We start from the raw sequence: 112,379 nt of genomic DNA, 5'->3' as shown, positions 1-112,379 counted from the left end.
TTTATGGCGATGCGTTGAATGCAGGCGATTAATACAACCAAAGATTCAGATTTCGATGGTTCTGTGCATCCCGGGACAAGGCTCGGGGGATGCACCATGAAAATTGCCGTTGGCGTAGCGACGTGCGGTCGCAAGGCGATTCTCGCCGCAATGATCGACAGACTGGCCGCACAGGTACGCAAGCCGGATCACCTCTTCCTGTGCCCGACCAAGGACGGCGATATCGACATGGCGCGCTTGAGTTCCGCGCCGTTTCCAGTGACGGTCCTCTCCTCGCCGCAGGGAAGCTGCCCGCAGCGCAATGCGATTATCGACGCGGCTGTCGGCATCGATGTGATCGTCTTCTTCGATGACGATTTCTTCCCGGCAACAAACTATCTTGCCGAAGCGGAAGCCCTGTTCGAGGCGGATGAAGAGATCGTAGTGGCGACCGGCGAGGTCATCCGTGATGGCATCCTCGGGCCGGGCCTGACTGCGAAGGAAGCGGACGAAGCGCTCGCAGCCGATGCCACGCCCTTTCCGGCGCCGGTGATCGAGGACACGCATAACGCCTATGGCTGCAACATGATCTTCCGCCGGAAGGCGATGCTCGCAAATGGTATCTATTTCGACGAGGATCTGCCGCTCTACGCCTGGCAGGAAGACGTGGATCTCTGCCGGCGGCTTCGTCCCTTCGGCAAGATCGTCAGGTTCAATCGCCTGCGCGGCGTCCATCTCGGCGTCAAGGCCGGGCGCACATCGGGCCTGCGCTTTGGTTATTCTCAGGTTGCCAATCCGCTCTATCTCGTCAAGAAGCGTTCCGTCTCGCTCAAATGGGCGCTCAAGCTGATGGGCGGCAACGTCGCCTCAAACCTCGCCGGCTCCCTCAACCCGCCGCCCTATATCGACCGCCGTGGCCGTCTGCAGGGCAATCTCATCGCCTTCGGCCATCTGCTGAGTGGGTCGCTGGATCCGAAGCATATCAACCGGATGTGAGGCCGCGCAGCATTCGCCGCACGGCCAAAACCGAAGTTCGGCGTTTGGATCGCCCCGTTCCGTGATAGAGATTGAAACCGGCCGCATCATCGGCGGCGTCCGTCGTTCTTCATTTCCTATCGTCTATCGTTTCAAGGACATTATCATGATCCACGTTCTCGCCATCCTCACCGCGAAGCCCGGCAAGCGCGCCGAGGTGCTCGACATCTTCCAGGCGAACGTTCCGGCCGTTCACGCCGAAGACGGCTGCATCGAATATACCGCCGTCGTCGATGTCGGAGGAGCAGATCCTGCCTTCGGACCCGATACGTTCGTCGTGGTCGAGAAATGGGAAAGCATGGAGGCGCTGAAAGCCCATGCGGCGTCCGCGCACATGGCCGCTTACGGCGAGAAGGTGAGCCATTTGATGGCCGATCGCGCCGTTCACGTTCTGACCCCGGCTTGAGCCGGCCAAAGCCTGGCAAGCCGGTAGTAATCTCCTCAAAGAGCGGCGCCGAAAGGCGCCGTTTTGCCATCGGCCGGCTGGTCAGTTGTGCGAGAAGTGCGGCTGGCTGTAATACCGCCAATGTCTGCCGCCGCCATGCCAGCCGTAATAGCCGCCATGACGGTATCCATCTCCACCGTACCAGCCGTGATGGTGGTGGTGGTGAAAGCCGCCGAAACCGCCAAACAGACCGAACGAGTAAAGTGGCTGATAACCGCCATAATAGGGTTCATCATAACCGTAATAGGGCCGGTAGTAATACGGACGGTAATACGGGCGATAGTAATGGCGAGGATAATAGTAGTGACTATAAACCATCACTCGGTGGTGATGGTGGTGCCAATGATGGTGGTGACGACGCGCCTCGGCGTGGGTTGCAGGCAGCGCGAGCATGCCTAGCGCTATGAGCGCTGTTGCCAGAATTTTCATTTCCAGCCTCCTTGAATGTCGGACGCAAACGCGACTCGGATCATTCGCGTCGTCCGGACCAGTATATAAACGCAGCCGAGCCTTTGATGGTTCCACTTTGGGGTGGCCGCAGGCACTTTCGCGGTGCGCTTTATCGCGCCGCGACGTTAACGGTCAGGACGCGAGGCAAGGTCAATCGCGCCGGCTGTCGAAAACGGCGCTCAAGGCGCCGTTTTCTCATCTATCCGCGACTGTCAGTTATGCGAGAAATGCGGCCGGCTGTGCCAGCGATGATGGCGTGAGCCATGCCGCCAGCCGTAATGGTGATGCCAGCCGTGATGAGGGCGGTAATAGTGGCGGCGATGGTGATGATGCTTCACGACAGGCCGATGATGGTGCCAGCGGTGATGATGATCACGCGCCTCCGCGTAAGTAGCGGGTAAAGCGAGAATACCAAATGCGATAAGCGCCGTTGCAAGAATTTTCATCTAATGGTCTCCTTGGGTGCCGAACGTGCCCCCCGGCTATGTACGCCCGGACTAACCTACCTGAACGCGAAAATGGCGCAATAGTTCCGCTAGCTTCGGGAGGGCAGGCGCTTTCGCGGCGTCACCATATCGCCGATCAATTCGCGAACCGCCTGCTGGATCAGCCGGCAGGCTTCGACCGAAGCTTTGCGGCCATTATGAGCGAGATGGTAGGAGAGCGGCAAAAGCTCATCCGGATCGACGATGCGCACCTTGTCGGCAATCGGTAAGGCACTGACGCGGCCGAGGAACGAGACATAGCCGTGGTTGGCGACGAGATCGACGATGACAGGCAGCGAGTCGGCCGAGGTGATATCGCGACCGCGAAACCGGCGGCGATCGCGGCTGTCATAGCCGAAAGCAGTCGCGGCATTGCCGATGCCGGTGCGCGGGCTCGGCACGCAGAGCGGATGGTTTTCCATGAGCGCGGCAAAGGTCTGCTCAGTGCTATCAGGCGGCGCAATCGCCACCATGTCCGTCGCCACCAGCTCCATATGTTCGAAAGCGTCGAGGCCGAAGACGGAATCCACGATGGCGACGTCGATGCGGCCGGACCGGAGCGCTTCGCGCAGATCGTCGGCCGTCATCAGCATGAGCGACAGCATGTTGCTGTTACCGCCGATGTTCCAGCGCGACACCAGGCTTGCAAGCGAGCGCGCCACCCAACTCTCCGAACCTGTGGGAATGATCGATCCGATGCGGACCGCACGCGCAGTGCGCTGGAAGCGCTCGTCCGCCGCCGCTTTCATCTCGTCCCAGGCCTGTGCGATCGCGGCGAGAATGGCGTGAACCTCCTGCCCCGCTTCCGTCAGCACCGAGCCCTGTGCCTGCCGCTCGAACAGGCGGCAGCCGAACAACTCCTCCAGATTGGCGATCTGCAAGGAAAGCTGCGGCTGGCCGAGACGCAGGCGTCGTGCGGCGCGATTGATGCTGCCCTGATCGGCGACTTCGAGAAAACGTTCGATGGTGGCGATCTTCAACGGCAGCCGCGCGGCCCACTGGTCATAATCCGCCGGCGCCGGCGGCTCTTTCATCAGGACTGAAAGCCGGCGGATGCTGCCGAGAATAGGCTGCAGCCCCTTCTGCACCTTCGAGCTCGCCAACAGGGTCGCAAGCTCGCCGGATGCCCGCTCGACCAGCTTCATGGCAAGCTCGGTCTCGAGCCGGCGCAGCGCACCGGAGACGGTCGACGCTGAAAAGGACAGACGCCGCGCAGTTTCCCTCACGGAGCCAATGGAGAATACCATATCGGCTACGAACAAAGCACCGAGATACAAATCCCATCCCCTTATCCGCAGCACGCATCCTGGCTCGGCCGCAAGAAGATCAACGATATCCCGACGATATGATGTGTTCTTGAAAAAAGATATCCCTAAGCCGAAAAGCGACAGCTATCGTTTCCTGGTCGCCTCACTGATCCAGCCGCAAAAATGAGATCGGAACAGCGCCAAACGGGTAAGGGGAACAAAAACAAACGCACTTGCCCCCGAAAAAAGAAATCCAATTTCGCGCGAATGTCGAGTACGCTCGTCATAATCGCGCGACTGCAACGGGAATCGGGCGACATCGATTTTTCCGCGATACGCGCTATGTGCCTGAAGCAGCCACGAATTCGCCTGTGGGCCGCCGGCCCACTCGAAGCCTGCCTGTCCGGGTAGCGGCCTTGCCAGGCGACGCGGACAAGCAGAGCAAAGATTTAACGGGGTACAAAGGGAAACATCATGTTCAAGAAGCTTGCACTTGCCGCCACGCTGACGGCGCTCCTTGCCAGCGGCGCCAACGCCGCCGACGTCGTCGTCTCTTCGAAGATCGACACTGAAGGCACGCTGCTCGGCAACATCATTCTCGCAGCACTCAATGCCAACGGCATCAAGGCGCAGGACCGCATCGCGCTCGGCACGACGCCTGTGGTCCGCAAGGCGATTACCGCGGGCGAAATCGACATCTATGCCGAATATACCGGCAATGCCGGCTTCTTCTTCAACAAGGCCGACGATGCGGCCTGGAAGAATCTGCAGCAGGGTTACGATCTGGCGAAGAAGCTGGACTATGATGCCAACAAGATCGTCTGGCTGACGCCTTCGCCCGCCAACAATACCTGGGCGATCGCCGTGCGCAACGATGTCGCCGGCCCAGCCAAGCTGAAGACCATGTCGGACTTCGGCAAGTGGGTCGCTGGCGGCGGCCCAATCAAGATCGCGGCCTCTTCCGAATTCGTCAATTCTCCGGCAGCCCTGCCGGCTTTCGAGACCACCTACAGCTTCAAGCTGAAGCCGGATCAGGAAGTCGTGCTCTCGGGCGGCGATACCGCCGCGACGATCAAGGCTGCGGCCGACCAGACCAACGGCGTCAACACGGCGATGGTCTACGGCACAGACGGCGCCATCGAAGCGGCCGAACTGACCGTGCTCGAGGACGACAAGAGCGTGCAACCGGTCTATGCGCCGACGCCGATCATCCGCGAGGCTGTGCTGAAGGCCAATCCGAAGATCGAAGAGGTTCTAGCTCCGATCTTCAAGGGCCTGACTGCCGATGTGCTGCGCAAGCTGAACGGCCGCATCCAGGTCGATGGCGAGCCGGCCAAGGCTGTCGCCGAATCCTACCTCAAGGACAATGGCTTTCTGAAGTAAGGCATCGACGCTGCTCTGGCGGCTCCATTTTGATAAGGTGGAGCCGCGGACATTTGAATGGGCATGGTTTTGTCCGAACCCGCCTTGAATTCTGGGCTCATGCGCTGACGGAGCTTGCCTGATGGAAGATGCACTAGCGGTCCGTCGAGTGGACCGTCTCGGAGTGGTGCTGGTGGCGGGCGGCGCGCTGGCAATGGCCTGGGCGCCCTTCATCATCGTCAAGGCAAACCGCATCGCCGCCGGCAAGCCGCAGCTGCTGACGCAACTCATTGCGCAGCCGGCCGCTGTGGTCTTGCTTATTCTTCTGACGGCAGCAGCGCTTGCAGCACTGTTCCTACGCAATCAGATCATCCGCCTCGGCATTGCCACGCTTGCGATCGCCGCACTGATCCTCACGCTCGGCTTCGTCTCGACCGCCGCGACGCCAGCGGGCAGCACCGTGGCCCGCATCACACCCGGCGGCTCCTTCTGGGTGCTGCTGGCCGTCGTGGGGCTGATGATCTCGGATGCTCTGGTGAAGCTGCGGCTGACGCCATGGCTGAGGGTCGCGGCGCTGGCGCTCTATGCCGCCCTGCTTACCGTCGTCCTGCGTTCCGGCCTGCTCGACAATCTCTCGATCATGAAGGAATATGCCAACAATGCCGACAAGTTCTGGCACGAAGCGCTCAGCCATGTATTCCTTTCCATCGGCTCGGTTGCGATCGCCATCGTGCTTGCGCTGCCGCTCGGCATCTTCTGCTATTGGCAGCCGCGCATCCGTGCCGTGGTGCTGCGGGCGCTGAGCCTGGTGCAAACCATTCCGAGCCTGGCGCTGTTCGGCATCCTGATGCTGCCGCTCGGCTATATCGCCGCCAACGTTCCTTTCGCTGCCGAGATCGGCGTCAAAGGCATCGGCGTGGCGCCGGCGCTGGTAGCGCTCGTTATCTATTCTCTGCTGCCGATCGTCGCCAATACTGTCGTCGGCCTTGCCGGCGTCGATCCTTCCGTGCGCGATTCCGCCGCCGGCATGGGCCTGACACGCCGGCAGATCCTGACCGGCATCGACCTGCCGCTCGCCTTTCCGGTCATTCTCACCGGTATCCGTATCGTGCTGGTGCAGGCAATCGGCCTCGTCACCGTGGCGGCGCTGATCGGCGGCGGCGGCTTCGGTCTCTTCATCTTCCAGGGCATCGGCCAGACAGCCAATGACCTCGTTCTGCTCGGCGCCGTGCCGACGGTCTTTCTCGCCTTCTCATCGGCCGTCATCCTCGATGCGGTCATCGACAGCATTCGGGGACAACGCGCATGACCAGCATGATCGAGCTCAAGGGCGTCACCAAGCGTTATGGCAGCGCGACTGTGGTCGATAATGTCAGCATGAGCATGGAAAAGGGCACGATCACCGTTATCGTCGGCACCTCCGGCTCCGGCAAGTCGACGCTGATGCGCATGATCAACCGGCTGGTACCAATCACCGAAGGTCACATCTCCGTTGCCGGCGAGGACATCATGAATGTGCCGGCGACCGAGCTTCGCCGCCGCATCGGCTATGCCATCCAGGGGCACGGGCTTTTTCCGCATCGCACGGTCGCGCAGAATATCGCCACCGTCCCCGAGCTGCTCGGCTGGGAAAAGACGCGCATCGATAGTCGCGTGGAAGAACTCCTCAATCTCTTCCATCTCGACCCCGGCACCTTTGCCGGCAAATATCCAAGCCAGCTTTCCGGCGGCCAGCAGCAGCGCGTCGGCGTCGCACGCGCACTCGCGGCGGAACCGGAATTGCTGCTGATGGACGAGCCCTTCGGCGCGCTCGACCCGGTCATCCGCGGCAAGGCACAGGACGATCTGCTTGCCATCCAGAAGCAGTTTGGCACCACCATCGTCCTCGTCACCCACGATATGGACGAAGCCTTCCATCTCGGCGACCAGATCGCCGTCATGAGCGAAGGCAAGCTTTTGCAATGCTCCGAACCCGAGAAGATCCTGACCGAGCCGGCCGATCCTTTCGTGCAGCAGCTGACCGGTACGTCCGACCGGGCCTTGAAGCTGATGTCGTTGCTGCCGCTGAAGGAAAGCATGCAGCCGCCGCGCCCCGGGCTCGGTCACAGCCTGCCGCAAACCCTCAATCTGCGCGATGCACTGGCGGAATTGATCTGGCAGGGCGCGGACGAGGCGACGGTCGAGGACGAGCGCAAGACGCCCGTCGGTTCGATCTCGATCCAGCATCTGATCGAGCTGGGCCGCAAAGCATGAAATTTCTCGCCGCCAATCTCTTCCGCCTTCTCGCGCTGGCGCTGCTGCTGGTGCTGCTGTTTTATCCGGAATGGCTGACGCCTGTCCTTGCGCCGCTGACCAAGTTCGGGGCGTCGCCGATCTATACGCAGAACAGCCTGCCGAGCCTGGCGCTCAGCCATCTCGAACTCATCCTGATCTCGATTGCGGCAAGCGGGATCCTGGCCGTGCTTGGGGGCATCTTCGTCACACGGCCGATCGGCGCCGATTTCCTGCCGCTGTCGCGGGCGATCGCCAATGCCGGGCAGACCTTCCCGCCCGTTGCCGTGCTGGCGCTTGCGATCTCGACCACCGGCTTCGGTGCGGTGCCGACCTTGATCGCGCTGTTTCTCTATGCGCTGCTGCCGATCTTCGAGAACACGGTAGCCGGCCTGCAGCAGGTGCCGGCCTCGGTGCTCGACGCCGCCGACGGCATGGGCATGAGCGGCTGGCAGCGGCTCTTCCGCGTCGAATTGCCGCTCGCCTTGCCGCTGATCATCGAGGGCTTGAAGATCGCGACCGTCATCAATATCGGCACGGCGACGATCGGCTCCACCGTTGCCGCCAAGGGGCTTGGCGAAGTCATCATCGCCGGGCTGATCAACGACAACACTGCCTTCATCCTGCAGGGCGGCCTGATCGTCGGCCTGATGGCGGTGCTAATCTATGACGGCATGGAGATGATCGAGCGGTCGGTCACCAGCAAGATCGGATTGCAATCCCATTGATAAGGCGACCGCCAGCCCCTTCAAGGCCGGCGCCGCACATAGGTTTATCAAGTGCCTTCGCCGGAAGGCAAAGGCGCGCCGGGCAGGTAAAGCGAGACCGGCCTGATTTCATAGACGGCCGTGGGATTGGCGCGGCGCAGCTCGCGCGCAGCTTCGACGGCCGCATCGAGCGTCGGAAAATCGACGACGTAGAAGCCGAGCAACTGTTCCTTGGTTTCGGCAAATGGGCCATCGATGACCAGTCCCGCACCCGGCCCGCGCAAGGTGACGGCCCTCTGGGTCGGGCCGAGCCGCGCGGCTGGTCCCAGCGATTTCTGCGCGACCAGGCGATCATTGATCTCCAAAAGCTCCGTCATGAGCGCGGCATCCTCCTCCTTGCTCCAGGATTCAACGATACCTTCCTCGTGATAAGCCAGAATGGCATAGTACATGGTTTCCCCCTTTGAGCCGAATACTTGAGCGCCGGGGAGTTAAGCAGACGGATCGAAATCCAGAAACCCCGAATCTGCACGCAAACAAAGGTGGAGCGATTTGCGACATGCTTGCCTTGACAACCCGGCGGTGGCATTGGCTTTGGCTATATCTTCCAAAGACCGATGGAGGCGCCGATGGCCAAGATGATTCATTCGATGATCCGCGTGCTCGACGAAGCGCGCTCGATCGAATTCTACGACAAGGCATTCGGCCTGAAGACCGCCGACCGGATCGCCTTCGAGACCTTCACGCTGATCTATCTCAGCAATGCTGAAACCGGGTTCGAACTGGAATTGACGATCAATCAGGGCCGCACCGCGCCCTATCCATTGGGGGAGGCCTACGGTCACCTCGCGGTCTCGGTCACGGAGCTGAAAGACGAACATGCGCGGATGACCGCGCTGGGGCTGAACCCTGGCAAGATCGTCGAACTCAATCGGGATGGGAAGCTTTTTGCGCTCTTCTTCTTCGTCACCGACCCTGACGGTTACAAGATCGAAGTGGTGCAAAGGCATGGGCGGTTTCAATAAAACCACGCATATCGGCACCCCGCGTCTGCGGGGCCTGCCGAACCGGCTTTATCAGCGCGCTCACATCCAATAGGGCGGCACGCCAAAATAATCGTGGCTCTTGTGGCCATGATTCTTATGGTCGTGATCGTCCTTGGCGGCGAAACGGCATGCCTTTTCGATGTCGTTCTTGGTCATGCTGACGCGATAGCCGTCGATGCGGGCATCGTAGCGCAGCTTCTCCCACGGCAGCCGGTAGTGCTCCTGGCCGATGCCGAAGAAGCCGCCGAAGCTCAAAATGACGAAAGCGATGCGTCCATCACTTTTCTCGAGCATCAGGCGTTCAATATGACCAATCTGCTTACCGTCCGAGCCGAATACCCTGGATCCCTCGACGCGGTCGCAGGCGACCAGCATCGACATGTCCTTGATGTAAAGGTCACGGCCCGAGATCTCGGCACTCTCTTTATGCATATGCGCACCTCCTTTTGGATACGCGTCACATAAAATCGTGGAGCGTCCGATCTGCTCTTTGGGGCAGCACGATGCTCCGATGGGTTTACACCCACGGGCCTATTAACGCTCCGTTGTCATAAAAGTTCCAGTACTTTTTTCAAGATTGTAAAAAAACGTGAGCGCAGAACATTTATTGACGTTTACGTCAAGGTTATTGTAGCTTCCATGATGCTCCAATAATTTAGTTGAGAGCAAAGGCTGCGACGATGTGAAAAGCGGGAGACTTTTCGATCGCGCAGTGACACTTTACATGACCGCCGCCCGAGGACGGCGGGGCGTGGTGATGATGCGTAAAGGAGGAAGTGCGCATGAATTCAGTCTCCGCTCCTTCGGATAGACCGCAGGTCAAGAAAATATGGCTCGCCTCTTACCCGGACATCGTACCGGCGGAATTGCCGCCGCTGGAGCATGCGTCACTCGTCGAGCTGCTGGAGGAAAGCTGCGCGCGCTATGCCGACCGGCTCGCCTTTACCAGCATGGGCAAATCCGTCACCTATCGCGATCTCAACACGCAGACGCGCAAGATTGCCGCATGGCTGCAGAGCCTCGGCCTTCAGAAGGGCGACCGCGTCGCCGTCATGATGCCGAACGTGCTGCAAAATCCGATCGCAGTTTACGGCATTCTTCGCGCGGGCCTCGTCGTCGTCAACGTCAATCCGCTCTATACACCGCGCGAACTCAAACACCAGCTGCGCGACTGCGGCGCCAAGGCGATCTTCGTTCTGGAGAATTTCGCCCATACGGTGGAGCAGGTGCTGGCGCATACGGATGTTCGCCACGTCGTCGTCACCGCGCTTGGCGACATGCTCGGCGTCAAGGGCCATATCGTCAACTTCGTCGTGCGCAAGGTGAAGAAGCTCGTGCCGGCGTGGTCCATCCCCGGCCACCGCAGTTTCAGGAGCGTTCTTGACGAAGGCGCGCGCCTGCCGCTGAAGCCTTCCGAGCTGACCGGCAGCGATATCGCCTTCCTGCAATATACCGGCGGTACGACAGGCGTTGCCAAGGGCGCGATCCTCACCCACTCCAATCTGCTCGCCAACCAGCTGCAATTGCTGCTCTGGCTGCAATCCGCCTACATCAACAAGCCGCGCCCGGAACAGCTGACCTTCGTCTGTGCGCTGCCGCTCTATCACATCTTCGCGCTGACGGTGAATTCGCTGATGGGCATGTCGCTCGGCGGCCATAACGTGCTCATCGCCAACCCGCGCGACATACCGGCCTTCATCAAGGAACTGGGCAAATACAAGTTCGACATGTTCCCCGGCCTGAACACGCTGTTCAATGCGCTGATGAACAACCCCGAATTCGCCAAGCTCGATCTTTCCAACACGGCAACGCTTGCCGGCGGCATGGCGGTGCAGCGGCCGGTCGCCGAGCGCTGGCAGAAAATGACGGGAGCCTGGATCACCGAAGGCTACGGCCTGTCCGAGACATCGCCGGTCGCAAGCGCCAATCGCTTCGACAGCCCGGAATTCACCGGCACGATCGGCCTTCCGATCACCGGCACCGATTTCGACATTCGCGACGAGAACGGCAATTCGCTGCCGCTCGGCGAAGTTGGCGAGATCTGCATTCGCGGGCCGCAGGTTATGGCCGGCTATTGGAAGCAGCCGGCCGAAACCGCGAGGGTGATGACATTGGACGGCTTCTTCCGAAGCGGCGACATGGGCTTCATGGACGAGCGCGGTTATACCAAGATCGTCGACCGCAAGAAGGACATGATCCTGGTCTCGGGCTTCAACGTCTATCCGAACGAGATCGAGGAAGTGGCTGCCATGCATCCGGGCGTTCTGGAAGCCGCTGCGATCGGCGTGGTCGATCCGCATTCAGGCGAGGCGGTGAAGCTCTTCATCGTCAAGAAGGACCCGGCCCTGACAGAGGCCGACGTGAAGGCCCATTGCGCAGCCAATCTGACCAATTACAAGCGCCCGCGCTTCATCGAATTCCGCTCGGAACTGCCGAAATCGAATGTCGGCAAGATCCTGCGCAAGGAGTTGCGCGGCTGACATAAATCCCTGCCATTCAGGAAGTCGCTCGCCCTTTTTGGCGAGCGGCTTTTTTCGTTTTGGACGATACGTGAACTTGATTTGCGCCCTACATAGGGAATAGTTTCCGCGACCAACTCAGAGTGCCCTGCCCTCTCCGGACGGCAAGCGGCGCGAACCGCAAGGAGTCCCCATGAACGCCCTCGTCGATCAACTGAAGAGCGCCGCATCGGCAACGAAGGCCACCGATATCCGCGCCGCCTTTGCCGCCGATCCCAAGCGCTTTTCCCGTTTCAGCGCTTCGGTCGACGACCTGCTGATGGATTATTCCAAGACGGCGGTGAACGATGAAATTCTCGCCTTGCTCGAGAAACTCGCAGTCGAAGGCGGCATCGCTGCCAAGCGCGAGGAAATGTTCTCGGGCGTCGCGATCAACTTCACCGAAAATCGCGCCGTGCTGCATACCGCGTTGCGCAATCGCTCGAACAAGCCGGTACTCGTCGACGGCAAGGATGTCATGCCTGACGTCAACGCGGTTCTGGCCGCCATGGGCAAGTTTGCCGACGGCATCCGCTCGGGCGCACTGAAGGGCTCCACGGGCAAGGCAATCACCGATGTCATCAATATCGGCATCGGCGGCTCCGATCTCGGCCCGGTCATGGCAACGCTGGCGCTGGCGCCTTTCCACGATGGCCCGCGCTCGCACTTCATCTCCAATATCGACGGCGCTCATATCGCCGATATCCTGAAGCTCGTTAAGCCGGAAACGACCCTCTTCATCGTCGCGTCCAAGACCTTCACGACGATCGAAACGATGACCAACGCCCAGACGGCGCGCAAGTTCATCGCCGATTCACTCGGCGAAGCTGCCGTTCAGCATCACTTCGCCGCCGTTTCGACGGCGCTCGACAAGGTCGCCGCCTTCGGCATCGACAGCGAGCGCGTCTTCGGCTTCTGGGATTGGGTCGGCGGCCGCTACTCGATCTGGTCGGCCATCGGCCTGCCGCTGATGATCGCCATCGGCCCGGAAAACTTCGGCAAGTTCCTGGACGGCGCGCATGCGATGGACAACCATTTCCGCCAGGCGCCCTTCAAGGAAAACCTGCCGATGCTGCTCGGCCTCATCGGCTTCTATCACCGCAACGTGCTCGGCTATCCGACCCGCGCGATCCTGCCCTATGATCAGCGCCTGTCGCGCTTCCCGGCCTACCTGCAGCAACTCGACATGGAATCGAACGGCAAGGGCGTCACCATCGACGGCACGCCGGTCGAAGGCAATTCCGGCCCGGTCGTCTGGGGCGAACCCGGCACCAACGGCCAGCACGCCTTCTATCAGCTCATCCACCAGGGCACGAGCATCATCCCGGCCGAGTTCATGATCGCCGCCAACGGCTTCGAGCCGGACCTGCGCCACCAGCACCAGCTCTTGATGGCCAATTGCCTGGCGCAGTCGGAAGCACTGATGAAGGGCCGCACTTTCGAGGAAGCCAAGGCACAGCTCACCTCCAAGGGCATGGATGATAAAAAGGCCGATTTCGTCGCGCCGCACCGCGTATTCACCGGCAACCGTCCGTCGATAACCTTCGTCTACGACAAGCTGACGCCCTATGCGCTCGGCCGCCTGATCGCGCTTTACGAGCACCGCGTCTTCGTCGAAGGCGTGCTCTTCCGCATCAACTCCTTCGACCAGTGGGGTGTCGAACTCGGCAAGGAACTGGCAACGGGCCTGCTGCCCGTCATCGAAGGCAAGGAAAGCGCCGCCAGCCACGATTCTTCGACGCAAGGGCTGGTGGCTGCGCTGGCAAGCCGCGCGAAGTAAAAGCGTTCACCCACCTCCCCCTTGAGGGGGGAGGTCGCCGCAAAGCGGCGGGTGGGGGTGACTAGGCTCTCTGCGTTAGTGATTTAAAGGCTCACCCCACCCCGGCACTACGTGCCGACCCTCCCCCTCAAGGGGAGGGTGGGTCAAAGCCCGATCTCATGCGCCCAGGGCGGATTTGCGCCCGCACGCGACACCGTCACCGCCGCAGCCTTGGCGCCCAGAGCCAGCGCATCTCGCAGGGCTTTTTCGTCAAGTGAAGCCACCTGCGCCTTGGTCAGCAGGTTGTTCATCTTCAGCGACGCCAGAATGCCGGCATCGAAGGTATCGCCGGCCCCTACGGTATCGACGACGGTGACGCGCTCGCTCGGCACCGAGACCTTCAGCGACTTGGTGTAGCCGGTTGCGCCTTCCGCGCCCTTGGTGATGACGACGAGCTTGGCGCCCTTGGCCAGCCAATGCGCGGCGAGTTCATCGTGATCGCCAGGGATGCCGAACCATGCCAGATCCTCATCGGAGAACTTCAGAATATCGGACATGGCGACCATGCGATTGAGACGCGCCATGTGCGAGGCCTTGTCCTTGATGAAGCCAGGGCGGATGTTCGGATCGAGCGAGATCACACGGCTCTGGTGCTCGCGCTTCATCAGCGCCTCATAGGTCGCGCCACAGGGGTCGGGAATCAGGCTGATCGCGCCGAAATGCAGGGCTTCGCAATCGTCGCCAAGCGCCGGAAGATCGGCCTCGGCGATCATGCGGCCGGCCGTGCCTTCATCGTAGAAGGCATAGGTTGCCTGGCCGTTGACGAGCTTGACGAAAGCGATCGTGCTCGGGCGGGGCGTGATGGCGCAATAGCTGAAATCGACCTTGGAGGCCGACAGCGTCTCGCGCAGGATATCGCCCATCATGTCGTCGGCGAGACCGGTAAAAAAGCCCGTGGGAACGCCGAGACGGCCAAGCGCTATCGCGGTATTGAAGATCGCGCCGCCGGCATAGGGAGCAAAGCCCTTCTCGCCCTGCGTCGTCTCCCGCGGCAGCATGTCGATCAAAGCTTCGCCACAGCACAATATCATTCCGGCCTCCCAAAGAGCGCGTCTGTCGTATCCATAAATCGATTAGATAGATTCAGTGCAAAAGCAAAGCGTCAGTTTGTGGGCAACTCCGAAATACCGCCGTTCCGGCCGGACCAGGCGAGCGGCGCATTGAGAAAGGCCTCGACTTCTTCCAGCGTCTTGTCGTCGAACAGCTTCTGTTCCTTGGCGACGGCGAGCACGTCGCGCCAGGTGGCGATGTGATGCAGGCGAACTTTTCCGTTAGCGAAGCGCGCCTCCGCTTCGGGGAAGATGCCGTAATAGAACAGCGCCATGCCATGGTCGACGATGCCGCCGGCCGCGCGGATGGCGTCGATGAAGGTGAACATGCTGCCGCCGGCCGTGGTCAGATCCTCGATGACGAGCACGCGGGCGCCGTCCTTCATATCACCTTCGATCTGGGCGTTGCGGCCATGTCCCTTCGGCTGCTTGCGGACATAGATCATCGGCAGGTTCAGCCGCTCGGCCAGGAAGGCGGCGAAGGGAATGCCCGCCGTCTCGCCGCCGGCAACGCAATCGAACCGTTCGAAGCCGGCATTGCGCACGATGAGGCTTGCGGCGAAATCCATGACCGTCGAGCGGATGCGCGGATAGGAGATCAGCTTGCGGCAGTCGATATAGACCGGGCTCGCCATGCCGGAGGCAAGCTTATAGGGCTTGTCGGCGCTGAAATGGACCGCCTTGATCTCCCAAAGCATCCTGGCCACCAGCTCAGCCATGACGGCGCGATCGGTAAAAGTCATCTGGGTCATGCAGGGCCTCCTTCGCAGCGCTAATGTCCCAGCGGCAATAGCAGCAAGCGGCGCGAGTTTCCAGACGAATAGAAGCTTTTGCGGTATCGTCACGGCCGCTGCCGGTAAAGGCAACCGCAGGCGATTACCGCAATGCACCGAGATCGGCGGGAAGCATCGCCTTGAACAGCGCGATGACCTTGTCGCCCTCTTCCCTTTCGATCGAAATCGCGTAACGCACGGCGGCGGCGACCAACTGCATGGTCAATCGGGCTGTTCTTGCAAGCTCGGAATCGTCGCGCTCCGGCCATAGGCGTTTTAGGACGGTCAGAAACGCCTGCGAATGCCATTCCATGTCTTCAGCATCGACCTGCTGCAGCAGTTTGTCGGCATGGGTGGCATGCCAGATGTCGCGCATGACCGGCTCATCGAGAAACATCGCGTAATAGCCATCGACGATGCGCCCAAGGGCCTCCTGGAGCTGATCGCGACTTTCGATTGCCGCCAGCTCGTCTTCGACGCATTGCCGGCCCTGCTCGTTGAAACGCTCGGCCAGCACGCGGATGATCGCCGTCTTGTCGGGGAAATATTGATAGAGCGAGCCGAAGGAGACACCGGCCTTTTCGACGATCTCGCCCATGCGCAGCGCGTCGCTGCCGTTCTTGGCAATCAACTCGGATGCCACCGAAAGGATCAGCTCCACCCGTTCGCGGCCGCGCTGCTGGCTGGGTATACGACGCGGTGTGCCCGCCTCATTCTTGCTACGCCTGCGTCTCGCGATCTGGTCCTGCGTCATGCCTTCCCCTGCCTGTCACTGTTGACAAGCAATATAAGAGAGTTTATCACATTTCGCAAATAAGAGAATTTATCACATTTTGTGCTGGAGGAGCTTGAAATGCAGATCTCGACCATTGCCATCATTGGCGGATCGGGAAAAATCGACCGCCGGATCCTCGGCAGGCAACCGAAAGATTTTTTCGCTTATGCCCGGCAAACCGCCGCAACCGGCATCTGGAGTGTCCATTCATGACCTTTCCGATCACGAATATCGCCCTCGTCGTCGCAGCACTCGGCAGCGGCCTTCTCGCCGGCGTCTATTTCGCTTTTTCGACCTTCATCATGCAGGCCTTCGCCCGTCTGCCAGTCGATCAGGGGATCGCTGCCATGCAGTCGATCAACACGACAATCGTGCGCTCGCCCTTCATCGTGCTGTTCCTGCTGACGGCCGCGCTGTCGCTCTTCATCGCGGTGATGGCAATTCTCTACTGGCGGGGCAGCGTCAGCATGATGATGCTGGCGGGTGCGGCGCTCTATGTCGTCGCAAGCTTTCTTTCGACGATGGTGTTCAATGTGCCGCTGAACGACGCGCTCGACAAGGTCGACGGCCATTCCGCAGAGTCGGCACAGCTATGGTCGACCTATCTCCGCGACTGGGTCTGGTGGAACCATGTGCGCACGGTGGCTTCCCTATTGGCCGTCTGCGCCTTCGTGAAAGCTCTGTTCTGAATGCATCGGAAGAGCACCCATACGCCCCTGGAAATGACTGGCTAGACGGCATGCAGATAGGCCGCAACCTCGACACGGTTGCGGCCGTTGCGCTTGGCCTCGTAGAGCGCCTTGTCGGCGGCACGAAGGACATCATCGAAACCCAGACCCTTGGCCGTGCCGGTGGCAACCCCGGCGCTGACGGTGCAGACCAAGGTCTTGTCGTCGATGCTGATCGCCCGCGCCGCAAAGGCATCACGCACCCGCTCTGCGACCTGCTCCGCGCGCCCCGGCAGTGCATTGTCGAGAACGAGCGCAAATTCCTCGCCGCCCAGGCGTGCCACGGTGTCGGAAGGCCGCAAACCGAAGGCGAGCTCCTGACCGAAAAGCTTGAGCACAAGATCCCCGGTGGCGTGGCCGTGCTGATCGTTGATGGTCTTGAAACGGTCGATGTCGAAGATGATGACGGCCATGGACGGGCCGAAGCTGCGGTGGCCGTGGAGATCGAACAAGGCTCGGCGGTTCAGCAGCCCGGTCAGAGAATCGGTGATCGCCTCCTGACGGTGGAAGGCGGCCTGGCGCCATTGGTGCAGCGCAAGCGACAATGCGCCGATCCCGGTCATCCCGGCAATACAGACGGCAAGGCTGACATCCTCCGCCCAATTGTCCGGCGCATGACCCAGCACGAGCTTGCCATCGCCGATCAACACAGCCGCGCAGAGGGCAAAGGAAATGGCGGTCAGCGTGTAAAGCGCGGTGATGCCGTAGAGAGGCGTGGGCGCTTCACGCCGGCTCAGCCAATATTCACGCGCCGTCAGAAGCAGGAGGACGCAGATGACGACATTGTCGCCGATGAAGGCAAGCCCGTCGTAGCCGGCGAGCATAGGTCCCACCGAAGCGCAGATGCCGGTCAGGCAGCCGAGAGCGAAGCGAGTTTTGGAGAGGTGGCGCGTGCGGAACTGGTGGCCCGCCATCCAAATGGTCGCAAAACCGATGAAAAACAACACGAAAGTCAGGATGGCAAGAAGCGGTTGCGGCCGATCGACATAGGCGCCGTAGATGAAAATCCCGGCGACGAGCGGCACAAGGCCGGCGGAGCACGTCAGAAGAAAAGTATCGGGCCGGCGGGAAAACCAGCTTCCGACCAGTGTGACCGCGAGGCAGGACGCGGAAACGCCGAGAGCCAGAAGTAGGGAATTATAATCAACCAGCATCATGCTCTTTCGACGGTTTCACTTTCTACCGCGGGGGATCGATGACACGCTAGGCTTCAAGGGGTATCAAATTGGTTACAGCAAATAATAAAGAAAATATATATCAGTAAAATATACGTTCCATATCGCGGCAAATACGGATGCGTTACTACAATATTTTGTGTAAATTTGAATTTACTTATATAATGTAAATCTAAATCAAACTTCGACATCCCAATGCAGGGGGAACATGGGATCGAAGACGGTGACCGGACCGGCGCCTGTTTCGATCTTGGCCGGGAATGTCACGGCCTCGGGGCGACGCACCAGAGTGATGCAGTCCTCGTTGACAGGCAGCCCGTACCAGGCGGGTCCGTTCAGCGATGCGAAGGCTTCCAGCCTCTCCAGAGCACCCTCCTGCTCGAAGACATGGGCAAGGCAGCTCATAGTATTGATCGAAGTATAGATACCGGCGCAACCGCAGGCGCACTCCTTCAACGGATCGACATGGGGAGCCGAATCCGTGCCGAGGAAGAACCTGGCATCGCCGCTCGTTGCAGCCGCGCGCAGCGCCAGGCGATGACTTTCGCGCTTGGCGACCGGCAGGCAATAATAATGCGGGCGAATCCCGCCGACGAGGATGGCGTTGCGGTTGATGATGAGATGATGCGTCGTGATCGAGCCGGCGAGGTTTGCCTTCGCCGATTTGATATAGTTGATGCCATCCGACGTGGTCACGTGCTCCATCGTGACCTTCAATTCCGGCAGTCGCTTGCGCAGCGGATCGAGCACGGTTTCGATGAACACGGCTTCGCGATCGAAAATATCGACCTCCGGGGTCGTCACCTCGCCATGGACGCAGAGCGGCAGGCCGATCTTCGCCATGCGCTCCAGCACCGGCATTGCCTTGTTCAGATCGCGCACGCCGCCGTGGGAATTGGTCGTTGCGCCCGCCGGATAGAGCTTGACCGCCGTGATCAGGCCGCTCTTCCTGCCCTCCTCGACGTCATCGGGGCTGGTATGTTCTGTCAGATAGAGCGTCATCAGCGGCTGGAAACGATCGCCCGCCGGCAGCGCTTTGAGGATACGCTCGCGATAGGCAGCGGCGTCCGCTGTCGTCACGACGGGCGGCACGAGATTGGGCATGATGATGGCGCGGGCAAAATGCCTGGATGTATCGCCGATCACACCTTCGAGCATGGCTCCGTCACGCAAATGCAGATGCCAGTCGTCGGGACGGCGGATGGTGAGCTTTTGCATGGGCGCGACCTCTGGAATGTGAGCGCCATCCAGCCCGAAAGCTGCCTCGCCCTTTCGGGATCGCGCTCTTTGATAGTGCGCTTCGATAGCACCAACCGCCACCGCAAAACAATCCGCGAGCGCAGTTAAATGATGGAGAAACTCAATCCTGCACGATATCGATGGTAACGTCTGCGCGGCGGCGGTTTTCCAGAATCAGCCGGCCATTCGGGAGATCGTTGCCATAAACCTTGGCGCTGGCCGCCTCTTCGTCGAGATCGTAGCCCCTCCAGCGCGCCCATAGCCGCTCTTCCAGCACCTCCATGGGTGGAGCAAGCATGATCGAATAGTCGAACAGGCCTTCCAGCTCCGCCCATTTGCCCTGGCTGAACAGCAGGTAGTTTCCTTCGACGACGATGAAGCGGTGATCGGCCGGGACGATGCGGGCGGAGGCGATGGCAAGCTCGCGCGAGCGGTCGAAGACCGGTACCAGCACCTCCTGGTCGGCGGCGCGCACGGCCTTGACGATATCGAGAAAGGCGCGCACGTCGAAACTGTCAGGCACGCCCTTCCGCTTCAGAAGTCCCTTCTCGATCAGGACGGCGTTATCCATGTGGAAGCCGTCCATCGGCAGGACTTCGGCGCTTTCGCCCCTCGCCTTCAAAGCCTTGGCGACATTGTCGGCCAGCGTCGATTTGCCGGCGCCGGGAGGGCCGGCGATCGCCACCAGGAAGCGTTTCGCGTTGCCGGCGCGCGCGATGATCTCGCCGGCAACATCGTCAAGAGAGACGCTCATGCAGCGACATTCTCGACCGGCGGAGCCTTGGCGCCGGTCATGAAGGCAACGGCGTCGGACATGGTGTATTCCTTCGGATTGATGACGGTCAGGCGTCGTCCAAGCCGATGGATATGGATACGGTCCGCGACCTCGAAGACATGCGGCATATTGTGCGAGATCAGAACGATCGGCAAGCCGCGGGCGCGCACATCGAGGATGAGTTCCAGAACCTTGCGGCTTTCCTTGACGCCGAGTGCGGCCGTCGGCTCATCCATGATGACGACCTTGGAACCGAAGGCGGCGGCGCGTGCCACGGCCACACCCTGGCGCTGGCCGCCGGAGAGCGTCTCCACCGCCTGGTTGATGTTCTGGATCGTCATCAGGCCGAGTTCGCTGAGCTTGTCGCGGGCGCGCTTTTCCATCGCCGGCCGGTCGAGCATGCGGAAGACGGAGCCCAGGAAGCCGGGCTTGCGGATCTCGCGACCGAGGAACATGTTGTCGGCAATCGAGAGCGCCGGCGACAGCGCCAGGTTCTGGTAGACCGTTTCGATGCCGGCTTCGCGCGCTTCCATCGGCGACCTGAAATGAACAGGTTTGCCTTCCAGCTTGATCTCGCCTTCATCGGGTGTCACCGCGCCGGAAATCGCCTTGATCAGCGAGGATTTTCCGGCGCCGTTGTCGCCGATGACTGCAAGGATTTCGCCGGGATAGAGATCGAAATCGGCGTTGTCGAGCGCGGTGACGCGTCCATAGCGCTTGACGAGGCCACGCGCGGTGAGAATGGGTTCGCCAGTCGTGGTCATGCCGATACCTTTCTGATCCATTGATCGATCGCGACGGCGCCGATGATCAGCACGCCGGTCAGGAGGACTTTCCACTGCGGATCGGCTCCGAGCATATTGAGGCCCATGGAGACGACGCCGACGATCATGGCGCCGAAGAGCGTGCCGAGGATCGAGCCACGGCCGCCGAAGAGCGAGATGCCGCCGATCACGGTCGCGGTAATCGCCTGAAGATTGAAGTCCGTCACGGCCGAAGACGGTGAGACCGAGCCGTTGCGGCCAATCGAAACCCAGGCGGCAAAGGCCGCGATCAGTCCCGAAACGCCATAGACGGCGAGCAGTACCTTCTTGGTCTGGATGCCCGACAATTTCGCGGCTTCCGGATCATCGCCGACAGCGTAGACATGCCGTCCCCCGGCGGTGTGATTGAGAATATACCATAGGCCCAGCACCAGCAGCACCATGGCGATGACGCCGAGGGTCAGCACCGCGCCGCCGAGCCGGAAGCTGATCGCGAAGAGATGCAGGAGCGGCGCCTTTTCATCGACATCGGTGTCGCGGATGGTTTCATTGGCGGAATAGATGAAATTCGTCGCCATGACGATATTCCAGGTACCGAGCGTCACGATGAACGGCGGCAGCTTCATGTTGGCGACGAGGAAGCCGTTGAGCAGCCCACAGATGCCGCCGGCAGCCATGCCGGCGATGATGGCGATCGGCGCGGGCAGGCCGTAAGTGACGGCGACGTTGCCCATGACGACAGAGGAAATGACCATGATCACGCCGATCGACAGATCGATACCGGCGGTCAGGATGACCAGCGTCTGGGCAGCACCGAGAATGCCGACAATCGCGATCTGCTGCAGGATCAGCGTCAGCGTATAGGCGGAAAAGAACCGCCCGCCGATCGCGATGCCGAAGATCACGATCGCCATTACCAATACGATCAACGGCACAGCGGCCGGCGTCGAATGCAGAAAGTGCTGCACACGCTTGAGAAAAGAGACATCGTGCTGCTCGAACGACGCGACGTTCTTGTCGCTGCCATCGAGAACACGTTCGAATTCCTGTGCTCCGGACATATTATTCCTCCGCCACCGCGCTCGTGCGCGGAAACCGCCGGCTGTTTAAGGGTCAGCCGAGAGGATGAACCCCGGCCGACGTGACTGTTGCGATGGTCTGCTCTCCCTTATAAGGAGACCCGCGCCAGCAGGCGCATGACGCGGCTCCCGAAGGGATTATATCACATTTCGCGGGGGCTTAGCCCCAGCACTTTGCCGTGCCTTCCTTGGTGTCGATCGACTTCAGGCCGGGAACCGGCTTGTCCGTCACCAGCGAGACGCCGGTGTCGAAGAAGGACTTGCCTTCGGTCGGCTTCGGCCTCTCGCCGCTATCGGCGAACTTCTTGATCGCCTCGACGCCGAGGGCAGCCATCATCAGCGGATACTGCTGCGAGGTTGCGCCGATCACGCCTTCCTTGACGGACTTGACGCCCGGGCAACCGCCGTCAACGGACACGATCAGAACCTGCTTTTCCAAGCCGACGGCCTTCAGGGCCTGATAGGCGCCGACAGCAGCCGGTTCGTTGATCGTGTGAATGACGTTGATGCTGGAGTCCTTCTGCAGGAGGTTTTCCATGGCCTTGCGGCCACCTTCCTCGTTGCCGTTGGTGACATCATGGCCGACGATACGCGGATCGGTTTCGTCGCCGATCTTGTTCGGATCCTTCGGGTCGATACCGAAGCCGATCATGAAGCCCTGGTCGCGCAGGACGTCGACGGAAGGCTGCGACGGCGTCAGGTCGAGGAAGCCGATCTTGGCATCCTTCGCCTTGTCGCCCAGCGTCTTGTTGGCCCATTCGCCGATCAGCTTGCCGGCAAGAAGGTTGTCGGTTGCGAAGGTCGCGTCGGCAGCGTCAGCCGGTTCCAGAGGCGTGTCGAGCGCGATGACCAGCAAGCCGGCATCGCGTGCCTTCTTGACCGAGGAAACGATGCCCTTCGTGTCGGAAGCGGTGATCAGAATACCCTTGGCACCGCTGGCGATGCAGCTTTCGATGGCGGCGACCTGGCTTTCGCTGTCACCGTCGATCTTGCCGGCATAGGACTTCAGCGTCACGCCGAGTTCCTTGGCCTTGGCCGTCGCGCCTTCCTTCATCTTGACGAAGAAGGGATTGGTATCGGTCTTGGTGATGAGGCAGGCGGATACGCCGGCAGCCTTGGCAGGTGCGGCAAAGGCAACGCCGATCGCCAAAGCGGCGAGCGTGGCGGAAATAACAGATTTCTTCATTCAATCCTCCCGATGTTTGAAAAGCCGGACTGTCCGGCAATCACAGAGCCGAGCCCGGCGTGGAGATGCGCAATGCCTGTCGGATTATTTTCGGTGGACCTCCTCCAAGGCCATGTACGCATCCTCAACGCCTATATCTGAGCCTAAAGATTTCGGCCTGTCAATAAATAAATCGGATTGAATTATTAATTCGATATGGCATTCTGGAAAAAAATAAGGCATGGCCATGATGGAAGGAGCAGGCTCATGTCTCTTGTGCACGACCCTGAGGAAACACCCACAGCACCAGCGATTCTCGACCACAGCGGGGGCGCGAACCAACTCGGCGTGCGCGCCCATAACGAACGGCTCGTCCTGTCGCTCGTGCGTCGTCATAGCGCGCTTTCGAAGGCCGATATCGCCAGGCGCAGCGGACTTTCGGCACAGACCGTCTCCGTCATCATGCGGGAGCTCGAGAAGGACGGGCTATTGTCTCGCGACGCGCCTGTGCGCGGACGCGTCGGGCAGCCATCCATCCCCATGCGGCTCAACCCCGACGCGGTGCTCTCCTTTGGCGTCAAGATCGGCCGGCGCAGTGCCGATCTCGTGCTGATGGATTTCGTCGGCGGTATCAGGATGCAGCTCCATCAAACCTATCCCTACCCGCTGCCCCAGGACATCATCGCCTTCGTCACAGCCGGCGTCCGCGAGCTGGAAGGGCGCCTCAGCGAGGAACAGCGGCAGAAGATCGCCGGGATCGGCGTCGCCGCGCCATTCGAACTGTGGAACTGGGCCGAACAGGTCGGATCGCCGCCCGGGGCTATGGACGCATGGCGCGGTTTCGACCTGCGGGCCGAAATCGCCTCGCGCGCGCCCTACCCCGTGATGCTGCAGAATGACGCCACCAGCGCCTGCGGCGCCGAACTCGTCTTCGGCGTCGGTCCACGCTATCCGGACTTCGTCTATTTCTTCATCGGCTCCTTCCTCGGCGGCGGCATCGTCCTCAATTCGTCAACCTTCGTCGGCAGGACGGGCACAGCCGGTGCGCTCGGCCCGCTGCCCGTGCGCGGCCGCAATGGCGAGAACCGCCAGCTTCTGGAAATCGCCTCGATCTTCGTGCTCGAGAACCTTCTGCGCGACCATGGCTTCGATCCACGTCCCCTCTGGTATTCGGCAGACAATTGGATCGATTTCGGCGAGCCGTTGGAAATCTGGATCCAGGATACGGCCAAGGCCCTGGCGCAGGCGATTGTCGCGGCCGCCTCGGTCATCGATTTCAGCGCCGCCGTCATCGATGGCGGCTTTCCCGATTGGGTGCGGGAGCGCGTGGTGCGCGCAACCATCAGGGCCGCTGCGGAACTCGATCTGCAGGGCGTCGTCATGCCGGAGATTATCGAGGGGGCCGTCGGGCCGCAGGCACGCGCCATCGGCGCCGCCAGCCTGCCGATCTTTGCGCGCTACCTGATCGATCAAAACGTTCTTTTCAAGGAGATTGAGCATGCTGAAGGGCATTGACCCGCTATTGAGCCCCGAGCTGCTGGCGACGCTGCGCGCCATGGGCCATGGCGATGAAATCGCCCTTGTCGACGGCAATTATCCCGGCCTCGAGCATGGCCGCCGCCTTATCCGTCTCGACGGCCATGGTGTCATCCCGGTGCTCGATGCCGTGCTGAGCGTACTGCCGATCGACGATTTCGTGCCGCAGGCGATTTTCCGCGCCACCGTCCGCCAGGATCGCGACGCCGTCGATCCCGTCCATGCCGAAATGATCGAGTGCTGCGCCCGGCATGTGCCCGAGATCAAGGTCGTGCCACTGCTGCCGGCGGAATTCTATGAGCGGGTGCAGCAAGCGCATGCGCTGATACAGACCAGCGAGCCAAGGCTTTATGGCAACATCATTCTGCGCAAGGGTGTGATTTATCCGAAAGTGTAAAAGACTATCCCAAAGGCCCCTCATCCGGCCTTCGGCCACTTCTCCGCTTGCGGGGCGAAGGGGATGGGCGCACCCACAGCCTTCCCTCCGGCAAATTACCCAGACGAGAATGCAGAGCTAGTTCCCTCTCCCCGTCAAAACGGAGAGAGGATTAGGGTGAGGGGCAAAACTCTCCAGATGGCAGGAGCTAATCATCCACCCACCTCAAATATCGCCCGCAGAGGGCCCCCAGACATCCGTCATGGCGAAACCTTCCGCCATCGGATCAAAGGGATCGAGCGCCACCTGGCTGAGGCCGAAGGTGAAGCCACGACCGGTGATCGTCGGGATGATGGCCGGCTTGCCGGCAACTTCGGTCTCGGCCTGCAGACCGACTTCGAATTCCGAACCGATGATCGAGCGGGATTTGAAGACATCACCGACCTTGGCCTTGCCGCGGGCATGCAGCGTCGCCAGATTGGCCGAATTGCCGGTGCCGCAGGGCGAGCGGTCGGCGCGGCCGGGCCACATGGTCGTGCAGGTGCGGATGGCGCCATCGGCATCGATGTCGCGGAACATGACATAGGCGACGCCCGAGATCGCCGGAATTTCCGGATGAACCACGGTCATTGCACGATTGATCGCATCCTTGAGAATCATGCCGGCCTGCACGAGGGCGGCGGCATTCGCCTTTTCGATCTTCAAGCCGATCTGGCCGACATCGACCAGCGCATAGAAGATGCCACCATAGCAGAGATCGAGCTTGATCCTGCCCCATTGCGCCGTGTCGAGTTCGACATCCAGCTCATGCACGAAGGACGGCACCATGGTCAGCCGCACCTTCTCGCAGCGGCCGTCGCGGCAGGTCGCAGTCGCGCGTACCAGGCCAGCGGCCGTGTCGAGCGTGACGACCGTCTCCGGTTCCTTCATCTCGATGATGCCGGATTCGAGCAGGGCCGTGGTCACGCAGATGGAATTCGAACCCGAGCTCGCATGCGCCTGATCCGGCTGCAGGATTATGAAGCCGGCATCGGCTTCGGGGTGCTTGGCCGGCAGCAGGAGGTTGACGGAGCCGATCGGCGCGCCGCGCGGCTCCAGCACAAGGAAGCGCCGCAGCTCCTGGCCCTTCGGATCGCTATTCAGCCAATGCAGCTGCTCGGCAATGCTGTTGCCCGGGATCTTCGGCACGCCGCCGATGGCAACCTTGCCGATTTCCCCCTCGCAATGAACATCCAGCAGCTGGATCGTGCGCTTCCATCTCATCTCGATATGCTCCAATCAGATGCGTCGCATAATATCGTCGCCCGAGGCGGATGAGCTGACCGGCGAGGCCAGCCAGCGCCATTCCCCCAGCGCACTCTCTGATATATCAGATCGGGCAAGGTGGCTATGGTGATTTGCGGCAGCATTGAACCCGCCGGTTTTCAATTAGACCATGATAGCGCTATTGCTTCAGCGCTTCACCGACATTGCTGCCGGTGGCCTCGACGCTATCGCCCAGCGAGCCGACGGTGTTGCCGGCGGAAGCGCCGACACGGCGCCATTGTTCGCCGTAGTTCCGGCGGGTGCGCGGATCGAAGATGGCAATCGGGGCGCTGACCGCCGCACCCGCTACGCTGCCGACCGTTTGTGCGGCCCCCATGGCGACGGCGCCGACTGCGTCGCCGATACCGACATCGGAATCGGTGATCGTCTGGCCCTCGATCAGCCGGGCGCCGATCAGCTTCACCACTTCCGGGCTTTCGGCGAACTTGCCATGGTTCAAGCCATCGCCCGTCTTGAGCTTGGTGAGATCGAGGACGGTGATGCCCTGTTTCTCCAGCTCGCTGCGATAGGGTTCGGCTGAAGGATCGATCTGGCCGAGGCGATCTATATTGCCGGAAATGCGTCTCGAGAGGGAGAGCGCGCGGTCATCACGCGAGACGAACAATGTAAAGTGCGGCTTGTCCTTGCCGAGTGCTGCGAACTGGCGCCCGAAAACATCGACGTCGAGATCGGGAGACGCCAGGATGACGTTCTTGATCTTCGGCGCGACGCGGCCATTGCGGATCGCCATCTGCCGCAGGGATTCGACCGCGAGCCAGCTACCCATGGAGTGCGCCATGACGGTGATATCGCCGACGGAGGGGTCGGCGGCTACGCGCCGCAGCAATTCCTCCAGCGAATCGCGGGAATAGTTCGTGCTTTCCTTGTCGTAGGCATAATCGAAGATGCTGGCGCGCGACGGCCAGGTGAACACGATCGGTGCGACGTCGGCATGCGAATCGTGCACGATCTGCGCGAAGCGATAGACTGCATCCTCATAGCGATTGTTGAAACCATGCACGAAGATCAGCACCCGCCTGTTCTTCGGCAGCTCGGCATGCAGCCAGGCGCGCCCATCCGCTTCGCCCGCCAGCGGCTTGACGCCGATGGTGACGAAATTCTTCAGGGGATTGCCGGGTAAACGGCTCGGCCATTGGACCTGGCCGACCTTGCGATTGGCTTCGGGCGGGATGGAGACGCTGACCGCATCCACCTTCAGCCCTGGCCCACGTTCGCCCGAGAAGAGAATTGCCGGATCCTGGTCCGGCAGGCGCGTCGTGGCAACGAGAAGATCGATCTTCGATGTGCCCGGCACATTTTCGGAAACAGGCTGCATGACGCCGATCGGGCGGCCGCAGGCGGCCAGAGACAAGGTAACGACCATGGCCGCGGTTCGGAAAAACGCCCTTCTCAATCGGTGCGAACCCGCCATGAGCTGCATCATGCAACCTTTCCTTACCGTCAGAATGTTGCGCCACTCTACGCATGCATGTCCACGGCGCAAGCTGCTCCCGCGGTTCTTGGGCTCATGACGTAATGCTAATTCGCGACGGCATTGCAAAGGCGCAACGCAATCGTCCAACACCGCTAACCGATAATCTGGCTGAAAATAAAAAAGAGCCCGATGCGGGAGGAGGATGCATCGGGCTCTTGATCCGGATTGGCAACTGGGAGGAGGAGGAGGAGTGTTGCCAATCATTGAAGGAGCGCTGGGAGGAGGAGTGCGCTGCCTTCGAGGGATTAGATATAACGAGCGGATCGGGATGAACAGACCGTCTTTCGCAATGCAGCAATGCACTGGATGCATTGCTTTCTTCGTAGACGCCAAAAATACCGCATATCGCCGGCATTTTCTGGGGAGAAGCGCCTATTTTACAGTCGTTATCTACTCAAACTCCGCGATTCACATGATTGTGATCGGCGTTTTTGCATTGGAAGCGCTTCTCACTGACATCCAGCCGGCGAGCAATCTCCCGCCGGCTAGATGACTTTCGGTTCAGGCCGCCTTGAACGCCTTCTTGCCTTCTGCATCCAGCGCGGCAAATTCCTCGTCGGAAAGGACGATGTCGACCGCTGCGGTGTTTTCCTCGAGATGCTTGACCTTACCCGTGCCGGGGATCGGCAAGATCACCGGGCTGCGCTTCAGCACCCAGGCAAGCGCGATCTGGCTCGGCGCGGCATTGTGCTTCTTCGCGATGGTATCGAGCAGCGAGCCTTCCTTGGCAAGATCGCCGGCGGCCAGCGGGAACCAGGGGATGAAGCCGATGCCATGCTTTTCGCAATAGTCGAGCACGTCTTCGCTGGTGCGATCGACCAAATTGTAGCGGTTCTGCACCGTCACCACCTTGAAATGCTTCGATGCGGCTTCGATGTCGGCAACGGAGACTTCGCTCAAGCCGGCATGGCGGACGAGACCGTCATTCAAGAGAGATTTCACGGCGTCGAACTGTTCTGCTGCAGGCACCTTGGGATCGATGCGATGGAGCTGCCAGAGATCGATGCGCTCGACGCCGAGGTTGCGCAGGCTCTTGTGCGCCTGCTGGATCAGATATTCAGGACGACCCACAGGCACCCAGACATTCGGGCCGGTTCGGGTGAGTCCGCCCTTGGTCGCGACCACGAGACCGTGGCCATAGGGATGGAGCGCCTCCTTGATCAGGCGTTCGGAAACGTCCGGACCATAGGAATCGGCCGTATCGATGAAATTGATGCCGAGTTCCGGCAGGCGCCTCAGCGTGCGGACGGCTTCATCATGGTCCTCTGGCTCGCCCCAGATACCGGAACCGGTAATGCGCATAGCGCCGAAACCGAGACGATGGACGGGGAGATCACCGCCGATCTTGAACTGACCGGACTTGGCTGCATCGAATGCTGACATGGTTATAGTCCCTTTTGCTGATGTGAAATGTCTTATGCGTCTCGGCCTCCGAAAGGAGCCGGAATCCGACGGGCAAATCGAACGTCCCGCGAGGGGAAAACAGGTGTCGCGACCGATACTAGATGGGTCTGCATCGCAGCTTATGCAATGTGTCGATGCATGATGCGCCAGGACCGGCCAGTCGGCTTGTCCTTGGTTTGGTCTTGCGCCCTCACGTGCGCCGTTGCACCTGTTTGCCGATATCGGCAAGCGTGGCCCAAAGCTCATCGAACAGGTTGCGAGCGAACTGCTCCATGGAAACGTCCTGCGGAGATTGCATCCAGCGCTCGCTGCCGATGCGCAGCATCGTCACGACCGCGGCGGCAAGCATGCCAAGGCGAAGACGCTCCTCCTGGCTGCCGCTGCCACGGGCAAACAGCGCATCCGCGAGCTTCTTCTCCAGTTTGGCATATTTGAGTTGGTCGCGGGCTTGAAGCGTCGGCGTATTGTGAATGAGGGCGGCCAGAGCAAGGCTTTGCGGATCGGCGATGGCAGTACGAAGGGCAGAATTGACAGCCGCCTCGATGACGTCGACGACCGACGCATCTTCGGGCTGGACGGCAACCGCGCCGATCAGCTCGCGGGCGAAACCATCCTGCCAGGCGGCAACGACCTCTTCCTTGCTTGGGAAGTAATCGAAGAAACTACGCTTGGAAACGTCGGCCGCCTCGGTGATGTCTTCGATTGTCGTGGCATCAAAGCCGCGCTCGAGAAAAAGCTTCAAGGCTGCGGCTTCGATGCGTTCGCGGGTTTGACGGCGCTTACGCTCGCGCCGGCCTTCCGTTACCGCGCTATCGACATGCGGCTTTTTCGCCATCCGCTACCCCCGGCACTCGCTTCGGGCCGCCCCAAATCGGCCTTGCCGGCTCCCTGCGCCTAAGCGCTGATTCCAGCATTCTCTCCGGTGCTACGATATTTGGAGCCGATGATCGAGAGCTCCAGAGGATTTTGCCGCGATATCCTGTAGACGCCGGCCGGCGGAATGTTGCGCACCGTCCCGCCGATGCGCTTTGCAGTAAGCCCAAGGCTTTCAAGGATCGCTTTCTGTACCGGGCAGCGCGGGCCATAGGTGAACTGATAGAAAGCTCCTCCCGGCTTCATCGCTTCGAAGGCACCGCCAACGATGGCCTCGACTTTCGAAGGCGGCATGGACAGCAGCGGCAAACCACTGACGACGGCGCCGAACGGCGCGTCATCGAAAAGGCCGCATTGGCCGAGCTGCGCCGCATCCATCTGCACGATACGCGCCTCGGGAAAGCGCCCGCGCAACCGAACGGCAAACTCCTCGCCGAACTCGACGAGCGTGAGCGCGCTTTCCGCAATACCACGCGCCAGCAGTGCGCGCGTGAATACACCCGTGCCCGGACCGAGCTCGAGGATCGGGCCATCGAGCGGCTCGATCTCCTGGGTCATCAATCTCGCCAGCCGTTCGCCCGAGGGGGCAACCGCCGCCACGCGCAGGGGATCGCTGACCCAGGAGCGGAAGAACTGCACAAAATCAGCGCATGAAGTCTTTGTCGTCATTCCGCAAATCCAATCTTCGGACACGATATCAAATATATGGCGATGAGGGCCGAGCAGCGTGGCAATTCAAAGGCATGCCGCGCCAATGGGCCGTCGAAATCGTTGATATGCAGGCGAAACCATGAATTTCGCGCTTACATTTTTTCATCTATTGCAAACTTGCATTTAGTATAGAAATTACCAGATACAATGGGCAATGCCAATCTCTCCCACAGGAGTTTCCGCAATGCCAGACTGGACAGTGAAGGATATTCCACCCCAAACAGGCCGCATCGCAGTCATCACCGGCGCCAATAGCGGCATAGGCTACGAAACGGCAAAGGCGCTGGCGGGCGCTGGTGCAAAGGTGATCATCGCCTCTCGCAATGAGACCAAGGCCAATGAAGCGCTCGCCAAGATCCGCGGGGCGACACCCGCAGCGGACGTCACGTTCGAACCGCTGGATCTCGCCAGCCTCGATTCCGTCGCCCGCACGGCAGGCCGCATCGCCGCCACTGTGCCGCGTGTCGATCTGCTCATCAACAATGCCGGCGTCATGGCCATTCCCGATCGTCATGAGACGGAAGACGGTTTCGAGATGCAGATGGGCGCCAATTATATCGGACATTTTGCCTGGACCATGCGGCTATTGCCGAAAATCTTCGCCGCCGACAGCCCGCGCGTCGTCACCGTCAGCAGCCTTGCCCATCGCAGCGGCAGGATCAATTTCGACGATCTGCAGTGGCGCAGGCGCTATCGGTCCTGGTCCGCCTATTGCCAATCGAAGCTCGCAACGCTGCTGTTCAGTTTGGAACTCGATCGCATCGCCCGCGCCGAAGGCTGGAAGCTGAAAAGCGTTGCCGCCCATCCCGGCTATGCCGCGACCAGCCTGCAGACCACGGGTCCGCGCATGGGTCGCGACCGGGCCGGCAGCCTCGAAATCGCGACGAGATTGCTGGGGCCGCTTCTATCGCATACGGCGGCAGCCGGCGCCCTGCCGACCCTCTTTGCGGCCACCTCGCCCACGGCAGAAGGCGGCGCCATGTATGGCCCTGACGGCTTTTACGAACTCAAGGGGCCGCCGGTGCGAGCCAAGATCGCGTCGCATGCCCGTGACCAAGCCATCTGGCGGCGGTTATGGGACATTTCGGAGCAACTGACCGCAGCGGCCTGAAACAGAATCCCTCTCTGCTCGGCAGGGAGGGATCCAAGGCTGTCAGATCACGGGCTCACGCACTGGCGGCGCGGGCCGCTGGTTGGCTGGTAGGTATTATCGGACGCGCGGTATGTCTTATATCGGCTTGCGCACCAGCGGACATGCGCGCTGCCGCGGGGCGGCTGTGAAACGGCACTACCGATGATCGCGCCGGCGGTGAAGGCGGCCATCGGATACCACCAGCCATTATGGCGCCGGTAGCCCGGGCGGTGATAACGATAGCCGCGATGGCCATGCCAATAGCCCGGGCGATGATGCGGACGATAGTGTGGTCGATAGTGCGGACGGTGATGCCGGCGATAGTATCTGTTGTGGTGCCGATATTGGACTTCGGTTAGGCCGGCAGGCTGCTCACCCGTCTGCTGGATGGCCGGCTGGATCAGTGGCTGAATTGGCGCGGCCGCCACCGGATCGAAAGATGTAACGGCAAGCAAGGCACTCAGGACGGTCACTGTCACGGTTGTCAGGAATCGTTTCACAGCTCTTCTCCTCCTGTCGAGTCGTAATACTGATGAACAACGCGCAATGATTGAAAACCTTTCACAATATTATCGCTTGCGCAAGTACATGCCACGCGATAGGCATATAGATAGGAAGCCTATCTATCTATCACCGAGCGAGACGCAATGAGTGAAGCCGACCACCATCATGGCAGCGACGACGCCTACGCGCTTGCCGAAGCGCTGCGTCCTGCCCTCCATCGTCTTTATCGGCAATTGCGACGCGAGAGCGACGAGGCCGAGTTGTCGCCGCTACATGCCCTGCTCCTGGTCGCTATCATCCAGCAGCCAGGCATCGGCGTAGCCGAACTGGCGCGGATGGAGAGGCTGCGCGGACCGACGATTTCAGGGCACGTGAAGGCGATGGAGCGGGATGGCCTCATTGCGCGCGCGGACCCCGATCCGAACGATCGGCGCCGCAATGGCTTGATTGCCACCGAGAAGGGGCAGGAATTCATTCGGCGCCTGAAACAACGGCGAACGGACTGGCTCGCCTCCGAACTCACCAAACTGTCGCCGCAGCAGCGTGACGCCATTCGCGCCGCCATCGAACCGCTCATGGAGATCGGGCAATGAATGCGACTCTTCCGGACAGCGCCGCGCCATCGGCGCCGGCAGCAGACGTCCCGCCCGATCGCCGCGAGATCCGCGCCGTCATCCTCGGGCTGATGATCGTTCTCGGCCTCGGCGCCCTCGACCAAAGCATCGTCGCAACGGCGCTGCCGCGCATCGTCAGCGATCTCGGCGGCCTGACGCATCTCTCCTGGGTGGTCAGCGCCTATGTACTCGCCTCGACCAGCACCATGCCGCTCTATGGCAAGCTCAGCGATCAGTACGGCCGCAAACCGATGATCTATGCGGCGATCCTCATCTTCCTTCTGGGTTCGGTGCTGAGCGGCATGGCGCAGACGCTGCCGCAGCTGATCATCTTCCGGGCGATCCAGGGCATCGGCGCCGGCGGATTGCTGCCGCTGGCGCAGATCATCATCGGCGATATCGTACCGCCGGCGAGACGTGGCCGCAATCAGGGCTCGATCGCGGCCGTCTTCGCCGTCTGCAGCGTCATCGGCCCGATTGCCGGTGGCGTTATCACCGATCTCCTGTCATGGCACTGGATCTTCTACGTCAACCTGCCGATCGGCGCCGTCGCGCTCGTCATGATCGGCCGGGCGCTGAAGCGGCCGCATCAAGCACGCATCCGCCGCATCGACTACCTCGGCGCGGCGCTGCTGACCGGCTGTACGACAAGCTTCCTGCTGGTGCTCGCCCTCGGCGGCAATGAATGGGCCTGGAACTCGCCTGAGATCTTCGGCCTCTCCGTTCTCGCGCTCGTCCTTTTCGTCTTTCTCATCCTTCACATCCGGCGCGAGCCCGAGCCGGTGCTGCCGCCCGATCTCTTCGGTAATCGGCTCTTCGTCGTCGCCTGCCTCGTACTGGCTTTGACCTTCATGGGTATGCTGGGAGCGAGCCTGTTCTTTCCGCTGTTCTTTCAGATGGTCATGGGCGTCAGCCCCTCACATTCGGGCCTGCTCACCGGCCCGCTGATGATCGGCGTCGTCGTCTCCTCCATGGTCAACGGGCGGGTGCTGTTGCATCGCTTCGGGCGCTACAAGCCGGCGCAGCTCTGCGGCCTCAGCCTGGCAACCGCCGCCTTTGCCGTGCTCGCCTGGGCGGCCGCCACCAGCCAAGGCTTCTGGATCATCGAGCCGACGGTCTTTGCCCTCGGCCTTGGCCTTGGCCTCGTCATGCCCACGATGACGATCGCGGTGCAGAATGCCCTGCCCCTTGCCCATCGTGGTGTGGGTACGGCGACGCTCGCCTTCTTCCGCTCGCTCGGCGGCCTCATCGGCGTCACCGGCTCCGGCGCCATCCTGGCCTACCGCGTACAGAATGCCGGCGGCGTCCTCGACGGGATGCATGGCTCCTCATTGACCGAAGCCGGCATGAAGCAGCTCGCCACCGCCTCCCCCGAGGCTCATGCCGCCGCGATAGCGCTCTATCGTCACGCGATCGCCATGACCTTTGCGACCGGCACGGCAATTGTAGCGCTGGCGCTGATCGTGCTGCTGTTTCTGCCGGAATTGCCGCTGAAGATGGAGCATGGGCCGGAAAAGGTACGCCCAAGCTGAGCTGCGCACGATATGGCTACGGAAGCAGAAGCCCGGCATCCCGGTGCTTATTCGCAGGGCCGCCCCCCTTCGCTCCGGGTTCCGAAGAGCGCGTCAACTCTGCAGCTTACGCTGAGCTTCCGCTTTGCCGTCCTCGGGCAGGTCCATGTTGTGCATGACGGCGATCGACCAGACATCGTGTTCGCGCACGATCACCATGTTGATCAGCCCATAGCGTTCAGGCCATTCATTCCCTTGCGGATCGCGCGCCCCTGTCATGCTCCAGTGAATGTCGAGTGCGGCAACATCGGAGCGGATAGGACGCATTTGGGTTTTGATGGCTTTGAGCTGACTGTCCTTGAACATCGTCTCGAATATGGGCCTGTGAAACTGCTCGATCAATGATCGGCCCGTTGCCTTCATTCCAAATACGTTCGTGAAATCGGCGTCTTGCGCAAATATCGCGGAAAAGGCGCTGGCATCGTGGCTATTCCATGCGGCGACGAACGCATCAACGATTTGTTGTGCGGCTTGTCCAACGTCCGGATGCAGTGACATCTCACGTTCCCTCCTTTATTATGAATGCCATACTATATGGCAACCGGACTTAATTGGAAATATGGCAACACCCTACACGCAATCACTTCTGCTCTATGCCTACCAGGCTTCCGCACGGGCGCTCACCCAGACGCTACACGAACGCGGCCATCCAGCTATCCGACTGAAGCATGGCGCAGTCTTTGCCAATATCGATGAAGAAGGAACCAGAGCCAGCCTGCTTGCCGAAAGGGCGGGCATGGGCAAGGCCGCAATGGGCGAACTGATCGATGATCTGGAACGTCTTGGCTATGTCGAGCGGGTGCCGGATCCTACGGACAGGCGCGCCAAGCTCGTCACCGCCAGGCCGGAGGCGCGGCAGGTGATGCAAATCGTTCACGAATTTAACGACGGGATCGAACGGCGATATCGTGAGCTGTTGGGAGAGCAAGCCTATCGGATATTGCGCACCGCCCTGCGGACCATCGCGGCAAAGGAGGACATGCAGCCCATAATTCGTTAATGCAAAGAAGCAGGCAGATATTCAGGCGGCGCAACATCGCTGACAGCGCCGACCGCGCAGCGGCATGGACATCACAAGCTGTTGCGAATGCTTGCGTGGGTCGAAGCTAAGACATGTCGCGCAGAAGTGTTCGGCAGCTTTGCTGCAGCGACGTGCGCAATATCAAAGACTCAACGCGCGAGAAACGAATCTCAAGGATCGCGATACGCTTTAGACAAGAAGATGCCAAGCTTGGTCTAGAATAGTGAAGAAATGGCGCACCCGAAGAGATTCGAACTCCTGACCCCCAGATTCGTAGTCTGGTGCTCTATCCAGCTGAGCTACGGGTGCGTGGCCGAAACGGAAGAAACCGTTGGCGTGGGCGGTTCTCTAAAGCCTCCCTTGAGGGAATGCAAGTGGATTTGTGAAAAAGATCGCGATTTTCGTGCATATTGACGCCAAGCGCCTGAAAACAATCATCTTTCTTGGAAGCTTCTGCTGCGATAGTCATCAAGGGATACTGGGCGGTCGGGAATTTCAATGCGGAACTGCGTGCCGGCCACCGGCTTTTCCACGAGCGCAATGGTGCCGCCATGGGCAAGGACGAGCTCACGGGCGATCGCCAGACCTAGGCCGGTGCCGCCGGAGCGGGCCGAGCCACGGAAAGCGGTGAAGAGATTTTCGCGCGCCTTCTGCGGCATGCCGGGTCCGGTGTCGTCGACGGTGATGCTGACGACACTGCCGATTCGATGCGCCGATACCGTGATGCGCCTGACACTGTCCGGATCCGTCTCGCCGAAAGCGATCAGTGCCTGATGGGCATTGCGGCAGAGATTGTGAATGACACGGAACAGCTGCTCGCTGTCGGCATCGACCTCCAGATCCGGACTGAGCTGCTCGGCGAATTCTATGCCGCTATCGGGATCGATCGCGAGGATATCGCGGACTTCGCCGACGAGTTCGAGGAGACGGATCTTGCGCCGGCGCGGCGCGGACTCGGAGGTCTGGCCGTAGGACAGAACTTCGGTCGTATAACCGACGGCACGGTCGATGGTCCGCAGCAGTTTCGGCGCGAAGCGCTTGACCATCGGGTCATCCACATCGACAAGCCGGTCCGACATCAGCTGTGCCGCCGAGAGGATGTTGCGCATGTCGTGATTGATCTTCGAAACCGCCAGCCCGAGAGCGGCGAGATTCTTCTGCTGCTTCAGGGTCTTCTGCAGCTGCGACTGCATGGAGGCGAGGTGGCGGCCGGCCACGGCAAGCTCATCGCCTCCCCTGTCGGGAACGAGGATGCGGCCCGGATCCTCAGGATCGTCCGAATAGGCCTGCATGCTGTCCGTCAGCCTGCGGATCGGGCGGATCATCATGCGGTTGATCGCGAAGAAGATCAGCGTCGCCGTGAACAGCGAGATCAGGATGGAGACGAAGAACACGCTGACGGAATAGGCCAGCATCGCATTGCGCAGGCGGGTATCCTTCAGCACCACCTCGATGCCGGTGTTGGCATCGCCGCCGACAGGACCGAAAACACGGATGATGCGGTTGCCGCCGAACAGCAGCGTATCGAGCGCGTCCTTGATCGCAGTCAGCTGGGAAACGTCACTAAGATCGTATTTTTCATCGACGGAGGCCGGCATTTCGGCTGTGGCCAACAGGCGCGAAGTGCCGTCCTTGCGCAGGACGATGGCCCGCGTGCCCGTCGCCATCAACGTCTCCTTTTGCAGCGCACGGGGGAGTTCGGCCGGCTGCAGGCCATCGATGACGATCGCGGCGGCGGCGGCAGTATTCAGCCGATCCTCCAGCCAGCGCAGCCGCATATTGGCGACGGAGGGCACGAAGATGAGCACTTCCGCCACGGAAATGAAAACGACAGTCAGAATAAGGAGCTTGCCGGAAAGGCCGCCAAAGATGCCCGTGGGACGGCAAGACTGGGACAGGCCGCCCTTGGCGACCTTATCGCCCATTGCGGCGTCCTTATCCTGCCCACTGTCCATTTCAATTGTCCCGCTTCGCTGCAAAGCGATCCGATGCGATCTGATCGAAACCAGATAATAGGCGATTGTGGGCTTTTTTCCAATCGGCTCTGCGCTTGGACAAACAAACAAGGCCGGCCGCGCTACTCGGGCGAGGCCGGCCTTGGATTTGGCCTCATGGTTGAACGATCAGAACTCTTCCCAGCCTTGCGTCGCGGTGGCCGGTGCGGCCGCCGCCCCGCCGCCGAAGGCGGTAGCGACCCTATCGATCATCCGGCGTGCCGGCGATGCCGTAGGACGATGCGTCTCAGCGCGCGCGGGCACGGGTGCTGTGACATTGACGGCATCCACCTTGAAGCGCGAAACGAGATGGACAAGGCCATCGGCCTCGGCCGCCAGGCGATGGGTCGCGGCCGAAGTCTCCTCGACCATGGCGGCATTGCGCTGCGTGACTTCATCCATCTGGTTGACGGCCTTGTTCACCTCCGACAAGCCCGTTGCCTGTTCGCGCGCCGCCGTCGCTATCGAATGAATGTGATCGTTGATCTTCAGCACGCGGGCCTCGATGGAGGACAGCGCCTCGCCGGTTGCCTGCACGAGCTTGACGCCGACCTGCACCTCGTCGCCGGACTTGCCGATCAGCGCCTTGATATCCTTGGCCGCGGTGGCCGAGCGCTGAGCAAGCTCGCGCACTTCCTGAGCGACGACGGCGAAACCCTTACCTGCCTCGCCGGCGCGAGCCGCTTCGACGCCCGCGTTCAATGCGAGAAGATTGGTCTGAAAGGCGATGTCGTCGATCACGCCGATGATCTGGCTGATCTCGCCCGATGCCTGCTCGATACGGCCCATGGCGTCGATCGCATTGCGAACCACCGTGCCGGAACGAGCCGCGTCGTCCTTGGCTTCGCTGACCATGACGCTCGCCTCGCGCGCCCGCTCCGTGGAATTCTGGACGACAGAGGTGATCTCGTCGAGCGCTGCCGAGGTTTCCTCCAGTGCCGCCGCCTGCTGTTCGGTGCGCTTGGAGAGGTCGTCACTGGCGTGGCGCAGCTCATTGGTGTTGGAATTGATCGAGCCGGTGGTGCCGCGCACCTCGCTCATGGTGCTCTTCAGCGTCGCAAGCGTCGCATTGACGTTCTGCTGCAGTTCGGCAAAGGCGCCCTGGAATTCGCCCTTCATCGCCTGGGTCAGATCACCGTCCGCCAGGCTCGCGATGACGCGGCGGACTTCACCGATGCCTCTGTCGACGCTGACAAGCAGCTCGTTGACGTTGCCAGCGAAGCGATTGAGGTTGACGTCACCATAGTCCTTCTCGATGCGGTGGCTGAAATCGCCGGCCGCCGCGGCCGAGACGACGAGAGACATGCTCGACTGAAGCTCGTCGCTCTTGGCGCGCATGGCCGTTTCCTCGGCATTCATGCGGCGCACGGCATTGCCGTTTTCCTTGAAGATGTCGACGGCCGCGGCCATCTCGCCGATTTCGTCGCCACGGCCGGCAAACGGCACCTCTATATCGAAATGGCCGTCGGCGACATTCTTTATCGCATCGGTCACCTTGCGGATCGGGCGGCTCAGATGGACGGTTCCGATATAGGCGCCGAGGCCGACACCGGCCACGATACCGACGATCATGATGGAGAGGACCACCCAGAGCACAGTGCTGTGGAAGGTTGCGATCTCGGCCTCCGCCTTCGCAAGTTCCGCCTTATCGGTCTGGACGATCGCATCGATCTCAGCCTGGAAAGCCTTGCGGTTGGCGCGGTTCGCCTCGTTGTTGCCCTGCTTGCCGGCGGCATCCGGGCCATCGGTCACGCCGAGCCTGGCCGTTTCCGTGCGAAAGGCGCGAAACTCCTGGGCGCGCGCCTGCAGCTTGGTGAATTCCGGCTTCTGCGTCTCCGGCACCAGAGGCGCCCAGCTTGCCAGCACCTTGTCGATTTCGCCGAGATCGGCCATCAGCCCATCGGCAAAGGGTTTGGAATCTTTTGCCGCAGCCGCGGCATAGATGCCGCGCGCTTCCATGACCACTGCGGTCACGTAGCGATTCAGGCGCTCGCCCATGTAAGCGCGGCTCGCCGTCTGCTCGTAGCTCTGTAATTTCTGGTCATATTGATGCAACGCATAAAGCGCGGTGGCGCCGATCAGAAGCGCCGCCCCGGCCATGACAGATACAAGCAGATTTATTTTGCCGCGAATTCTCACAATACCCCTCCGGCGCAGATCCCATCCCCCATAAATCGATGGGTTTTACCACACAGGGCTAGATATCGACTAAAATCATTAATGTTATATTGAGTTATCTTTAATCTAAGCGTCCGACATTCTTCACTATACTAATTGTATATTTTAGGAATTATGCAATTTATATTCAAGGTTGCGCACATTCCGCCGGGGAGCAGCAGCCAGATAGCAATCAGCCGCCGCCGATCGCGCGAAATTGCCGGAGCTCAAGGAATCTGCGCCCATATAATTGACTTCCGGGGCCTTGATCCGTATAAGCCCGCGCACGTTCGGTCACCGTGCCTGCTTTTGCGGGCCAAGTCCGTTCGCCATAATCAACAACGCTCCTTGCTACTCAAAGCAAAGCTCAAGAAGGGCCGCACTCCGCGGTGTTTAAATAAATGAAGCGTACCTACCAACCATCCAAGCTTGTCCGCAAGCGTCGCCACGGTTTCCGTGCGCGCATGGCCACCAAGGGCGGCCGCGCGGTTCTTTCCGCTCGCCGTAACCGTGGTCGCAAGCGTCTTTCGGCCTAAGGGCCGAAATGCCCGATGATCCAGGATGGCGGGCAAATTGACGAATGAACGACCCAAAAAGACTGTCGGGCGGCTGAAAAGCCGGCCGCAGTTTCTTGCCGTCCGCGAAGGCGAGAAGCGCCGAGGCAGCTTCTTCCTGATAGAGATGCTGGACCGCAAGATCGCCGACGCCGAACCCCGCGTTGGTTTTACCGTTACCAAAAAACATGGCAACGCGGTGGAGCGCAACCGCATGCGGCGCAGGCTGAAAGAAGCCGTGCGGCTTCATGCCGGATTTGCAATGCAGCCCGGACACGACTATGTGGTTGTCGCGCGACGCGAGGTGCTGACCGCGCCTTTCGAAAAACTGGCGAGCGAACTCGTAAGCCGCATCGAAACCAGGCCGAAACACCGGCGGTCGGAAATGGACCGCTCCAGGAAAGTATGATGGAAAACAACCGCAATTACATCGTTGCAATTGCACTGTCTGTGCTGATTGTTCTCGGCTGGCAGTTTTTCTACATGAACCCGCGCCTCGAAGCGCAGCGCCAGGCCGAACAGGCCGCCAAGCAGCACCAGCAGGCGCAGCAGGCTCAGACGACGCAGTCGCCTGCCGCGGGCACCGCTGTAAACGGTTCGCTGCCGGCAAACGGCCAGACGGCGCCGACGGTTCTCAGCCGCGATCAGTCCGTCGAGAAGACGGCTTCCGCGCGCGTTGTCATCGATACACCGGCACTTGCCGGTTCCATCAACCTGGAAGGCGCCCGCCTCGACGATCTCCGTCTCAAGGCCTATCACGAGACTGTCGACAAGAGCAGCCCGATCATCACGCTGTTCAGCCCGGCCGACACCAAGGACGGCTACTTCACCGAACTCGGCTATGTCGGCAGCGATGCAACCGGCGCAGTCCCAGGTCCTTCGACCCTTTGGAAGCTCACGAGCGGCGACAAGCTGACCGACAAGACGCCGGTGACGCTCTCCTACACCAACGACAAGGGCATCACCTTCACCCGCACCATCTCGGTCGACGATCGCTACATGTTCACGATCAGCGACAAGATCGCCAATAGCGGCCAGGCGCCGGTTTCGCTGTCGAGCTATGGCCGCGTCACCCGCTACAACAAGCCCGAGACGCCTTCCGCCTACGTCCTGCACGAAGGCTTTATCGGCGTCATCGGCGATGACGGCCTGATCGAGACCAAGTACGCATCAACTGAAAAGGAAGCCACAACGCCCGCCAAGGCGACCGGTGGCTGGCTCGGGATGACGGACAAGTACTGGGCTGCAACGATCGTGCCGCCGCAGTCGACCGCATATGATGCCCGCTTCTCGCACTTCACCGACGGTACGCCGCGCTACCAGGCCGACTACAAGGAAGATGCGGTCACGGTTGCTCCCGGCCAGTCGATCGACCTCAAGAACCTCGTCTTCGCCGGCGCCAAGGAAGTCCCGGTCATCGACCGCTATGAGACCAGCTATTCGATCCCGCGCTTCGACCGCCTCATCGACTGGGGCTGGTTCTATTTCATCACCAAGCCGATGTTCAAGCTGATGGACTTCTTCTTCCGCTACTTCGGCAATTTCGGCGTCGCCATCCTCTGCACCACCATCGTGGTCAAGGCGCTCTTCTTCCCGCTCGCCAGCCGGCAATATGCCTCCATGGCGAACATGAAGCGCGTGCAGCCGAAGATGGAGGAGCTGAAGGCCAAGTTCGGCGACGACCGCATGGGCCTGCAGCAGGCGACGATGCAGCTCTACAAGGAAGAAAAGATCAACCCGATCGCGGGCTGCTGGCCAGTGCTCCTGCAGATCCCGATCTTCTTCTCGCTCTACAAGGTGATCTATATCACCATCGAAATGCGCCATGCGCCGTTCTTCGGCTGGATCCAGGACCTCTCCGCGCCGGATCCGACCTCGATCGTCAACCTGTTCGGCTTGCTGCCGTTCGCGGCTCCGACCTTCCTGCATCTCGGCGTCTGGCCGCTGATCATGGGCGTCACCATGTTCCTGCAGATGCGCATGAACCCGACCCCGCCGGACCCGACCCAGGCGATGATCTTCAACTGGATGCCACTGGTCTTCATGTTCATGCTGGCAAGCTTCCCGGCCGGCCTCGTGATCTACTGGGCCTGGAATAATACGCTCTCTGTCATCCAGCAGTCGATCATCATGAAACGCCATGGCGTGAAGGTGGAGCTCTTCGACAATCTGAAGGGCCTCTTCAAACGAAAACCGGCACCATCGAAATGACGATAAAGGCCCCGCTTCGGTGGGGCTTTTTCATTCTCGGCCTTGGATATTAACGATAGAGGCTCCGGCATCAGGGAGCCTTGGGCGGTAACTCGGCCGCTGAGGGTTGGACGTCCCATCGTTCCGCCAGTACGTTGCGTGCCTCGGCGAGAATCTGCCTGTATTCGGGCCTGAATGGAGCAAGAAGCTGCTTCTCGAGTTCCACGAGCAAACCGTGCAATATCGCACATTCGGCAGGGCTCTCGAAATACTCGCTGCCGGGGGTATGCGTTGCGTTCGGATCGGACCAGCGGGAAAGAAGCTCGAATAGAACCAGTGCCTCCTTCACATCGAGGCGTATATCCACCGCATCGTCATCTTTCAGCGCATCTTGCTCCATCTGCGCACCATGACAGGCTACGTGCAGGTCCGCAACGCGTCACACATTTCGATCAAAACTTGACTTTCATGGGCAAAACCCCGAAGCCAGACCATCAAACCAGATAAAAGACTGAGCAAATGGCAGACCAGACGACCAAAGACGACAAGCCGCTTTTCGGACGTCCGTGGATTTTCATCCGCGGCGTGCCGGCCATGAAGTTTCTGCCGCCGGAAGGGCCGCCGGAAATCGCTTTTGCCGGCCGCTCGAATGTCGGCAAGTCGTCGCTGATCAATGCTCTGGTCGGACATAAGGGACTGGCGCGCACATCCAACACGCCGGGCCGCACGCAGGAACTCAATTATTTCGTTCCCGATGGTTTTTCCGGCGAGAGCGGCGACCTGCCGCCGATGGCTCTGGTTGACATGCCTGGCTACGGCTATGCCGAAGCGCCGAAGGATCAGGTGGATGCCTGGACGAAGCTCGTCTTCGACTACCTGCGCGGGCGCACGACGCTGAAGCGCGTCTATGTGCTGATCGACAGCCGCCACGGCATCAAGAAGAACGACGAGGAAGTTCTGGGCCTGCTCGACAAGGCTGCTGTTTCCTATCAGATCGTGCTGACCAAGACCGACAAGATCAAGGAAGCAGGCATACCGAAGCTGCTGGTTGATACCGCTGAAAAAATCCGCAAGCGCCCCGCCGCCTATCCCGGCATCCTCGCCACTTCATCGGAAAAAGGCGTTGGTCTTCAGGAGTTGCGCGAGGCCATTGGCCTGACGGTCGGCATCCAGGTCTGAAGACCGACCGGTCGAATGAGGCCGCCGCCGCCCGACCCCGCATAAGGCGACGGCGGCCGTGTTGCCGCTAAGGATTACATCTTCGGCAACAACACCTTGTCGACGACGTGGATCACGCCGTTCGACTGCTTGACGTCGGCAATGGTGATATGGGCAATGCCGCCGGCCTCGTCAGTCAACGTCAGCTTGCCGCCCTTGTCCATGGCCTTGATCGTGCAGCCGCCGACCGTCTTCAGATCGTATTCGTCGCCCTTGCTCATTGCCCATTTCTTGATGGCGGCAGCCATATCATCACCGGCGACGACGTGGCAGGTCAGCACCTTGACCAGCTTCTCCTTGTTCTCGGGCTTCAGCAGGGTTTCGACCGTGCCTGCTGGCAGTTGCTTGAAGGCTTCATTGGTCGGCGCAAAGACGGTGAAAGGGCCTTTTCCTTCGAGGGTATCGACGAGGCCGGCCGCCTTGACGGCTGCGACCAGGGTCGTGTGATCCTTGGAATTGACGGCATTCTGGATGATGTTCTTGCTGGCATACATCGCAGCACCGCCCACCATCGGGTCCTTGGCATAGGCTAGGCTGCTTGCGGCCGACAGCATTGCGGCAGCGGCAGCAATGCGAAAAACGGTCTTGATCATAATGTCTCCTCTTCCTCTCTGTTGCCCCGATCAGGCGGGGTCGGAAGAAGATACGGAGCACGCTGGCAGAGAGTTTCAGCCGCGATCGTTTTTCGGGAGCCGAAATTCCTCAGGGCAAGTGGATCGTACCGGAAGCGACCACATCGCCCGTCGGTTTGCCGGTCGGCGAGCCGCCAAAGGGCTCCACACTAACGGCGATGATGGCGCCTTCAGTCAATTTGGCGTGAAGTTCCGGCGACAAGACGATTTCGCCATCGCCGGTCGGTGGCAGTATGCCCAGCGCCTCGGCGGGATCGCTGCCGCGAATCAGCCAGAGCTCCAGCGATTTCTCCTCGGGCTTGCCGGCGGCGACCGGTGTAATTTTCAGGCGCCCATTGGCGACGTCGTAATTGGCGAGGAGATTGAAGGGACTGTTCTGGCCGGCAAGGGATGCGGTGAGCTGTTTGCCAGGGTTCGTGCGCAAGCTGCCTTCATTCGTGATGGCGAACACGAGTACGCCGGCGACCAAGAACAGCGAGCCGAAAGCGACCGAGCGCCATAGCATCAGCGAATTCCACAGATGGGCGCCGAACGCCACTTCTCCGAAAATCCTCTTTTCGATCTTCGGGAACACGGCGGCCGCAGGCGTCACCGCCTCATATTCCTCGTTGAATTCCGAGAGGTTCTGCTCCCAGCGGCTGACGATGGCGGCAAACTGGCGGTCGCTGCGCATGCGGCGCTCGACCTTCTGCCGATCCTCCAGGGAAAGCACGCCAAGCACATATTCTCCGGCCAGGACTTCATCGCGGGAGCGGCCTCCCTTGCTTTGATCGGGCGTACTCATCGGTCCATGCACTCTCTCAGTCTGATCAGGCTTCGGCGCAGCCAGGTGCGCATAGTATTCAATGGGACAGCGTGTTGGTCGGCGAGCTCTTGGTAGCTCAAGCCCTCGACATAGGCGCTGCGAACGGCCCGTGCACGATCAGCTTCCAACTCTTCCATGCACCTGTCAATCCGCCTTCCCTCTCCCTTCACGATTGCTTGCTCTTCAGGACCGGGTTCCAGGTCGGCAAGATCGTACGCCGTATCTATTTCGTCGGCTATGGGCTTGCGTGCCCGCACGAAATCGATGGCGCGATTGCGCGCGATCGTCATCAGCCAGGCCATTGCCGACCCTTCCGCAACAGCAAATTGCTCGGCCCGCTGCCAGACCTTGATATAGGCTTCCTGCAAAACCTCTTCCGCATCCGCCTTGTTGCCGACGATACGCAGGCAAACACCGAGAAGTTTCGGGCTGGTACGCTTGTAGAGTGCCGCAAAGGCTTTCTGGTCGCGCATGGCGATGCGGCCGATCAGCGCTTCCGTCTCCTCGCTCGCCATCCAAATCCCCGGGGTGCGACGCCTGCACCATCTTTAGAAGAAAAAATCGCTTCGGCAAACGTGCGGAGGCCATCAATTTCGGCGACGCTGATGTGACATAGCGTCAACGAAAGCGCGGAGCGATCTATCCGGATACGCTTTTCGCGCTCCAGGTATTTGATTTTGCGCATGTCGTTGTCGCAAAAGCGCTGCACACCTTTGCAACAACGACATGCTTTAATCCCGATATGATTATTCCCTCTGTCAAGAACTTGAGATAAAAGGCCCGCGAACAATTTCGAAGGGTGCACCATGTCCGAAGCCCAAAGCGAACTCCAAGCCAACCTGCTCGCACAGGCGCTGCCCTACATGCAGCGTTATGAAAACAAGACCATCGTCGTGAAATATGGTGGCCACGCCATGGGCAACGTCGAACTCGGCAAGGCGTTTGCCGCCGATATCGCCCTTTTGAAGCAATCGGGCGTCAACCCGATCGTCGTCCATGGCGGCGGCCCGCAGATCGGCGCCATGCTGACGAAGATGGGCATCGAATCGAAGTTCGAAGGCGGACTGCGCGTCACCGACCAGAAGACGGTCGAGATCGTCGAAATGGTGCTTGCCGGCTCGATCAACAAGGAAATCGTCGCGCTGATCAACCAGACCGGCGAATGGGCGATCGGCCTTTGCGGCAAGGACGGCAACATGGTCTTCGCCGAAAAGGCGCACAAGACCATCAAGGATCCGGACTCCAACATCGAGCGCGTGCTCGATCTCGGCTTCGTCGGCGAGGTGGTCGAAGTCGACCGCACCCTGCTCGACCTGCTTGCCAAGTCCGAGATGATCCCGGTCATCGCCCCGGTCGCTCCCGGCCGCGACGGTGCGACCTACAACATCAATGCCGACACTTTTGCCGGCGCGATCGCCGGCGCGCTCAGCGCCACGCGCCTGCTGTTCCTGACCGACGTCCCGGGCGTGCTCGACAAGCAGGGCCAGCTCATCAAGGAGCTGTCTGTGGCACAGGCGCACGCGCTGATCGCCGACGGCACGATTTCCGGCGGCATGATCCCCAAGGTCGAGACCTGCATCGACGCCATCAGGGCCGGTGTTCAGGGCGTCGTCATCCTCAACGGCAAGACAGCTCACTCCGTGCTGCTCGAAATCTTCACCGAGCACGGCGCCGGCACGCTGATCGTTCCGTGATGCGGTTCAGGCGCTCCGCGGAAGAGCTGTGGAGCGCCTCCAGGCCGTTCAGGACGACCGGTAGATGGCTTCGGCCTCGCTTTTCAACATTCCCATGACCGATCGGTAGGGCGCTGGCCCATAGCTTATGCGGCTGACGCCCAATCTTGCCATCGTCTCGTTATCGGGCGTGGTCGGACGCACCATGATGTTGACGGGCAGAGGGGAGCGTTCGCAGAGCGCGCCGATCAATTCCGGATCGACCAACCCGGGCGCGAAGAAGCCGCTGGCACCCGCTTCGGCAAAAGCATCGGCGCGACGGAAGGCATCATCCAGCAGGAGTTGATGATGCGCCGTATCGCTTTCCTGCAGGAACAGATCGGTGCGGGCGTTGATGAACAACGGCATCTCGCGGCGATCGGCCATGTCGCGGATTGCACGGATGCGTGCCGCCTGCGTCTCGATGGGGTGAACGCCCTGGCCGCCGATCACCTGATCCTCGAAATTGATGCCGACGGCGCCGTGGTCCATGATCTTTTCGACATTGGCGGCGACGTCTTCGGGTTCGACTGCATAACCGCCCTCGAAATCGACCGACAGGGGCAGCGGGCTCGTCACCGAGATCAGTTTGGCGGTCACCGCCAGCAGCGACAAGGGTATCGCCTGACCATCGCCGAAACCATTGGCCGCGGCAACCGACCAGCTTCCCGTCGCCAGCGCCTTCGCACCTGCTTCCGTAACGGCCTTGGCGGAGCCCGCATCCCATATATTGAAAAGGATCACCGGCTCACCCTTCTTGTGCAGCCGCGCGAATTCCTGTGCCTTTTCCACCTGACTCATCGTATCCCCTCCGAAAAGCCCGGCCGGGCAAGTTTCTCTCCATAACCCAAGAAAGCGTAAGCCCTCCCTCACATGGAAAATAGAGTAAAAGCCCGGAAATCAATAGTAAAATCATAGCTGGCATTGAAGTGGACGGCAATCTCCTCGATATGGTCCGCATGCTGCGGCATGTATATTTTCCTTCCCCTTTCAGGAGAGAGCGTGCGATAAGCTCTCCATGAACCACGCAAAAACATTATCCGAACCGTCAGATTTCTCCGATATCCGCGATTGGGTATTCGATCTCGACAACACGCTCTATCCGCATCATGTCGATCTCTTTGCCCAGATCGACAAGAACATGACCGCCTATGTCTCCACCCTCCTCCAGATGGAGAGGGAGGACGCGCGCAAGCTGCAGAAGCAATATTACCTCGAGCACGGCACGACCCTGCAGGGATTGATGATCCATCATGGAATCGACCCCAATGATTTTCTCGAAAAGGCGCATGCGATCGACTATTCGGCGCTGATGCCGCAGCCGGAGCTGGCCGCCGCCATCAAAGCGCTGCCGGGACGCAAGTTCATCTTCACCAACGGCAGCGTCAAGCATGCCCAGGCGACGGCCGGTGCGCTCGGCATTCTCGACAGTTTCGACGACATTTTCGATATCGTTGCGGCCGACTACGTGCCGAAACCCGCCGGCTCGACCTATGACAAGTTCATGAGCCTCAACCGCGTGGATACGAAGAGAGCGGCCATGTTCGAGGACCTGCCGCGCAATCTCACCGTACCCAAGGCACTTGGCATGAAAACCGTGCTGCTGGTGCCCCAAAACCTCGAGACGACCGTCGTCGAATGGTGGGAGCGCACCACGGGCGAGGACGATCATATCGACTATGTAACCGACGACCTGACGAGCTTCCTCAAGGCGTTGATTTAACCACTCATCAGGGCGGGGTTACGAAAGTTTCATCCGCCTTACAGAGGTTTAATTGGTCGCTTTCGACCATCAGCCGTATCGTTTGACCATTCCTCGACACGAAAGGAAAAACGATGAACGGGAAAAAATTTCTTCTTGCGGGACTTTCCGCCGCCCTTCTGGTGGGTGCTGCCGCCCAGGCAAGCTTTGCAGCGCAGAGCGAGGAAGCACGGGGCGGGCATGGCGGACGCTGGCACGGACCACGCTTTTCACCGGAAATCGTCTATGTGCGCATGCTGAAGCAATTCGGCCAGCCCGGCGACACGAAGGTCACGCGGGATGAGGTGAAGGCCGGCGTCGACAAGATCTTCGACCAGATCGACACGAATCACGACGGCGAAATCACGCCCGGCGAACTGCGCGCCTATCGCCAGGAACGCATCAAGGAATGGAAGGCCGAGCGCGCCAAGGCAGATGGCGATCAGGGCAATAGTCAGGCCCAGAACGATCAGAGCAAGGGCGATCAGGCTGGGGCCGACGACAATGGCGGCAATAACGAACCGCGCCATCACGGACACCATGGCCGCTTCATGCACGAAGCAGGCCTGATGCGCGGAATGATGATGTTCCATCGCATCGACAAGGATGAAAACGGCCAGATCAGCAAGCAGGAAGCCGAAGACGCCGCCAACAAGCTCTTCGACCGTATGGATCGCAACCATGACGGCGTGATCTCGCTGGACGACATGCCGGACCGCCCACTGCTGTAAACCGATCGATCAGTCCGCTCCGGGAGCCCGCCCTCGCCCATGCGACGGCGGGCTTCTCCTTGTCAGTGCCCGTTATCGTGCTCGTAGAAATCCGCGACGATCTTCCAGGCCTCGTCTGCGGTATCGACGAAGCTGATCAGGTTGACATCGTCTGGCGCGATGGTGCCGAACTCCGCCAGCGCTTCGAAATTGATGATGCTGCGCCAGAACTTCTCGCCGAATAGGATGAGCGGCAGGCGCTCCATGCGGCCGGTCTGGATCAGCGTCAGGCACTCGAATAATTCGTCGAGCGTGCCGAAGCCGCCCGGAAATACCGCGATCGCCTTGGCGCGCACCATGAAATGCATCTTGCGGATCGCGAAATAGTGGAAATTGAAGCTGAGTTCCGGCGTCACATAGGCATTCGGTGCCTGCTCGTGCGGCAACACGATATTGAGGCCGATCGAGGGCGCTCCTTCTTCGGCCGCGCCGCGATTGCCTGCTTCCATCACGCCTGGGCCGCCGCCGGTGACGACGACATATTCATGGAAATCGAAGCCGGCGGAATAGCGGGAGCAAAGCCGGGCGAACTTGCGTGCCTCTTCATAATAGACCGATGCCGCTTCGAGATTGGCGCGCTGCACCTCGTTGCGGGCGGCCCAGGCATTGGTGCCGGGGGCGGGAATGCGCGCGCCACCGAACATGACGACGGTCGATTTGATGCCACGCTCGGTGAGCGACATTTCGGTCTTCAGCAGCTCCAGCTGCAAGCGGATCGGCCGCAGTTCCTCACGGCACAGGAAATCCTCATCGGCATAGGCAAGACGGTAGGACGGCGACATCGACTGCGGCGTGCGCGGCACCGACTCGGCCCGTTGCTTGTCCGCCGAGCTCGTCTTCAACGGGTCCCAAACCCCGTCCTTACGCCTCAGCCTGCCGCTCTTCGCCTTGCTCATCTATTCATGCCTTTCGAAACGATCATGACGGGCCGTTCCCGCCCTTGGACGAAAACCGCCAAGCTCTTGCATATGCCCCTACAACGCCTTGAATCCAAGCTCAATCGGCGCGGAAAAGACATTCCATTTTCAAACTCCATGCTATAGGACCAATCGACCGCTTCCGGACCGTTGCCGGAAATCACGATAGGCACTGACGTTTTAAGGAATTCCCATGAGCGCTAACGATCTCGCCTCCCTCGAAAAGTCCATCGAGGCCGCCTTCGACAATCGCGACAATGTGAACACGTCGACGCGCGGCGAAGTGCGCGACGCCGTCGAGACGGCGCTCAATCTCCTCGATAGCGGCAAGGTTCGCGTCGCCGAGCGTGGTGCGGATGGTAACTGGACCGTCAACCAATGGCTCAAGAAAGCGGTTCTGCTCTCCTTCCGCCTCAACGACATGAAGATCGTCGAAGGCGGCTCCGGCGGCGCCACCTGGTGGGACAAGGTTCCCTCGAAGTTCGAAGGCTGGGGTGAAAACCGCTTCCGCGAAGCCGGCTTCCGCGCCGTGCCGAACGCCGTCGTGCGTCATTCCGCCTATATCGCCCCCAACGCCATCCTGATGCCGTCCTTCGTCAATCTCGGCGCCTATGTCGGGGAAGGCACCATGGTCGACACCTGGGCGACGGTCGGCTCCTGCGCCCAGATTGGCAAGCATGTGCATCTTTCCGGCGGCGTCGGCATCGGTGGCGTGCTGGAGCCGATGCAGGCCGGCCCGACCATCATCGAAGACAATTGCTTCATCGGCGCCCGCTCCGAAGTCGTCGAAGGCTGCATCATCCGTGAAGGTTCGGTGCTCGGCATGGGCGTGTTCATCGGCAAGTCCACCAAGATCGTCGATCGTGCCACCGGCGAGATCACCTATGGCGAAGTTCCGCCGTACTCGGTCGTCGTCGCCGGCGCGCTGCCGAGCGGCAATACCATGGCGAACGGCCAGCCGGCCCCGAGCCTCTATTGCGCTGTCATCGTCAAGCGCGTCGATGAAAAGACCCGCTCGAAGACCGGCATCAACGAGCTGCTGCGCGACTGATTTTGGAATTTTCGGAAGCGCGGTTGCCATATCGCGCTTCCCTCATGCTTGCCGGGTGAGCATGCCTGTGCGATTGCTGGAATCGCTGCAAAGATTTTCGAGTCGTCACCGATCCTTTGCCATCGCTTTGCCATTTCCCGCCGGATAAGTTGCCTCCGATGACTGTTACCAATCCCATCACAAACCTGCAGACCCTGATCCGCTGCGCCTCCGTTACCCCTGCCGAGGGTGGCGCGCTGACCGCGCTTGCCTACATGCTCGCACCGCTTGGCTTCAAGATCGAGCGCATGACGGCGAGCGAGCCGGGAACGCCCGATATCGAAAATCTCTATGCGCGGCTCGGCACAGACGGACCGCATCTGATGTTCGCCGGCCATACAGATGTCGTTCCGGTCGGCGATGCCGCTTCCTGGAGCCATCCGCCCTTTGCCGCCGAAATCGCCGATGGCGAGCTTTTCGGCCGTGGCGCCGTCGACATGAAGGGCGGCATTGCCTGCTTCGTGGCAGCGGTTGCGCGTCATATCGAGAAGCATGGCAAGCCCGCCGGCTCGATCTCCTTCCTCATCACCGGCGACGAAGAAGGGCCAGCAATCAACGGCACGGTCAAGCTGCTGCAATGGGCGGCCGAGCGCGGCGAGACATGGGATGCCTCGCTCGTCGGCGAACCGACCAACCCCGACCGGCTCGGCGACATGATCAAGATCGGCCGCCGCGGTTCGATCTCCGGCACCATCACCGTTCACGGGGTTCAAGGCCACGCCGCCTATCCGCATCTTGCCGACAACCCGGTGCGCAGCATCATCAAGCTGACGGAAGCGCTGCTCGATCCACCCTTTGATGCGGGTACGGACAGCTTCCAGCCGTCGAACCTCGAAGTGACAAGCATCGACGTCGGTAATGCCGCCACCAACGTCATTCCCGCCAAGGCAACCGCTGCCTTCAACATCCGCTTCAACGACACATGGACTGCCGATACGCTGAAGGCTGAAATCATCGCACGCCTGGATGCGGCCGCGGCAGATCAGACGCTGCGCCCCGGCCGTCCGCCGGCGAAATACGACATCGTCTGGTCGGAGCGTCCGAGCCAGGTCTTCCTGACGCGCAACAATGCGCTGATCGCCTCGCTCTCCTCCGCCATCGAAAACATCACCGGTCAAAGGCCGGCGCTGTCGACGACCGGCGGCACGTCCGACGCACGCTTCATCAAGGACTACTGCCCCGTCGTGGAATTCGGGCTTGTCGGCCAGACCATGCATATGGTCGACGAACGAGTGGCGCTCTCGGATCTCGAAACATTGACCGAGATCTACCAGACCTTCATCCAGCGCTGGTTCGAGAATGCCGACCTTTAGGGAAGTCCAATATTATCTATCCGGTCTATGGCTGCTGATCCGCATGGATGCGCGCGGCTTCCAGTATCTGGACATATCGGACCGCGGCATGCTGCGCTCCTTCTGGGCCATCCTCTGGAGCCTGCCGTCGATCGGCATTTCATGGTTATGGTGGCAGCAGGCCTATCTGACGGCCATGCCGCCCGAAACATCCACCGGCCTCGCCTTCTTTCTGCGTCTTGCGCTGGTCGAGGCTGCGAACTGGCTGACACCCCCCATTCTCGCTGGCTTATTGCTTTTGGTCTTCCGTTTCGGCGACAAGTTCACACCGATCGTCGTTACCGTGAACTGGCTTTTCGTGCCGGCGAATTATCTGAACGCATTGCTCGTCGCCATGATCGTCTTCGTCCCCGGTTCGAAGGCCTTGGCGGCACTTTTATCACTGGCGCTGACGATGGCCACCATCTTTGCGCTAGCGCGCATCCTCAGGATGATCTGCGGCACGCATCCGCTTTTCGTCGGCACGCTGACGCTGATGCTGCTCATTCCAAACCTGCTGCTGACGGATTTCCTGCAGCGTTTCCTTGGGGTTTATCCGCCGGGTTGAGGCCCGTGTCTACCGGACCACGACCTCACCATCCTCCTTGGCAAAGGGACCGATATCCGGATTCGGCAAGATATCGAGCACGCGTTCGGAAGGGCGGCAGAGGCGCACGCCCTTTTCCGTGACCACGATCGGGCGATTGATCAGGCTCGGATATTCGATCATCCGGTCAAGCAGATGATCGTCGGTGAGATCGAGGTCGCCGAGACCAAGCTCGTCATAGGGCGTTCCCTTTTCCCTCAGAACGTCGCGCACGGTCAGGCCCATGGCAGAGACGAGCTTCACCAGCTCTTCCCGGCTGGGCGGCGTCTTCAGATATTCGATGACGACGGGCTCCTCCCCGGACTGCCGGATCATCGCCAGCGTGTTGCGCGACGTGCCGCAAGCGGGGTTATGATAGATCGTCACCGTCATCGGCAGCCTCCCTCTCGCCGCCCGGCAGACCGGCATCGTCGCGATAATCCACCTGCATGAAATAGAGCCCGTCCGGCGGGGCGACGGGGCCACAGGCCTTGCGATCCTTAGCTTCGAGCGCCGCGCGCACATCGCCGGGCGTCCATTTGCCCTCGCCCGCCAGCTTCAAGGTGCCGGCGAAGGAGCGGATCTGGTTGTGCAGGAAGCTTTGCGCCGTGGCGCGGATCTCGATCAGCTCGCCGCTGCGCGTCACGTCCAGCCTATCGAGCGTGCGCACCGGGCTATTCGCCTGGCAATGTGCCGAACGGAAGGTGGTGAAATCATGCCGTCCCACAAGGGTCTGCGCCGCGGCATGCATGACCTCGTGGTCCATATCCTTCGGCACCCACCATGCACGGCCGGTTTCCAATGCGAGAGGCGCGCGGCGGGCGATGATGCGATAGAGATAGTGACGGCGAATGGCTGAAAAGCGTGCATCGAAGCTTTGGTCGACCTCGACGATATCGAGAATGGCAATACGGTTACCGGCAAGCTTGAGATGGGCATTCAGAGCATTGCGCAGCGTATAGGCCTTCCATTCCCTGGAGAGGTCGGCATGCATGACCTGACCCATGGCATGCACGCCGGAATCGGTACGCCCTGCTCCTCGGATCGAAACCGTCTCGCCCGTCAAGGACAGGATGGCGCCCTCGATCGCGCCCTGCACAGAGGGGCCGTTTTCCTGGCGCTGCCATCCGACATAGGGAATGCCGTCATATTCGACGGTCATTTTGTAACGCGGCATCAGGCTTGCTCCGAGGCGAGCACGGTGCCCGGCGCGATCGGCGTTCCGCGCAGGAAATCGGCTGCTGCCAGGGGCTTGCCGCCGGCCTTCTGCAGCTTTGTCAGCCTGACGGCGCCGGAAGCGCAGGCAATGACGAGATCATCCGTCAGGACCTGACCGGAGGCTCCGTTGCCCTCTGCCAATTCCGAGCCCAAAACCTTGATGCGCTCGGGACGACCGGCGATGTCGGCCTCGAACCATGCACCGGGAAAAGGCGACAGGCCGCGAATATGATTGTGAACATCGGCCGCCGGCTTGCCGAAATCGATGCGGGTTTCGCTCTTGTCGATCTTTGCGGCATAGAGAACGCCTTCGGATGGCTGCGCGGTCAATGGCAGCTCGTCATGCTCCAGCTTGTTCATGGCCTCGGCCATGGCCTTTGCGCCGACGAGCATCAGTTTGTCATGCAGTTCACCCGCAGTCATGGTGTCGCCGATCTCCACTTCGCGTGTCAAAGCGATCGGCCCGGTATCGAGCCCCTTGTCCATCTTCATCACCATCATGCCGGTCTTGGTGTCGCCAGCCATGATCGCCCGCTGGATAGGAGCCGCACCACGCCAGCGCGGCAGCAGGGAGGCGTGACCGTTGTAGCAGCCGAGGCGCGTACCGGTCAGGATTGCCTCCGGCAGCAGCAGGCCATAGGCCACGACGACGGCGACATCGGCATTCAGATCGCGAAAGCGCTGGCGTTCGTCGGGATCCTTGAAGTTGACGGGCGTGAAGACCGGCAGGCCCAGCAATTCGGCCGCCTGATGCACCGGCGATTTCTGCAGGTCGAGCCCGCGCCGGCCGCCGGGGCGCGGTGGCTGCGTGTAAACGGCGCGAACCTTATGTCCGGCATCGATCAAGGACCGCAGTGTCGGCACGGAAAATTCGGGCGTTCCCATGAAAATAATGTCGAGCGACATGCGATCCCTCCGGCTGAGATATCAAGTTTCGAATGACCCGGTAGCGACGGCACGCGCCATCGGGGTCAGACGCTAGCCGCCTTCAAACGGGTTTATGAGCTCGAGATCAAGCCCCTCGAAGTCTTTTGTGTTGCGCGTCGCCAATGCCGCGCCGTTTGCAAGGCAGATGGCGGCGATCATGGCGTCCTTCGTTTCCATCCTTCGCCCAATCTTGTGGCGCTGAGCGGCGATTATTCCGTATTGATGGGCAGCATTGCTCGAAAATCCCAGAACGCGGCCCGAAAACTCTGCCTCTATCGCGTCCAGCTCCGCAATTAATGCCGCCTTGCGCTTCCCGTCAGCCAGGAGCTCCAGTCCGAACCGGATCTCGCCGATGGTGATGGTTGTCAGAAAAACGGCCTCGATGGCGACGCTATCAAGCCAGGACAATATACGTTCGCTATGCAGCCGCCCTTGCAGCTCCGATACGACATTCGTGTCCAGAACGATCATGCGCAGGCCACAGGGCTATTCGAAATGGGGCGGCTCGCGATCCGGCGCATTTCGAAACGCGTTGATCGCCTCGATTTCTTCTTCGCTAAGTTTTTCTACGCCGAGAACGGCTCTCAATCGCTGCCCCGCCGACTTGCTTCCATCCCGCTCGCGCCCGAGCGACTGACGTAACAGGGAGATTGCCTCATCCGAGAGGCTGCGGCCATGCCTGCTGGCATTGGCCTGCAACTGCTTCTTCAAGCTGTCGTCGATGCCGCGCAACAACAGATCACTCATTCGCGCCTCCTTTTTGATATCAATGATATCATAGGCGTCTCAGGCCGATCTTTCAATGGCCGGGGATTATAGAGCCTTCGACTTGGCAGCCTTGGTGAACTTCTTGATCACCATCTCCCGCTTCAGGCGCGAGATATGGTCGATGAAGAGGACGCCGTTCAGGTGGTCGATCTCGTGCTGCACGCAGGTTGCAAGCAGGCCCTCGGCTTCCGTGACCAGCTCCTTGCCGTCGCGGTCGAGATGCTTGACGGTGACGCGCGCGGGACGTTCCACTTCCGCATAGTAATCCGGAATGGAGAGGCAGCCCTCTTCATAGACCGAGCGCTCATCCGAAGACGCGACGATCTCTGGATTGATGAACACCAGCGGCTTCTTCTCTTCGCCTTCGCGCGCAACGTCGATGACCAGCATGCGGCGGGGAACGCCGATCTGGATCGCGGCAAGGCCGATGCCCGGCGCGTCATACATGGTTTCCAGCATGTCGTCGGCGAGGCGCTGAATTTCGGTATCGATCTGCTCGATGGGTTTGGAAGCCTGGCGGAGCAGCGGGTCGGGCAAAATGATGAGTGGCTTGATCGTCATGACGTTTCCCATAACGCATCTTGTTGTGCGATGGAATCGCCAAGATGGCGGTGAGGCGGTGTTTTTTCAACGGCAGCAATCCGAACGGCAGCGGGTGGCCTCGAAATTTTGTTCACGGTTTGATCTGGATATTCACAACAATTTTGCTATGCTTGCGCAAAGAACTCCATCAGCGCCCCAGGTTTCATGTCCTTCATCATCTTCGGTCAAGCCATTTCCACGGTTCAGGTCCTGACCGGCCTCGTCATCCTGCTTGCGATCGCAGTCATCGTCCTTTTCGTCCGCGGCAAGGCAAGGGCGGAGGACGATGAGCTCGATACCGAGCACACGATGGCGGCGCTGCTGCGGTCGCAGGCGGAGATGCAGGGGCGGCTTGCCACCATGGCCGAAGTCTTCGGCTCCAGGCAGGCCGAGCTCAATCAGGCCATCGGTCAGCGTCTCGACGGCATGTCGCAGCGGGTGACGGCGACGATCGGTGAGCAGACGCGCTCGACGCATGAGAACCTGCGCCGCCTGCAGGAGAGGCTTGCCGTCATCGATGCGGCGCAGACCAATATCCAGACGCTCGCAAAGGATGTCGTCGGCCTGCAGGCCATTCTCTCCAACAAGCAGACGCGTGGCGCTTTCGGTCAAGCGCGCATGGAGACTATTATTGCCGACGGCCTGCCGATGGGTGCCTATACATTCCAGGCGACGCTTTCGAACGGCTCGCGGCCGGACTGCACCGTTCGCATGCCCAACGGCTCGCCACCGCTTGTCATCGATGCAAAGTTTCCTTTGGAGGCCTGGAACGCCATCCGCAGCGCCGGCAGTCCCGAACATGGCAAGATCGCCGCACAGCAGTTCCGCCGGGATCTGGAATTGCATATTCGCGACATTTCGGAGAAATATCTGATCCCTGGGGAAACACAGGATACAGCCTTTCTCTTCGTGCCGTCCGAGTCGATCTTCGCCGAGATCCACGAGAATTTCGAGGCGATCGTGCAGAAGGCTCAGCGTGCCCGCATCGTCATCGTCTCACCTTCGCTGCTGATGCTGTCGATCCAGGTCATCCAGGCTGTCCTGAAGGATCAGCGCATGCGCGAGCAGGCTCATGTCATCCAGAGCGAAGTGGCGCATCTGATGGACGATCTTTCACGCCTGGATGAACGCGTGCGCAAGCTGCAGGGCCACTTCGCCATGGCGCAGAAGGATGTCGACATGATCGTGACCTCGGCCGACAAGCTGGCGAGGCGCGGCGAGCGCATAGAGGCGCTGGAATTCGAGACCGCCAAAGAGCCGATGAAGGCGCGCACGGAGGACAGGCCCAAGCCTGTCGACAACCGCACCAACCAACTCAAGCTCAGGGTAGTTGACGAGGACTGATCGCTTCGGGCAGTGTCGCGCCCAATCGACGCATGATCCACAAAGACATGAGGCGGCCTTCGGGCAGGATCATGCGGGATCAACACCCAGGGCAGGACACCGCATGATCACTATTTTCGGTTCCATCAATATGGACCTCATCGCCACCACGGATCGTTTGCCGAAGCCGGGCGAAACAGTCGCCGGCAACGGCTTTTCCACCGCCGCCGGCGGCAAGGGTGCCAACCAGGCGCTCGCCGCGCGCCGCGCCGGGGCAACCGTGCGCATGACCGGGGCAGTCGGCAATGACGGCTTTGCGGAGCCTGCGCTTGCCTTGCTCGATGCGGCCGGCGCCGATCTTTCCACCGTCAGGCGCGTGTCCGAGCCGACCGGCACGGCTCTCATTCTGGTGGGAGGCGACGGCGAGAACATGATCGCAGTCGTTCCCGGTGCCAACGGCACGAATACGGCCGAACACGCAACAGCTGCCGTGGCGGCGCTGAACCCCGGCGATACGCTGATGCTTCAGCTCGAAATCCCTGTCGCTGCCGTCGAGATGGCGCTGAATGCGGCAAAGGCGAAGGGCGTGCGCACCGTGCTCAACCTCGCGCCCCTGATCCCGGAGGCGGCGCGCCTCGGCCGGCTTGCCGATATCGTCATCGCCAACGAGACGGAATTCGAAAGACTGGCCGGCCAGGACAACATGTCGGCAGCCGAGCGCGAGGCTGCTCTCGTCCGCCTGCATGGCGAAACCGGCCAGACGCTGATCGTCACGCTTGGCGGCGACGGCGTCATCGCCATCCGTGACGGCGAGCTTTCGCGTGCCAAGGGCCTCGTCATCGAGCCGGTCGATACGGTCGGCGCCGGCGATACCTTCTGCGGCTATTTTGCCGCAAGCCTCGATCAGGGCCTGGATTTTCATGCCAGCCTGCGCCGCGCTGCCGTCGCCGGTTCGCTGGCCTGCCTGAAGCCTGGCGCGCAGCCCTCCATCCCGATTGCCAGCGAAGTCGCCGAAAAGCTTTAGGCCTAAATTTTACAACTCTCGCGAAGCGCAATTAATTAAATTTTTGCGCTTCCATATCATTCTCCTCTGGCCTGGCGTGTATGGCCTTCCGGCTGCGGCAGGAATTTTAACGGCGGCCCCATGACGGGGCCATCCTGCGCCGACCTTGCATCTGGATAATGTGTATCCGACGCATCGTTTTTTCGAGGAAATGATGTTCATCTTTCGTATGAAGTCGCTTGCGGCCAAGCTGATCTTGGTCACCGGGCTGGCGATTGCGCTCGTATTGCTGGTTTCCAACTTTCTACTGATTTCCCAGACTCGCAATCGTGTCGAGGCGCTGACGATGGATCAGGCAAATACCGAAGCCAAATCCATCTCCCATGAAATCGCCGCCAATGTCGGCGAAATGGCCAGTGCCGCCCGCTCCATGGCCGCCATCATCGGCCGCGGCCACGAAGGCCATACCTTCGACCGAAAGGGCATGATCAACATCCTCAAGGCAAATGTCGAACAGAACGCCTTTGCCTTCGGCAGCTGGTTCTGCGAACAGCTCGGCGCGCTGGACGGCAAGACGACCGAGCTCGCCAACAACAAGGATGAAGGCGTCAACGACAAGGGCGCCTTCACACCCTATTGGTCCAAAACCAAGGACGGCGGCATCCAGTTCTCTACCTTCGACAACGACTACACCGCTGCCTGGTGGAAGCTCGCCGCCGACAGCGGCAAGGGTGCCATCACCCCGCCCTATCTCGCTCAGGGCACCGACGTTCCCACGACCATGAGCTCGATCGCCTATCCGGTCATGTCAGGCGGCAAGCTGATCGGCGTTGCCGGTGTCGACATCTCTCTTGCCTCGCTTTCCTCCAAGCTGCAGAAACTTCAGCCTTTCGGCACCGGCCGTGTTCTGCTGGTTTCCCAGGATAACAAGTGGCTTGTCGCGCCGGCACCCGACCTGCTGATGAAAGATTATAACGGCTCGGGCGCTGACGTCATCAAGACTGCGCTGACCTCCTCTTCCGCAAACGTCCTCAGAAACCTTTCGGAAAACGGCGGCGAAGAATTCGATCGCGTCGTCTACCCCTTCGCCGTTCCGGGCCTCAACGCGACCTGGGTCGTTCTGATCGACGTGCCGCACAGCGCGATCGCAGCGCCGGTGCGTGACCAGACCTATATGATGATCGTCGCCGGCATTCTGGTGCTCGCCGCCGTCATGCTGGCTCTCTATGCCGCCGTGCGCGGCTTCGTGCAGACGCCGCTCGCCGGTCTCGTCGCCAGCGTCAATCGCCTCAGCGCCGGCAACTACGCCGAGCCGGTTGCCGGTCAGGTGCGCGCCGACGAAGTCGGTTCCGTCGCCAAGGCGTTGGAAGGCTTCCGTTTCAAGCTGGCCGATACCAAGCGCCTCGAAGGCGAGGCCAACGATCAGCGCCTGGCGGCCGAGGGCGAGCGCCGCCGTTCGGAAGCCGAGCGCGGCGAGAGCGTCGCGCTGCAGCGCCAGATCGTGAGCATTCTGGGGCAAAGCCTGGCCGAACTCTCGAAAGGCAATCTCAGCCAGCGGATCACCGACGAGTTCCCGGGCGAATACGCCCAGCTCAAGCAGGACTTCAATGCCGCGCTAGCCAGCCTCGAAGAAACCGTTCATACCGTCAATGTCAGCGTCGGCAACATTGGCGGCGGCACCGGCGAAATCAGCAACAGCGCCTCGGATCTCGCCCGCCGCACGGAGCAGCAGGCGGCAAGCCTCGAAGAGACGGCGGCGGCCCTCAACCAGCTCACTGCGCAGGTCAATTCGAGCGCCGAAAACGCCCGCATCGCCGCAAGCAGCGTCAATGCCGCGTCCCAGGATGCCGAGCATTCCGGCGAGATCGTCCAGCGTGCCATTTCCTCCATGCATGGCATCGAGCAATCGTCGCAGGAAGTGTCGCGCATCATCGGCGTGATCGACGAGATCGCCTTCCAGACCAACCTGCTGGCGCTCAACGCCGGCGTCGAAGCTGCCCGTGCGGGTGAGGCCGGCAAAGGGTTTGCGGTGGTAGCACAGGAAGTTCGAGAGCTCGCCCAGCGCTCGGCCAATGCCGCCAAGGAAATCAAAACCCTGATCAATGCTTCTGCGGGTCAGGTCAAGGAAGGCGTGGATCTGGTCGGCCGCACGGGCGATGCCCTGCACAAGATCGCCCAGCAGGTGATGGAGATCAACGGGCTGATCCGGCAGATCTCCGCCTCCGCGAGCGAGCAGGCCATCGGGCTGAAGGAAATCAACTCCGCCATGAACCAGATGGATCAGGTGACCCAGCAGAACGCCGCGATGGTCGAGGAAACCACGGCCTCCAGCGTGGCGCTTGCCGAGGAAGCCCAGACGCTGAAGGCCCTTGTCGCGCGCTTCCGCACCGCCGGCGCCGCGCAGGACAATGCCGGCGCTTTGCGGGCCACCGCCCGGCAGATGAGGGCGCCTGTCTCCCCACGCAAGGCGACGGCGCCCGCAGCCGCACCGATGCGCAAGCCCATTCCTCAGACCCAGGGCGCCAATGCGCTGGCCCAGGACGATTGGGAAGAATTCTAAGCCGGCTCAGTTTGATGAATAAAAAAGCCGCCGGAGCGATCCGGCGGCTTTTTGTTGCCCCTTTCAGATGCGAGCGAACCGTTCCGTCAAAAGCGCGAAGAAGCCGTCCGCATCGACATCGCGCATGACCTTGGCATTGTGCTTACGATCGGTGACATGCCACCAATCGACAACGGTCATGCCCACCGTCAGCTCCGACGTAACCTCGATCTCGACATTGCACTCTCGCCCCTTGAACAGCTCGGGTTTCAAGAGGTAAGCGATAACGGTCGGGTCGTGCAGCGGGCCACCGTCCGAGCCGTATTTCTCGATGTCGAAGCGCTCGAAGAATTCCAGCATCTCGACCATGGCCTTGGCCGGCGGAGTGCCCACGGCAGCGATACGCGCGACCCGATCCTTGCGGGTCAGCAGCTTATGCGTGACATCGAGCGGCATCATGACAATGGGCACGCCGGAGCGGAATACGACGTCCGCGGCCTCCGGGTCGACATAGATATTGAATTCGGCTGCCGGCGTGATGTTGCCACCCTCGAAGAAGCCGCCGCCCATCATGACAAGTTCGCGCACGCGCCCGACGATGTCGGGCGCTTTCTGGAAGGCCATCGCGATATTGGTCAGCGGTCCAAGCGTGCAGACGGTAACTGCCCCTTCCGGCTCCCTGCGCAGCGTGTCGATGATGAAATCGACGGCGTGACCGGCCTGCAGCTCCATGGTCGGTTCTGACAGCTCCGGGCCGTCAAGACCGGTCTTGCCGTGTACATGCTCGGCCGTGACCAGCTTGCGCTTGAGCGGCGCGTCGGCGCCGGCGAAAACCTTGACGTCGCGTCGATTGCAGAGTTCGCAGACGATGCGGGCATTACGGCTCGTCAGCCGCAGCGGCACGTTGCCGGCGACCGTGGTGATGCCAAGCACGTCGATCTCCTCACGGCTGCCGAAGGCGAGGAAGATCGCCGCGGCATCGTCCTGACCGGGGTCGGTATCGATGATGATTTTTCTAGGTTCGGTCATATCTGTGGCTTTCCTCCGGTAAAGATCGACAGGCTTTGTCGCGGGTCCGGTCAGGCTTTGTCAAGCGCTGGACAGCCGTGTGGCGAACGAATCGTCACGGCGGATTTCCCTCTCGCAAATGCGAAAGCACGATGGCTTGCACTCACAAGCGCGTACTCCCATATTAGGGACAACCGGGTGCTGAAGATCAGGTCCGGAACGGTCGCTTGACACCCAAGGACTTTGAGACAATGAGCCGGACGACTCCCTTTGCCAGCCCGCTGCTTCTGGGCTTCGATACTATGGAAAAGACGCTGGAGCGGATTTCCAAGGTCAGTGACGGATATCCCCCCTACAATATCGAACGCATGCGTGCGGACCGCCTGTCTGGCGAGCCTGAGCGATTGCGCATCACGCTGGCTGTCGCCGGCTTTTCCGAAGATGAGCTCGATGTCACGACGGAGGAAAACCAGCTGCTGATCCGCGGCCGCCAGATCGAACAGGGTGAGCGCGACTATCTCTATCGTGGTATCGCCGCCCGGCAGTTCCAGCGCGTTTTCGTGCTTGCGGACGGCATGCAGGTGCTCGGTGCCACGCTGAAGAACGGCCTGCTCTCTGTCGACCTCATCCGGCCGGAACCGGACCGCATAGTAAAGAAAATTAACATTTCGGTCTCACAGTAGGACAACGGCCCAGGCCGGATGATCTCAGACCGAATCGGCCTGAAATCTGAATCCGGTCTGGAATCAAATAGCTGGAGCATGATGCCGTCTGAAAGCCGCTTGCAGCTTTCGGCATTGCGCTTTGGAGCCGTTGGTCCCTCATACTGGAGGTACGAGCATGTTGTTGAAAGAAGCCACCGCCCGCCTGACCCAAACCGAACTTGCCGATATCGGCACCGGCGAGGTCGCCTACATCAGAAAAATGGACTGGTCCGAAGTATCCCGCTGCTTCCCGGAAGCGCCTGATATCGATCCTGATGTCGATCTCTGGGCACTTTTCGGAGCCGACGGCACGCCGATCCTTTTGACGGACAATCGCTCCAGCACCTTCTACCGTGCTGCCGAAGACGAATTGAAGACGGTCAGCCTGCACTGACCTGAGGCGTCGCCCAACGGTGAAATTCACCGTTCGCAAGGACCGCATCGAACCGGCCCATCCTGCGACGCATGCGCATGATCCAGACCGCCTCGAGAGGCGGTCCTCACGAGGGTGATGCGATCACCGAGACCTCAAATTTCTGCCCCCGGAAACGAGCAATCAGACCCTCTTGAAGGTCAGATAGGCCGACGAGCGCCCTTCGCGCCTGGCCTTGGCCTCGTAGCGCGTGCTCGGCCAACCCTCGTAAGGCGTCAGCCAGTCGGCGGCATTCTGCGCGGTCCACTCGAAGCCGCCATGCGCCTGGCAATGCTGCAGCGTCCAATTGACATAGGTATCGATGTCGGAGGCGAAGCAGAAAAGGGCGCCTGGCTTCAGGACGCGATGAAAGCGGGCAAGGTTCACCTGGGAGACGAAGCGGCGCTTCCAGTGCTTCTTCTTCGGCCAGGGATCCGGATAGAGCAGGTCGATCTGATCCAGGCAGCCGTCCGGCAACCAATCCAGCACCTGCGTCGCGTCGTCATTGTAGACACGGATATTGTGCGCGCCGGCTTCGTCGACGCGCGCAAGCAGCTTCTGCATCGAATTGACGAAGGGTTCGACGCCGATGAAGCCGGTCTTCGGCTGCTCCAGCGCCCTGTGGATCAGATGCTCACCACCGCCGAAGCCGATTTCCAAGCGCAGACGCTCTGATGGCACCGGGAAAAGATCATTCAGCGGCTGCGGCGCCGGGGCGGAAAGATCGACGATGTACTGCGGCAGCAATGCTTCCAGCTTTTCAGCCTGCTGGCCGCGCAGGGCCTTGCCCTTGCGCCGGCCGAAGAATGCTTCCGTCGCCCGCGACCGGCGCTCGGTATCGATCATGCGGCTTCCCGGAGTTTCACGGCTTCCTTGAGAGCCTTCACCAGGTCCGTACGCTCCCAGGAGAAGGAGCCGTCACGGCCGGCCTTGCGACCAAAGTGACCGTAAGCCGAGGTCTTGGCGTAGATCGGCTTGTTGAGGTCGAGATGACGACGAATGCCGGTCGGCGAAAGATCCATGTTCTTGCGGATGGCCGCTTCGACCTGATCCTCGGTGACGCCCTTACCCGTGCCGTGCAGGTCGACATAGATCGACAGCGGCTGGGCAACGCCGATGGCGTAGGACAGCTGAATCGTGCAGCGATCGGAAAGACCGGCGGCAACGACGTTCTTTGCGAGATAGCGGGCGGCATAGGCTGCGGAACGGTCGACCTTGGTCGTATCCTTGCCGGAGAAGGCACCGCCGCCGTGCGGGGCTGCGCCGCCATAGGTGTCGACGATGATCTTGCGGCCGGTGAGGCCGGCATCGCCGTCTGGACCGCCAATGACGAACTTGCCTGTGGGGTTGATGTACCACTTGCAATCGGAGGCGATCTTCAGATCGCCGAGCGCTTCGACAATATAGGGCTCGACGACGGAGCGAACCTTCTTCGAATCCCAGCTATCATCGAGATGCTGGGTGGAAAGCACGATCGAGGTCACTTCCGACGGCTTGCCATCGACGTAACGGACGGTCACCTGGCTCTTTGCGTCCGGGCCGAGCTTGGCGACTTCGCCATCGCCCTTCTTGCGGGCGGCGGCGAGCAGCTGCAGGATCTTGTGCGAATAGTAGATCGGTGCCGGCATGAGATCCGGAGTCTCGCGGCAGGCATAGCCGAACATGATGCCCTGGTCGCCGGCACCTTCATCGCCCTGCTGGTCGGCGGCATTGTCGACGCCCTGGGCGATGTCGGCAGACTGCGAATGCAGGAGCACGTCGATGCGGGCCTTCTTCCAATGGAAGCCATCCTGTTCGTAGCCGATGTCCTTGATGGCACGGCGGGCGGCGGCCTTGAACTTCGAAGGATTGATAACGTCGTTGCCATCCTTGTCCTTCTTCATCAGGCTCGGCGGCAGGCGAACTTCACCGGCGATGACGACACGGTTGGTGGTGGCGAGGGTCTCGCATGCGATGCGCACGGTCCATGGGTTCACGCCGGTCTTCGTGGCCTCGCGGTAAACCAGGTCGACGATTTCATCGGAGATGCGGTCACAGACTTTATCCGGGTGACCTTCGGCAACAGACTCACTCGTAAACAGATAATTCGCGCGCATGCGGGATTCCCCTCAAAGAACAAATCTCTGCTTTTGATATTCGTCTCCAGCTCGAAAAACAAGTCGCACAAGGACATAAATATATCTTTATATCCCCGCCTAAGTGATAAAATTTTGCCGCAAATGCGGAAAAGGCGGCCAAAATGACCGCCTCTCGACTTTACCGGTTTTAACCTTGCTTCGAAGGGCTATTCGGCATCCGCCTCGGCTGCGAGCGCCTTGACCAGCTCGACGACCTTGCGTCGGACCTTGCCATCGGAAATTTTCACGAAAGCGCGATTGAGCTGCAATCCTTCGGAAGAGGACAGAAAGTCGACCACGTAGTTGGAGCTGGACGCCTCGGCCATACCGCCGGCGGTGGCCGAATGTTCACCCGGCGCATCTTCGAAGAAGAAGGAAACCGGGACATTGAGGATACTGGAAATATTCTGCAGGCGGCTGGCGCCAACGCGGTTGGTGCCTTTTTCGTATTTCTGAATCTGTTGAAACGTAATTCCCAGGCTTTCGCCGAGCTTCTCCTGGCTCATGCCAAGCATCGTGCGGCGGAGGCGTATGCGGCTACCGACATGGATGTCGATCGGGTTAGGCTTCTTTTTGTTTTCAATCATCATAATACCCTAACATAGGTTGAATTCAGGACCTGCCACCCGGTACCCTTCACCACCCCTATAACGCCACGTTGCAGCCGACACCCCCAAGGCCTCCAGTCTACGTTCGAAAGGCGGACACTAAGCACTATGCAATTTTAGGGTTTTTTGGTCAATTCACCCTGGAAATAAAACCCATGCGTGAAATCAGCGCCGTCAAGGCGACTACCCCGACAATCAACCAAAAGTATATTTTCCTGGCTTTGTCGTCTATGCGCGACAGGGTTGCGCCACCCAAAGTGGTATCGATGAAGCCTTGTTGATTATAATCAATACCAGAAAGCACACGCCCATGAGGGTCGACAAAAGCTGAAATGCCGGTATTGGCGCTTCGAATCAGCGGCAGTCCCTGTTCCACTGCCCTCACCCTTGCCTGGAGGAAATGCTGGTATGGACCGGGCGTGTCGCCGAACCAGGCATCATTCGTGACATTGAGGATGGCATTGGCCTGCCGGATCTCCGGCGTCATCTCATTCGGAAAGATGATCTCATAGCAGATCAGCGGATAAAATTTGAGGCCGTCGGGTAAGGTCAGCAATTGCCGCTTGGCCGCCGCGGAAAATCCTCCCGGCAGTTCCACGACATTCTCGATGCCGAGATAGCTGAGGATGTGTTCGAAGGGCACATATTCGCCGAAGGGCACGAGATGGGTCTTGTCGGATGCGCCGATGATCTGGCCGCGGCCGTCGATGACATAGATCGAATTGTAATAGCGAGGTTCGACGCCCGGTCCCATGTCTTCGACGCGGACGGCGCCGGTGATCAGGATCTGATCATCGTCGAGCTGATCCGCGATGCGGGCAAGGGCATCCCGGTTATCGGTCAGGATGAAGGGTACGGCGGTCTCGGGCCAGACGATGATGTCAGGCCGTTTGCCGCCGTTTGCCGGCGGCTGAACCGAAAGCGCCAGGTGCCTGTCGAATATGGCGGCGCGATCGGCAGCCGTATCCATCTTGGCTTCCTGGTCGATGGAGGGCTGGACGATACGCACGACCGGCACGGTCTTGGCATCGGTGAGCGGAGCTTCCGGTTGGCTGAGCGCATAATAGCCATAGCCGAAATGAGCAGCGGCAATGAGGACGGCAAGGCCGATCCCCGGCAGCCGCCCCTGACGCGTGCCGAGCAAGGCCGGTGCCGCGAAAACGAAGACGGCAAGTACGGTGACGCCCAGCATGCCGATCACATGCGCCGACTGCATCATCAGCGGAATGGGCATGGCGCCATAGCCGATGGCGTTCCAGGGAAAGCCGGTGAAGAGAAAGCTGCGCAACCATTCCGCTATACCGAAGCTGCAGGCGAGCGCGGCGATGCGCCCGATGCCGTCCGACCAGAGGACGCGGGCAAGCACGGTCGCCACGCCGTAGAAAACCGCGAGAAAGGCGGGAAGGCCGAGGATCGCCAGCGGCAAGGCCCAGGCGAACTCGTCGGCATCGATCAGCAGCGCATGGCCGAGCCACCAAAGGCCGGCGACGAAATAGCCGAAGCCGAACAGCCAGCCGGTGAAGAAGGCCGGCCACAGCCGTCCGAGCAGGCCGCTGTCCGGGCCCGCGGCAACACCGTCCAGCAGCCAGACCAGCAGCGTGAAGGAGATAAACATCGCGGCGAAAAAGCCGAAAGGCGGCAGCGCCAGAACGCCGACGGCACCGGCAAGAATCACAAGCAACGCACGTTTGAAACCCCAGACGAGGATCACCCGGCCCGAAAGCCATTCCATGCGCCAGCTCCGTTCAACTGCGAATCAACTGGCCGCAGTCTTTCAAAAACGGAGCGATTTGTCCCGCTTTCGCGCCATTTATTGGCTGGCGGCGTTGCGCTCGGCCGGCGGTTCCTCGGCGATCGCCTCCGGTGCCGGCAAATCGCGCTCGGGCGCTCCTGCCTCGCCTTCCTGCTTGACGGTCGGCCGGCGGCGAGCGGCATGGCGCTTGCGCGTGATGCGCACCCGCTTGATGCGGCGCGGATCGGCATCGAGAATGTGAAATTCAAAGCCTGGAAGCGCCTGCACCACTTCGCCACGTACAGGAATGCGGCCAAGCGCTGAGAAGATCAGGCCGCCGAGCGTGTCCACTTCGTCGACCTGCTCGGCGATATCGAAATCCGGACCGATCGCGGCTGCGATCTCCTCGAGCTCGACGCGGGCGTCTGCCACGAAGACATCCTCTGAGACGCGCTTGAACATCACTTCTTCGTCATCGTGCTCGTCGTCGATGTCGCCGACGACCATTTCCACGATGTCCTCATGCGAAGCCAGACCGTCCGTGCCGCCGTACTCGTCGATCACGAGCGCCATCTGCGTGCGGTTGACCTGCATGCGCCGCAGGAGATCGGAGGCGAGCATCGAGGGCGGCACGAACAGGATCTTGCGGATGATGCCAGCCTCGGCCAGCGTCTTCTGCAGATCGACGCGCGAAAGATCGAAATTCGGCTTGGCCGAGCGCGCCGGCTTTTCGGCCGCAGGGGCTGCCGTTGCAGCGGCCGCCGTCTTGGCACTGCCGCTGCGGCGCTTGTTGCGGGCCTGCTTGGCGACATAGGAGAGCAGGTCGCGGATATGCACCATGCCGCGCGGATCGTCCAGCGTATCGGCATAAACGGGCATGCGCGAACGGCCGCTCTCCTCGAAGAGGATCATCAGCTCGCCGATGGTGATATTCTGATCCACTGCCTCGATATCGGCGCGCGGCACCATGACATCCTCGACGCGCACCTCGCGGAAGCGCAGGATGTTGTGCAGCATTGCACGCTCATCGGGCGAAAAGGCATCATCACCGGCGGCGTTGGTCATCAGCGCGTCGGCAAGGTCCTCGCGCAAGCGGGCGGCGTCCTGTGCCGGGCGCAGAATGCGCGCGGCACGTGCCCAGAATGAAGAATGGGATCGCTTGCCGTTGCTACTACTGCCTACCTCGTCGGAGGAGGCTGCTTCGGCTCCGTCTTTGGCCTCAGGGGCCGATCTTGTCGTAAAGTCGCTCATTGTTCCTGGTCAGACAGGGTTCAGATCAAATGGGGTCTTGTCCCGCATAGGGATCAGATAGGCCAAGCTTCGCCAAAATGCGAGTCTCCAGCCCCTCCATTCTTTCGGCTTCGCTATTATTCATATGGTCGTAGCCGAAGAGATGCAAGAAACCATGCACCATCAAATGCGTCAGATGGTCGTCGAAACTCTTTTCCAGATCGATCGCCTCGCGCTCCACAGTCTCCCTGGCGATGATGATATCACCCAGCATAGGACCTGGCTTGCCGCCGGGCTGAAGCGGGAAGGCCGGGAAGGACAACACATTCGTCGCCTTGTCCTGCGAGCGCCACTCCGCATTGATCTCGCGGATTGAAGCGTCATCGGTAAAGACCAGCGACAATTCAGGAGCCATTTTTGGAAATCGCTGCTTCTCGTATTTCCTGAGATAATTTGCAGCTTCGCCTAGCACGCGCTCGGCAAGCGACTGCAATACCTCTTCGGAAGGCCAATCGCCCTCCTCCACGCTGATCTGTATATCGAGTTCGGCCATGAGCTTTCGTAACCGCAGATCAGATCTGCGGATCGTTTTCCTCTGCCTTTGCGGCATAGGTGGAATCATAGGCCCGAACGATGCGCGCCACCAGCGGATGGCGGACGACGTCCGTATCCTTGAAGCGGACGATGGTGATGCCCTCGACGCCATCCAGCAGCTGCAGCGCTTCCACCAGGCCGGACTTGACGCCGCGCGGCAGGTCGATCTGGCTCGGATCGCCGGTCACGATCATCCGCGAGTTCTCGCCGAGGCGCGTCAGAAACATCTTCATCTGCATGGATGTCGTATTCTGCGCCTCGTCGAGGATGACGGCGGCGTTGGAGAGTGTGCGTCCACGCATGAAGGCGAGCGGCGCGATCTCGATGACGCCTGCGGTGATGGCGCGTTCGACCTTGTCGCCCGGCATCATGTCGTAGAGCGCGTCATAGAGCGGACGCAGATAGGGATCGACCTTTTCCTTCATGTCGCCGGGCAGGAAGCCCAAGCGCTCGCCGGCTTCGACGGCCGGACGCGACAGGATGATCTTTTCCACGGCACCGCGCTCCAGAAGCTGGGCGGCGTGTGCCACGGCGAGATAGGTCTTGCCCGTACCGGCAGGGCCGACGCCGAGGACGAGCTCGGACCGTTCCAGCGCCCGCATATAGGCATCCTGCGTCGGCGTGCGGGCGATGATCGTCTTCTTGCGCGTCGAAATCTGCGCCATCGTCAACTTGGCTTTTCTCTCCATAGTCGGCAGCGTCAATTGATCGTCGGCGGCAACCGCCATGCGGATTGCCCCTTCCACGTCGGATCGCTCTACATTGCCGCCTTTTTGCAGCTTGTCATAGAGGTAATCGAGTGTCCGGCGTGCCTGATTGGTGGCCAGCACGTCGCCCGCTATGACGACGGAATTGCCGCGGGCGCGGGCATCGATGCCGAGCCGCTCCTCGAGCAGCTTCAAATTCTGGTCGAACTGCCCGAAAAGTTCGCTGGCGAACCGATTATTCTCGAACGTCAGGGTGAAGTGATTGGCGTCGCTCGCGGTGCGGGGCTGGCGCGATGAAGAAGAAACCAATTCCTGTCCGTTCAAGCGGTGCGGCTCCTTGTGCCCGTCCGGAACCTAGAGCAATTCAGCAAAAAGGCTGTTCGTGCTGGTTCCGGTGATTCGTACGTTAATAATGTCACCGATTTGCGATGCTTTTGCATCAACATTCACAGATTGCAGCCAGGGAGAGCGTCCAATCAACTGGCCTGGCATCCGGCCCGGCTTTTCCAGAAGGATATCCACTGTTTTGCCCACACAGGCCTCGGCAAACGCATGCTGCTGCCTCAGCAACAATGCCTGCAAACGCTCCAGTCGTTCGGTTTTGACCTCTTCGGGCACCTGATCCTTCAACTCCGCGCCGGGCGTACCCGGCCGCGTGGAATATTTGAACGAGAAGGCCTGTGCATAATTCACCTCCTCGATCAGTCTCAATGTATCCTCAAAATCCTGATCTGTCTCCCCCGGGAAGCCGACGATGAAATCGCCCGAAAGGGCGATATCCGGGCGTGCAGTACGGATCTTCTCGATGAGCGTCAAATATTCCGCAGCCGTATGCCGGCGGTTCATGGCTTTCAGGATGCGATCCGAACCGGCCTGAACCGGCAGATGCAGGTAGGGCATCAGCGTGCGCAAGTCGCGATGCGCGCCAATCAGCCGATCGTCCATGTCGCGCGGGTGGCTGGTGGTGTAGCGCAGCCGCGCGAGGCCGGGGATTTCCGCCAGGCGATAAAGGAGATCGCCGAGGCTCCAGGCTTCGCCCTTCGGGCCGATGCCATGCCAGGCATTGACGTTCTGGCCGAGCAGCGTGATCTCGCGAACGCCGCCATCGACCAGCTTTTCGGCCTCTTCGACGATCTGCGAGACCGGGCGCGAGACCTCGGAGCCGCGGGTATAAGGCACGACACAGAAGGTGCAGAACTTGTCGCAGCCTTCCTGCACCGTCAGGAAGGCGGTAACGCCGCGGGCGCGGATCTTCGTCTTCTCTGCGATCGGCAGATGCTCGAACTTGTCCTCGATCGCATATTCCGTATCGACGACGCGCTGGCCTTCCTTGGCGCGGCGAAGCGCGTCCGGCAGGCGATGATAGGTCTGCGGGCCGATGACGACATCGACGGCAGGCGCGCGCCGCAGGATTTCCTCGCCCTCGGCCTGCGCGACGCAGCCGGTGACGCCGATCATCATCTCGCGTCCGTCGGCAGCCTTGCGCTTCTTCATCTCGCGCAGGCGCCCAAGCGCGGAATAGACCTTTTCGGCCGCCTTCTCACGAATATGACAGGTGTTCAAAAGGACGAGATCGGCCTCTTCCATGTCCTCTGTCGGCTCGTAGCCGTCGCGGGACAGCGCATCGCTCATCCGTGTGGAATCATAGACGTTCATCTGGCAGCCGTAGGTCTTGATGAAGACCTTGCGGCTGTTGGAGCCATCGCGGGGACCGAGCTGCAAAGCGTCGGTCGCCGGGGCGTCGAGGGTCAGGCTATCCTTGGTCATGGGCCGCTATGTAGTGGCTTTTGCTTTCGGAGAAAATGAAAAAGTTGGAATCACCTGGAAATCAGGCGATCTCGCGACCCAGCAGCCGGCTGGCGAGCATCGCTCGGATGCGCCGCGCAATGGTGGCGCTGACTTCCTTGCGGTTGGTGCCGGCACGATAGTCGACCGCCTGGCCGAAGCAGACATCGACATCGATGGCACCGCACTGGATGATGCCCTTCAGGTGCGGCACGAGCTCGATATCGCCGGGCCATGCCGTCAGCGGGCGATAGTAGCGGCCCATCGGCGTTCCATGGACGCGGGTATAGGCGACCGCGACCGGCTGAACATGCACGACGGCATCCGGCGCCTTCGGCAGGGCGGCAGCGGCCGCGCCGAACAGCGAGGATTTGACTTCAAGCAGCCGATTGCCGTCGGACGTGGTTCCTTCAGGGAACAACACCATGATTTCGCCGTCGGCCATGCGATCGGCAATCTCGTTCACCTGCTCGCCGGTCTTGCGCTTCTGCTCGCGCTCGACGAACACGCTCTTCTGCCACTGCGCAAACAGGCCGAAAATCGGCCAGTCGCGCACTTCCGACTTAGCGATGAAGGCAACGTCGGCCACCGCCGAGAGTACGAGAATATCGAGCCAGGACGAATGGTTGGACGCCAGCATCAACGGCCGGCTCGTCTCCATCTTGCCGACAACATGGATGCGTACGCCAAGCCAATAGCAGACGATGCGATGCCAGTAGCGCGGCAGATAGCGCCTGAGCTTCCAGTCGAAGCGCAGGCAGAGGATCTGCAGCGGCAGCATCACGGCGCTGACGATGCCAATGACCACGGCCGCACAGCCGATGCGCAGCCAGGTCATCAAATCGCTCGCTCCTGCATGAAAGCCTTCACGTCAACCTTCGTCCTTCTTCAGCGGGATGCCGTAAAGCTCCAGCCGGTGGTCGACGAGTTTGAAGCCGTGTTCGCGGGCAATGCGCTCCTGCAATGCCTCGATCTCCGGCGAATGGAATTCGATCACCTTGCCGCTCTTCAGATCGATGAGGTGATCATGATGCTCTTCCGGCACGGTTTCGTAACGGGACCGCCCATCGCGAAAATCGTGGCGGGCGAGAAGGCCGGCATCTTCGAACAATTTGACGGTGCGATAGACCGTCGAGATCGAGATTTTCGCATCCACCTCGACCGACCGCCGGTATAACTCTTCGACATCGGGGTGATCCCCGGAGCTCTCGATGATGCGCGCAATGATCCGTCGCTGCTCCGTCATGCGCATGCCGCGCTCGGCGCAAAGCTCCTCCAGGGATTTTACGGCGTCTTCCATCAATCGCTGTCTTCGGTCTGCTGGGACTGTGACAAGGGGCCAGAGCGCCGAATTGCCGCTCTATCTATTTGTTTTGCCGCATTTGTGCGACGCCAGATGATGCCACCTGGCTGCAAAATGCTCTAGCGAAGAACGCGGCGCATGACAAGCGCCGTCGACTTCTGGCCGTCTTCGCCGACATAATAGGCCTTGCGCTCGCCGACGGTCTCGAAACCGAGCTTGCGGTAGAGGCCGAGCGCCGGCTGATTGCCGCCGTCGACCTCCAGGAACATGGTTTCGCCGCCACGGCTACGGGCCTCGCGAAGAGCGGCCTGCATCAGCCTCCAGCCGAGACCGGAGCGTCCGAGCTTGGCGTTGACGGCGATCGTCAGGATTTCGCCCTCCCCCGCAACATGCCGCGCCAGCACGAAGCCGGGAAGCGCCTTCTTCAGGATGGCATTGGTCTGGCGGGCGACGAAGCCGAAGGTCGTTTCCTGCCCAAGGAGGCTCTGAAATTCACTCTCGTCCCAGACCCGCGGGAACCGCTCGCCATGCAGAAGCGCCACCTCGGCGCAATCCTTCGGCTCCATCGGGACGATTTCGTATTCGGCTTTCAAGGTCAGGTAGGATTCGAGCATGTCTATTGCCTGGCAATTGCGTATCCGGCCTGCGGTCTGGCATCGGGTCCGCGAAGATAAAGCGGCTTCGGCTTTTCGCCGGCAGGCTTGCCAGCGCCCAGCCGGGCGACGGTGGCAATCGGAAATGCGTCTGGCCGCTCCGCCGGCGGCGCGTCGCTCAACCGGGCGACGGCCGTTCCGGTGACCATGCCATCGAATGCGCCGGCGATTGCCCGCGCTTCGTCGATCGTCACGGCCCGAGCCTCGTCCAGCGGGTTGCCATCGGCAGCGAAGCTTTGGAGATAGATCTCCTCGCGCTTGGCATCGATGGCAGCCAGAACCGACTTGCCCGGATTCTGCGCTCTGGCAGTCGCCGCCATGACCTCGAGGGTCGTGACGCCGATTGCCGGAACATTGAGGGAAAGTGCAAAACCGCGTGCGGCTGCAACGCCGATGCGGATGCCGGTGAAGGAACCGGGGCCAACGGTCACGACGACACGCTCGATCGCCGAAAGCGCCGTACCGGCTTTCGCCAGCGCCTCGTCGACAACGTGCATCAGATGCTCGGCATGGCCTCGTCCGATCGTTTCCGTGACCTCCCCCATCACAGAATCACTGCCGCTATCATACACAGCGGCAGCGCAATCCACACCTGCCGTGTCGAGCGCCAGTACGATCATGTCAATTTTTCCGTTAGGCCGGGATTAGACGGCTTCGACTTCCTGCACTTCCGGGACGAAATGGCGCAGCAGGTTCTGCACGCCATGCTTCAGCGTTGCCGTGGAAGACGGGCAGCCCGAGCACGAGCCCTTCATGTTTAGGTAGACCTTGCCATCGCGGAAGCCGCGGAAGGTGATATCGCCGCCATCCTGGGCAACGGCCGGGCGCACGCGCGTATCCAGCAGTTCCTTGATGGTCAGCACGATCGCCTCGTCGCCCTCGTCGAAGAATTCACCGCCGGCATCCTGCACTTCGGACAGCACAGACGCCGAGCCCATGACCGGCTTGCCGGACATGAAATGCTCCATGATCGAACCGAGGATGGCGGGCTTCAGATGCTGCCATTCCTGATTTTCCTTGGAGACGGAAATGAAGTCATAGCCGAAATAAACGCCGATCACGCCCGGGATTTCGAAGAGGCGGCCAGCGAGCGGCGAAGCTTCGGCTTCTTCGGCGCTGCGGAACTCGGCCGTGCCGCTTTCCATCACCACTTTGCCCGGCAGGAACTTGAGGGTCGCGGGGTTCGGCGTCGCTTCGGTCTGAATGAACATCTTGATCTCCATGCGGCGGGCGAAAACCCTGTCCCGACTTTAGAATATTTCAAAAGAAAATAGGCCTTTTGGCCATTCTATTCAAGAGAGTGTTTCTCAAGAAATGACACACGCGATCAACTCAGCGCGTCGATTTCCTCGTTGCTCAGCGTATCCGGAAGCACCGTCACCGGGATCGGAAAGGCAGCGGCACGACCGGCGATCGACGAGACCAGCGGGCCAGGTCCCTCCTTCGCCGAACCTGCGGCAAGCACGAGAAGCGCGATGTCCCGGTCATCCTCGATCACCGCATTGATCTGCTCTGCGGCCGATCCCTCGCGAATGACGATCTCGGGATCGATGCCGATATTTTCGCGGACGGTCTGCGCTGCCTTTGCGGTCGCCGACTCGGCCTCCTCGCGCGCTTCCGCCCGCATGATCTCCTCGACGCCAAGCCATTGCTGGAAATCGCCCTCGGGGATCACATAAAGCAGCACGAGGCCGCCATTGGAATTCTTGGCGCGCCGTCCGGCATAGTGAACGGCACGCTGGCATTCGGGCGTGCCATCGATGACCGCCATGAACTTGCGGCGATGACCTTCGAGCCGTGAGAGACGTTTTGAAACCATAGGCCGACTCTGACACCCGAAGGCGATGTTTTGCAAGTCCCCGTTTCGTAACGGGAGCCCTCTATTACGACAACATCAATAGAGAAAGCCGATAATGTCGCGAATCTGCTTCATGGTCACGTCGGCGCGGGCACGAGCACGGGCGCTGCCATCGCGGAGCACCGCGTCGATATGGCCGGGATCGGCCATGAGGCGGCGCATTTCCATCGTAATCGGCGAAAGCACATGCACGGCCAGATCGACCAGCGCCGGCTTGAAGACGGAGAACTGCTGGCCGCCGAACTCGGATAGAACCTCAGCTTTCGACTTATCGGCAAGAGCCGCATAGATGCCGACCAGATTGTCAGCCTCGGGGCGGCCGGCAAGACCGGCGGTTTCGCTCGGCAAGCCATCCGGATCGGTCTTGGCCTTGCGGATCTTCTTCGAGATGTTTTCCTCGTCATCGAGCAGGTTGATGCGCGAAAGGTCCGAGGCGTCGGATTTCGACATCTTCTTCGTACCGTCGCGCAGCGACATGACGCGCGGCGCCGGGCCATCGATCAGCGGCTCGACCATCGGGAAATAGGCATGCACCGGCTCGTCGCCGACGGTGATGTCGATGCCATAGCCCGTGCGGCGGATATGCTCCATGTAGTCCAGATTGAACTTCATGGCGATGTCGCGGGTCAGCTCCAGATGCTGCTTCTGGTCGTCGCCGACCGGAACATGGGTGGCGCGATAGAGCAGAATGTCGGCGGCCATCAGGCTCGGATAGGCGTAAAGGCCGAGCGAAGCCTGCTCGCGATCCTTGCCGGCCTTGTCCTTGAACTGCGTCATGCGGTTCATCCAGCCGATGCGGGCGACGCAGTTGAAGATCCAGGCAAGCTCGGCATGGCCGGGCACGGCCGACTGATTGAAGACGATGTGCTTTTCCGGATCGATGCCGGCGGCAAGGAAGGCCGCGGTGATCGAACGCGTCTGGTTCGGCATGTCCTCATGAACGAGCTGCGCCGTCAGCGCATGCATGTCGACGACGCAGTAGATGCAGTCGTTGTTTTCCTGCAGGGCCACGAACTTGCGGATTGCGCCGAGATAGTTGCCGAGATGGAGATTGCCGGTGGGCTGGACGCCGGAGAATACGAGCGGCTTAAATTCGGTCATGTCGTCCTCAAAAGGCTTGTGGAGGGCCTGGGCGAGCGGCGCTCGACCCTTGGTTTCGAGCGGCTTATGCACGGCGGACAGGTTGGGATCAAGAGGCTATATGAGGCTGCATCAGGAAGAATGCTGGATCAGATCCCAGGTGTTGCCATAGGGATCGGCGAAGACTGCCACGGTGCCATAGACCTCATGGCGCGGTTCCTCCAAAAAACGCACGCCCTTTGCTTTCATCGCGGCATGATCGCGAGCGAAATCATCGGTCTTGAGAAAGAAGCCGACGCGGCCGCCGGTCTGGTTGCCGATCGCGGTGCGCTGGCTATCGCTGGCGGCCTGGGCGAGTAGGAGCGCGGCCCCTTCCCCGCCTTTCGGCCTCACGACGATCCAGCGCTTGCCCTCCGGCTGCACCTCGTCCTGCAGGCAATCGAAGCCGAGGGCATCGCAATAGAAGGTCTTGGCACGATCGTAATCGTCGACAACGAGGGTGACGAGGAAGAGGGATTGAGGCATAGGGGCTCCGCGAACAAAATAAACTGCGCATATGTGGAGGGTGCGCACCCCCTCTGTCCCTATCGGGACATCTCCCCCACAAGGGGGGAGATCGGTAGCGTGTGGCACCTACTCATATCTAATCATTAACGTGCTCATAGGGGTGGGCCTACTGGTTTACAAAGGGCGCGGCAAACTCCCAACAATCTCCCCCTTGTGGGGGAGATGTCGCGGCAGCGACAGAGGGGGGTTACGCGATCTCAGCTCGCGCGACAGCCGGCGTCGCTGTCTACTCCCCGTTCACCACCTCGGCATCCGGCGCTGGCTTCGCCCGCTTGCGCTTCAAATTGCGGCGCACCATGCCCAAATCCACGCCGCCGATCAGGAAGGCGACAATGAAATACACTGCCATCGCAATCAATATGAGCAAACCCAGGACGCCGGTCTTGGTGAGCAGCGTCGAGCCGGACCCCAGAAGCGGCTCCCACCGATGAGATAAATATAGGATGACGCCACCCATGACGGCGGAGGAGACGAGCAGCATGGCGGTGCGTCGCACCAGCGACCATTCCCAGACGAGATGCCCGCGGCGATAGAGCGTAACGAAGAGCTGTACAGCGTTCAGCCATCCGGCAACCGCTTCGGCGAGCGCAATGCCGCGTTCGGCCAGCACCGGGAAAAGCAGGATGGACAGCGCCGAATTGACGGCGACCGCGACCGCCGTGTAGCGCATCGGCGATTTTGTATCTTCTCGGGCATAAAAGCCGGGCTGCAAGGCCTTGATCAGCACGAAAGCCGGCAGACCCAAGCCGAAGATGGCGAGGATGGAGCCGACCAGCGTTGTATTGTTCGCGTTAAAGGCGCCGCGCTCGTAAAGCACGCGGATGATATCGTCGGAGAGCAGCCACAGGGCGACAGCAGCCGGCAGGGTCAGGAACAGCACGAATTCGATCGAGCGATTCTGGATATTGGCGGCTTCCTTGATATGGCCCGACTTCAGCGAACGCGCCAATTCCGGCAAAAGCACGATTCCGACCGCGACGCCGACGACGCCGAGCGGCAGCTGGTAGATGCGGTCTGCATATTGCAGGGCAGCGATCGCGCCTTCCTTGCCCGAGGCGATCGCCTGGCCGATCACCAGATTGATCTGAGTGACGCCGCCGGTGATGGCTGCTGGGATCGCAAGAAGCAGGAGCCGCTTGACATTGGGTGTGAAGCGCGGAAAGCGCAGGCCGATACTGATGCCGGCATGACGCACGCCTATATAGACGACGGCCAGCTGCAGCACGCCTGCCACCAGCACCGACCAGGACAGATACCATGCGGTGGTCAGCGGATCGGCGCCGAAATAGATCGCGTAGAACAGCGCGCTGATCATCACCAGGTTCAGGAAGATCGGAGCCACGGCCGCGGCGAAGAAATGATGCAGCGAATTCAGCATGCCGCTCATCATCGCCGTCAGCGACATCGACATGAGATAGGGGAACATCACGGCCGCCAACCGGACCGTCAGGTCGAATTTCTCGGCATCGTCGGCGAAACCAGGCGCGATGACCCAACGCACCAGGAGCGGCATGGCCAGTTCCATGACGATGGTGATCAGCAGCAGGACCGAGAAGAGAACGCCGAACACTTCTTCCGAGAAGCGCTTGGCGCCGTCGATGCCATTCGCCTCGATTTCCTTGGCAAAGAGCGGCACGAAGGCGGCGTTGAAGGCGCCTTCGGCAAACAGACGGCGGAAGAGGTTCGGAAAGCGGAAGGCGGCGTAGAAGACGTCTGCCATCGGGCCGGTGCCGAGAGCAGCGGCCATCAGCGTTTCGCGGGCGAAGCCGAAGATGCGGCTGCCAAGCGTCGCGCCACCGACCGTGATGAATTTCTTGACGAGGCTCATGCGGCGGAACCGGCTTTCTTCTCAGTGTCTGACTTTTCGACGGCGACGCCACGGGTGGCGGCGGGCGCGATGATGCCTGAAGGCATGCGCTCGCGCATCTCATCCTCCTCGCCGGCCATGACCGCCTTCAGGCGCGCGGTGATATAGGCTCGCTTGTTCTCGTTGGAAATCTTCTGCCCGACCAGATCGGTGACATAGAAGGTGTCGATGACCTTTTCGCCGAAAGTGGTGATGCGGGCCGACTGGATATCGAGCGACAGGTCCGAAAGGACGGCCGTGATTTCCGACAGCAAGCCGGGGCGATCGAGGCATTCGACTTCGATGACCGTGAACTTGTTGGAGAGGCTGTTGGTGATGATCACCGACGGCGGGATGACGAAAGCCTTGTTCTTGCGGCGGTTCTTCGTCCGGGTTGCGATGACCTCAGGCAGCCGCTTGCGGCCGGCCAGAACATCCTCGATCATCTTGCCGATGGTGGCGGCACGCCGCAGCTCGTCGGCGTCGTCGGGAAATTCGCGGCTGACATGGATGGTGTCGAGCGCGCGGCCATCCGATGTCGTGAAGATCTGCGCGTCCGCGATATTGGCGCCGGCCGCGGCACAGGCGCCGGCAATCACGGTCAACAGACGCGGATGGTCGGGCGATAGAACGGTGATCTCGGTGATGGCGTGGAAGCTGTCGGTGCGCACCATAGTGGCAAGCACCTTGTCCGCCTTGTCCGACTGGCGAATGAACTGCGTGTGGCGGACCTGGTCCTCCAGCGGCACGGACAGCAGATAGGGCTGGTAGTGCAGCTTAACGTAAGCCTTGCGATCCTTCTGGCTCCAATCCGAAAGGGCCTGTCCCAGCGCTTCGGCGGCCGCCTCGGCCCGCTCCTTGCGCGACACTTCGGAGAAGCCGCCCGCCAACAGCAGTTCGGTCTCGTAATAGAGCGTGCGCAGCAGCTGGCCCTTCCAGCCGTTCCAGACGCCGGGGCCGACGGCGCGGATGTCGCAGACGGTGAGGATCAGTAGCATCTTCAGCCGGTCGAGCGACTGCACCCGGTCGGCGAAATCGATGATGGTCTTGCGGTCGGTCAGGTCGCGCGTCTGGGCGACCATCGACATGGTCAGATGCTCGGCAATCAGCCAGACCACCAGCTCCGTCTGCTTCGGCGAAAGGCCGAAGCGTGGGCAGAGCTTGCGTGCAACCGCGGCGCCGGCTTCCGAGTGGTCCTCCTCGCGGCCCTTGGCGATGTCGTGCAACAGGACGGCGACATAGAGCGCATCGCGATCCTCGATATTGGGCATCAGCTTGTTGGTCAGCGGATGGATATCCTCGGCCTTGCCCTTGTCGATCTCCGACAGCACCTCGACGGCGCGGATCAGATGCTCGTCCACTGTATAGTGGTGATACATGTTGAACTGCATCATCGAGACGATCTTGCCGAATTCCGGAATGAAGCGGCCGAGCACGCCGGCCTCGTTCATGCGGCGCAGGATCAGAGCTGGATCGCGCTTCGAGGTGAGGATGGAGAGGAACAGCCGGTTCGCCTCCTCGTTCTCCCGCAGATCGTTGTCGATCAGGTTCAGCGACCGCGTGACGCGTTTCAGCGCATCCGGATGGAATTCCAGGCCATTGATGTCGGCAACGAAGAACAGCCGGATGAGGCTGACCGGATCGCGCTTGAAGACGTCGGGATTGGCAAGCGCGATGCGGCCGCGATCCTCGACGAATTCGACGGTGCCGGCGATCTTGCGCGAACGGTTGGCAAAGCGGCTGATGACGCCGGTGAGCCCGGGGGTGGCTTTCGCCTGCTGGTCTTCAAGTGCGGCACAGAGGATGCGGGTGAGATCGCCGACATCCTTGGCGACGAGGAAATAGTGCTTCATGAAACGCTCGACCGCCGAAAGGCCGGGGCGGGCATTGTAGCCGAGGGCTTCTGCGATATCGCGCTGGATATCGAAGGAAAGCCGCTCTTCCGCCTTGCCCGTCAGGAAATGCATGTGGCAGCGCACGGCCCAAAGGAAGTCCTCTGCCTTCTGGAAGAGGCGATATTCCTGCTTCGAAAGCACGCCGAGCTTCACCAGTTCGGCGGGATCGCGGACGTGGTAATAATATTTCGAGATCCAGAACAGCGTGTGCAGGTCGCGCAGGCCGCCTTTGCCTTCCTTGACGTTGGGCTCGACCAGATAGCGGGTGTCGCCGGCCTTGCGATGACGTACGTCGCGTTCGGCGAGCTTGGCGGCGATGAATTCCGGACCGGTATTGGTGACGATTTCCTTATCGAAGCGCGCCTCCAATTCCTTGGCGAGCGGCGCATTGCCGCAAATATAGCGGGTCTCGAGAATGGCCGTGCGCACCGTCATGTCGGATTTGGCCTCTCGGATGCACTCCTCGACCGTGCGCGTGGCGTGGCCGACCTTGAAGCCCATGTCCCAGAGCATATAGAGGATGAATTCGACCGCCTTGTGCGTGTCGCTCTCAGGCTTCGGCTGGAAGAGGAAGAGAAGATCTATATCGGATCCCGGCGCCAGCGTATCGCGGCCATAGCCGCCGACCGCCGTCACGGAGAAGGCACCCGCCTGCTTCGGATAGACGTGACGGACGGTGAAGTCGTAGAGAATGGTGATGATCTGGTCCTGCAGCCAGGAAATCCGGTGCGCGCAATCGAGGCCGCCGCCTTCCTCAATCAGCAACCGACGCGCCGACTCGCGGCCTTCCTGGCTCGCCTTTTTCAACAGCGCCAGGAGAGCGGAGCGCTCCTCATTCTTGTCCAGGCCGCGTTTGGCGAGAGCCTCGCATTCCGCCCTTAGCGCGGAGACATCGAGAATGGTCGAAAAATCGATATGATGCGTTTCCATGCTGTGCCGATCGGCTTTCTGTTCACTGACAGCGGCCCGTTGCCGGTGCGCCTGTCTTCTCGTCTGCATGCGCTATAGCCCCTTTGGCCGGTGATTGACAAAGGCATTCTACGCCCGCGTCTCTCGAGGGTAGATTGCATGGAATCGACGATCCCTATGATGTCTACCAGGCCGACGTTGACGAAGCGTGACGGCAATCGACGCAGAAGCCGGCAGTTTTAGGGCCTTGCCGGCTCGATCACCCGCCTGAGCTCGTTCAAACTATATAATATGTTGCGCGACTGGGCGCCGATCTGCGTCACCATTTCGCGCTCGCATTCCCAATAACCGGCCTTGGCGATCTTCGAGCAGATGTCGGAAATGCGGCTGCAGGACAGAGTGATGTCAAGCAGGCCGCGATCGGATTCGCAGTCCGGGGGCTCCCCCTCGCCACAGATCTTGCCGCGCGCGGCGATCGGAGAGAAGCGCTCGCCCAGAATGCGGACTTCGGCGAGAAGAACTTCGAGATACATCATATTGCCCTTGGAATATCGCCTGCGGTCAGCTGCTTTTGGTAAGCGTTTTCTTCAGTTCATAGAGCACATCCAGAGCGGCGCGCGGCGTCAGATCGTCCAGATCCAGCATTTTCAGCCGTTCCTCGACCTTGGACGGCTCGCGCCGGCCAACGGCTTCCTCCCGGCGGACGGCCACCTGGAAGAGAGGCAGATCATCGATAAGCTGGCTTGCCGGATTCTTGCGGTCAGCATCTTCGAGCCGCGTCAGGACATCACGGGCGCGCGCCACCACGGAAGCCGGCAGGCCGGCGAGACGCGCGACCTGAATGCCATAGGAGCGATCGGCAGCTCCCGGTCCGACCTCATGCAGGAAGATGACGTCGCCATCCCATTCCTTGACGCGCATGGTGGCATTGGAAAGCCGGCCGAGCTTCTCGGATAGCACGGTCAGCTCATGGAAATGGGTGGCGAAGAGGCCGCGGCATCGGTTGGCTTCATGCAGATGCTCGACTGCGGCCCAGGCGATCGAGAGACCGTCGAAGGTCGCGGTGCCGCGACCGATCTCGTCGAGGATGACGAGGGAGCGTTCCGTCGCCTGGTTGAGGATCGCAGCCGTCTCGACCATTTCGACCATGAAGGTCGAACGTCCCCGTGCCAGATCGTCGGAAGCGCCGACGCGCGAGAAGAGCCGGTCAACAATGCCGATATGGGCCGAAGCGGCGGGTACGAAGGAGCCCATCTGCGCGAGAATGGCGATCAAAGCATTCTGGCGCAGGAAGGTGGACTTACCGCCCATGTTCGGGCCGGTCAGGAGCCAGATGGCGCCATCCTTGCCGTCGGCTTTCGGCGAGAGATCGCAATTGTTGGCGACGAACGGACCGCCGGCCTGACGGCGCAGTGCCTGTTCGACGACCGGATGACGGCCGCCTTCGATCGCGAACATGCGGCTGCCATCGATGACGGGCCGGCAATAGGCCTGCTCCTCGGCAAGCAGCGCAAGCCCGGCTGCGACATCGATTACCGACAGCGCGCGGGCACCGGCCTTGATCGCCTCGGCAGCAGCCACCACGGCCGCGACCATGCGGTCGAAAGCCTCGAGCTCGATCGCCAGCGCCTTGTCGGCGGCGTTGGCGATGCGGCTTTCGAGGTCGGCAAGCTCGGTCGTCGTAAAGCGCATGGCGTTCGCCATGGTCTGACGATGGATGAAGCGCGCCTTGGCTTCGCTCGTATCCGTCATCGGACCGGCATTGCCGGCGGTGACCTCGATAAAATAGCCGAGCACATTATTGTGCTTGATCTTCAGCGACTTGATGCCGGTCTCCTCGGCATATTGCAGCTGCAGGCCGGCGATGACGCGGCGCGACTGGTCGCGCAATGCCCGCACTTCGTCCAGCTCGGCATTCGCCCCCTCCCTCAGGAAGCCGCCGTCCCGCTTCAGCAGAGGCAGTTCTTCGGCAAGCATGGCAGCGAGCATCGCTTCAAGATCGGCTGGCAAAGCTTTAAGCCCGGCCAATGCAGCGGCAAGCTCCTCCGGCAGCAAGGCGCCACCGAGAAGACGGGCGAGATCGGCCGCCGCCGCAAGCCCCTGACGAATCGCCCAGAGATCGCGCGGGCCGCCGCGATCGAGCGCAAGGCGCGATAGCGCGCGCGGCATGTCGGGCACATGCTTCAACGCCGAACGCAGATCGCTGCAGAGCGACGGCTCCTCGGTCAGGAAGCCGATCGAATCCAGGCGTTCATTGATGCGGGCGGGGTCGGTGAGCGGCGACATCAGCCGTTCGGCGAGAAGGCGGGCACCACCGCCGGTCACGGTGCGGTCGATCGCCTTCAACAACGAGCCGTTGCGGTCGCCGGAAAGCGTGCGAACCAGTTCGAGATTGGCGCGGGTGGCGGGATCGATGAAGAGCGTCGAAGCGCCGCTTTCACGCTCGGGCAGCCCCAGCGGCGGCCGCTCGGCAAGCTGGGTCTTTTCGACATAGGCGATGGCAGCGGCAGCGGCGGCAAGCTCTGCCCGGCTGAACGTGCCGAAACCATCGAGCGTCGACACGCCGAAGTAACGTGTGATCCGTCCCTCGGCGCTGGCGCTGTCGAAGAGCACCGCGGGCTGCGGTACAGCGGTCCGCCCGAGGATATCGAAAACCGGCTTCAGCTCGGGATCATGGAACATCGTATCCGGCAGGATCAGTTCTCTGGGATCGATGCGCAGGATGTCGGCCAGCAGCCTTGAGGCTTCCGTCTCGGCGAGGCGGAAGACGCCTGTCGAAATATCGATCCAGGCAAGCGCCAGCTGCGGCTCGGCGCCGCCGCGGATGCGGGTGAGCGCCATCAGATAGTTGGATTCCGAAGGCGAAAGCAGCTTTTCCTCGGTAATCGTGCCCGGCGTCACCAGACGCACGACATCGCGTCGCACCACCGATTTGCCGCCGCGCTTCTTAGCCTCCGCCGGATCTTCCACCTGCTCGCAGACGGCGACACGGAAACCAAGCGCGATCAGCTTCTGCAGGTAGTCATCGGCGGCGTGAACCGGCACGCCGCACATCGGGATATCCTGCCCCATGTGCTGGCCGCGCTTCGTCAGCGTGATGCCGAGCGCGCGCGACGCATCGACGGCATCTTCGAAGAACAGTTCGTAGAAGTCGCCCATGCGATAGAACAACAGCGAACCGGGATTGTTCGCTTTGATCTCGATATATTGCTCCATCATCGGAGTGGCCGAGGCGCGGCTTTCCTCCGAGGCAAGCTCGGCGGCCGAGAAAGCATCGATGCTGGCGTTAATACGTTCGTTCACGGAGGTGCAGTTTTTCCAAAAAAATGAGGTGCCACCCTATCCGCGCGCCGCTATAGAAGACAACAGCTATCGGACAAGAGGGACCGGTCGCCCACAGGAGGTTTGGAGGAACAATGGCTGACAGCAAGAGCAAGTCGCGTCCGGGAACGGGGATCACCGATCAGGAAGCACTGGACTTCCACAAGAACGGCCGCCCCGGCAAGCTTGAGATCAACCCGACCAAGCCGATGGCGACACAACGCGATCTTTCCCTTGCCTATTCGCCCGGTGTCGCCGTTCCCGTCAAGGCGATCGCCGCCGATCCGGCGACGGCCTACGACTATACCTCGCGTGGCAACATGGTCGCCGTCATCTCGAACGGCACGGCCATTCTGGGGCTCGGCAATCTCGGAGCTCTGGCCTCCAAGCCGGTCATGGAGGGCAAATCGGTCCTCTTCAAGCGCTTTGCCGACGTCGATTCGATCGACCTCGAGATCGACACCGAGAACGTCGACGAATTCATCAATTGCGTGCGCTATCTCGGCCCCTCCTTCGGCGGCATCAATCTGGAAGATATCAAGGCACCCGACTGCTTCATCATCGAGCAGCGACTGCGCGAGCTCATGGATATCCCCGTGTTCCATGACGACCAGCACGGTACCGCGATCATCGCCGCCGCCGGGCTCATCAACGCGCTCGAGCTGACCGGCCGCGATCTCAAGACCACCAAGCTCGTCTGCAACGGCGCCGGCGCTGCCGCCATCGCCTGCATCGAGCTGATCAAGGCCATGGGCTTCAACCCTGAGAACATCGTCCTCTGCGACACCAAGGGCGTGATCTACCAGGGCCGCAGCGAAGGCATGAACCAGTGGAAGTCGGCACACGCCGTCAAGACCGACAAGCGCACGCTGGCGGAAGCGATGAAGGGTGCCGATGTGGTGTTCGGGCTGTCGCAGAAGGATGCCTTCTCGGAAGAGATGATCCGCTCCCTGGCGGACAAGCCGATCATCTTCGCCATGGCCAATCCCGATCCGGAAATCACGCCGGAAGAAGTCGCCCGCATCCGCGACGACGCCATCATGGCGACGGGGCGCTCGGACTATCCGAACCAGGTCAATAATGTCCTCGGTTTCCCCTATATCTTCCGGGGCGCGCTCGATGTGCGCGCGACCACCATCAATGACGAGATGAAGATCGCCGCCGTCAACGCGCTGGCGAGCCTGGCGCGCGAAGACGTGCCCGACGACGTGGTCGCCGCCTATCAGGGCGCAAGGCCGCGCTTCGGCGCGCAATACATCATCCCGGTGCCGTTCGACCCGCGCCTGATCTCGGCAATACCGGTGGCTGTCGCGAAAGCCGCGATCGAAAGCGGCGTCGCGCGCCGCGAAATATCGGATATGGCCGCCTATGCGCGCGAACTCTCGGCCCGGCGCGATCCGATCGCCTCGACGCTGGCCCAGCTCTACGAGCGCGTGCGCCGGCATCAGAAGCGCATTGTCTTCGCCGAGGCGGAAGAAGAACAGGTCATGCGCGCCGCCCTCTCCTATGCCAACCAGGGACTCGGCACGGCGATCCTGCTCGGCCGCGAGGATCTGATCGAGGCCACCGCCGAACGCGCCGGCATCGATCTCAATCGCCCCGGCCTCGAAATCGTCAATGCGCGCATCTCGAAGCGGGGCGACGCCTATATCGACTATCTCTATGCCCGGCTGCAGCGCCAGGGCTACCTGCATCGCGACGTCATCCGCCTGATCCACAACGACCGCAATCACTTCGCCGCCTGCATGGTGGCGCTGGGAGACGCCGACGGCATGGTAACGGGCGTGACGCGCAACTATTCGACTGCGCTTGGAGACGTGCGCCGCTGCATCGACGCCAAGCCGGGACACCGGGTCATCGGCATATCGATCGTGCTTGCTCGCGGCCGAACCGTCTTCGTTGCCGATACCGCCGTGCACGACATGCCGACCTCCGAAGAACTGGCCGATATCGCTGAAGAAGCCGCCGGTTTCGCACGGCGCATGGGCTATGAACCCCGCGTTGCCATGCTCGCTTATTCCACCTTCGGCCATCCGCCGGGCGAACGTTCCGAGCGGGTGCGTGAAGCGGTTGATATTCTCGACAAGCGATACGTCAATTTTGAATTCGACGGCGAAATGGCGGCGGATGTGGCGCTGGACCGGAAGCTCATGGAAAGCCTCTATCCCTTCTCGCGGCTTTCCGGACCGGCAAACGTGCTTGTCATGCCCGCTTTCCACTCTGCGGCGATCTCCACCAAGATGCTGCAGGAACTCGGCGGCTCCACGGTGATCGGGCCGCTGCTCGTCGGCCTCGACAAGCCGGTGCAGATCACTTCCATGGGAGCCAAGGATTCCGATATCGTCAATATGGCCGCCATCGCGGCCTATGGTGCCGGCGCCTGACCCTTGCATTCCTAGGGCAGCCGAACAAAGATGATGGCTGCCCTGGGAATTAGGTGTAGAATGGGGGATGACTGACGCTCAGCCCCTGTTCGAAGTGCTGCGCCATTCAGCGCGGCCTGACATCGTCGACGCAATCGAGCGGATGGTGCTCGAGGCGCCCGACCGCAAGCTCAATCGCATGAATGCGCTCGCCTTCGCGGGCGACCATGGCTTCGACGACGAACACACCATCAGTGCCTTTCTCCACGCCGCGCGCCTTGGCCTGTTCGAGATGTCCTGGAACGTGCTTTGCCCGGGATGCGGCGGGGTGCTGGATGCCAATACATCGCTGAAGTCGGTCCAGAGCGAAACCTATAGCTGTACCTTATGTGCAGCCGGCTACGAACCGACGCTCGACGAGATGGTCGAGGTCACCTTCACCGTCAGTCCGCGGCTGCGCCATATCGACGCCCACAATCCGCATGATTTGCCGCCTCATGAATATTTCCGCCAGGTCTACTGGAGTTCGGGCGTCGATCTTCCCGATGACGGCTATGAGGAAAAGGTCGATGAATTCCTATTGGAAGCCTTGGAGCTGCCAGCGGGCGAAAAGGCTGTCCTGTCGCTGCAACTGCCGGCCGAATTCGTCATTGTTTTCGAGCCGGTTACCCATAGCGCGCAGTTCATCGACGTAAAGGGCGAACCATCCAAGGAACGGCAGAGCATATCGCTCGTCTTCGATCGCATGCATCGGCACCACGACACGATCGAGCTTAGACCGGGCCCGCTTCGCATCGTCATAGAGAACCATACGGAAGTGCGCACCCTGCCGTCCGTGTGCATCGCCAATGATGCACTTCATACCCTGCTCGGCCAACGCCGGCCGTTCCTGACCGCCAAGCGGCTGCTCTCCAATCAGACCTTCCGCGACATATACCGGACCGATACGATCGACATCAACCAGCGGCTGAAAATCGCGAGCCTCACCTTTCTCTTCACCGATCTTCGTGGTTCGACGGAACTCTATGAGCGGGTTGGCGATCTTGCGGCCTTCGATCTGGTCAAAACACACTTCAGCATCCTGCATGAAATCGTAGGTGCGGAAGCCGGCGCGGTCGTCAAGACCATCGGCGACGCGGTCATGGCCACTTTCCCGACGCCAGACCGGGCGCTCGCTGCGGCAATGCGGATGCGCGAGGCCATGTCCAGCCTCAACGAGGAACGCGGCAACGACGATCTTCTTCTGAAGATCGGCATCCACGAGGGACCATGCATCGCGGTCAGCCTGAACGAGCGGCAGGATTATTTCGGACAAACGGTCAATATCGCCTCACGCGTGCAGCATCTGGCGACATCGAGCGAGATATTTGCCACGGGTGCGGTGCTGGAGAATGCCCGCGCCGCCGAACTGCTGACGACACGCGGCTTGAAACCGCAATCGCATCATGTCGCGCTTCGCGGCATCACCGATGCGATCGATATTTTTGTGATCCCTTGAGATCTGTCAGCTTGCGAAGCGACCGGCATCCGCGCCGTAGTAATTGACGTAGCGGTCCGAGATGCTGGCGATCGGCAGGACGATCAGCACGTCGGTCGTGTTGAAGGCATGATCGACAACGGCGGTCGATCCGACCATAGCACCAAGGCGCAGATAACCCTTGATCAGCGGCGGCATCGCCATGAGCGCCTTTTTCGGATTGACGGCTTCAACAGGCATCAGGTCCATGTTGCGAGCAAGGGACGGCAAGGCACCGACTGTCCATTCGTCCTTGGCGACAACATTGTGATAGAGGAAGGACAGGGCCAGCGCATGCTGCTCCGGCAGGATGCCCGGGAAAGAGGCGCAGCCGATCATCGCGCCCATACCGTGCTTCAGGGCATAGGCCCAATTGCCTTGCCACAGCAATTCCACCGTGCGCTTGTTCCGGTAAGCCGGCAACACACAGGAACGGCCAAGCTCCATGAAGCGCTTGTCCGGATGACGGGCCAGCAGCGTGTCGATGTCGAATTCCGAAGAGGAATAGAAGCCGCCATTGGCCATGGCCACTTCCTGACGCAACAGACGATAGGTGCCGACGATCTGGTCTTCCGGGTCGCCTTCGATCGAATGGTCCAAAACCAGAAGATGGTCGCAAATGGCGTCCCAATTGTCGATATCACGCTGGCGACGCATGGCCTCAGCCGGCAGTTGCGCGTTCATCTCCTCGACGAAAACGCGGTAGCGGACGGCCTGAGCGGCATCGATTTCGCGCGCCGTGCGGGCAAGGCGCGTTTCTAGATTTCCGATGCGTCCGAGCACATCGCTGGCAACTGGTGCAACCGTTGCCTTTGAAGACTGAACCATTTCGCCCTGAGCTTCGCGATTCAAGATTTCGATGGACATGGCGATTCTCCCCTACGGGCCGATATAGCGCCATAAACCAAATTCGTGCGACAGGAAAGTGACACGCAGCTTTGCTAAAAGCAAGAAGTGTGCCCATTTCAATTTTCGAATGAACGCACCGTCCCCAACTTAGCAGCAGCAATTGCCATAGGTTGAGCCTTATTGCCGGCCGCTATCGAGCATTGATGAGCCGGCTTCCTTAACCTTCATCCGAAGATCGGTGCTCATGTCTAGGCGCGTTCGAAAACCGACCTCGACAGGCCCTGCAGCGTTGCCGTCAGCTTTTCGGGATCGACCGGCTTGACGATGACGGCATCGGCCCCGGCCAGCAAAGCCTGACGGCGGACCGAGTCGCGGCTGTCTGCGGTCAATACGACGATCGGAAGTGGAGGCAAACCGTGCCGACGCTCGTAGGCCCGCAATTGCGCAAGCACGGCGGCACCCGAGCCTCCGGGCATGTTGAGATCGGTTACCAGCACCTCGGGCCGCGCTTCGGCGTTTTCGACGCGAACGCGAAGACCGTCGAAATCCTCGACGAGGCGGACTCTGTGGCCGGCCTTGGAGAGCATGGCCCTGACCAGCATGGCATTGACCGGATCATCTTCGCCAAGCAGGATATCGAGCGTGCGGTCCTCCGCCTCCGGCGTCGTGATGCCGATCTCGGAGACCGCTTCGATGAAAGCATCGCGCTTTTCCATGCCTCGCATGCGACCCCTCAGCACATCGATGAGCGATTGTTCGCGCAGCGGCCGGATGAGCCAGGCGTCGAAGAGATCGAGCGGATGGGTGTTGCGCTCCTCCGGATTGACCAGGAAGATCTTGCGCAGGCCGGGCACGGCAAGCGCGGTTCCCTCGCTGAAATACCAGGGCGCCATGCGGTGGTCGACGATGAGATCCGTCCACGCTCCCTCCTCGCCCATTGGGAACGAGCGCAGCAGGTCGTCCATATCGCCGGCGTAGATCAGCCGGCAATGGCCGCCAAGGGTACGGATGGTTTGCGTGATTGCCTCGCTTGCGGCCCCTTCCGGCGCCAGCAGCAGGACACGCGATCCCTTGAGCATGATGTCGCGCCACTCATGTTCGTTCTCCCCGGCATCCAGGCCGACCGGAAAGGAAATGATGAACTCGCTGCCCTTGCCGCGTTCGCTGGCGACGCTGAGCCTGCCGCCGAATTCGCGCAGGATGCGGGCGGAAATGGCCAGACCCAGGCCGGTGCCGGCGCTTTTTTCCACGATCGTGCCGGCCTGTTCGAACTCGCCGAAGACACGCGCCTGTTCTTCCTCGGTCATGCCGGGGCCGCTATCCCGCACCGATATCGTCAAATCCTGTTCCCGGATATCGACACGGACAAGCACGCCGCCGGTCTGGGTGAACTTCACGGCGTTGCCGATGACATTGAACAGGATCTGGCGCAGACGGGCCGGATCGAATTCCATGCTCTCAGGGACCTTGGCCGCAACGCTCGCAGCGATTTCGATGCCCTTTTCATGAGCGCGATGGGCAAGCATCTCGATGACGCCTTCCAGCAGAGGCCGCAACGCCTCCTTGCGCGGATGCAATTGAAAGCGACCGACCTCGATCGTGGAGAAATCCAGCAGGTCTTCGACCAGCTGCACCAGCGCATGACCCGACTGGCGAATGCCCGTCAGGTAATTTGCCTGCTCCAAGGTCAACGGCGTCTGGGCAAGCAGATGGTTCATGCCGAGAATGCCCGACAGCGGCGTACGGATCTCGTGGCTGACGGTGGCGAGCAGCCGCGATTTGGCCGCGCTGTTATATTCGGCCTTCAGCCGCGCATCCTCGCGCAGGCGAGCCGCCTGCCGCTCTTCCGTCACGTCGCGCGCAATGCTCTGGATGCACAATTGCCCCGTCGCCGGATCGCGGAACATGACATCGTGCCAGGCAAAGACGCGCCGCCCTTCGGGCGTGGCGATTTCGGCATCCTGATGTTTTGCATCGGTGACGGCACGGAATAAGAGACCGGCTTCTTCCAGAGTCAGGCCTTCCGGATGCGGCTTGCCGGTCAGTTTGCGGAAAGTGGCGTTGGCATGCAGAATCCGGCGATCGATGCTGCGCGTGACCGCGATGTCGCCGAGCGCATCATGAACGGTAGCAAGCAGGCCGGTGCTTTCCCTGTGTTCCCAAAGACGGTCGTGCTCGCTTTCGCTGAAATCGGCTGGGATGACTCCAGGTTTGCGCGATGCGTTGCGGGCATTGAAGATGCCGACAGCGGCAAGCACGATTGCAACAAGACCGAGAACGCCTGCAAGCGTCAGCGGACCTCCGGCAAAGCCGATCGCAAGAAGGGCCGCGCCCGCCAGAAGGCCGCCGCCATTCAGCCAATGGCCTTCCAGCCACCACGCCTTTGCCGGCGAGGCCGGCTGGCGGAGCGCATCCTGGGATGATGGGATCGGTTTCGCAGGCGGCGGCTCGGTTTCGGCCGCTCCTTCGATCGGTCCCGTGTGGCCGCGGATTTGGGCTGCGGCAAGCTTTTGCTGCAGATTTGCCAGAGTGCTCATGCAACCTGGCTAACACATGCACTCTTCCCGATGCCTTCAGGGATTCGCTAGAATTTTAAGCTTTCGCCTTTTTCGGCATTAGAAGCTCGTCGAGAATGACGCAGCCTGCCCCGACGGTGATGAAACTATCAGCGAGATTGAACACCGCAAAAGACCAGGTCTGGGTGTGGAAGAGGATATAGTCGATCACATGGCCATACAGAAAGCGGTCGATCAGGTTGCCGAGCGCCCCGGCGATGATCAGGGCAAAGCCCACATGGGCAAGCCAGCGATTGTCGGGCGTGCGCCACCAGAGCCACAGCACGAAAGCGACGATGACGAGCCGCATGCCGACGATGAACCAGCCGTCCATGCCTGACAGCATGGAGAACGCGACGCCGAGATTGTAGGTGCGATAGAGCGCCAGCATCGGAATGACCGGCACCATCTCCTGCAGCGGCAGCCAGTGATCGACCATGACCTTGACGGCCTGATCGAGAATGACCGCAACCACGATGAAGATCAGGATCGGCAGGGGCCGGGAAAACAAGGCCGGCCTCGCAGTCGGCTGTTCATTGGTCTCGCTTTCGGTCATCGGGTCTCGCTAGTTAAGTGACAGAATATGGCGGCGGGCCTCGAACAGCATGACCGCAGTTGCAACCGCCAGATTGAGGCTGTCGGCACGGCCGGCTTGCGGAATGCGGGCGAGTGCATCGGCCTCTTTCGCCAGGACATCCGGCAGGCCGGACTGCTCGTTGCCCATCAGGATGACGACGGGCTTCCTCTTGTAATCGATGGTGCGGTAATCGACGGCGCCGGCCAGGTGGGTGGCGACAACGGAAACCTCAGCCTTCTTCTTCCAGGCCAGGAACTCCTCCGGTGTCGCCTTGACGACGGGAACGGCAAAGACCGAGCCCATGGTGGCGCGTACGGTTTCCAGCGAAAACGGATCGGTGGTCTCGCCGACGAGGATAACGCCGGAGGCACCGGCCGCATCGGCGGTGCGAATGATCGTGCCGAGATTGCCGGGATCGCGCACGCGGTCGAGCGCGACCCAGGTTTCGCCCGTCTTCGGCTTGACGTCGCGAAGCTGTCGCCAGCGCTGCTCGAAGACGCCGACCACCATCTGCGGATTGTCGCGGCGGGTGATGGAGCCGATGACCTTTTCGCTGACCTCGAGTACCAGCCCGCCGGCCGCAACCGTCTTGGCGGCGACCTGCTCGACGAGAGGCTTGCCCTTGGCGGCCTTGGCATAGACCAGCGTGCGGATCGTCCAGCCGAGCTCGAGCGCGTCGATGACGAGCTTCAGGCCCTCGGCCAGGAAGGCGCCGCTTTCCTCGCGGGACTTCTTGACCGTCAGCGCCTTGATATCCTTGACGATCGGATTGGCAAGCGAGGTGACCTCCTTGACCTGTCCGACCTTGCGCGGGCCGTCATTGCGAAAATCCTGGTTCATTTCGGCACCCAGCGGCTAAAGAGAGAGGTGGAAAGCGCCCTGCCCGGCGTATGGCCGTCGAGACCGGCTTCGCGGATGACGAGCTCGCCGGATTCGACGGCGCCGCCGGCGCCGCGCATCGTCTCGCGCATCAACTCATGGATCGAATAGAAGCTGGCGCGGATGGAATAGGCCGTCAGCACGAGGCCGAGTGCCTTCGGCGACAGAATCTCGCGGCAGATATCGAGCATCAGCGGCAGATGCTCGAACAGATGCCAGACCTCGCCGTTCGGGCCGCGGCCAAACTTGGGTGGGTCGGTCAGGATGATGTCGTATTTGTTGCCGCGCCGCTCCTCACGCAGGATGAACTTCATCGCATCCTCGCAGATCCAGCGGATCGGCAGCTTTTCCACGCGGCCCAAAGCCTGGTTTTCGCGCGCCCAGCCGATCGCCTTCTTGGAGGCATCGACATGAGTTACTTCCGCGCCGGCTGCGGCCGCCACCAGCGACGCCACGCCGGTATAGCCAAAGAGGTTCAGAACCTTCAGCGGCCGTTTCGCCGCCTCGACCTGCTCCTTCATCCATGCCCAGTGCACGATCTGCTCCGGGAAGACGCCGACATGGCGAAAGGCGGTGAAGCGGCCAAGGAAATCGACGCCGAGCAATTGCAGCGGCCATGTCTCGCCGAGCGCCTCGCGTGGGAAACGCCAGCGGCCCATGCCGTCTTCATCCGTATCGCCGGTAAAGACGGCATCGGCATTGTCCCAAACATGGGAGGCAAGCGACGGCGGCCACAGTGCCTGCGCTTCCGGCCGGACGATGCGATAGGGACCGTATTGCTCGAGCTTCTGTCCATTGCCGCTGTCGATCAGGTGAAAATCGCCGGCACCCAGCGATTCGAGGATGACGGGCACGCGTTCGGCCGGCCGTTCGCCGCTTCGCGTCAGCAGCGGGCGCTCGGGCGCCGCAGGAGCGGACGCCGCATCACGCGGCTCGGTCGCCCGCTCGCCATGATTGCGCGAAGGTTTGGCATCGTACGAAGGCTTGGCTGGCCTTGAAGCATGCGCGGCCTTTGCCGGCGGCTTGCCGGGCATATCGCGCCGGGGTTTTGCCCCAAGACCGCCGGCGGCCTTTTGGCCGGGGCGGTTTTCCCTGTGTTTCACCATGCTTGTCTCAAAATTGATATGTGCGTGCAAATAGCATCTGGCCGCCACTTGGCAAAGCGCTTTCCGATCTGCGATGATCCATGCATAAAATGTCACATTGGGAGGATTGCGCATGGACATGACCGGCGAGGAGCGGATTGCGGCACCCAGGGACGCGGTGTGGGCGGCGCTGAACGATCCGGAGATCCTCAAGCAATGCATTCCGGGCTGTCAAAGCCTGGAGAGGATTTCCCCGACGGAACTGACCGCGACCGTGAAGCTGAAGATCGGCCCGGTTTCCGCCTCCTTCAATGGCGAGGTCACGCTTTCCAACATCAACGCGCCGGAGAGCTACACGATATCAGGTGAGGGAAAGGGCGGCATTGCCGGCTTTGCCAAGGGCGGCGCGGACGTCATCCTGAAGGAAGACGGCAACGAAACCATCCTGCAATATGAGGCGAAGGCGCAGGTCGGCGGCAAGATTGCGCAGCTTGGCTCCCGCCTGGTCGATTCCAGCGCGAAGAAGCTGGCGCAGCAGTTTTTCGCCGATTTCACCGCTGCCATCAACGGCCAGGCCGACGCCTGATTGCCGCAAGCACATCTGGCGCCCATATAGTCGATCATGACATCGAAATTCGAGACCTGGGCCGTCCGGCCTGCACGCGAACAAGACATGGGGGAGCTTGCGGAGATCTACCTCCGCGTCCGCCGCGAGACATTCAGATGGGTCGATCCCGACCGCTTCAGCCTTGAGGACTTCGCCGTTCATACGAATGGCGAACGGCTGTTCGTCTGCGAAAACGAGAATGGTCTGGTTGCGGGCTTTGCCGCCGTGTGGGAGCCGGATGACTTCATCCATATGCTCTACATCCTGCCGGCCTTCCAGGGGCGCGGCGCCGGAAAGGCCCTGCTCGCCGCCCTGCCGGACTGGCCCATGCGCCGCTACCGGCTGAAGTGCCTGGTCAAGAATACGCACGCCATGACCTTCTATCGAAAACTCGGCTTCGAGATTATCGGCGACGGCGCCTCGCCCGAGGGTGACTACAAGGAGATGCGGCTTAACGGCAGCCCGTCATTTTGACGGAAGCTGGCCGGTGATCTCTTCGGCACGCGTGCGGTGCTTGTCGGCCTCGGCCTGCCAGCGGACCGCCTCTCGAGACTGGTTGCGAGCGCGTTTGCGGTATTTTCCCTGATTGAACCAGGTCACCGCGGCGCCGACGATCATGCCGAGGATCAGAGCGACAAACAGCAGGGCGAACAGAGGCGCATTCAGCGACAGAACCTGATCGTCCGGCCGGAACGGATTGAGCGCCAGCGTCACGGACTGCCGGTTGGCAACGCAGAATATGATGAGGATGATGCCGAGCGGCAGCAATATCAGCAGATTGACGATCTTCTTGGCCATTGCGCAGCTCCTTTATCCGCAGCCATGGATGCCCGCATCCAAGCCGCCTTCAGCCGCAGAATAGAAAAGAGGCGGCTGAATTCAAGTGCCACCGCGTCGCGGCACAATCATGTCCGACGCTATCTCGCCGGAGCATTTTCGGGAAAGTTCGGCGCGATGGGGCCGATCAGTTGTCGTCTTCCTCGTCGCCTGCGCCCGGATTCAGGCGCTCGCGCAATTCCTTGCCCGTTTTGAAGAAGGGAACCCATTTTTCCTCGACGAAGACCGTATCGCCGGTGCGCGGGTTGCGACCGGAGCGCGAAGGCCGGTTCTTGACGGAAAAAGCGCCAAAGCCGCGAAGCTCAACCCGGTTTCCCGCAGCGAGTGCATCGGTGATTTCATCCAAGACGGCATTGACGATATTTTCGACGTCGCGGTGATAGAGATGCGGGTTGCGGGCGGCAACAATCTGCACCAGTTCCGACTTGATCACAGCTATCCCCTTAAATCATTGATTTATCAATTGGCTGCACCCTGCCAAACAGAAAGCAGGCCGTCAAGAAACAACTTATCGGTCATGATTTTCTGGAGAGCTTCTCCTTTTACAAAATCATCATAACCAAGACGATTTAGCAACCAGGAAGCGGCGCCCGGCCAGAAGAAGGACGAGGTTTTGTCTTCCGGCTTCCAGTCGACGATCGGCAGGTCCTTCTTGACCTTGCGCGTTTCGAGATAGGCAAGGATTTCGTCTTCGCCGCCGAGCTTATCGATCAGCTTGTTCTGCAGCGCCTGCCGGCCGGTAAAGATGCTGCCGTCGGCAAGCTTCAACACGTCTTCGCGCGGCAGCTTGCGGCGATCCGCCACCAGATCCACGAACCAGCCGTAGCTGTCCATGACCATGTTGCGGATCATGCTCCTGGCTTCCTCGCTTGCCGGATGGAAGGGCGAAGGTTCGGCCTTCAGCGGTGCCGACTTGATCTCGTCGAGGGAAACGCCGAGCTTGTCGAGCAGATCCTTGAGCTGCGGATACTGGAAGATGACGCCGATAGACCCGGTGATCGAGGTATCGCCGGCAACGATATCGTCGCCGGCCGTCGCGATCATATAGCCGGCCGAGGCGGCAACGGTGCGAATATCCGATACGACAGGCTTCTTGGCGGCGACGGCGCGGATCGCCTTGAAGATGCGCTCGCCGCCATAGGTGGTCCCGCCGGTCGACGAGATCGAAACGATCAGCGCCTTGACCTGATCATTGTCGCGGATCTTCTTCAGCCGTTCGAGGAGCTCCTGATCGTCCTGGATGAGCCCGGAAATCTTGACGCGGGCAATTTGCGGGCCGCGGGTGTCGGGAAGGTCTCCGGCGACGAAGCGATAAAGCGCGAAGCCGAGCCCCACAAGGAGCAAAACGGCAACAACCCGCCAAAAACCAAGCTTGCGACGCAATTGTCGCCGATCTGCGATTGCAGAACTGTCCATCACGCCTTATTTCTCCCTGCAACAAATCGAATGCGTTACGAAACCCGGATAATGACACCTTGAAACGGGCACAATCCTTAGAGAAAAGCGTTTCCCGTTCTCGATGTCCTTGGCCGGTGGCCGCTCTGTTGTTCATCAGATAGGACATTGCTCGACCTGATGCACGGGCCAATCGGATATTTTTCTGCCGAAATTCCTCGGCTGCGGAGAAAAATCCATATTGGCAAGCCAGTGCAATAATGCGAAACGATCCGATGGGCTTTTGGCGCAGCCTCGCATTAGCGTGAATGCGGTTCTCGGATCAAAGAAGACGGACCTGTTGCATGCTCAATACGATCGAGACCCCCGGAGAGGCAATCCGCCCGCTGTCGGAACGGAATGCGTATAAGGACGCAATCTTCCACTCTGCGCGCGTGAAGCGGCTGAGGGTAATGCTGCCGCTTGCCGCCCTCATCGTCTCGCTCATCTTCATTGCCGTCTCGTTGATCCGCGCCTATCTGCCGGCGGACATACAGATCGAGGGCGCCAAGATCGAGGACGGCAAGGTGGTCATGGAGCGTCCGGCCATCGCCGGCCGCAACAAGGACGGCATCAGTTATTCCCTGCTGGCGGAGAAAGCGCTGCAGGATCTCAAGAACCCGAACATGATCACGCTCAAGGCCATCAAGGCATCCATGCCCGTCAATACCGACGTGATCGCCCATGTGACGGCCCAGAGCGCGGATTTCGATCGCCAGGCCGACACGCTGAAACTGACGGAGCCTTTCATCGTCCAGATGGACAATGGCCTGCGTGCAGCATTCAAGACCGCGTTCCTCGATGTCAAGAAAGGCGACCTGTCCAGCCAGGATGAGGTTGCAATCAACAGAGGCGGCATGTCGGTTGTTGCGCGTTCGCTCAAGATGACGGATAAGGGGAGCGTAATCGAATTCGACGGGCAGGTTCGGATGCATATCGAACCGTCCGCTCTCCACAATTCAGCTAGCGAACAGAAGCCGGGCGGTTCATGATAAAGTATTGGCCAAATTCAATTTTCAACTCTGGCCTGCGCAAGGCGGGTCTTCTTGCTACCTTCAGCGCGCTCGCCTTCTTCGCAGCCGCAGAGGCAGGTGCGCAGTCGACGACCAGCTCCATGCCGGGCCTTGCCCTTTCCAGCGATCAGCCGATCCAGATCGAAAGCGACAAGCTGGAAATCCATGACCAGGAAAGCCAGGCCGTGTTCACCGGCAACGTCAAGGTTGTTCAGGGCACCACGACGATGCAGGCGGGCAAGATGACGGTCTTCTACAAGAAGAAGCAACCGGCGGATGCCAAGCAGGCCGACAATCCTGTCGCCAAGGCAGCCAAGGAGCAGAACCAGTCGCTGGTATCGGGCGATGCCAACATCGACCATATTCTGGTCACCGACAAGGTTTATCTCGTTTCCGGCACGCAGACGGCGACGGCGGAGGACGGCTCCTTCGACATGGCCAGCCAGCTTGCGATCCTCAAGGGCAAGAAAGTGGTTCTGACGGACGGACCGAACGTTTTCACCGGCTGCCAACTCACCGTGCACATGGCGACGGGTGAAGCACAGCTGGATTCCTGCGGCGGCCGCGTTCAGATCCAGCTCGATCCGAAGTCGCAGCAAGTGCAGCAGCAACAAAAGAAAAATTGATACCGGCCCTCTCGTGACCACAACGACCACTTCCACTTTGCCCGGCGTGCCCGGGCCGTCTTCTGCGGCATCGGGCGCACCGGCCGCAGATAAGGCACGCTATAAGGGGACGCTGATTGCCCGCGGCCTCACCAAGACCTACCGGACACGCCGTGTCGTCAACGGCGTTTCGCTGGTGGTGCGGCGCGGTGAAGCCGTCGGCCTGCTCGGGCCGAACGGCGCCGGCAAGACGACGTGTTTCTATATGATCACCGGACTGGTGCCGGTCGATGAGGGCACGATCGAGATCGACGGCAACAATGTCACCTCGATGCCGATGTACCGCCGCGCGCGGCTCGGCGTCGGCTACCTGCCGCAGGAAGCATCGATCTTCCGTGGCCTGACGGTGGAAGAAAACATCCGCGCCGTGCTCGAAGTCCATGAAAAGGACAAGACCAAGCGGGAGCGCAAGATCGACGAACTGCTGGAGGAATTCCACATTCGCAATCTGCGCACCGTGCCGGCCATCGCGCTTTCGGGCGGTGAGCGCCGTCGCCTTGAAATCGCCCGCGCGCTTGCGACCGACCCGACCTTCATGCTGCTCGATGAGCCTTTCGCGGGCGTCGACCCGATCTCGGTCGCCGATATTCAGAACCTCGTGCATCACCTGACGGCACGCGGCATCGGCGTGTTGATCACCGACCACAATGTCCGCGAGACGCTCGGCCTGATAGACCGCGCCTATATCATCCATGCGGGTGAGGTGCTGACCCATGGCAGGGCGAACGACATCGTCAGCAATCCCGAAGTTCGCAAGCTTTATCTCGGTGATAATTTCAGCCTCTGATAGGCTGAAATTCGATCCTTTCATCCCACAATATTATCGAATGCCGGCGAGCGCCGGAAATTTACTTTCGTTTCACAGTTCCGCTTGACCAAATCCCATAAAAAAGCAATTTTTGGGCCAGTTGGAATTTCGCGAAGGTTTTATTAACAGAAGACGCGGAATCCCGAGGAGTTCAAGGGAGTCCTGCGTCCGCCATGGCACTATCGGCCAATCTTTTCCTGCGCCAAAGCCAGAGCCTGGTCATGACTCCGCAACTGATGCAATCCATTCAGTTGCTGCAAATGACCCATTTCGAGCTGAGTCAGTTCATTGCGCAGGAAGTCGAGAAAAATCCGCTGCTGGAATTTGCGTCAAATGACGAGGATCTAGGCAGTAGCGGCGAACGCGAAGCCAAGGATGATCATTTCGAGGCCTCGGAAGAATCGCACGGCGAAGATGGCTTCGAACGAGGTGGCGGCGACCTCGCGAGCGATTGGTACGAAAACGACAATACCGGCAACGCCAAACGGCTGAGCGACGAGCTCGATACCAATTTCAACGATGTCTTTCCGGACGACGGCGTTCCGCAGCGCGCCGACGCGCCGGAATTGCTGAGTCAGTGGAAATCCATGCCTGGCGGCGAGGCCGGCGAAAGCTACGACCTCGACGACTTCGTCGCCGGCCAGGTGTCGTTGCGCGATCATCTCAACGAACAAATCCCCTTCTCGCTGCCTTCCATGGGCGACCGGCTGATCGCCCAGCATCTCGTCGACCAGCTCGACGATTGTGGCTATCTGCGCGGCGAGCTCGGTGAGACGGCCGAACGCCTCGGTGCGACGCTTGCCGACGTCGAGCGCGTGCTGGATGCCTTGCAGCAGCTCGATCCGCCCGGCGTCTTTGCCCGCTCCCTCAGCGAATGCCTGGCAATCCAGCTCCGGCAGAAGGATCGCTTCGATCCCGCCATGGAGCGGCTGATCGAAAATCTCGAGCTGCTTGCCCGGCGCGATTTCGCCACGCTGAAGCGCCTCTGCGGCGTCGACGAGGAAGACCTGCTCGACATGATGGCGGAAATCCGCCAGCTGAACCCCAAGCCCGGCAGCGGCTTCGAGGCCGACATATCCGAGGCGATCATGCCGGATATCGTCGTGCGCCCCTCAGCGGACGGGAGCTGGCTGGTAGAGCTCAATCCCGATGCGCTGCCGCGGGTATTGGTGAGCCAGTCCTATTTCGCCTCCGTCTCCAAGACCAGTCAAGACCATGCCTTCCTGTCGGAATGCCTGCAGAATGCCAACTGGCTGACCCGCAGCCTGGACCAGCGCGCCAAGACGATCATGAAGGTGGCGAGCGAGATCGTCCGGCAGCAGGATGCATTCCTCGTACACGGCGTCGACCATCTGCGGCCGCTCAATCTGAAAACCGTGGCGGACGCCATCAAGATGCACGAGTCCACGGTCAGCCGCGTGACTTCGAACAAATATATGCTGACGCCGCGCGGGCTGTTCGAGCTCAAATACTTCTTCACGGTTTCGATCAGCGCCGTGGAAGGCGGCGACAGCCACTCCGCCGAGGCCGTGCGCCACAAGATCCGCCTGCTGATCAGCAGCGAAAGCCCGGATGCGGTGCTGTCCGACGATGATATTGTCGATACGCTGAAGAAGGGCGGGATAGAGCTCGCTCGCCGCACGGTTGCAAAATACCGGGAAGCCATGAACATCCCCTCCTCCGTTCAAAGGCGCCGGGAAAAGCGGGCGCTGGCCAAAGTTTCCGGTTTCTGACGGTCGGCCACCCTCAACCATAGGATGTCAAACTCCTAACGGTCCGTTAAGATGCAGTTGACTTTCGCAAGCGGCAGGGCTAGAAGCCCGCCGCAATCGCTGCAGGACAGCACGACCATGAAACTTATCCCCACCATCCAAAAGGCGGTCGATATACGCAATTTGCCTTTGACTGCGTGAAGTGCTTGGATGAGCTTGAGGCTTGGCGTAAACTGATACGCGCAATAACCACTACAAGAAGGGAAACTCCATGAGTGTGCGTGTCTCCGGTAAACATATGGAAATTGGTGATTCCTTCCGCCAACGGATTGAAGACCAGATCGGTATGGCCGTGACGAAATACTTCGACGGGGGGTATTCGGGTCAGGTAACTGTGCAGAAGTCCAGCTCGCGCTTTGCGGCCGATTGCAAGCTTCATCTCGACAGCGGCGTGGTGCTGCATGCCGCAGGGGAAGCCATGGACCCGCAACTCGCTTTCGACGCCGCGTCCGAGCGCATCGAAAAACGCCTGCGCCGCTACAAGCGCAAACTCAAGGACCATCAGGCCGGCAATCATGTGAACGGGCAGGCGGAAGTTGCCTATACCGTCATGGACGGCGTTCCGGACGACGATGAGGAGGTTCCTTCCGATTTCGCACCGGCGATCGTCGCAGAAAGCACGAAGCAATTGAAGACCATGTCGGTGGCGACTGCCGTGATGGCGCTCGACATGACCGACGAACCGCTGCTGCTCTTCCGCAGCCCCGGCAACGAACACTTGAACATCGTCTACCGCCGTCAGGACGGCAACATTGGCTGGATCGACGCGGCCAATATCAAAGGCTGAGAATAGAAGATAAGCGGCGGCTGCGCATCATGGCAGCTGGCCGCCGCTTGCCCGTCATCGGTTCTCGGCGACACGAAGGATAAAGAGAATGGCATTGGCAGATTTGCTACAGCAAGATGCGATCATCCCCGCCTTGAAGGCAAATTCCAAAAAACAACTGCTTCAGGAGTTGGCCGCCAAAGCCTCCAAGCTCACCGGATTGCCCGAGCGCGAAATCTTCGACGTCGTGCTGCAGCGCGAGCGCCTCGGCTCGACCGGCGTCGGCAACGGGATCGCCATTCCCCACGGCAAGCTTGCCAGCATCAAGTCCATCGCCGGCATTTTCGCGCGCCTTGAAGCGCCTGTCGATTTCGAGGCGCTGGACGATCAGCCCGTCGATCTCGTCTTCCTGCTGCTCGCGCCCGAAGGTGCCGGCGCGGACCACCTGAAGGCGCTCTCGCGCATCGCCCGCGTTCTGCGGGACCAGGATCTCGTCGCGAAACTCCGCGCCACCGACTCCGCCTCCGCCATCTACGCCTTCCTCAACGAGGAGCAGGCATCCAACGCCGCGTGACGACCTGCGTCGCATCTGACCAAGGCAAAAATAAGAGCCGGATGACCTCAGATCATCCGGCTCTGTCTTTTTCGCTATCGCTCTGAAAGATCAGGCGTCTTTTTCATCCAGCGGGCTGTTGGCGCCCTGCTCGGCATTTTCCACGATTTTCGGCCCACCCTTGGCGACCCCGACCATGGCCGGGCGCAGAACGCGGTCGCCGATGACGAAGCCGGCCTGCACCACTTGGACGACCGTGTTGTTCGGCACTTCAGGGTTCGGCACTTCGAACATGGCCTGGTGGAAATTGGGGTCGAACTTCTGTCCGATCGGTTCGAGCTGACGCACGCCGTGGCGCTCGAGGGCCGATAGCATCGAACGCTCGGTCATCTCGACGCCTTCGATCAGCGTCTTCAGGCCGGCGTCGCCGCCAGCGCGGGCTTCAGCCGGAATGGCGTCCAGCGTGCGGCGCAGATTATCGGCCACCGAGAGCATGTCGCGGGCAAAGCTTGCCACGGAATAGGACTTCGCATCCTTCACGTCGCGCTCGGTGCGGCGACGGAGGTTGTCCATCTCGGCAGCAAGGCGCAGGTAGCGATCGCGCAGTTCGCCGTTCTCGGCCTTCAGCAGCTCAACCGGATCTGGCTGAGACGGCTCGGCCGCATCAACGGTTTCCGCTGCATCCTGCGCGAAATCCGCTGACGTGTCGGCCGCCGTGGCGTCAGGTCCGGTTTTTGTTGTTTCGTCGGTCATGACGGTCTCCGAATTGCTTGGTCTTTGGATGTGCCCGATATCGAGGTTTGCCCGGAAAAAATCAAGGCTTTGTCGAGAAGAACAGCCAATTCGCGGCTTTGCGGGCGGCGGCAATATGCCTCCCCGCTCTTGAATGCCGTTCGAGACATCGACTGTTCAGCCCTCCTCCCCGGTGGTATGCTGAGATGCAGCACAGCGAGGGGTGAGATCAATGTCTAATGGCAAATCCCTTTCAGGCAAGTGTTTCTGTGGGGCAGTCGAAATTACTGTCGATGGCGAGCCAGTGGCGATGGGCTACTGTCATTGCGACTCTTGCCGCGAATGGTCGGCAGGCCCGGTCAATGCCTTTTCGCTCTGGCCGCCGCAAGCGGTTCACATCACCAGAGGTGCTGACAAGATCGGCAGCTACCAGAAAACCGAGACGAGCGTGCGCAAGTGGTGCACGGTCTGCGGCGGCCATCTCTTGACCGAGCATCCGACATGGGGCGTGACCGATGTCTACGCCGCCATCCTGCCCGGCCTCGATTTCCAGCCGGCGCTGCACGTCAACTATGAAACGACAGTGCTGCACATGGGCGACGGGCTTCCGAAGCAGAAGGACCTTCCGGCCGAGATGGGCGGATCTGGGATGCTGCTTGCCGATTGACCGTCACCGTCGGATCCGTCTCGTCAAATCCCCGGCCGGGTCAGCCGCGAAATCAGCTGCGCCGTATAATCGACCATGGGCACGATGCGGGCATAGTTCAGCCGCGTCGGGCCGATGACGCCGACCGCGCCGACGATACGATCATCGTCGTCACGATAGGGAGCGACGATCAGCGAGGAACCGGACAACGAGAAAAGCTTGTTTTCCGAACCGATGAAGATGCGCACCCCCGGGCCGCTTTCGGCAAGATTGAGAATCTCGATGAGGCTGTCCTTCTTTTCGAGATCGTCGAAAAGAAGGCGCAGGCGATCCAGATCCTCCGCGCCGCCGATTTCGGCCAGCAGATTGGAGTGGCCGCGCACGATGAGCTGCGTCGGCTTGCCTTCGTCATCGCCGCCGGACCAGACGGCAATGCCGCGCTCGACCAGCTGATGAGACAAGCTGTCCAGTTCCTGGCGCACGCTTTCCTTAAGACTTTGCAACTGCCGCCGCAGCTCCGGCAGCGTCTGGCCGGTCATATGGGCGTTAAGGAAGTTGGCGGCTTCCGTCAGCTGCGACGACGTCGTGCCTGCCGGCAGTTCGATGATGCGGTTTTCGACTTGATCGTGATCGCCGACGAGCACGGCAAGCGCCTTGGTCGGCTCCAGGCGAATGAATTCCACGTGCTTGAGCACCGGGTCGCTCTTGGAGGTGATGACGAGACCGGCGCCGCGCGAAATGCCCGAGAGCACCCGGCTCGCCTCCGACATCATCGATTCCATCGGCTGATCGCGATTGCTGCCGCGCACCTGCCGGTCGATATTGGCCCGATCCTCGGCGGAGAGATCACCGACCTGCATGAACGCATCGACGAAGAAGCGTAGGCCCACCTGCGTCGGCAATCGCCCGGCACTCACATGCGGCGAATAGATGAGTCCCAGCTCTTCCAGATCGCTCATGACATTGCGCACCGAGGCCGGCGAGAGCGACATCGGCAGCAGGCGCGAGAGATTGCGCGAACCCAGCGGCTCGCCATTTTCCAGATAGCCTTCGACGATACGGCGGAAGATTTCCTTGGAGCGTTCGTCCAGTGCAGCAATGACATCCGAGACCGACGATGTCGTGAATACCATTTCGCTGTCAGATCCATTCCGTTGAGCCTTAGGCAAAATATAATCATTCGGTTAGCAATGGCAAAAGGGAAAATGCCGCTGGAGGCGCGGACAGGTCTCACAGCCTGCTTTTCCTTTGCAAAAGCAGGCTGTGGGTCGTAGAAGCGGTCAACGAACTTTCAGGAGAGTGGAATGCGGCCTTCAGGCAGAAAAACCGACCAGATGCGCAAGGTGTCGTTCGAGCGCAATTTTTCCAAGCATGCGGAAGGCTCCTGCCTGGTGAAATTCGGCGATACGCATGTGCTCTGCACGGCAAGCCTGGAGGACAAAACGCCGCCATGGCTGCGCAACAGCGGCAAGGGCTGGGTCACGGCCGAATACGGCATGCTGCCGCGGGCCACCGGCGAGCGCATGAAGCGCGAAGCCGCCGCGGGCAAGCAGGGCGGCCGCACGCAGGAAATCCAGCGCCTCATCGGCCGGTCGCTGCGCGCCGTCGTCGACCTCAAGGAACTCGGCGAACGCCAGATCACCGTCGACTGCGACGTCATCCAGGCGGATGGCGGCACGCGCACGGCCTCGATCACCGGCGGCTGGATCGCGCTTTATGACTGCCTGAAGTGGATGGAAAGCCGCAACATGGTCAAGGTGGAACGCGTGCTGAAGGACCACATCGCAGCCATCTCCTGCGGTATCTTTGCCGATCAGCCTGTCATCGATCTCGACTATCTTGAGGATTCCTCGGCCGAGACCGACGCCAATTTCGTCATGACGGGCAAGGGCGGCATCGTCGAGATCCAGGGAACGGCTGAGGGCGCCCCCTTCAGCGAAGAGGAATTCGCCACGCTGATGCACCTTGCCAAGAACGGCATCGCCGAACTGGTGGAGCTGCAGAAGCAGGCCATCGCCTGAGGATATCAACGAATGCGGAGCGTGCAGCCTGCCCCTCATCCGGCCCCCGAGTTCATCGATGGGTGGCCACTTTCTCCCCGCCGAGACGGGGAGAAGGGGCTAGATGCACCCTTTGTTATCCCTCTTCACCACGCTGGAATCGGACGACGATCGAGCCTGAGGTCGTCCCCTCTCCCCGCATGGGGGAGAGGGCTAGGGTGAGGGGCTGATCCGTTGAGCGATGCGACACTCACAGGCGTTCTTGAAACTGCGCTCTATGCGGACGATCTCGATGCAGTCGAAGCCTTTTATGGCGGCATACTCGGGCTGGAGAAGATATCGCGAGGCGGCAATCGCCATGTCTTTTATCGCTGTGGGCCAGGTGTGCTCCTGATCTTCAACAGCGGAGAAACGCTCAAGCCGCACGAACCGGGCGCCCTGCCCGTGCCGCCGCATGGGACCAAGGGCCATGGCCATGTCTGCTTCCGTGTCGATAGCAACGATATCGAGGCCATGGCCGAGAGGCTGAAGGCTGCCGGTGTCGATATCGAAGCCGATTTTCACTGGCCGAACGGCGGCCGATCGATCTATTTCCGCGATCCGGCCGGCAACAGCCTGGAATGCGCCGAACCCCGCATCTGGGGGCTATGACAGGACAGCACATGCGCAAGCTCGATACCAAGACCATCGTCGTCGCCAGCCACAATGCCGGCAAGATCCAGGAAATCCGCGATCTCATCGGTCCGCTCGGCTTTACCGCCAAGTCCGCCGCCGATCTCAACTTCATCGAACCGGACGAGACGGGCACGACCTTCGAGGAGAATGCGACGATCAAGGCGCTCGCCTCCGCCAATGCCTCCGGCCTGCCGGCACTCTCGGACGACTCCGGTCTGGTCATCGATGCGCTTGGCGGCGATCCCGGCGTCTATACGGCCAATTGGGCGGAGAGGCCTGACGGTACGCGCGACTTCGCCATGGCCATGCAGAAGGTCGAGACCGCCCTGGAGAAAGCCGGCGCCACCTCGCCGGAAAGCCGCACGGCGCGCTTCGTCAGCGTCCTTTGCCTTGCCTGGCCGGATGGGCATACCGAACTTTTCCGCGGCGAAGTGGAAGGCACCGTCGTCTGGCCGCCGCGCGGCACCCAGGGCTTCGGCTACGACCCGGTCTTCCAGCCCAAGGGCTACGAGACCACATTCGGCGAAATGAGCGCCGAGCAGAAGCATGGCTGGAAGCCCGGCGACGAGCAGGCGCTGTCGCACCGCGCCCGCGCCTTCAAGATCTTTGTCGAAACCTGCCTGGAGGCGTAAGCTAATCCCGTGGAAATCGTGGACACACAGGATCTGATGCACGGCGCGCAATTGCTGCCCGATACCGGCGAACCCGGTTTCGGCGTGTATGTGCATTGGCCCTTTTGCGCGGCCAAATGTCCCTACTGCGATTTCAACAGCCATGTGCGCCACCAGCCTGTCGATCAAGAACGCTTTGCCGCCGCCTTTCTGAAGGAAATGGCGACGATGCGGATGATCAGCGGCCCGAAGACCGTCACCAGTGTCTTCCTCGGCGGCGGCACGCCGTCGCTGATGAAACCGGAAACAGTCGGTGCGGTGCTCGATGGTATCGCCAAAACCTGGCATGTGCCTGATGGTATCGAGATCACCATGGAAGCCAATCCGTCCAGCGTCGAAGCGGAGCGCTTTCGCGGCTATCGCGCCGCCGGCGTCAATCGCGTGTCGATGGGCGTGCAGGCGCTGAACGACCGCGACCTGAAATTCCTTGGACGTCTGCACAATGTCGAAGATGCGCTGAAGGCGATCAGGCTGGCGCGCGAGATCTTCCCGCGCATGTCCTTCGACCTCATCTATGCCCGCCCCAACCAGACCGTCGAGGAATGGGAGCGCGAGCTGAAGGAGGCAATCTCCTATGCGGTCGATCACCTCTCGCTCTATCAACTGACGATCGAGGAGGGCACGCCCTTCTATGGCCTGCACAAGGCCGGAAAGCTGATCGTGCCCGATGGCGATCAATCGGCGCTGCTTTATGAAGCGACGCAGGAGATTACCGAACGCGAGGGCATGCCGGCCTACGAGGTTTCCAATCACGCGCAGCCCGGCGCCGAGAGCCGGCACAACCTCACCTATTGGCGCTATGGCGACTATGCCGGGATCGGCCCCGGCGCGCATGGCCGCCTGACCCGAGGGCCGCAGAAGCTGGCGACGGCCACCGAGCGCAAGCCGGAGAGCTGGCTCGATATGGTCGAGCGCGATGGCCACGGCATGATCGACCAGGAAATGCTTGGGTTCGACGAACAGGCCGACGAATTGCTGCTGATGGGCCTGCGGCTTCGCGAAGGCGTCGATCTCGCCCGCTGGCAGCAGCTTTCCGGCCGCGATCCCGATCCGCAGCGCGAAGCCTTTTTACTGGAACACGGTTTCATAGAGCGGATCGGCAATTCCCGCCTGCGCTGTACGCCGGCGGGAATGCTGGTTCTCGATTCGGTCGTCGCCGATCTCGCTTGTTGACACCTCCCCCTTGAGGGGGGAGGTCGCCGCACAGCGGCGGGTGGGGGTGACCCGCGTATGTGCGATGATGACTCGGTTGTTGCCGAGATCACCCCACCCCGGCACTTACGTGCCGACCCTCCCCCTCAAGGGGAGGGTAAGCAAACGCCCATCGATTGCGGCAAGACCGACGGCGATGAGGGCCATGCCGATGAAATGCTTCGGCTGCAGGCTCTCGCCGAGAACGAGGGCTCCGAGCAGGATCGCGCTGACGGGAATCAGGAAGGTCACCAGCATCAGGTTGGTGGCGCCGGCCGTCGCAAGGATGCGAAAGAACAGCATATAGGCGATGGCGGTCGACAGGATGGCTAGGCCGGCAAGAGCAAGCCAGGTCTCCGACGACGGCATTGTGAGCGTCCAGGGACGGTCGACGAAGAGCGCGATCGGCAACAGCAGGATGGCCGACCCTGTCACCTGACCGGCGGCCGGAATGATCGGCGCCAGCCCCATGCGGCGGAAACGACGCCCGAATATGCCGGCCAGGGAATAGCTGAAGGCGGCACCCAGCACGGCGAGCTGCGCCAGTACGTTGGAACCGAGGCTCGCCAGCACCGACGGGCCGATCATCAGCGCCACACCGGCAAAGCCGACGATGACCCCGATCAGCCGATTGCCAGTCATCTTCTCATCCTCCGTCAGGAAATGGGCGACGACGACGGCAAAGAGCGGCGTGGTGGCATTGAGGATGGATGCGAGACCACTGGCGATATGCGTCTGCCCCCACACGATCAGCAGGAAGGGAATGACATTATTGAGGAAGCCCATGCCTAAGAAGGCAAGCCAGGTCTTGCCGTCTTTCGGCATGGAATGTCCGGTGGCGCGCACGATGACATGCAGAGCAATGGCGGCGAGCGCGACACGCGCGGTAACGATGGTGAAGGGCGGCAGTTCGCGCACCAGAATGCCGTTGAACAGGAAGGAGCCGCCCCAAAGGACGGACAGCCCCATCAACATGCTCCATTCGACTGCGCCCATGGATTTCTGAGACATCTGATTATCTCCAGCATCTGCCGATTGAGTTTTGCTTATCGATGGCCGGATCTCGATATGATTGCCAACCTTTCGAATTGCTGGAATAATCCCGCTATTCTTGGACTCTGACAAACGAGTCTTTTTCAGATCATGATTTAGCTGAGCTCAATTATCATGGATCAACTGCCATCCCTCTCGGCGCTGCGCGCCTTCGAGGCCTCCGCCCGGCATCTCAGCATGACACTGGCGGCAAACGAGCTGCATGTGACGCCAGGCGCCATCAGCCTGCAGATCCGCGATCTTGAAACTGCGCTCGGCGTGCGGCTTTTCGAGCGGCGGACCCGCAGCCTCGCATTGACGAGCGAAGGCGCTGAATATTTCGCGACGATGCGAACGGCCTTCCGCCTCATCCGCGAGGCGACAGCGGCCTTGGCGATGCGCTCGAAGGACACGGTGCTGACCGTCACCTGTACCGCCGGCTTTGCCACGCATTGGCTCGTGCCGCGGCTGCGGCGGTTCGAGGAAGCGCATCCGGATATCGACCTGCGCATCAGCGCTTCGCACCGCATGATGGATTTCCAACGGGATGGGATAGATATCGCCATCCGCCACGGCCTCGGCGGCTACGAGGGGCTGGCGAGCGAAAGGCTGCTGGATGACGAGTATGTACCGGTCTGCACGCCCGAGACGGCGGCGACCCTCGGCCCTTCTCCTGAAGTCGACGCTCTGGCAAATCTGACGCTGATCCACGATGTCTATCGACGGGACTGGGAGCTCTGGCTGCAAGCTGCCGGTGCGACGCGCGTGGACGCGATGCATGGACCGGTCTTTACCGACGGGACGGGTGCCTATCACGCCATGAAGGCGGGGCTCGGCATCGCGCTGATGCGCCGGTCCTTCGTGGAGCAGGAGCTGGCTGAGGGTACGCTCGTCGCGCCCTTCCCCATCGGATTTGCGAGCGCGCTCGCCTATCACCTCGTCTATCCGCCCGGCGCATTGGAGCGGCCGGCTATTGCGGCCCTGCGATCCTGGCTGTTTTCCGAAGTGTCCCGCACGGTGCCATCCGCATAGGCGTGCTTCTCCGCTCTGCCTGATCGTACAAAAGTCATGACCTCCACCAGAGGTGGAGGTTTGAAACGCTGCGCTTGAACCGCTAGAAGCGGTATTGTTAGCGCTTAGTAGCTACGATTGAAGAGGTCGGCAAAGTCGGAAGCTTTGTCGGCCTTTTCCTGATTACGGATATATTGTCTGACGACCTGCTCGTTATAGCCCGTCGTCGATACGAAATACCCGCGTGCCCAAAAGTGATACCCTTTGTAGCGGCGCTTGCGCGCATATTTGTTCGCTACGTAAAGGGCCGTCTTGCCCTTCAAGAAGCCGACAATATGCGAAACCGAG

Annotated in this window: 116 protein-coding genes and 1 tRNA gene; 48 read left to right on the top strand and 69 right to left on the bottom strand. The window is 60.8% G+C overall.

Going from position 1 to position 112,379, the window contains the following annotated elements; genetic code table 11:
- The first annotated feature begins 96 nt into the window (after window positions 1–96).
- Together PH552_RS20825 and PH552_RS20820 are read left to right on the top strand one after the other, a co-directional pair.
- Window positions 97–975 carry a glycosyltransferase family 2 protein gene (locus PH552_RS20825; RefSeq protein WP_183762576.1) on the top strand — a complete coding sequence of 293 codons (879 nt, stop codon included), beginning with the start codon at window positions 97–99 and terminating at the stop codon, window positions 973–975.
- Window positions 976–1,036: 61 nt separating this feature from the next.
- The gene (locus PH552_RS20820; protein WP_285166269.1) at window positions 1,037–1,420 is read left to right on the top strand and encodes a putative quinol monooxygenase; all 384 of its coding nucleotides are present in this window, start codon (window positions 1,037–1,039) and stop codon (window positions 1,418–1,420) included.
- Between the two features lie 81 nt (window positions 1,421–1,501).
- Here the strand turns inward: PH552_RS20820 and PH552_RS20815 are convergent, their stop codons facing one another.
- The 3 genes from PH552_RS20815 to PH552_RS20805 all read right to left on the bottom strand — a co-directional run bounded on the left by PH552_RS20815 (window position 1,502) and on the right by PH552_RS20805 (window position 3,671).
- On the bottom strand, window positions 1,502–1,888 hold the full coding sequence (locus tag PH552_RS20815) for a hypothetical protein (protein WP_183762573.1): 387 nt from the start codon (window positions 1,886–1,888) through the stop codon (window positions 1,502–1,504).
- A 233-nt stretch (window positions 1,889–2,121) separates the two neighbouring features.
- Entirely contained in the window at window positions 2,122–2,355 is a 234-nt protein-coding gene (locus PH552_RS20810; RefSeq protein WP_112343729.1) for a hypothetical protein, read from the bottom strand.
- An 89-nt stretch (window positions 2,356–2,444) separates the two neighbouring features.
- The gene (locus tag PH552_RS20805) at window positions 2,445–3,671 is read right to left on the bottom strand and encodes a LysR family transcriptional regulator (RefSeq protein WP_112343728.1); all 1,227 of its coding nucleotides are present in this window, start codon (window positions 3,669–3,671) and stop codon (window positions 2,445–2,447) included.
- Window positions 3,672–4,115: 444 nt separating this feature from the next.
- On the opposite strand from PH552_RS20805, the gene osmF reads away from it, so the two are divergent.
- The 4 genes from osmF (at window position 4,116) to PH552_RS20785 (ending at window position 8,002) form a co-directional block, all read left to right on the top strand.
- Complete coding sequence (gene osmF / locus PH552_RS20800) at window positions 4,116–5,024, top strand: glycine betaine ABC transporter substrate-binding protein OsmF (RefSeq protein ID WP_112343727.1); 909 nt, start codon at window positions 4,116–4,118, stop codon at window positions 5,022–5,024.
- 121 nt (window positions 5,025–5,145) lie between these two features.
- A complete protein-coding gene (locus PH552_RS20795) occupies window positions 5,146–6,312 on the top strand; it encodes an ABC transporter permease (RefSeq protein ID WP_183762570.1) in 1,167 nt (388 codons plus the stop codon).
- Entirely contained in the window at window positions 6,309–7,256 is a 948-nt protein-coding gene (locus PH552_RS20790; RefSeq protein ID WP_183762568.1) for an ABC transporter ATP-binding protein, read from the top strand. The genes PH552_RS20795 and PH552_RS20790 overlap by 4 nt, the downstream gene beginning before the upstream one ends.
- A complete protein-coding gene (locus PH552_RS20785; RefSeq protein WP_112343724.1) occupies window positions 7,253–8,002 on the top strand; it encodes an ABC transporter permease in 750 nt (249 codons plus the stop codon). Before PH552_RS20790 ends, PH552_RS20785 begins: the two co-directional genes overlap by 4 nt.
- 47 nt (window positions 8,003–8,049) lie before the next feature.
- Here the strand turns inward: PH552_RS20785 and PH552_RS20780 are convergent, their stop codons facing one another.
- A complete protein-coding gene (locus tag PH552_RS20780) occupies window positions 8,050–8,433 on the bottom strand; it encodes a YciI family protein (RefSeq protein WP_183762566.1) in 384 nt (127 codons plus the stop codon).
- A 177-nt stretch (window positions 8,434–8,610) separates the two neighbouring features.
- On the opposite strand from PH552_RS20780, the gene PH552_RS20775 reads away from it, so the two are divergent.
- Window positions 8,611–9,006, top strand: coding sequence for a VOC family protein (locus PH552_RS20775; RefSeq protein ID WP_112343722.1), 396 nt, complete (start codon window positions 8,611–8,613; stop codon window positions 9,004–9,006).
- Window positions 9,007–9,066: 60 nt separating this feature from the next.
- Here PH552_RS20775 and PH552_RS20770 read toward each other — a convergent pair whose 3' ends face one another.
- Window positions 9,067–9,459, bottom strand: coding sequence for a PRC-barrel domain-containing protein (locus tag PH552_RS20770; protein ID WP_112343721.1), 393 nt, complete (start codon window positions 9,457–9,459; stop codon window positions 9,067–9,069).
- A gap of 350 nt (window positions 9,460–9,809) precedes the next feature.
- Between PH552_RS20770 and PH552_RS20765 the strand changes: the two genes are divergently transcribed.
- Both PH552_RS20765 and pgi read left to right on the top strand, forming a co-directional pair.
- Window positions 9,810–11,507 carry a long-chain fatty acid--CoA ligase gene (locus tag PH552_RS20765; RefSeq protein ID WP_183762564.1) on the top strand — a complete coding sequence of 566 codons (1,698 nt, stop codon included), beginning with the start codon at window positions 9,810–9,812 and terminating at the stop codon, window positions 11,505–11,507.
- A gap of 172 nt (window positions 11,508–11,679) precedes the next feature.
- A complete protein-coding gene (gene pgi, locus PH552_RS20760) occupies window positions 11,680–13,305 on the top strand; it encodes a glucose-6-phosphate isomerase (protein WP_183762562.1) in 1,626 nt (541 codons plus the stop codon).
- 143 nt (window positions 13,306–13,448) lie between these two features.
- Here pgi and PH552_RS20755 read toward each other — a convergent pair whose 3' ends face one another.
- The 3 genes from PH552_RS20755 to PH552_RS20745 form a co-directional block, all read right to left on the bottom strand.
- Window positions 13,449–14,375: a carbohydrate kinase family protein gene (locus tag PH552_RS20755; protein ID WP_183762560.1), complete on the bottom strand. Its 927-nt coding sequence runs from the start codon at window positions 14,373–14,375 to the stop codon at window positions 13,449–13,451.
- Window positions 14,376–14,446: 71 nt separating this feature from the next.
- Entirely contained in the window at window positions 14,447–15,145 is a 699-nt protein-coding gene (locus PH552_RS20750; protein ID WP_183762558.1) for an orotate phosphoribosyltransferase, read from the bottom strand.
- A 124-nt stretch (window positions 15,146–15,269) separates the two neighbouring features.
- Window positions 15,270–15,920, bottom strand: coding sequence for a TetR/AcrR family transcriptional regulator (locus tag PH552_RS20745; protein WP_183762556.1), 651 nt, complete (start codon window positions 15,918–15,920; stop codon window positions 15,270–15,272).
- Between the two features lie 99 nt (window positions 15,921–16,019).
- Here PH552_RS20745 and PH552_RS20740 point away from each other — a divergent pair, with 99 nt between their 5' ends.
- Entirely contained in the window at window positions 16,020–16,154 is a 135-nt protein-coding gene (locus PH552_RS20740; protein WP_285166268.1) for a hypothetical protein, read from the top strand.
- Window positions 16,151–16,630, top strand: coding sequence for an anthrone oxygenase family protein (locus PH552_RS20735; protein WP_183762550.1), 480 nt, complete (start codon window positions 16,151–16,153; stop codon window positions 16,628–16,630). Before PH552_RS20740 ends, PH552_RS20735 begins: the two co-directional genes overlap by 4 nt.
- A 41-nt stretch (window positions 16,631–16,671) precedes the next feature.
- On the opposite strand, the gene PH552_RS20730 is transcribed toward PH552_RS20735, so the two are convergent.
- The 6 genes from PH552_RS20730 to PH552_RS20705 form a co-directional block, all read right to left on the bottom strand.
- Window positions 16,672–17,823: a GGDEF domain-containing protein gene (locus PH552_RS20730; protein ID WP_113249844.1), complete on the bottom strand. Its 1,152-nt coding sequence runs from the start codon at window positions 17,821–17,823 to the stop codon at window positions 16,672–16,674.
- A gap of 198 nt (window positions 17,824–18,021) precedes the next feature.
- Window positions 18,022–19,062: a dihydroorotase gene (gene pyrC, locus PH552_RS20725; protein ID WP_112343714.1), complete on the bottom strand. Its 1,041-nt coding sequence runs from the start codon at window positions 19,060–19,062 to the stop codon at window positions 18,022–18,024.
- 142 nt (window positions 19,063–19,204) lie between these two features.
- Window positions 19,205–19,837 carry a nucleoside triphosphate hydrolase gene (locus tag PH552_RS20720; protein ID WP_113249788.1) on the bottom strand — a complete coding sequence of 211 codons (633 nt, stop codon included), beginning with the start codon at window positions 19,835–19,837 and terminating at the stop codon, window positions 19,205–19,207.
- A complete protein-coding gene (locus PH552_RS20715) occupies window positions 19,834–20,643 on the bottom strand; it encodes an ATP-binding cassette domain-containing protein (RefSeq protein ID WP_183762547.1) in 810 nt (269 codons plus the stop codon). The genes PH552_RS20720 and PH552_RS20715 overlap by 4 nt, the downstream gene beginning before the upstream one ends.
- The gene (locus PH552_RS20710) at window positions 20,619–21,683 is read right to left on the bottom strand and encodes an ABC transporter permease (protein ID WP_113249789.1); all 1,065 of its coding nucleotides are present in this window, start codon (window positions 21,681–21,683) and stop codon (window positions 20,619–20,621) included. The genes PH552_RS20715 and PH552_RS20710 overlap by 25 nt, the downstream gene beginning before the upstream one ends.
- A gap of 178 nt (window positions 21,684–21,861) precedes the next feature.
- A complete protein-coding gene (locus PH552_RS20705; protein WP_183762544.1) occupies window positions 21,862–22,887 on the bottom strand; it encodes a sugar ABC transporter substrate-binding protein in 1,026 nt (341 codons plus the stop codon).
- A 246-nt stretch (window positions 22,888–23,133) separates the two neighbouring features.
- Between PH552_RS20705 and PH552_RS20700 the strand changes: the two genes are divergently transcribed.
- On the top strand, window positions 23,134–24,381 hold the full coding sequence (locus PH552_RS20700) for an ROK family transcriptional regulator (RefSeq protein ID WP_113249790.1): 1,248 nt from the start codon (window positions 23,134–23,136) through the stop codon (window positions 24,379–24,381).
- On the top strand, window positions 24,365–24,799 hold the full coding sequence (locus PH552_RS20695; protein WP_113249791.1) for an RbsD/FucU family protein: 435 nt from the start codon (window positions 24,365–24,367) through the stop codon (window positions 24,797–24,799). Before PH552_RS20700 ends, PH552_RS20695 begins: the two co-directional genes overlap by 17 nt.
- A 204-nt stretch (window positions 24,800–25,003) precedes the next feature.
- Here the strand turns inward: PH552_RS20695 and PH552_RS20690 are convergent, their stop codons facing one another.
- The 5 genes from PH552_RS20690 to PH552_RS20670 all read right to left on the bottom strand — a co-directional run bounded on the left by PH552_RS20690 (window position 25,004) and on the right by PH552_RS20670 (window position 30,524).
- Entirely contained in the window at window positions 25,004–26,041 is a 1,038-nt protein-coding gene (locus PH552_RS20690) for a 4-hydroxyproline epimerase (protein ID WP_169644382.1), read from the bottom strand.
- Between the two features lie 181 nt (window positions 26,042–26,222).
- Entirely contained in the window at window positions 26,223–27,515 is a 1,293-nt protein-coding gene (locus PH552_RS20685) for an alpha/beta hydrolase (protein ID WP_169644715.1), read from the bottom strand.
- 564 nt (window positions 27,516–28,079) lie between these two features.
- A complete protein-coding gene (locus PH552_RS20680) occupies window positions 28,080–28,961 on the bottom strand; it encodes an aldo/keto reductase (protein WP_183762538.1) in 882 nt (293 codons plus the stop codon).
- Between the two features lie 211 nt (window positions 28,962–29,172).
- Window positions 29,173–29,817: a TetR family transcriptional regulator gene (locus PH552_RS20675; protein WP_183762536.1), complete on the bottom strand. Its 645-nt coding sequence runs from the start codon at window positions 29,815–29,817 to the stop codon at window positions 29,173–29,175.
- A 59-nt stretch (window positions 29,818–29,876) separates the two neighbouring features.
- Window positions 29,877–30,524, bottom strand: a complete 648-nt coding sequence (locus PH552_RS20670) for a class I SAM-dependent methyltransferase (protein ID WP_183762535.1) — start codon at window positions 30,522–30,524, stop codon at window positions 29,877–29,879.
- 226 nt (window positions 30,525–30,750) lie between these two features.
- Here PH552_RS20670 and PH552_RS20665 point away from each other — a divergent pair, with 226 nt between their 5' ends.
- Complete coding sequence (locus PH552_RS20665) at window positions 30,751–31,677, top strand: oxidoreductase (RefSeq protein WP_112343703.1); 927 nt, start codon at window positions 30,751–30,753, stop codon at window positions 31,675–31,677.
- A 47-nt stretch (window positions 31,678–31,724) separates the two neighbouring features.
- On the opposite strand, the gene PH552_RS20660 is transcribed toward PH552_RS20665, so the two are convergent.
- Window positions 31,725–32,198: a BA14K family protein gene (locus PH552_RS20660; protein ID WP_113249798.1), complete on the bottom strand. Its 474-nt coding sequence runs from the start codon at window positions 32,196–32,198 to the stop codon at window positions 31,725–31,727.
- A 147-nt stretch (window positions 32,199–32,345) separates the two neighbouring features.
- On the opposite strand from PH552_RS20660, the gene PH552_RS20655 reads away from it, so the two are divergent.
- Both PH552_RS20655 and PH552_RS20650 read left to right on the top strand, forming a co-directional pair.
- Window positions 32,346–32,795, top strand: coding sequence for a MarR family winged helix-turn-helix transcriptional regulator (locus tag PH552_RS20655; protein WP_113249799.1), 450 nt, complete (start codon window positions 32,346–32,348; stop codon window positions 32,793–32,795).
- Window positions 32,792–34,348: an MDR family MFS transporter gene (locus tag PH552_RS20650; RefSeq protein WP_183762534.1), complete on the top strand. Its 1,557-nt coding sequence runs from the start codon at window positions 32,792–32,794 to the stop codon at window positions 34,346–34,348. Before PH552_RS20655 ends, PH552_RS20650 begins: the two co-directional genes overlap by 4 nt.
- 93 nt (window positions 34,349–34,441) lie before the next feature.
- On the opposite strand, the gene PH552_RS20645 is transcribed toward PH552_RS20650, so the two are convergent.
- A complete protein-coding gene (locus tag PH552_RS20645) occupies window positions 34,442–34,885 on the bottom strand; it encodes an SgcJ/EcaC family oxidoreductase (protein ID WP_183762530.1) in 444 nt (147 codons plus the stop codon).
- Between the two features lie 61 nt (window positions 34,886–34,946).
- On the opposite strand from PH552_RS20645, the gene PH552_RS20640 reads away from it, so the two are divergent.
- Entirely contained in the window at window positions 34,947–35,387 is a 441-nt protein-coding gene (locus PH552_RS20640) for a MarR family winged helix-turn-helix transcriptional regulator (protein WP_285166266.1), read from the top strand.
- A 253-nt stretch (window positions 35,388–35,640) separates the two neighbouring features.
- Here the strand turns inward: PH552_RS20640 and PH552_RS20635 are convergent.
- The 3 genes from PH552_RS20635 to PH552_RS20625 form a co-directional block, all read right to left on the bottom strand.
- Window positions 35,641–35,717 (bottom strand) — tRNA-Arg (locus tag PH552_RS20635).
- 125 nt (window positions 35,718–35,842) lie between these two features.
- Complete coding sequence (locus PH552_RS20630) at window positions 35,843–37,333, bottom strand: sensor histidine kinase (RefSeq protein WP_246698533.1); 1,491 nt, start codon at window positions 37,331–37,333, stop codon at window positions 35,843–35,845.
- Window positions 37,334–37,531: 198 nt separating this feature from the next.
- On the bottom strand, window positions 37,532–39,541 hold the full coding sequence (locus PH552_RS20625; RefSeq protein ID WP_183762527.1) for a methyl-accepting chemotaxis protein: 2,010 nt from the start codon (window positions 39,539–39,541) through the stop codon (window positions 37,532–37,534).
- 419 nt (window positions 39,542–39,960) lie between these two features.
- Here PH552_RS20625 and rpmH point away from each other — a divergent pair, with 419 nt between their 5' ends.
- The 3 genes from rpmH to yidC are packed head-to-tail and all read left to right on the top strand — an operon-like array spanning window position 39,961 to window position 42,324.
- The gene (gene rpmH, locus PH552_RS20620; RefSeq protein ID WP_041677194.1) at window positions 39,961–40,095 is read left to right on the top strand and encodes a 50S ribosomal protein L34; all 135 of its coding nucleotides are present in this window, start codon (window positions 39,961–39,963) and stop codon (window positions 40,093–40,095) included.
- 25 nt (window positions 40,096–40,120) lie between these two features.
- The gene (gene rnpA, locus PH552_RS20615; protein WP_112343696.1) at window positions 40,121–40,522 is read left to right on the top strand and encodes a ribonuclease P protein component; all 402 of its coding nucleotides are present in this window, start codon (window positions 40,121–40,123) and stop codon (window positions 40,520–40,522) included.
- The gene (yidC, locus tag PH552_RS20610; protein ID WP_112343695.1) at window positions 40,522–42,324 is read left to right on the top strand and encodes a membrane protein insertase YidC; all 1,803 of its coding nucleotides are present in this window, start codon (window positions 40,522–40,524) and stop codon (window positions 42,322–42,324) included. Before rnpA ends, yidC begins: the two co-directional genes overlap by 1 nt.
- Window positions 42,325–42,394: 70 nt before the next feature.
- Here the strand turns inward: yidC and PH552_RS20605 are convergent, their stop codons facing one another.
- Window positions 42,395–42,703 carry a hypothetical protein gene (locus tag PH552_RS20605; RefSeq protein ID WP_183762524.1) on the bottom strand — a complete coding sequence of 103 codons (309 nt, stop codon included), beginning with the start codon at window positions 42,701–42,703 and terminating at the stop codon, window positions 42,395–42,397.
- 119 nt (window positions 42,704–42,822) lie between these two features.
- Here PH552_RS20605 and yihA point away from each other — a divergent pair, with 119 nt between their 5' ends.
- Window positions 42,823–43,482, top strand: a complete 660-nt coding sequence (yihA, locus tag PH552_RS20600; protein WP_183762521.1) for a ribosome biogenesis GTP-binding protein YihA/YsxC — start codon at window positions 42,823–42,825, stop codon at window positions 43,480–43,482.
- A 74-nt stretch (window positions 43,483–43,556) separates the two neighbouring features.
- On the opposite strand, the gene PH552_RS20595 is transcribed toward yihA, so the two are convergent.
- The 3 genes from PH552_RS20595 to PH552_RS20585 form a co-directional block, all read right to left on the bottom strand.
- Window positions 43,557–44,114 (bottom strand): fasciclin domain-containing protein, encoded by a 558-nt coding sequence (locus tag PH552_RS20595; protein ID WP_183762518.1) that lies wholly within the window; start codon window positions 44,112–44,114, stop codon window positions 43,557–43,559.
- Between the two features lie 109 nt (window positions 44,115–44,223).
- Window positions 44,224–44,937 (bottom strand): anti-sigma factor, encoded by a 714-nt coding sequence (locus PH552_RS20590; RefSeq protein ID WP_113249810.1) that lies wholly within the window; start codon window positions 44,935–44,937, stop codon window positions 44,224–44,226.
- A complete protein-coding gene (locus PH552_RS20585; RefSeq protein ID WP_113249811.1) occupies window positions 44,934–45,473 on the bottom strand; it encodes a sigma-70 family RNA polymerase sigma factor in 540 nt (179 codons plus the stop codon). Before PH552_RS20585 ends, PH552_RS20590 begins: the two co-directional genes overlap by 4 nt.
- Window positions 45,474–45,764: 291 nt before the next feature.
- Here PH552_RS20585 and argB point away from each other — a divergent pair, with 291 nt between their 5' ends.
- Window positions 45,765–46,652 (top strand): acetylglutamate kinase, encoded by an 888-nt coding sequence (argB, locus tag PH552_RS20580; protein ID WP_112343688.1) that lies wholly within the window; start codon window positions 45,765–45,767, stop codon window positions 46,650–46,652.
- 48 nt (window positions 46,653–46,700) lie between these two features.
- On the opposite strand, the gene PH552_RS20575 is transcribed toward argB, so the two are convergent.
- Window positions 46,701–47,471: an isocitrate lyase/PEP mutase family protein gene (locus PH552_RS20575; protein ID WP_183762515.1), complete on the bottom strand. Its 771-nt coding sequence runs from the start codon at window positions 47,469–47,471 to the stop codon at window positions 46,701–46,703.
- Window positions 47,472–47,688: 217 nt separating this feature from the next.
- Between PH552_RS20575 and PH552_RS20570 the strand changes: the two genes are divergently transcribed.
- Window positions 47,689–48,393: a pyrimidine 5'-nucleotidase gene (locus PH552_RS20570; RefSeq protein ID WP_113249813.1), complete on the top strand. Its 705-nt coding sequence runs from the start codon at window positions 47,689–47,691 to the stop codon at window positions 48,391–48,393.
- A gap of 113 nt (window positions 48,394–48,506) precedes the next feature.
- Entirely contained in the window at window positions 48,507–49,142 is a 636-nt protein-coding gene (locus PH552_RS20565; protein WP_113249814.1) for an EF-hand domain-containing protein, read from the top strand.
- Between the two features lie 62 nt (window positions 49,143–49,204).
- On the opposite strand, the gene PH552_RS20560 is transcribed toward PH552_RS20565, so the two are convergent.
- A complete protein-coding gene (locus PH552_RS20560; RefSeq protein ID WP_112343684.1) occupies window positions 49,205–50,077 on the bottom strand; it encodes an LOG family protein in 873 nt (290 codons plus the stop codon).
- 214 nt (window positions 50,078–50,291) lie between these two features.
- On the opposite strand from PH552_RS20560, the gene dapD reads away from it, so the two are divergent.
- From dapD to PH552_RS20545, 3 genes are all read left to right on the top strand, one after another.
- Window positions 50,292–51,149: a 2,3,4,5-tetrahydropyridine-2,6-dicarboxylate N-succinyltransferase gene (gene dapD / locus PH552_RS20555; protein WP_113249815.1), complete on the top strand. Its 858-nt coding sequence runs from the start codon at window positions 50,292–50,294 to the stop codon at window positions 51,147–51,149.
- A gap of 158 nt (window positions 51,150–51,307) precedes the next feature.
- Entirely contained in the window at window positions 51,308–52,501 is a 1,194-nt protein-coding gene (dapE, locus tag PH552_RS20550; protein WP_183762512.1) for a succinyl-diaminopimelate desuccinylase, read from the top strand.
- Entirely contained in the window at window positions 52,488–53,087 is a 600-nt protein-coding gene (locus tag PH552_RS20545; RefSeq protein ID WP_112343681.1) for a hypothetical protein, read from the top strand. The genes dapE and PH552_RS20545 overlap by 14 nt, the downstream gene beginning before the upstream one ends.
- Before the next feature lie 9 nt (window positions 53,088–53,096).
- Here PH552_RS20545 and arsC read toward each other — a convergent pair whose 3' ends face one another.
- From arsC to def, 6 genes are all read right to left on the bottom strand, one after another.
- Window positions 53,097–53,498 (bottom strand): arsenate reductase (glutaredoxin), encoded by a 402-nt coding sequence (gene arsC, locus PH552_RS20540; RefSeq protein WP_183762509.1) that lies wholly within the window; start codon window positions 53,496–53,498, stop codon window positions 53,097–53,099.
- The gene (truA, locus tag PH552_RS20535) at window positions 53,476–54,282 is read right to left on the bottom strand and encodes a tRNA pseudouridine(38-40) synthase TruA (protein ID WP_112343679.1); all 807 of its coding nucleotides are present in this window, start codon (window positions 54,280–54,282) and stop codon (window positions 53,476–53,478) included. The genes arsC and truA overlap by 23 nt, the downstream gene beginning before the upstream one ends.
- Window positions 54,282–55,229 carry a methionyl-tRNA formyltransferase gene (gene fmt, locus PH552_RS20530; RefSeq protein WP_183762506.1) on the bottom strand — a complete coding sequence of 316 codons (948 nt, stop codon included), beginning with the start codon at window positions 55,227–55,229 and terminating at the stop codon, window positions 54,282–54,284. The genes truA and fmt overlap by 1 nt, the downstream gene beginning before the upstream one ends.
- Before the next feature lie 72 nt (window positions 55,230–55,301).
- Window positions 55,302–55,721, bottom strand: a complete 420-nt coding sequence (locus PH552_RS20525) for a type II toxin-antitoxin system VapC family toxin (protein WP_183762503.1) — start codon at window positions 55,719–55,721, stop codon at window positions 55,302–55,304.
- A 15-nt stretch (window positions 55,722–55,736) separates the two neighbouring features.
- Window positions 55,737–55,997 (bottom strand): FitA-like ribbon-helix-helix domain-containing protein, encoded by a 261-nt coding sequence (locus PH552_RS20520; protein WP_112343676.1) that lies wholly within the window; start codon window positions 55,995–55,997, stop codon window positions 55,737–55,739.
- A gap of 66 nt (window positions 55,998–56,063) precedes the next feature.
- On the bottom strand, window positions 56,064–56,579 hold the full coding sequence (gene def, locus PH552_RS20515; protein WP_112343675.1) for a peptide deformylase: 516 nt from the start codon (window positions 56,577–56,579) through the stop codon (window positions 56,064–56,066).
- Between the two features lie 186 nt (window positions 56,580–56,765).
- On the opposite strand from def, the gene PH552_RS20510 reads away from it, so the two are divergent.
- The 3 genes from PH552_RS20510 (at window position 56,766) to PH552_RS20500 (ending at window position 61,486) form a co-directional block, all read left to right on the top strand.
- Window positions 56,766–57,944 carry a DNA recombination protein RmuC gene (locus PH552_RS20510; RefSeq protein WP_183762500.1) on the top strand — a complete coding sequence of 393 codons (1,179 nt, stop codon included), beginning with the start codon at window positions 56,766–56,768 and terminating at the stop codon, window positions 57,942–57,944.
- 103 nt (window positions 57,945–58,047) lie between these two features.
- Window positions 58,048–58,947: a ribokinase gene (locus PH552_RS20505; RefSeq protein WP_112343673.1), complete on the top strand. Its 900-nt coding sequence runs from the start codon at window positions 58,048–58,050 to the stop codon at window positions 58,945–58,947.
- A gap of 193 nt (window positions 58,948–59,140) precedes the next feature.
- A complete protein-coding gene (locus PH552_RS20500) occupies window positions 59,141–61,486 on the top strand; it encodes a methyl-accepting chemotaxis protein (protein WP_113249847.1) in 2,346 nt (781 codons plus the stop codon).
- A gap of 63 nt (window positions 61,487–61,549) precedes the next feature.
- On the opposite strand, the gene PH552_RS20495 is transcribed toward PH552_RS20500, so the two are convergent.
- Complete coding sequence (locus PH552_RS20495) at window positions 61,550–62,494, bottom strand: nucleoside hydrolase (RefSeq protein WP_183762497.1); 945 nt, start codon at window positions 62,492–62,494, stop codon at window positions 61,550–61,552.
- Between the two features lie 230 nt (window positions 62,495–62,724).
- Here PH552_RS20495 and PH552_RS20490 point away from each other — a divergent pair, with 230 nt between their 5' ends.
- Window positions 62,725–63,156: an Hsp20 family protein gene (locus PH552_RS20490; RefSeq protein WP_112343671.1), complete on the top strand. Its 432-nt coding sequence runs from the start codon at window positions 62,725–62,727 to the stop codon at window positions 63,154–63,156.
- 157 nt (window positions 63,157–63,313) lie between these two features.
- Entirely contained in the window at window positions 63,314–63,571 is a 258-nt protein-coding gene (locus PH552_RS20485; RefSeq protein ID WP_112343670.1) for a BQ00720 family protein, read from the top strand.
- 162 nt (window positions 63,572–63,733) lie between these two features.
- Here PH552_RS20485 and trmB read toward each other — a convergent pair whose 3' ends face one another.
- The 20 genes from trmB to mutS all read right to left on the bottom strand — a co-directional run bounded on the left by trmB (window position 63,734) and on the right by mutS (window position 85,692).
- Window positions 63,734–64,435 carry a tRNA (guanosine(46)-N7)-methyltransferase TrmB gene (gene trmB, locus PH552_RS20480; RefSeq protein ID WP_112343669.1) on the bottom strand — a complete coding sequence of 234 codons (702 nt, stop codon included), beginning with the start codon at window positions 64,433–64,435 and terminating at the stop codon, window positions 63,734–63,736.
- Complete coding sequence (gene metK / locus PH552_RS20475; protein WP_112343668.1) at window positions 64,432–65,685, bottom strand: methionine adenosyltransferase; 1,254 nt, start codon at window positions 65,683–65,685, stop codon at window positions 64,432–64,434. The genes trmB and metK overlap by 4 nt, the downstream gene beginning before the upstream one ends.
- Before the next feature lie 188 nt (window positions 65,686–65,873).
- Entirely contained in the window at window positions 65,874–66,293 is a 420-nt protein-coding gene (locus tag PH552_RS20470; RefSeq protein ID WP_112343842.1) for a helix-turn-helix domain-containing protein, read from the bottom strand.
- A gap of 151 nt (window positions 66,294–66,444) precedes the next feature.
- Window positions 66,445–68,046 carry an apolipoprotein N-acyltransferase gene (lnt, locus tag PH552_RS20465; RefSeq protein WP_112343667.1) on the bottom strand — a complete coding sequence of 534 codons (1,602 nt, stop codon included), beginning with the start codon at window positions 68,044–68,046 and terminating at the stop codon, window positions 66,445–66,447.
- Between the two features lie 78 nt (window positions 68,047–68,124).
- A complete protein-coding gene (locus PH552_RS20460; RefSeq protein ID WP_169644369.1) occupies window positions 68,125–69,297 on the bottom strand; it encodes a hemolysin family protein in 1,173 nt (390 codons plus the stop codon).
- A 25-nt stretch (window positions 69,298–69,322) separates the two neighbouring features.
- Window positions 69,323–69,829, bottom strand: coding sequence for an rRNA maturation RNase YbeY (ybeY, locus tag PH552_RS20455; protein ID WP_183762494.1), 507 nt, complete (start codon window positions 69,827–69,829; stop codon window positions 69,323–69,325).
- Window positions 69,830–69,848: 19 nt separating this feature from the next.
- Window positions 69,849–70,901 (bottom strand): PhoH family protein, encoded by a 1,053-nt coding sequence (locus tag PH552_RS20450; protein WP_113249827.1) that lies wholly within the window; start codon window positions 70,899–70,901, stop codon window positions 69,849–69,851.
- A gap of 30 nt (window positions 70,902–70,931) precedes the next feature.
- Complete coding sequence (miaB, locus tag PH552_RS20445) at window positions 70,932–72,344, bottom strand: tRNA (N6-isopentenyl adenosine(37)-C2)-methylthiotransferase MiaB (RefSeq protein WP_183762479.1); 1,413 nt, start codon at window positions 72,342–72,344, stop codon at window positions 70,932–70,934.
- Between the two features lie 61 nt (window positions 72,345–72,405).
- Window positions 72,406–73,203 (bottom strand): lyso-ornithine lipid O-acyltransferase, encoded by a 798-nt coding sequence (gene olsA / locus PH552_RS20440; RefSeq protein WP_183762474.1) that lies wholly within the window; start codon window positions 73,201–73,203, stop codon window positions 72,406–72,408.
- A 30-nt stretch (window positions 73,204–73,233) separates the two neighbouring features.
- A complete protein-coding gene (locus tag PH552_RS20435) occupies window positions 73,234–73,662 on the bottom strand; it encodes a Fur family transcriptional regulator (RefSeq protein WP_112343661.1) in 429 nt (142 codons plus the stop codon).
- Window positions 73,663–73,784: 122 nt separating this feature from the next.
- Window positions 73,785–74,279 carry a GNAT family N-acetyltransferase gene (locus PH552_RS20430; RefSeq protein WP_183762471.1) on the bottom strand — a complete coding sequence of 165 codons (495 nt, stop codon included), beginning with the start codon at window positions 74,277–74,279 and terminating at the stop codon, window positions 73,785–73,787.
- Between the two features lie 2 nt (window positions 74,280–74,281).
- The gene (gene tsaB, locus PH552_RS20425) at window positions 74,282–74,938 is read right to left on the bottom strand and encodes a tRNA (adenosine(37)-N6)-threonylcarbamoyltransferase complex dimerization subunit type 1 TsaB (protein WP_112343659.1); all 657 of its coding nucleotides are present in this window, start codon (window positions 74,936–74,938) and stop codon (window positions 74,282–74,284) included.
- 24 nt (window positions 74,939–74,962) lie between these two features.
- A complete protein-coding gene (locus PH552_RS20420) occupies window positions 74,963–75,529 on the bottom strand; it encodes a NifU family protein (RefSeq protein ID WP_112343658.1) in 567 nt (188 codons plus the stop codon).
- A gap of 116 nt (window positions 75,530–75,645) precedes the next feature.
- A complete protein-coding gene (locus PH552_RS20415; RefSeq protein WP_112343657.1) occupies window positions 75,646–76,137 on the bottom strand; it encodes a universal stress protein in 492 nt (163 codons plus the stop codon).
- 75 nt (window positions 76,138–76,212) lie between these two features.
- Entirely contained in the window at window positions 76,213–77,277 is a 1,065-nt protein-coding gene (gene trpS / locus PH552_RS20410) for a tryptophan--tRNA ligase (RefSeq protein WP_112343656.1), read from the bottom strand.
- Between the two features lie 111 nt (window positions 77,278–77,388).
- Window positions 77,389–77,781, bottom strand: a complete 393-nt coding sequence (locus PH552_RS20405; protein WP_112343655.1) for a VOC family protein — start codon at window positions 77,779–77,781, stop codon at window positions 77,389–77,391.
- A gap of 268 nt (window positions 77,782–78,049) precedes the next feature.
- Window positions 78,050–79,651 carry a murein biosynthesis integral membrane protein MurJ gene (murJ, locus tag PH552_RS20400; protein WP_112343654.1) on the bottom strand — a complete coding sequence of 534 codons (1,602 nt, stop codon included), beginning with the start codon at window positions 79,649–79,651 and terminating at the stop codon, window positions 78,050–78,052.
- Window positions 79,648–82,563, bottom strand: coding sequence for a [protein-PII] uridylyltransferase (locus PH552_RS20395; RefSeq protein WP_112343653.1), 2,916 nt, complete (start codon window positions 82,561–82,563; stop codon window positions 79,648–79,650). The genes murJ and PH552_RS20395 overlap by 4 nt, the downstream gene beginning before the upstream one ends.
- Before the next feature lie 149 nt (window positions 82,564–82,712).
- Window positions 82,713–83,006: a hypothetical protein gene (locus PH552_RS20390; protein WP_169644336.1), complete on the bottom strand. Its 294-nt coding sequence runs from the start codon at window positions 83,004–83,006 to the stop codon at window positions 82,713–82,715.
- A gap of 28 nt (window positions 83,007–83,034) precedes the next feature.
- Window positions 83,035–85,692, bottom strand: a complete 2,658-nt coding sequence (gene mutS, locus PH552_RS20385) for a DNA mismatch repair protein MutS (RefSeq protein WP_210278849.1) — start codon at window positions 85,690–85,692, stop codon at window positions 83,035–83,037.
- A gap of 197 nt (window positions 85,693–85,889) precedes the next feature.
- Between mutS and PH552_RS20380 the strand changes: the two genes are divergently transcribed.
- Both PH552_RS20380 and PH552_RS20375 read left to right on the top strand, forming a co-directional pair.
- Window positions 85,890–88,178, top strand: coding sequence for an NADP-dependent malic enzyme (locus PH552_RS20380; protein WP_183762465.1), 2,289 nt, complete (start codon window positions 85,890–85,892; stop codon window positions 88,176–88,178).
- A 67-nt stretch (window positions 88,179–88,245) separates the two neighbouring features.
- Complete coding sequence (locus PH552_RS20375) at window positions 88,246–89,655, top strand: adenylate/guanylate cyclase domain-containing protein (protein ID WP_112343649.1); 1,410 nt, start codon at window positions 88,246–88,248, stop codon at window positions 89,653–89,655.
- A gap of 6 nt (window positions 89,656–89,661) precedes the next feature.
- On the opposite strand, the gene olsB is transcribed toward PH552_RS20375, so the two are convergent.
- The 5 genes from olsB to PH552_RS20350 form a co-directional block, all read right to left on the bottom strand.
- Window positions 89,662–90,540: a l-ornithine N(alpha)-acyltransferase gene (gene olsB / locus PH552_RS20370; RefSeq protein WP_113249833.1), complete on the bottom strand. Its 879-nt coding sequence runs from the start codon at window positions 90,538–90,540 to the stop codon at window positions 89,662–89,664.
- A 230-nt stretch (window positions 90,541–90,770) separates the two neighbouring features.
- Window positions 90,771–93,059, bottom strand: a complete 2,289-nt coding sequence (locus tag PH552_RS20365; protein ID WP_183762462.1) for a hybrid sensor histidine kinase/response regulator — start codon at window positions 93,057–93,059, stop codon at window positions 90,771–90,773.
- A gap of 55 nt (window positions 93,060–93,114) precedes the next feature.
- Window positions 93,115–93,633 carry a signal peptidase II gene (gene lspA, locus PH552_RS20360; RefSeq protein WP_183762459.1) on the bottom strand — a complete coding sequence of 173 codons (519 nt, stop codon included), beginning with the start codon at window positions 93,631–93,633 and terminating at the stop codon, window positions 93,115–93,117.
- A 9-nt stretch (window positions 93,634–93,642) separates the two neighbouring features.
- A complete protein-coding gene (locus PH552_RS20355; RefSeq protein WP_183762456.1) occupies window positions 93,643–94,494 on the bottom strand; it encodes a TrmH family RNA methyltransferase in 852 nt (283 codons plus the stop codon).
- Window positions 94,491–95,636 (bottom strand): class I SAM-dependent methyltransferase, encoded by a 1,146-nt coding sequence (locus PH552_RS20350; RefSeq protein ID WP_483315500.1) that lies wholly within the window; start codon window positions 95,634–95,636, stop codon window positions 94,491–94,493. The genes PH552_RS20355 and PH552_RS20350 overlap by 4 nt, the downstream gene beginning before the upstream one ends.
- A 115-nt stretch (window positions 95,637–95,751) precedes the next feature.
- Between PH552_RS20350 and PH552_RS20345 the strand changes: the two genes are divergently transcribed.
- A complete protein-coding gene (locus PH552_RS20345; RefSeq protein ID WP_112343643.1) occupies window positions 95,752–96,204 on the top strand; it encodes an SRPBCC family protein in 453 nt (150 codons plus the stop codon).
- 36 nt (window positions 96,205–96,240) lie between these two features.
- Window positions 96,241–96,699 carry a GNAT family N-acetyltransferase gene (locus PH552_RS20340; RefSeq protein WP_112343642.1) on the top strand — a complete coding sequence of 153 codons (459 nt, stop codon included), beginning with the start codon at window positions 96,241–96,243 and terminating at the stop codon, window positions 96,697–96,699.
- Here PH552_RS20340 and PH552_RS20335 read toward each other — a convergent pair.
- The 3 genes from PH552_RS20335 to sppA form a co-directional block, all read right to left on the bottom strand.
- The gene (locus tag PH552_RS20335; RefSeq protein WP_183762450.1) at window positions 96,691–97,023 is read right to left on the bottom strand and encodes a lipopolysaccharide assembly protein LapA domain-containing protein; all 333 of its coding nucleotides are present in this window, start codon (window positions 97,021–97,023) and stop codon (window positions 96,691–96,693) included. The two genes, PH552_RS20340 and PH552_RS20335, sit on opposite strands and share 9 nt — an antisense overlap.
- A 166-nt stretch (window positions 97,024–97,189) precedes the next feature.
- A complete protein-coding gene (locus PH552_RS20330; RefSeq protein ID WP_004120746.1) occupies window positions 97,190–97,495 on the bottom strand; it encodes an integration host factor subunit beta in 306 nt (101 codons plus the stop codon).
- 26 nt (window positions 97,496–97,521) lie between these two features.
- The gene (gene sppA / locus PH552_RS20325; protein WP_112343640.1) at window positions 97,522–98,478 is read right to left on the bottom strand and encodes a signal peptide peptidase SppA; all 957 of its coding nucleotides are present in this window, start codon (window positions 98,476–98,478) and stop codon (window positions 97,522–97,524) included.
- Between the two features lie 323 nt (window positions 98,479–98,801).
- On the opposite strand from sppA, the gene lptC reads away from it, so the two are divergent.
- From lptC to ptsN, 6 genes are all read left to right on the top strand, one after another.
- Window positions 98,802–99,488 carry an LPS export ABC transporter periplasmic protein LptC gene (gene lptC / locus PH552_RS20320; RefSeq protein WP_183762447.1) on the top strand — a complete coding sequence of 229 codons (687 nt, stop codon included), beginning with the start codon at window positions 98,802–98,804 and terminating at the stop codon, window positions 99,486–99,488.
- Window positions 99,485–100,135, top strand: a complete 651-nt coding sequence (locus PH552_RS20315; protein ID WP_112343638.1) for an LptA/OstA family protein — start codon at window positions 99,485–99,487, stop codon at window positions 100,133–100,135. Before lptC ends, PH552_RS20315 begins: the two co-directional genes overlap by 4 nt.
- A gap of 37 nt (window positions 100,136–100,172) precedes the next feature.
- On the top strand, window positions 100,173–100,961 hold the full coding sequence (gene lptB, locus PH552_RS20310; RefSeq protein ID WP_210260545.1) for an LPS export ABC transporter ATP-binding protein: 789 nt from the start codon (window positions 100,173–100,175) through the stop codon (window positions 100,959–100,961).
- Between the two features lie 194 nt (window positions 100,962–101,155).
- Window positions 101,156–102,715: an RNA polymerase factor sigma-54 gene (gene rpoN / locus PH552_RS20305; RefSeq protein WP_112343637.1), complete on the top strand. Its 1,560-nt coding sequence runs from the start codon at window positions 101,156–101,158 to the stop codon at window positions 102,713–102,715.
- Window positions 102,716–102,965: 250 nt separating this feature from the next.
- Window positions 102,966–103,541 carry a ribosome hibernation-promoting factor, HPF/YfiA family gene (gene hpf, locus PH552_RS20300; RefSeq protein ID WP_106996445.1) on the top strand — a complete coding sequence of 192 codons (576 nt, stop codon included), beginning with the start codon at window positions 102,966–102,968 and terminating at the stop codon, window positions 103,539–103,541.
- Between the two features lie 88 nt (window positions 103,542–103,629).
- Complete coding sequence (ptsN, locus tag PH552_RS20295; protein WP_015338601.1) at window positions 103,630–104,094, top strand: PTS IIA-like nitrogen regulatory protein PtsN; 465 nt, start codon at window positions 103,630–103,632, stop codon at window positions 104,092–104,094.
- Between the two features lie 90 nt (window positions 104,095–104,184).
- Here the strand turns inward: ptsN and grpE are convergent, their stop codons facing one another.
- Window positions 104,185–104,826, bottom strand: a complete 642-nt coding sequence (gene grpE, locus PH552_RS20290) for a nucleotide exchange factor GrpE (RefSeq protein WP_112343636.1) — start codon at window positions 104,824–104,826, stop codon at window positions 104,185–104,187.
- Window positions 104,827–105,037: 211 nt separating this feature from the next.
- Between grpE and PH552_RS20285 the strand changes: the two genes are divergently transcribed.
- A complete protein-coding gene (locus PH552_RS20285) occupies window positions 105,038–105,472 on the top strand; it encodes a GFA family protein (protein ID WP_183762441.1) in 435 nt (144 codons plus the stop codon).
- Window positions 105,473–105,495: 23 nt separating this feature from the next.
- On the opposite strand, the gene hrcA is transcribed toward PH552_RS20285, so the two are convergent.
- Window positions 105,496–106,584, bottom strand: coding sequence for a heat-inducible transcriptional repressor HrcA (hrcA, locus tag PH552_RS20280; protein ID WP_112343634.1), 1,089 nt, complete (start codon window positions 106,582–106,584; stop codon window positions 105,496–105,498).
- Between the two features lie 171 nt (window positions 106,585–106,755).
- Between hrcA and rph the strand changes: the two genes are divergently transcribed.
- The 4 genes from rph to hemW all read left to right on the top strand — a co-directional run bounded on the left by rph (window position 106,756) and on the right by hemW (window position 109,970).
- Complete coding sequence (rph, locus tag PH552_RS20275; RefSeq protein ID WP_015338597.1) at window positions 106,756–107,472, top strand: ribonuclease PH; 717 nt, start codon at window positions 106,756–106,758, stop codon at window positions 107,470–107,472.
- A gap of 213 nt (window positions 107,473–107,685) precedes the next feature.
- The gene (locus PH552_RS20270) at window positions 107,686–108,102 is read left to right on the top strand and encodes a VOC family protein (protein ID WP_183762438.1); all 417 of its coding nucleotides are present in this window, start codon (window positions 107,686–107,688) and stop codon (window positions 108,100–108,102) included.
- 11 nt (window positions 108,103–108,113) lie between these two features.
- Window positions 108,114–108,758 carry an RdgB/HAM1 family non-canonical purine NTP pyrophosphatase gene (rdgB, locus tag PH552_RS20265; protein WP_183762435.1) on the top strand — a complete coding sequence of 215 codons (645 nt, stop codon included), beginning with the start codon at window positions 108,114–108,116 and terminating at the stop codon, window positions 108,756–108,758.
- Window positions 108,759–108,794: 36 nt separating this feature from the next.
- Window positions 108,795–109,970 (top strand): radical SAM family heme chaperone HemW, encoded by a 1,176-nt coding sequence (hemW, locus tag PH552_RS20260; RefSeq protein WP_183762746.1) that lies wholly within the window; start codon window positions 108,795–108,797, stop codon window positions 109,968–109,970.
- 105 nt (window positions 109,971–110,075) lie between these two features.
- On the opposite strand, the gene PH552_RS20255 is transcribed toward hemW, so the two are convergent.
- Window positions 110,076–110,999 carry a DMT family transporter gene (locus tag PH552_RS20255; protein ID WP_183762432.1) on the bottom strand — a complete coding sequence of 308 codons (924 nt, stop codon included), beginning with the start codon at window positions 110,997–110,999 and terminating at the stop codon, window positions 110,076–110,078.
- Window positions 111,000–111,155: 156 nt separating this feature from the next.
- On the opposite strand from PH552_RS20255, the gene gcvA reads away from it, so the two are divergent.
- Window positions 111,156–112,052: a transcriptional regulator GcvA gene (gene gcvA, locus PH552_RS20250; protein ID WP_183762429.1), complete on the top strand. Its 897-nt coding sequence runs from the start codon at window positions 111,156–111,158 to the stop codon at window positions 112,050–112,052.
- Window positions 112,053–112,156: 104 nt separating this feature from the next.
- Here gcvA and PH552_RS20245 read toward each other — a convergent pair.
- The coding region (locus PH552_RS20245) for a transposase (protein ID WP_285165947.1) at window positions 112,157–112,379 on the bottom strand (223 nt) is incomplete at its 5' end.

It is taken from the genome of Rhizobium aureum, assembly GCF_030182495.1.
In the GTDB taxonomy this organism is placed as follows: Bacteria; Pseudomonadota; Alphaproteobacteria; order Rhizobiales; family Rhizobiaceae; genus Rhizobium; species Rhizobium tropici_C.
Note: the sequence above shows the minus strand (reverse complement) of the source record. Positions and strands in the feature narration are given on the sequence as shown.

Coding starts and splice junctions, on each gene's coding strand:
- PH552_RS20825 (WP_183762576.1), top strand. CDS start 97: ATGAAAATTGCCGTTGGCGTAGCGACGTGCGGTCGCAAGGCGATTCTC.
- PH552_RS20815 (WP_183762573.1), bottom strand. CDS start 1,888: ATGAAAATTCTGGCAACAGCGCTCATAGCGCTAGGCATGCTCGCGCTG.
- PH552_RS20810 (WP_112343729.1), bottom strand. CDS start 2,355: ATGAAAATTCTTGCAACGGCGCTTATCGCATTTGGTATTCTCGCTTTA.
- osmF (WP_112343727.1), top strand. CDS start 4,116: ATGTTCAAGAAGCTTGCACTTGCCGCCACGCTGACGGCGCTCCTTGCC.
- PH552_RS20795 (WP_183762570.1), top strand. CDS start 5,146: ATGGAAGATGCACTAGCGGTCCGTCGAGTGGACCGTCTCGGAGTGGTG.
- PH552_RS20790 (WP_183762568.1), top strand. CDS start 6,309: ATGACCAGCATGATCGAGCTCAAGGGCGTCACCAAGCGTTATGGCAGC.
- PH552_RS20785 (WP_112343724.1), top strand. CDS start 7,253: ATGAAATTTCTCGCCGCCAATCTCTTCCGCCTTCTCGCGCTGGCGCTG.
- PH552_RS20780 (WP_183762566.1), bottom strand. CDS start 8,433: ATGTACTATGCCATTCTGGCTTATCACGAGGAAGGTATCGTTGAATCC.
- PH552_RS20775 (WP_112343722.1), top strand. CDS start 8,611: ATGGCCAAGATGATTCATTCGATGATCCGCGTGCTCGACGAAGCGCGC.
- PH552_RS20770 (WP_112343721.1), bottom strand. CDS start 9,459: ATGCATAAAGAGAGTGCCGAGATCTCGGGCCGTGACCTTTACATCAAG.
- PH552_RS20765 (WP_183762564.1), top strand. CDS start 9,810: ATGAATTCAGTCTCCGCTCCTTCGGATAGACCGCAGGTCAAGAAAATA.
- pgi (WP_183762562.1), top strand. CDS start 11,680: ATGAACGCCCTCGTCGATCAACTGAAGAGCGCCGCATCGGCAACGAAG.
- PH552_RS20755 (WP_183762560.1), bottom strand. CDS start 14,375: ATGATATTGTGCTGTGGCGAAGCTTTGATCGACATGCTGCCGCGGGAG.
- PH552_RS20750 (WP_183762558.1), bottom strand. CDS start 15,145: ATGACCCAGATGACTTTTACCGATCGCGCCGTCATGGCTGAGCTGGTG.
- PH552_RS20745 (WP_183762556.1), bottom strand. CDS start 15,920: ATGACGCAGGACCAGATCGCGAGACGCAGGCGTAGCAAGAATGAGGCG.
- PH552_RS20740 (WP_285166268.1), top strand. CDS start 16,020: ATGCAGATCTCGACCATTGCCATCATTGGCGGATCGGGAAAAATCGAC.
- PH552_RS20735 (WP_183762550.1), top strand. CDS start 16,151: ATGACCTTTCCGATCACGAATATCGCCCTCGTCGTCGCAGCACTCGGC.
- PH552_RS20730 (WP_113249844.1), bottom strand. CDS start 17,823: ATGCTGGTTGATTATAATTCCCTACTTCTGGCTCTCGGCGTTTCCGCG.
- pyrC (WP_112343714.1), bottom strand. CDS start 19,062: ATGCAAAAGCTCACCATCCGCCGTCCCGACGACTGGCATCTGCATTTG.
- PH552_RS20720 (WP_113249788.1), bottom strand. CDS start 19,837: ATGAGCGTCTCTCTTGACGATGTTGCCGGCGAGATCATCGCGCGCGCC.
- PH552_RS20715 (WP_183762547.1), bottom strand. CDS start 20,643: ATGGATCAGAAAGGTATCGGCATGACCACGACTGGCGAACCCATTCTC.
- PH552_RS20710 (WP_113249789.1), bottom strand. CDS start 21,683: ATGTCCGGAGCACAGGAATTCGAACGTGTTCTCGATGGCAGCGACAAG.
- PH552_RS20705 (WP_183762544.1), bottom strand. CDS start 22,887: ATGAAGAAATCTGTTATTTCCGCCACGCTCGCCGCTTTGGCGATCGGC.
- PH552_RS20700 (WP_113249790.1), top strand. CDS start 23,134: ATGTCTCTTGTGCACGACCCTGAGGAAACACCCACAGCACCAGCGATT.
- PH552_RS20695 (WP_113249791.1), top strand. CDS start 24,365: ATGCTGAAGGGCATTGACCCGCTATTGAGCCCCGAGCTGCTGGCGACG.
- PH552_RS20690 (WP_169644382.1), bottom strand. CDS start 26,041: ATGAGATGGAAGCGCACGATCCAGCTGCTGGATGTTCATTGCGAGGGG.
- PH552_RS20685 (WP_169644715.1), bottom strand. CDS start 27,515: ATGGCGGGTTCGCACCGATTGAGAAGGGCGTTTTTCCGAACCGCGGCC.
- PH552_RS20680 (WP_183762538.1), bottom strand. CDS start 28,961: ATGTCAGCATTCGATGCAGCCAAGTCCGGTCAGTTCAAGATCGGCGGT.
- PH552_RS20675 (WP_183762536.1), bottom strand. CDS start 29,817: ATGGCGAAAAAGCCGCATGTCGATAGCGCGGTAACGGAAGGCCGGCGC.
- PH552_RS20670 (WP_183762535.1), bottom strand. CDS start 30,524: ATGACGACAAAGACTTCATGCGCTGATTTTGTGCAGTTCTTCCGCTCC.
- PH552_RS20665 (WP_112343703.1), top strand. CDS start 30,751: ATGCCAGACTGGACAGTGAAGGATATTCCACCCCAAACAGGCCGCATC.
- PH552_RS20655 (WP_113249799.1), top strand. CDS start 32,346: ATGAGTGAAGCCGACCACCATCATGGCAGCGACGACGCCTACGCGCTT.
- PH552_RS20650 (WP_183762534.1), top strand. CDS start 32,792: ATGAATGCGACTCTTCCGGACAGCGCCGCGCCATCGGCGCCGGCAGCA.
- PH552_RS20645 (WP_183762530.1), bottom strand. CDS start 34,885: ATGTCACTGCATCCGGACGTTGGACAAGCCGCACAACAAATCGTTGAT.
- PH552_RS20640 (WP_285166266.1), top strand. CDS start 34,947: ATGGCAACACCCTACACGCAATCACTTCTGCTCTATGCCTACCAGGCT.
- PH552_RS20630 (WP_246698533.1), bottom strand. CDS start 37,333: ATGGGCGATAAGGTCGCCAAGGGCGGCCTGTCCCAGTCTTGCCGTCCC.
- rpmH (WP_041677194.1), top strand. CDS start 39,961: ATGAAGCGTACCTACCAACCATCCAAGCTTGTCCGCAAGCGTCGCCAC.
- rnpA (WP_112343696.1), top strand. CDS start 40,121: ATGGCGGGCAAATTGACGAATGAACGACCCAAAAAGACTGTCGGGCGG.
- yidC (WP_112343695.1), top strand. CDS start 40,522: ATGGAAAACAACCGCAATTACATCGTTGCAATTGCACTGTCTGTGCTG.
- PH552_RS20605 (WP_183762524.1), bottom strand. CDS start 42,703: ATGGAGCAAGATGCGCTGAAAGATGACGATGCGGTGGATATACGCCTC.
- yihA (WP_183762521.1), top strand. CDS start 42,823: ATGGCAGACCAGACGACCAAAGACGACAAGCCGCTTTTCGGACGTCCG.
- PH552_RS20595 (WP_183762518.1), bottom strand. CDS start 44,114: ATGATCAAGACCGTTTTTCGCATTGCTGCCGCTGCCGCAATGCTGTCG.
- PH552_RS20590 (WP_113249810.1), bottom strand. CDS start 44,937: ATGAGTACGCCCGATCAAAGCAAGGGAGGCCGCTCCCGCGATGAAGTC.
- PH552_RS20585 (WP_113249811.1), bottom strand. CDS start 45,473: ATGGCGAGCGAGGAGACGGAAGCGCTGATCGGCCGCATCGCCATGCGC.
- argB (WP_112343688.1), top strand. CDS start 45,765: ATGTCCGAAGCCCAAAGCGAACTCCAAGCCAACCTGCTCGCACAGGCG.
- PH552_RS20575 (WP_183762515.1), bottom strand. CDS start 47,471: ATGAGTCAGGTGGAAAAGGCACAGGAATTCGCGCGGCTGCACAAGAAG.
- PH552_RS20570 (WP_113249813.1), top strand. CDS start 47,689: ATGAACCACGCAAAAACATTATCCGAACCGTCAGATTTCTCCGATATC.
- PH552_RS20565 (WP_113249814.1), top strand. CDS start 48,507: ATGAACGGGAAAAAATTTCTTCTTGCGGGACTTTCCGCCGCCCTTCTG.
- PH552_RS20560 (WP_112343684.1), bottom strand. CDS start 50,077: ATGAGCAAGGCGAAGAGCGGCAGGCTGAGGCGTAAGGACGGGGTTTGG.
- dapD (WP_113249815.1), top strand. CDS start 50,292: ATGAGCGCTAACGATCTCGCCTCCCTCGAAAAGTCCATCGAGGCCGCC.
- dapE (WP_183762512.1), top strand. CDS start 51,308: ATGACTGTTACCAATCCCATCACAAACCTGCAGACCCTGATCCGCTGC.
- PH552_RS20545 (WP_112343681.1), top strand. CDS start 52,488: ATGCCGACCTTTAGGGAAGTCCAATATTATCTATCCGGTCTATGGCTG.
- arsC (WP_183762509.1), bottom strand. CDS start 53,498: ATGACGGTGACGATCTATCATAACCCCGCTTGCGGCACGTCGCGCAAC.
- truA (WP_112343679.1), bottom strand. CDS start 54,282: ATGCCGCGTTACAAAATGACCGTCGAATATGACGGCATTCCCTATGTC.
- fmt (WP_183762506.1), bottom strand. CDS start 55,229: ATGTCGCTCGACATTATTTTCATGGGAACGCCCGAATTTTCCGTGCCG.
- PH552_RS20525 (WP_183762503.1), bottom strand. CDS start 55,721: ATGATCGTTCTGGACACGAATGTCGTATCGGAGCTGCAAGGGCGGCTG.
- PH552_RS20520 (WP_112343676.1), bottom strand. CDS start 55,997: ATGAGTGATCTGTTGTTGCGCGGCATCGACGACAGCTTGAAGAAGCAG.
- def (WP_112343675.1), bottom strand. CDS start 56,579: ATGACGATCAAGCCACTCATCATTTTGCCCGACCCGCTGCTCCGCCAG.
- PH552_RS20510 (WP_183762500.1), top strand. CDS start 56,766: ATGTCCTTCATCATCTTCGGTCAAGCCATTTCCACGGTTCAGGTCCTG.
- PH552_RS20505 (WP_112343673.1), top strand. CDS start 58,048: ATGATCACTATTTTCGGTTCCATCAATATGGACCTCATCGCCACCACG.
- PH552_RS20500 (WP_113249847.1), top strand. CDS start 59,141: ATGTTCATCTTTCGTATGAAGTCGCTTGCGGCCAAGCTGATCTTGGTC.
- PH552_RS20495 (WP_183762497.1), bottom strand. CDS start 62,494: ATGACCGAACCTAGAAAAATCATCATCGATACCGACCCCGGTCAGGAC.
- PH552_RS20490 (WP_112343671.1), top strand. CDS start 62,725: ATGAGCCGGACGACTCCCTTTGCCAGCCCGCTGCTTCTGGGCTTCGAT.
- PH552_RS20485 (WP_112343670.1), top strand. CDS start 63,314: ATGTTGTTGAAAGAAGCCACCGCCCGCCTGACCCAAACCGAACTTGCC.
- trmB (WP_112343669.1), bottom strand. CDS start 64,435: ATGATCGATACCGAGCGCCGGTCGCGGGCGACGGAAGCATTCTTCGGC.
- metK (WP_112343668.1), bottom strand. CDS start 65,685: ATGCGCGCGAATTATCTGTTTACGAGTGAGTCTGTTGCCGAAGGTCAC.
- PH552_RS20470 (WP_112343842.1), bottom strand. CDS start 66,293: ATGATTGAAAACAAAAAGAAGCCTAACCCGATCGACATCCATGTCGGT.
- lnt (WP_112343667.1), bottom strand. CDS start 68,046: ATGGAATGGCTTTCGGGCCGGGTGATCCTCGTCTGGGGTTTCAAACGT.
- PH552_RS20460 (WP_169644369.1), bottom strand. CDS start 69,297: ATGAGCGACTTTACGACAAGATCGGCCCCTGAGGCCAAAGACGGAGCC.
- ybeY (WP_183762494.1), bottom strand. CDS start 69,829: ATGGCCGAACTCGATATACAGATCAGCGTGGAGGAGGGCGATTGGCCT.
- miaB (WP_183762479.1), bottom strand. CDS start 72,344: ATGACCAAGGATAGCCTGACCCTCGACGCCCCGGCGACCGACGCTTTG.
- PH552_RS20435 (WP_112343661.1), bottom strand. CDS start 73,662: ATGGAAGACGCCGTAAAATCCCTGGAGGAGCTTTGCGCCGAGCGCGGC.
- PH552_RS20430 (WP_183762471.1), bottom strand. CDS start 74,279: ATGCTCGAATCCTACCTGACCTTGAAAGCCGAATACGAAATCGTCCCG.
- tsaB (WP_112343659.1), bottom strand. CDS start 74,938: ATGATCGTACTGGCGCTCGACACGGCAGGTGTGGATTGCGCTGCCGCT.
- PH552_RS20420 (WP_112343658.1), bottom strand. CDS start 75,529: ATGTTCATTCAGACCGAAGCGACGCCGAACCCCGCGACCCTCAAGTTC.
- PH552_RS20415 (WP_112343657.1), bottom strand. CDS start 76,137: ATGGTTTCAAAACGTCTCTCACGGCTCGAAGGTCATCGCCGCAAGTTC.
- trpS (WP_112343656.1), bottom strand. CDS start 77,277: ATGACCGAATTTAAGCCGCTCGTATTCTCCGGCGTCCAGCCCACCGGC.
- PH552_RS20405 (WP_112343655.1), bottom strand. CDS start 77,781: ATGCCTCAATCCCTCTTCCTCGTCACCCTCGTTGTCGACGATTACGAT.
- murJ (WP_112343654.1), bottom strand. CDS start 79,651: ATGAGCCTCGTCAAGAAATTCATCACGGTCGGTGGCGCGACGCTTGGC.
- PH552_RS20395 (WP_112343653.1), bottom strand. CDS start 82,563: ATGCAGACGAGAAGACAGGCGCACCGGCAACGGGCCGCTGTCAGTGAA.
- PH552_RS20390 (WP_169644336.1), bottom strand. CDS start 83,006: ATGTATCTCGAAGTTCTTCTCGCCGAAGTCCGCATTCTGGGCGAGCGC.
- mutS (WP_210278849.1), bottom strand. CDS start 85,692: ATGATGGAGCAATATATCGAGATCAAAGCGAACAATCCCGGTTCGCTG.
- PH552_RS20380 (WP_183762465.1), top strand. CDS start 85,890: ATGGCTGACAGCAAGAGCAAGTCGCGTCCGGGAACGGGGATCACCGAT.
- PH552_RS20375 (WP_112343649.1), top strand. CDS start 88,246: ATGACTGACGCTCAGCCCCTGTTCGAAGTGCTGCGCCATTCAGCGCGG.
- olsB (WP_113249833.1), bottom strand. CDS start 90,540: ATGTCCATCGAAATCTTGAATCGCGAAGCTCAGGGCGAAATGGTTCAG.
- PH552_RS20365 (WP_183762462.1), bottom strand. CDS start 93,059: ATGAGCACTCTGGCAAATCTGCAGCAAAAGCTTGCCGCAGCCCAAATC.
- lspA (WP_183762459.1), bottom strand. CDS start 93,633: ATGACCGAAAGCGAGACCAATGAACAGCCGACTGCGAGGCCGGCCTTG.
- PH552_RS20355 (WP_183762456.1), bottom strand. CDS start 94,494: ATGAACCAGGATTTTCGCAATGACGGCCCGCGCAAGGTCGGACAGGTC.
- PH552_RS20345 (WP_112343643.1), top strand. CDS start 95,752: ATGGACATGACCGGCGAGGAGCGGATTGCGGCACCCAGGGACGCGGTG.
- PH552_RS20340 (WP_112343642.1), top strand. CDS start 96,241: ATGACATCGAAATTCGAGACCTGGGCCGTCCGGCCTGCACGCGAACAA.
- PH552_RS20335 (WP_183762450.1), bottom strand. CDS start 97,023: ATGGCCAAGAAGATCGTCAATCTGCTGATATTGCTGCCGCTCGGCATC.
- sppA (WP_112343640.1), bottom strand. CDS start 98,478: ATGGACAGTTCTGCAATCGCAGATCGGCGACAATTGCGTCGCAAGCTT.
- lptC (WP_183762447.1), top strand. CDS start 98,802: ATGCTCAATACGATCGAGACCCCCGGAGAGGCAATCCGCCCGCTGTCG.
- PH552_RS20315 (WP_112343638.1), top strand. CDS start 99,485: ATGATAAAGTATTGGCCAAATTCAATTTTCAACTCTGGCCTGCGCAAG.
- rpoN (WP_112343637.1), top strand. CDS start 101,156: ATGGCACTATCGGCCAATCTTTTCCTGCGCCAAAGCCAGAGCCTGGTC.
- hpf (WP_106996445.1), top strand. CDS start 102,966: ATGAGTGTGCGTGTCTCCGGTAAACATATGGAAATTGGTGATTCCTTC.
- ptsN (WP_015338601.1), top strand. CDS start 103,630: ATGGCATTGGCAGATTTGCTACAGCAAGATGCGATCATCCCCGCCTTG.
- grpE (WP_112343636.1), bottom strand. CDS start 104,826: ATGACCGACGAAACAACAAAAACCGGACCTGACGCCACGGCGGCCGAC.
- PH552_RS20285 (WP_183762441.1), top strand. CDS start 105,038: ATGTCTAATGGCAAATCCCTTTCAGGCAAGTGTTTCTGTGGGGCAGTC.
- hrcA (WP_112343634.1), bottom strand. CDS start 106,584: ATGGTATTCACGACATCGTCGGTCTCGGATGTCATTGCTGCACTGGAC.
- rph (WP_015338597.1), top strand. CDS start 106,756: ATGCGGCCTTCAGGCAGAAAAACCGACCAGATGCGCAAGGTGTCGTTC.
- rdgB (WP_183762435.1), top strand. CDS start 108,114: ATGCGCAAGCTCGATACCAAGACCATCGTCGTCGCCAGCCACAATGCC.
- hemW (WP_183762746.1), top strand. CDS start 108,795: ATGCACGGCGCGCAATTGCTGCCCGATACCGGCGAACCCGGTTTCGGC.
- PH552_RS20255 (WP_183762432.1), bottom strand. CDS start 110,999: ATGTCTCAGAAATCCATGGGCGCAGTCGAATGGAGCATGTTGATGGGG.
- gcvA (WP_183762429.1), top strand. CDS start 111,156: ATGGATCAACTGCCATCCCTCTCGGCGCTGCGCGCCTTCGAGGCCTCC.